Source organism: Shewanella dokdonensis, from assembly GCF_018394335.1.
GTDB classification, from domain to species: domain Bacteria; phylum Pseudomonadota; class Gammaproteobacteria; order Enterobacterales; family Shewanellaceae; genus Shewanella; species Shewanella dokdonensis.
The window spans coordinates 3,631,872-3,747,214 of the sequence record NZ_CP074572.1 but is presented as its reverse complement, the minus strand read 5'-3'; the positions used below and the strand labels follow the sequence as shown (position 1 = coordinate 3,747,214).

The window sequence follows — 115,343 nt, the reverse complement described above, 5'->3', positions numbered from 1 at the left end:
ATCACTTAGTCAGCACAGTGACTGGACAATTACCAGACGATGTCACGCCCCTCACCTTATTACGCTCAGCCTTTCCCGGTGGCTCCATCACTGGCGCGCCCAAAATCCGGGCCATGGAAATCATCGAAGAACTGGAGCCATCAAGGCGTAACCTTTACTGTGGCGCTATAGCCTATATCAGTCAGCATGGCACTATGGATAGTAATATTGCCATCAGAACACTCGTTGCCGCTGAGGGGAAACTGCATTGTTGGGCTGGTGGTGGCATTGTGGCAGATTCTGACGGCGATGCTGAATATCAGGAATGCCATGACAAAGTCAGTCGCATCCTGCCACTGTTGCAACAATTCAAGGAGTGATACTTGGATCTCACCGAACTGCGCTGGCGTTTTGAACTAGGCGTTGCCGCGCCACTCAGCCAACCGCAGGGAACGCCGCCCCGCCTGCGAAATGCAGCGGTGTTACTGGCATTTCAGGCTGGCAGTAATGGTGTAGAGCTGTTGCTAACCCAGCGCCCGCGCCATCTTAAAGCGCACCCTGGACAAGTCAGTTTTCCGGGCGGAAAGCAGGAGCCGCAAGATCGCAACTTATTGGAGACCGCGTTACGTGAAGCCCACGAAGAGATAGGTCTTGCGCCCGCCAATGTGGAATTACTTGGCACTTTGCCGCAGCACCATACTATTACTGGTTTTAATATCACCCCGGTGGTGGGGATAGTGCAGCAGCCCTTCACGGCGCGGCTAAATCCTGGAGAAGTCAGCGCAATGTTTACAGTACCGCTGACATTTTTACTGCAACAGAATAACCGTCATGTCATGCTCGTGCAGCGTCGGCAACAGTCGCATCCTGTTACCTTTATTCCCTATGGTGACAGGCTAATTTGGGGAGCCACCGCCGCGATTATCGATACTTTCTGCGATATTATTGGCTGCGATGTTCAGAGGATCACAAAACGCAGATAAAGCCCGGCAGTGACCGAACTCAGTAATAACAAAGGAATGTTAAACCAGTACCCCATGCGATAATGGCTGGCGAGATACCAATTCAACGCCATACTGGCAAAACTCAGCCCCGCACAGACCCAGATGATATGTTCCAGCAACATGGTTTCCTGCAAATTCCATTGCATTCTTACCGGTGCGCCACGACTGAAGAAATAGCCTATAGCGCGATCAGGTCTGGCTTCATGAAACACTGTCAGCGCATACACTGCCAGTCCCCAACCAGCAATCGATAATGTGGCTAAAACTATCTGTAAAAGACGTAGTTTTTTCATTTTTCTGCCTTCTGCATAATGATGAAAAACAACTTTGATTCCAGAATACCTTTTTCAACTTGAGAAAAGCCACCAGCAAGGTAATATAAACCTCCAATTTTTCTGTACGATCAATCGTGTCCGCTGTATCAGCCGACCAACTACCATTACCTCTGGGTGTGTAGCAAAACGACGTTTCACTGGAGAACAAAGCAATAATGAGCATTGCATCTGTCGCATCTGTATTTAAAGGCGAATATGCGGTCGGTTCTGAAGTTACCGTCCGTGGCTGGGTGAGAACCCGCCGGGATTCCAAAGCCGGGATATCTTTTCTTGCTGTCTATGACGGCTCCTGCTTCGACCCCATTCAGGGTGTAGTCCCCAATAATCTGCCCAATTACAATGATGAAGTGCTCAAGCTGACTGCTGGCTGCTCTGTGATTGTCACCGGTGAAGTGGTAGAAAGTCCCGGTGCTGGTCAGGATTACGAACTACAGGTCACCAACGTAGCAGTCACTGGTTGGGTTGACGATCCAGAAACCTACCCAATGGCAGCGAAACGCCACTCCGTAGAATATCTGCGGGAACTGGCACATCTGCGACCACGTACCAATCTGATTGGCGCCGTAGCTCGGGTACGTAACTGTTTGTCCCATGCTATCCACCGTTTTTATCATGAAAACGGGTTTGTCTGGGTATCAACCCCGCTGATCACCGCATCCGATACTGAAGGCGCGGGCGAAATGTTCCGGGTTTCTACACTGGATCTGGAAAACCTGCCCCGCACTGAGGCTGGCAAGGTTGACTATGATAAAGATTTCTTCGGCAAAGAAGCCTTTCTGACCGTATCAGGGCAGTTAAACGGTGAGGCCTACGCCTGCGCCCTGTCCAAAGTCTACACCTTTGGCCCAACTTTCCGCGCCGAAAACTCCAACACCAGCCGCCACTTGGCAGAGTTCTGGATGGTGGAACCAGAAGTCGCCTTTGCCGATCTGCATGATATCGCCGGGCTGGCGGAAGCGATGCTTAAATACGCCTTTAAAGCCGTGTTAGAAGAACGTATGGATGACATGAAGTTCTTCGCAGAGCGTGTGGATAAGACGGTTATTGAACGGCTTCAGCGTTTTGTCAGCAGTGATTTTGCTCAGGTGGATTACACTGATGCCGTTGAAATCCTGAAAAACTGCGGTAAGACATTCGAATTCCCGGTTGAATGGGGCACCGATCTGCAATCAGAACATGAGCGTTATCTGGCAGAAGAGCATTTTAACTCACCGGTGGTGGTTAAAAACTATCCCAAAGACATTAAAGCCTTTTACATGCGCATGAATGACGATGGCAAAACCGTTGCTGCGATGGACGTTTTGGCTCCCGGCATTGGTGAAATCATCGGTGGTTCGCAGCGTGAAGAACGTCTAGACGTACTGGATCAGCGCATGGATGAAATGGGCTTGGTGAAAGAGGATTACTGGTGGTACCGCGACTTGCGCCGTTATGGCACTGTGCCACATTCAGGTTTCGGTCTAGGCTTTGAACGACTGGTGTCTTATGTGACTGGCGTGTCCAATATCCGCGATGTGATCCCCTTCCCGCGGGCACCACGTTCCGCCAATTTCTAATCGGTTTGCACACTAAAAAACGCGCTTGCGAGCGCGTTTTTTATCGCCGCAAAAGTCGAAAAAAGGGAGAGGATGCGGCTCCATCTCCCAATAAAACCAGTGAATCGTTAGCTTGCGCCAGTTTCACTGTCAACCCACACACTCAGCAATGGAAACGAGTGTTACGCTCCCGATATTTGTAACACTAGTGGTCTATGCAGCTGTTATGCAATATGAATATCAGCAAAACATGAAAAAACCGAGTTAGATCACAGCCACATGAAGGATCATGGACAATTTGTAACAGGTTAATGTATAAGATATTTATTACTGCATTTGTTTTGAGGTCACATCATGAGCAATGATGAAACTCTACGTTTTACCGTTTCCCTGCCCCAATCTCTGTTTGAAGAAATTGAGGCGGATATCGATGCCCGCGGTTATCAATCCCGTTCTGAATATATCCGCGATCTGTTTCGTGACCGCATTGTTGATAAACAATGGAACAACAGTTTGGAAGACGTTGTGGGGGTGCTGACGCTGATTTTTGACCATCACCAGCGTGGTCTGTCTGAGAAACTGATAGAGATCCAGCACGATCATCTGGTGCATATTCTGTGCAGCACCCATGTGCACATCGACCATCACCGCTGTCTGGAAACCATCATCCTCAAAGGTCAAGCAAGCCAAGTCAATCAGTTGGTCAATAAAATTGCCGCGCTAAAAGGTGTCAATCTGGCTCGCCTTAGTCGCGCGGGGATTGTCTAAGTCAGCTATTTGATTGGCAACATAATCCGCACATCTAAACCCTTGGGTTTACCCGGCTGAATGAGCAAGCGCCCTTTGTGTAATCCCACAATATGGGCGCAGATAGACAGGCCAAGCCCAGAGCCCGCGACATTTTCATTGGCGACCCGGAAAAAGCGTTCCGTGAGCTGGCGGCAGTTCTCTTCATCCAACCCTGGCCCTGCATCGATCACCTGTAGTACCGCACAGTTATGCTGGGTATCCTCCCAGGCATTGAGCTGAATGGGCCCGGCGTTTCCTGAATATTTACAAGCGTTATCGATCAGATTCTTGAGCACCAGTTTCAGGTAAAAGGCATCGGCATTGACGCAGATTTTCTCCGGTAAATGCAGCTCCCACTGATAATCGGCGATCAGCGGCAACATATCATTCAAGACTTGCTGTACCAGCGCCCCTAAATCTATCTTGGCAACATTGAGCTGTTCTAGGGATTCCACCCGAGATAACAGCAGCATCTGTTCAACCGTATGGGCAATCTGATCAATGCCTTTGTCGATAGCCTCGTGATGTAATTGCAACTCTGCCGGATCATTTGATTCCAGTAACCCTTGATGGTGTAACTTGATGACCGCTAACGGGGTTTTCAGCTCATGGGCCGCATCACCACTGAATTTACGCTCACGGCTCATAGCCGCGGCCACTCTGGCAATATAGGCATTCATGGCATCACGCACGGTTACCAGTTCTGACGGCAAACGCATATGCAAGGGGTTAGATCGCCGGGATCGCGGCGTTTAAGTTTATCGGCCAGCGTCTGTAACGGTTCCAGCAACAAATAAGATAGGAAAATCATCAATAATGCCACCAGTGGGAACACTATCGCGGGCGCAATCAAACTGTTACCTATGATTTGATCCACCAGTTCTTTACGCACATCGTCACGCTGGCCAGTGATGATCCATACGCTATCGCGTTGCGAATAGTAGCTGTAAATATGCCACAGCCGACCTTGATACATTTTCCGGTGATAACCCACCACAAATTCGGCCATGGGGTCTTCTGCGGTATTGGCAGAACGCACCAATAAATGTCCGTCCGGTTTCCAGATCTGGAACGCTAATTTTTGCTCATAGGCCAGCTGTTCAGCATTAGCATCTTCATCAAAGGTTTCGACCTTAGCGGGTTTTATTTGTAGCAGTAACGGATGATCAATCAACGCCTGCCGATGTTCCGGTGGCTGCGCGCCATAGAACATTTCTAAGATCTTGGCACTCTGCAGCATTTGCGCATCAAACAGCTCTTCAATCTGACGATGGGAATCATGGGTGCTGAGCCAACTGGAAATACCGATGGAAAGCGAGATGCCCAGCAGCATCACGCCCATCATTAATACCCGTAATGACATGGGCTACTCTACCTCGGCCAACGTGTAGCCAATACCACGCACGGTTTTAATTAGCTCTGACGCGGTTTTTTCCGCAGATGATGGATATGAACTTCAATGGAATTACTGCCCACCTCATCCCAGCCGTAAGTGAGCTGCTCCAGTTGCCCGCGGGTAAGCACCCGGCCGTTAGACTGCGCCAGTTCCAGTAGCAACTGAAATTCGCGCCGCGATAAGTTCACTGGCTCGCCACGAAAGCTCACCTCATGCCCGTTTAAATCCATGGTCAGGGCGCCCACAACCAGCAGGTTCTGATTCAATCCATGGTGGCGACGCACAATGGCTTTCAGTCTTGCCACCAGTTCTCGGACATCGAAAGGTTTTGCCAGATAATCATCTGCGCCAAGATCTAAGCAAGCCAGCTTGGTATCAAAATCGGTATTGGCAGTTAACACTATGGTGGGAATATCAATTCCCCGATGCCGCCACTGTTGCAGCAGCGAACGGCCATTGCCGTCTGGTAATCCGAGATCCAGCACGATAGCGCTGATGGCTTCATTATGGATTGCCGCTTCTGCCTGTTTGACAGTGGTAACGTGATCTACCTGAAAATCCAGTTTCCCGAGGCTCAACATAATGCCTTGAGCCAGCAAATCATTATCTTCAATTAAAAGTATGCGCATAGTAAATGTCTTCTGCAGACGGCTGATAAAGGTATCACCGTAGTGTGGTAACTACGGGATCTTAAAATGCTTTTCTGATAATAACGTGTCTTTAGCAAAACCCGCCAGTGTTCTGACAGTATAGGCAGTTGCTCAGTTCCTTAAGTTGTTAACCCTTTGAACAACGCCAGCATTTTTGCCTATTTTTTGATCCATACCTGCCATTTATTGATTTGGATCAATTTTATGACGGTTATCTTGCGTACATCGTCACGATTTTCGCTGTTTAATGACGCGTATCAATTTTTTAGCGTTTTTGAAAGGCAACGCACATTACTCACACGGGGTGGCAGGTGTGGCGTTACCGGTTAACGCCATATTTTCGGAACAAACATTTAGGGTAATTCCATGGAGACTCATTCAGCACTATACCAACAGGGGCAACAGCGATTGGCCGCATTACGGCAGTTACCCGCGCGCCAAGATCAATCACTGTTGGAACGCATGCAGCAATATGGCATCAGCCGCCGTGACTTTATGAAATGGAGCGCATCGGTAACCGCCTTGCTCGCGTTACCACTGCCGTTTAGCAATCTGGTGGCCGAGGCCGCCGAACTGGCTGATCGTGTACCTTTGGTATGGCTGCACATGGCCGAATGTACCGGCTGTTCAGAATCACTGACCCGAGCTGACACGCCGGATCTCGACACACTGATTTTTGATCATATTTCGCTGGAATATCATGAGACCCTGATGGCAGCAGCAGGCTGGCAAGCGGATGAGAATCTGGAACATGCCCTTGAACATTATAAAGGCAACTATTTGTTAGCAATTGAAGGCGCAGTGCCTACCGCTAACAATGGCGCCTTTCTCACTGTGGGTTGTAAAGGTCACACCGGGTTGCAGTCGGTACGCGAAGCGGCTGAAGGCGCCGCAGCTATTATCTCTGTAGGCACTTGCGCTTCCTTTGGCGGGGTTCAAGCGGCCGCCCCCAATCCCACAGGAGCAAAAGGGGTTCATGAGGTAATCGACAAAACCGTTATTAATCTAGGAGGTTGCCCTCCGAGTGAAAAAAATATTGTTGGCACTTTAATGTACTTTGTCATGTTTGGTCGGCTGCCCGCACTGGACATGTACAACCGCCCCAAATGGGCCTATGGCGCACGGGTGCACGATAACTGTGAACGCCGTGGTCATTTTGACTCTGGTGAGTTTGTCGAACAGTTCAGTGATGACAATGCCAAAAATGGCTATTGCCTCTACAAAATGGGCTGTAAAGGCCCTTACACCTACAATAATTGTCCCACCGAGCGTTTTAACAGTCATGTCAGTTGGCCAGTATTAGCCGGGCATGGCTGCATCGGTTGTTCTGAACCTAACTTCTGGGACGATATGGCTGATTTTGAAAAACCCCTTGGTCGCCAGTTATTACACGGACTGGATGCCACTGCCGATACCGTTGGCGCGGTCATCTTAGGTGCCGCCGCCATTGGTATTGGTGCCCACGCTGTTGCTAGTCTGTTTGTTGGCTCCAAGGAGGAGTAATTCATGAACCAACGTGTTGTTATTGATCCTATCACCCGTATTGAAGGCCATCTGCGTATTGAAGTGGAAGTGGATGAACACAATGTCATTCAGAAAGCCTGGGCGTCTTCTACCTTGTGGCGCGGCATTGAAGTGATCCTTAAAGGTCGCACCCCCATGGATGTTGGCCTGTTGGTGCAGCGTATCTGTGGTGTCTGTACTTTCTCGCACTATCGCTGTGGTACTGAAGCGGTTGAAAATGCTCTGGGAGTAAAAATCCCGCTGAATGCCCAGTATCTGCGGTCGCTGATGATGACCGCCCTACACTACCATGACCACATAGTGCATTTTTATCATCTGCACGCGCTGGACTGGGTTGACGTGGTTGCGGCCCTGAGTGCCGATCCTGCCAAAGCGGCGCAAGTGGCCATGAAATACAGTGACAAGCCTTTAGCTGCCGGTGAAGGCGATCTGCGAGCCGTACAGGAACGCGTTCAGGGATTTGTTAATAAAGGTAAGCTTGGCCCATTTGCTAACGCTTATTGGGGCAACAAAACTTACCGTTTTTCACCAGAGCAGAACCTGATTGCGCTGTCACACTATCTAAAAGCACTAGAAGTGCAGCGGGTAGCCGCCGAAATGATGGCAATTTTTGGCGGTAAGCAACCACATCCGCAGTCAGTGGTCGTCGGTGGCATGACCTCGGTGCGCGATCTGGTGAATCCAGCACGCCTGCAAGAATGGCAAACCAAACATGACATAGTGGCAGACTTTGTTGAACGTGCTTACAAGGCCGATATCATCATGGCGGCCGATGCCTTTGGCGCTGAAGCCTCAGTGCTCGGCGGTGTCAATGTTCATAACTTTGTCTGCAGCGATGAATTTATCGGGGCGGATGGACAGCATATCTTTAAACAGGGTGTGATCCTCAATGGCGATCTTAAAAATGTCACCGACATCAACCCAGATTTGATTGCCGAAGACGTTACCCATTCTTGGTATAAAGCCGACAAGCCACAGCATCCTTATGTGGGTACAACCATCCCTGAATACACAGGTTTTGTTGAGCGCGATACGGTTTACGGCAAACTGCCTACCGTAGACGGTGACAACAAATACAGCTGGGTGAAATCACCACGTTATAACGGTGAACCGATGGAAGTGGGCCCGCTGGCATCACTGCTGGTCAATTACGCCAAGGGCAATCCGCTGGTGGTCGACGCGGTTGATGATTTTCTAAAACGTACCGGGCTTCCACTAACAGCCTTGTATACCACCCTTGGCCGCACCGCTGCCCGTATGTTGCAGACGGCGATTGTCGCCAAAGAAAGTAATAAAATCTTTGCTGCACTGATCACCAATCTGAAGAGCGATGAATCCCTGTATCGCAAACCCGAGATTGATCCAGATAAAGAGTATGTTGGCCACGCCATTATTGAAGCGCCACGCGGCATGCTCAGCCATTGGGTGCGGATTAAAGGTGGGGTTGTCGAAAATTATCAAGCGGTGGTGCCCACTACTTGGAATGCCGGGCCAATGGACGCTAATGGCAAGATAGGCCCTTATGAAGCATCGCTGGTTGGCCTGCAACTGGAAGATCCGACCAAGCCATTAGAAGTGTTGCGTATCATCCACTCGTTCGACCCATGTATGGCCTGTTCAGTGCACATGATCGATTACAAAGGTCAATCACTGGGTGAATTTCGTGTAGGCCCCACTGCCTGTTAAGGAGGGAAAACGATGACAACTGCCAATGTTGCCTACAAACAGGAGAAAGTCTTTAGTGCGGCGATCCGGACTTTTCACTGGCTCAGAGCCTTGTCCATTGTGATATTGGTGGCTAGCGGATTTTATATCGCCTGGCCTTATCTGGTCGGCGCCGACTCGACCGATGTCTTGTTACAAGGCTGGATCCGTTTCGTGCACCTTGCCTGTGGTTTTACCCTGTGCGCCATTACCATTTCTAGGGCATATCTGTTTTTCTTCGGCAAGAGTGATATTGAGCGGCGCTCTTTTCGAGATGTGATGAGCCCAAGAAGCTGGATTGCCCAGATAAAATCCTATCTTTGGATGGGACAGCTGGATAAAGCTGGCGTGTATGGGCCGCTGCAGTTCATGACATACTTTGCCATTTCGCTGTTAGCCGCGCTTATGTGCGTTACCGGCCTAGTGTTATATGCCAATGTCTATCATCAAGGTCTGGGGGCGCATTATGGAGTAGCGCCAGTTGGATAACTGAAGCCATGGGTGGTTTGGCCATGGTGCGCATCTGGCACCACTACATCACTTGGTGTTTTATTATCTTTCTGGTGATCCACATCTATATGGCCGTCTGGTATGGCATTCGCTTTAAGCACAATGCCGTTGACGCCATTGTGTCTGGTTACGATTACCATCCAGAAAAACACTGACAAATACCGGGGTCTGTAACCACTACCGGCCCCGGTGACTGTGATATAACTCAGATTTTGCGGCCAAACTTGTCTATCGAGATGCCAAAATGGGCCGCAAAACTGTGATTGTTAATAAGTTGTGATGCGACAACGGCCATATTTGGATGATTCATCGCCAGTTATGGCGTAAGCGTCACAAAACATCGTCAAAAGATGCAGTTAAAATACCCTAAAATCTGTATCACATAGAGTTTTACGGACAAATAGACAATTTGTCTCAGTCTGCAATTGATTATTTGATCATCATCATATTGTGAAAAACTAATTAACTCCCGCGTCTCATCTTTTATTGAAAATTGATACACCTCAACATTTTAGCCCGTCTATGTCCATACACTAGCCCTGTTAACTGTGTGAGCTTTAACGCAAATCGCCTTTTAAAAACAACATTAAGGTAAACCCATGGACACACATTCAGCCCTCTATGAACAGGGACGGAAACGGTTGGAGGAACTGCGCCAACTGCCACCCCGTCAGGACAAATCACTGCAGGAACGCATGCTGGAACACGGGGTCACCCGTCGTGACTTCATGAAGTGGAGCGCTTCAGTTACCGCTTTGCTGGCACTGCCTCTGCCGTTCAGCAATCTGGTCGCCGAAGCCGCGGAACTGGCTGACCGGGTACCATTGATTTGGTTACACCTGGCCGAGTGTACTGGTTGTTCCGAGTCTCTGGTTCGGGCCGATACCCCTAACCTGGATTCATTGATCTTTGATCACATCTCTCTGGAATATCATGAAACCCTGATGGCCGCCGCTGGCTGGCAGGCAGAAGAGAATCTGGAACACGCACTGAAAACTTATAAAGGCAACTATCTGCTGGCGGTTGAAGGGGCTGTCCCTACCGCTAACAACGGTGCCTTCCTGACTGTTGGCTGTAAAGGCCATACCGGTCTGGAAATCATTAAAGAAGCTGCCGAAGGCGCTGCTGCCATCATCTCTGTTGGTACTTGTGCTTCCTTTGGTGGTGTACAAGCTGCGGCTCCTAACCCAACAGGCGCCAAAGGCGTTTATGAAGTGGTTGATAAAGCCGTAGTGAACTTAGGTGGTTGTCCACCAAGTGAAAAGAACATCGTTGGTACTTTAATGTACTTCATCATGTTTGGTCGCTTACCAGCACTGGACATGTATAACCGTCCAAAATGGGCCTATGGTGCTCGTGTTCACGATAACTGTGAACGTCGTGGCCGTTTTGATTCCGGTGAATTTGTAGAACAGTTTGGTGACGAAGGTGCTAAACAGGGTTATTGCCTGTACAAAGTAGGTTGTAAAGGCCCTTACACTTACAACAACTGCCCAACTGAACGTTTCAACCACCATGTAAGCTGGCCAGTTTTAGCCGGTCATGGTTGCATGGGTTGCTCTGAGCCCAATTTCTGGGACGATATGGCTGACTTTGAAAAACCGCTTGGCCGCCAGTTGCTACATGGTCTGGATGCCACCGCAGACACCATAGGTGCTGTTATTCTCGGAGCCACCGTTGTAGGTATCGGTGCCCACGCTGTCGCCAGTCTGTTTGTCGGTTCTTCCAAGGAGGACTAATCAATGAATCAACGTGTCGTTATCGACCCTATCACCCGTATTGAGGGTCACCTCCGCATTGAAGTGGAAGTGGATGAAAACAATGTCGTCAAGAAAGCCTGGTCAGCCTCCACTTTGTGGCGTGGCATTGAAGTGATCCTTAAGGGTCGTACGCCAATGGACGTAGGCTTACTTGTACAACGTATCTGCGGTGTATGTACCTATTCTCACTATCGTTGCGGTACTGAAGCGGTAGAAGATGCATTAGGCATCAAGATTCCGTTGAATGCCCGTTATCTACGGTCACTGATGCATACTTCACTGTTTATGCATGACCACGTAGTGCACTTCTATCATCTGCATGGTCTGGACTGGGTAGATGTTGTATCAGCACTGAGTGCCGATCCAGCAAAAGCCGCCCAAGTTGCACTGAAATACTCAGATAAACCTATCGCCGCTGGTGAAGGTGAACTGCGTGCCGTACAAGAACGTGTTAAAGGCTTTGTGGAAACCGGAAAACTCGGCCCATTCGCCAATGCCTACTGGGGTAATGGTACTTATAAGTTCACACCAGAACAGAACCTGATTGCCCTGTCTCACTATCTGAAAGCGCTGGAAGTTCAGCGTGTTGCAGCAGAAATGCTGGCTATCTTCGGTGGTAAACAGCCACATCCACAGTCTCTGGTTGTCGGTGGTGTTACTTCTGTTCGCGATATGCTGAGCCCAGCTCGTCTGCAAGAATGGAAACAGAAACACGACATCGTGGCTGACTTCATCGAACGCGGCTACAAAGCTGACGTGATCATGGCAGCTGAAGCCTTCGGTGGCGAAGCTTCTGTGCTGGGCGGCGTAAACGTCCACAACTTCATGGCAACAAATGACTTTGTCACTGCTGATGGCGAGTACATTTTCCAGGAAGGTGTCATCATGAATGGCGACCTGAAGAATGTCACCGATATCAACCCAGACCTGATTGCCGAAGACGTTACTCACGCTTGGTATAAAGCTGACAAACCACAACATCCATATGATGGCACCACCATTCCTGATTATACCGGACTGGTTGAACGCGATACCGTTTACGGCAAGCTGCCAACACTGGATGGTGACAACAAGTACAGCTGGGTGAAATCACCACGCTATAACGGCGAACCCGTTGAAGTAGGTCCATTATCCTGCTTGCTGGTGAACTATGCCAAAGGCAATAAAGTGGTAGTGGATGCCGTTAATGGCTTGCTGCAACGCACTGGTCTGCCAATTGAAGCGCTGTTCACCACACTGGGCCGTACCGCTGCCCGTATGCTGCAGACTTCTATTGTCGCTCAGGAAAGTATCAAGACCTTCAACGCACTGCTGACTAACATGCTAAGTGACGAAGCCACATACGTGAAACCCGTCATTGACCCTAACAAAGAATATGTGGGTCACGGCATGATTGAAGCACCACGCGGTATGTTGAGCCACTGGATCCGCATTAAAGGCGGTCTGGTTGAAAACTACCAGGCAGTGGTACCTACTACTTGGAACGCTGGTCCTGTGGATGCCAACGGCAAAGTCGGCCCATATGAAGCAGCTCTGGTTGGTTTGAAGCTGGAAGATCCAGCAAAACCATTGGAAGTCATCCGTATTATCCACTCATTTGACCCATGTATGGCTTGCGCTGTGCACGTTATGGATTACAAAGGTCAATCACTGGGTGAATTTCGCGTTGACGCTAAAAGCCTGTAAGGAGGAAGTGTTATGGCAGCAAGTATTGCCTATAAACAGGTAAAGATCTTCAGTGCCGCAATACGTATCTTTCACTGGCTGAGAGCGCTGGCGATTGTAATGCTGGTGGCCACTGGTCTTTATATCTCCTGGCCATACGTGGTAGGGGCTGACTCTACTGATGTATTGGTTCAGGGCTGGATCCGCTTTGCCCATCTGATTTTCGGATTTGTATTATGTGCCGTAACACTGGCACGTGCTTATCTGTTCTTCTTTGGTAAAAGCGACATTGAAAGACGGTCATTCAAGGATGTGATGAGCTTTAAAAGCTGGTTAGCTCAGATCAAATCCTATCTGTGGATGGGCCATCTGGATAAAGCCGGGGTTTACGGACCTTTGCAGTTCATGACCTATTTTGCGATTTCGGTCATGGCCGCTTTGATCTGCATTACTGGGCTGATATTGTATGCCAACGTTTATCACGAAGGCTTAGGTGGCGCGCTGTGGGGCACCGCAGCTTGGCTGACCGAAGCAATGGGTGGCCTGGCCATGGTGCGTATTTGGCACCATTACATGACCTGGGTATTCATTATCTTCGTGGTGATCCACGTGTACATGGCAGTCTGGTATGGCATTCGCTTCAAGCACAATGCTGTAGATGCGATAGTGTCAGGGTACGATTACCATCCAGAAAAACACTAGGAGCCCAATGCGCCCAATGAAAGTATTATTATTGGGAATTGGCAATGTACTGTACGCCGATGAAGGTATCGGCGTACATTTTGTCAATTATATTCATGAGAACTATCGCTTCTCCCATCCAGAGCATGAGCTAGTTATGCTCGATGGTGGCACGCTGGCACAGGGTCTCACCCCTATTATCAGTCAATATGATTCACTGATAGTGGTAGATACCATTAACGCTGCTGGCTGCGAACCGGGAGAGGTTTACTTTTTCGATTTTGATCAGGCACCGCCTGAAGTTGACTGGCAAGGCAGCGCCCACGAAGTGGAAATGCTGCAAACACTGACAATGATGGAAATGCTGGGTGACCGTCCACACACTATGGTGCTGGGGGTAACACCAACCGTCATTGAACCCATGACTTTGGGATTGACCGAGCGTATTGCCGCCGCCGTACCACTAATGGAAACGACCCTCATCAACCACCTGGAAAAACTGGGATGGCAACATGAGCGTATCTCCCATACCGACATCGCCGATCTTATTCCGCAATCCTTCAAACCCCGTCTGTCCATGGGCGACAGAACCAGCGGCCACGCCCCGCGCCGACAGGAAACGCAGGACACCGATTAATAATGAAATTGCTGAGATTCGAATTTGACTGTGCTAAACAGGTACCTTGGTATGGCTACTTATGCAACCAATACCTTAATTACCAAAAACTGAATTTAACTATTGGCTTGCTGGCAATTCGCCACCAGGCCGATGCGCATTTGGAGCAACAGAAAAAACCAGTAGTGACTTGGCGCTATCTGCTAGAAGCGGAAGGCGAACAGGCAGAACTGGAACAGTTGGCTGAGCAGGTTGCTGCGGATTTTCTGCTGAGTGTTAACCTGTTGGATTCACGCATGCTGCTGGCAAGCGCACGTATTGGTGACAAAAAGCCACTTGACCTAGCCTCCGCACAACTGCCCTTCTGCCAACATTGCCAACCGCAATTTGGCGATAACCAACACAGTGAATTTGCCAATCTGACGTTGGCGTGTGAACACTGTCATGGGGAACAGGCAATTAAATCAGCGGTTAAAGTTGCTGGATTACAACGCCAAGATATACAGCAGTTGGCAATGCGCTTACTCGAGGGTGAAACGCTGTTTCTTGACGATGTAGGCGGTAAATTGATCCTCAGTCGTAAGCCAATTGGACAAGGCCGGCAACAGTTGCTGGTATGTAATCCCAATACGCTTAATAATCTGTTCCAAGTCAGCAACAATGAAGTGCTGGCTCTCTCATCCATTGAAAAACCTCGGTTGTTATTACGTCCAACCACCGATGCCAAACTGCCCTCACCTTTATATGAAGTAAGTTTTGCCGCATCACGGCTGCAACTGGTGCTGGCCGAGTTTTTAAGGGTAAAAGGTGTTGATGCTATCTTTTGTCATCAGGAACATCAGCAAGCCTTGTACACCCACGCACTGGGTATGGATATTGCCGTTCGTGCGCCCGCGGTCGTTTTGGATCAGTCACATCTGGGCCAGTCGTTGCCAGAACCGCTGCATGACAGTGCCCGTTTCGGCCAATATGTTGCCAAAGTCAATGGTAAACGCCAGCAACAGCAGCTAGTGGTCAGATGTAGTGATGATGAGTCAGTGTGGGATTCAACCGATGCCAACAATGCCGCGCAGTGCGCACTGTTGGGTATTGCAGCTGAGAATGGCGATAGTAACAATCTCGGACTGCTGTATTTCAGTGACGACTACATCTCGCAGCTACTTACTTCTGATGATAAAGGCAATGTCAGCTGTTTTATGCAGCTACCGGAATTGCCACAACACGGCCGCGATATTGTGGCAGCCATGGAGGCCAGCCCACAGCAAGGGGTCTTTGCCAAATTTGCCGAACAATATCCCGAACAGTACCAGCGACTGCAACAGCTGGATCTCGGTGATTGTCCGAAACAGAGCCTGAAAACCTTGTGGGTGGTTGCCGCCATCATTATTGGTATCGAAGCCGACAGCAACGAACAACTTGCCGATGCGTTTGTGGCTGCGGCCATGAGTAATACCAGTGCAAATGCGCCACGTATCGACTATCCACTGGTCTCTGGTGATTATGCCAGTATTAACTGGTGTAAAACCTTTGGCACCTTAATTAGTTTCCGTCTTGCTGGCGATGATGATGCGGCAAAGTTAGCCTTCGCCATGAACGATTCACTGGCGGATTTTATTGCCAACTGGATTGAACGGCTGGATCTCAATACAGCCATCCACCGCGTCTATCTGGCAGGCAGTAGCTTTGCCAACCCGGTATTGGGGCGGCGTATTGCTTTGCGACTGGGTAAGAACTTCGCACTTGGCGTTAGTCAACTGCAGGATCTCGATGGCGCACTGTTAGCCACTGGCGCACTTTATCTACGTCAGCGTCGGAGATAACCGATGAACGAAACCGTCACTCTTGCATCGAGAAATTGCGCCAGCAGTGAATTGCAGGCTCGGTGCTACCATGTGACGGGGATAGTCCAGGGGTGGGATTCCGCCCCTGGATCTATCAGCTTGCTCAGCGTTACGGACTTTGTGGTCATGTATTAAACAACGGTGAAGGTGTCACCATTGTTGTTCAAGCCGAGCTCAGCGCATTGCAAGCGTTTAATCAGGCGTTGCAAACAGAGATGCCACCACTGGCCCGTATCGATAGCCTGCATTATGAAGCCCTTGCCGTGGATATGGCGCTTAACGATTTCAGCATTCATAAAAGCACGGCCAGTACCCAGGCGCTGGTCGCCGTTGGCACAGATAAAAGCAGTTGCCCGGAATGTTTGCAAGAGATCCGCGACCCCAATAATCGGCATTACCACTACCCGTTTACCAACTGCACCCATTGCGGCCCACGTTATACCATCATCAATAACCTGCCGTATGACCGCCATAACACCTCAATGGCCGCGTTTGCAATGTGTGATGATTGCCGTCGCGCGTATGAAGATCCCATGGATCGCCGCTATCATGCGCAGCCGGTCAGTTGCCCTAAATGCGGCCCGCAGTTGCGCTTTGTCGATAATCACGGCCAGCAACTGGCGACCCGAGAAGCAGCATTTGCCGCCGCCGTTGCCGCAATACAGGCAGGAAAAATTCTCGCCATAAAAGGCTTGGGCGGTTTTCATCTGGTGTGTGATGCCACCAATCATCAAGCGGTCACTGAACTTAGACTACGCAAACACCGGCCAGCCAAGCCGCTGGCAGTGATGGTGGCCGACTTGCCGATGGCACAGCAGTATGCGGTAGCTTCTGCGGCTGAATGGCAACTGCTATGCAGCCAAGAGCGCCCCATAGTGTTACTGCAAAAAGCTGCTGAGTCGGTGCTGCCATTAAGTGCTGCCGTCGCACCAGATATCGACCGCATCGGGCTGTTTATGCCCTACACCCCGTTGCATACCCTGTTACTGGACGCCGTGAAAAAACCATTAGTGGCCACCAGTGCCAATCTTTCTGGCGAACCGATTATCACCGATGGTGATGCTATTCTGGCTCAGCTTGCCAACGAGCACGTTATGGTGATCGACGCCATGCTGGATCACAATCGGCCCATCCTCAACGGCTGTGATGATTCTGTGGTGCAAATGTGTGGCGGTGAATTACAGGTGCTGCGACTCGCGCGCGGTTATGCGCCGCTGAGTCTGCCCAGTAAACAATTGGCAAAACACCCATTACCCGCCGTATTAGCTGTGGGCCCCCAGCAAAAAAATACCCTAGCACTGAACATTGGCAACACCCTGTACCTGAGTCCGCATATTGGCGACCTGTTCAGCATTGGGGCAGAAGGATATTTCCAGCGCACGCTGGCTAGCTTCAAGCGGATGTACCATTTCGATGCCGAGTTGATTGTGCGCGATCTGCATCCAGATTATGCCTCTAGTCGCTGGGCGCTGGAGCAAACACCACCAGTCACCGCTGTGCAGCATCATTACGCCCATGTGCTGGCGACATTGGCCGCCAACGATTACAACGGTCAAGTGTTGGGGTTTAGTTTTGATGGCACCGGGCTAGGTGCCGATGGTGAGCTGTGGGGCGGCGAGTTGTTACTGGCCGACAGCAAGAGTTATCAGCGCCTCGCCAGTATCAGTCCGTTTGCGCTGTTGGGGAACGAGCTTGCCATCAAGTCACCGTTTCGTTTAACGCTGGCCTTACTACTACAGCAATACAGCATTGACGCTATTATCGCCATGGAGTTGCCAGCATTCCGTCATTACTCGCCTGTATTACTGCGGAATCTGGCAAAGATTTTGCCGCTGGCAAAATGCCAAAGTCCCACTCAGTTGGCAGACTTTTCGATGCACTGGCGGTATTGTTGGACGAAATGCAAGATACCCAGTATGAAGGCCAAGCGGGGATTATCATTGAAACCTTGGCTCGGCGCGCAGTTGCGGCCGGAAAAAACGCTGACGCCCAAGCGCTTAACTTACAGTTGCCGCTACGACCACAGCCTGGGTTACTACTGGGACAATGGGATACTGCCGCCCTATTCAGTCAGTTACTGCAAGCCAAGCAGCAACAAGATAACGGCGTAATGGCTATCGCGTTTATGCAGGCATTGGGCGATGCCGTCTGCCATAGCGCTGTAGCGGCGCAGCAACAGATAGGAAGTCCGCTGCCAGTGGTATTGACCGGTGGCGTATTCCAGAATCGATTTTTAGCAGAATACTGCTATCAACAACTGCACACCTGCGGCATGCAACGGTTACCGCAGCACTTGGTGCCAGTTAACGATGGCGGTATTGCCTTAGGGCAGTTGTGGTATGGCCTGCAACAGGCCACAGCCACTGCCTGAACGAATTTAAACCGGCTGACGTTGTGATGTCAGCCCACAGTCAAACCGGAGTTTGCTATGTGTAAAGATTGCGGTTGTTCTATTGCAGGACATGATCATCAGCATGATCACCACCATCATGAGCTGTCGACTAACCCACAGCTCAACGACAAGAAAACCTTGTCAGTGATCCATAAAATCCTCGACAAGAACGATGTTGAAGCCGCCCATAACCGTGAGCATTTTGAAGAACACGGCGTAATGGCGTTCAATCTGATGAGCAGTCCAGGTTCAGGTAAAACCACGTTGCTGGAACATCTTGGTGACTACACCAGCAAGAAATTCTGTGTGATTGAAGGCGATCTGGAAACCTCTCGCGATGCTGATCGACTGAAAGCTAAAGGCATCAGCGCAGTACAGATCCAGACCGGCAGCGCCTGTCATCTTGACGCCTTTATGGTGCACGGAGCGCTACATCAACAGCCTCTGGATAACATGGATATCTGCTTTGTTGAAAATGTGGGCAATCTGGTGTGCCCTGCCAGTTACGATGTCGGCACCCACAAAAACGTTGTGCTGGTCTCCGTGCCAGAAGGCGAAGACAAGATTGAAAAATATCCGGTCATGTTCCGCAAAGCCGATGTGGTATTGATCACCAAATGTGACCTGCTGCCTTATTTTGACTTTGATACCGAAGTGGCAAAAAGCCAAGTGCAAAAGCTCAATCCTAATGCCAAGGTGATCTGCGTTTCTATCAAAGAAAAAGAAAGCATGCTGGAAGTTGCCCACTGGTTTGAAAACGAACTGGCGGCATTCAATGCCACTTTGGAGACTGTCTGATGTGTCTATCAATTCCTTCGCAAGTTGTTGAGCTGCATCCGGAAACACAAAGTGTCACCGTTGATACGCTTGGCGTAAAACGTACGGTCAGTTGTCACCTGATGGAAGAACCCTTAGCCGTGGGTGATTACGTGTTGATCCACATAGGTTTTGTGATGAACAAAATCGATGCGGATTCCGCCGCAGAAAGCCTGGCACTGTATAAAGAGATCGTAGAAAAAATGGAGGCCGCCGATGCCTGAGCTGCAACTCAAGCAGCTCTATGATGGTTTCCGCGACCCCCGTACCGTTGCAGAGCTGGCGTCACAAATCAAGCAGTTGGCGGCAAAACTGGAAGAACCGGTGAATGTCATGGAGGTCTGTGGTGGTCACACCCACACCATCATGAAATACGGTCTATTACAGCTGCTGCCAGATAATATTGAGTTTATTCACGGCCCAGGTTGCCCGGTGTGTATCATGCCAAAAGAGCGCATTGACCAAGCGGCCGCGCTGGCTCAGATCCCCGATGTGATCTTGGTAACCTTGGGCGACATGATCCGAGTACCAGGTTCCGAAGGTTCACTGGCACAGTTCCGCGCTAAGGGCTGTGATATCCGCCCTATCTATATGCCGCTGGACGCACTGAAAATTGCGCAGGAGAATCCTGACAAAACCGTCGTGTATTTCGCCATCGGTTTTGAAACCTCCACACCGATGACCGCTGTATTACTGGAACAGGCAGAAAAGCTCGGCATCAACAATTTGTTGTTCCACATCAATCATGTGCTGGTGCCACCGGCGATTGATGCGGTGATGGCCGATCCTGAAACTCGGGTAAATGCGTTTATCGGCCCGTCACACGTGAGTGTTATCACCGGCAGCCAGATTTATCAGCCTACAGTTGATAACTATCACACACCCGTGGTGGTATCCGGCTTTGAACCTGTGGATGTGATGCAGTCAATCCTGTCGATTGTCAAACAGAAAGTAGAAGGTCGTTGCGAACTGGAAAACCAGTACGAACGTGCCGTGAGTTACAAAGGCAATGAAGCGGCGCAGCAGAAGGTAAATCAATATTTCACTGTGCGCCCTAGTTTCCGCTGGCGTGGTCTAGGCCCAATTCCCAATTCAGCACTGATGCTCAAACCGGAATACCGCCATCGCGATGCCGAACTCAAATACGGCGAACGCTTGCCGGTCAAAGAGATTGACGATCACAAAGCCTGTCAGTGTGGCGATATTCTGCGTGGTAAAGCCAAGCCGCAGGACTGTAAAGTCTTTGGTCGTGGCTGCACCCCCAAACCCCGCTAGGCAGCTGCATGGTAAGTTCCGAAGGTGCGTGCAACGCCTACTACCGTTATGCAGGAGTAAAATAACCATGTCGACCCCGAAACAGATCCAACTCAGTCATGGTGGCGGTGGCCGCGAGATGGCGGAATTGATTGGCAAACTGTTTTTTCAAGCCTTTGATAACCAGATATTGCGGCAGGAAGAAGACGCCGCCAGTCTTAACATGACCGGCCCCATCGCCTTCACTACCGACTCGTTCGTGGTTTCACCACTGTTTTTAAAGGCGGCAATATCGGCAAATTGGCGATTGCCGGTACAGTAAATGATCTGGCAATGATGGGCGCGGCACCGCAGTACCTGAGTTGTGGTTTCATCATTGAAGAAGGTTTTGAAATCGCCAAACTCAAAGAAATCGTGCAAACCATGGCGGCTGAGCTGCAAAAAAGCGGCGCTAAAATTGTCTGTGGCGATACCAAAGTGGTGCCCAAAGGTTGTGCTGACGGAGTGTTTATCAACACCTCGGGGTTGGCCGCATCATCAAACCGGGGATTTCAGTCCACGCAGTGCGTCCTGGCGATGTCATTATTTTGTCCCGCGACATTGGTTGTCACGGTGCGGCGATTCTGGCGGCGCGTGAGGGGCTGGAATTGGAAAGCGAGCTGCAATCCGATTGCGCTACGCTGTGGCCGATGGTGGAACAACTGATTGCCGCCAATCTGGAATTGCACGCGATGCGCGATGCCACTCGTGGCGGTATTGCGGCGGTGCTAAATGAATGGGCTAAAGCCGCCAATGTTGGGATTGAACTCAGCGAAGAAGTGATTCCGGTACGCGATGAAGTGCGCGGAGTTTGTGAACTTTACGGTTTCGAGCCTTGGGATTTAGCCAACGAAGGCACTTTTGTGATTGCCCTGCCCCAGGAAATTGCCGCCGAAGCCATTACCGTCATGCACCAGTTCTGCAATTGCGATCAGGCGCGGATTGTTGGTACGGTCACCGAGGCCAATGCCGGGAAAGTGATCCTGCATTCACCTTGGGGCAGCAAACGTTATCTGGAACTGCCCGCCGGTGAACTGTTACCGAGGATCTGCTGATGCACGAGTTTTCCATTGTCAGCGCATTAATCGAACAGTGTGAACAGCTTGCGCTAGAACATCAGGCCAAAGGGATTGCCAGAGTGGCGGTAAAAATCGGCGCCCTCAGCGGCGTTGAACCACAACTGGTCAAAACCGCCTTCGATACTTTCCGCGAAGATGGCATGTGCAAAGGGGCCGAGTTGGAAATGGATGTCGCACCGCTGGAGCTTGATTGCAAAGCCTGTGGTGCCCACTCGATTCCTGACGACATCGCCTACCTTTGCCCGGTTTGCCAGAGTCGTGACATTAAAGTCAGCGGTGGTGAAGAGATGCTGCTGATGCAGTTGGAACTGATTTACGATTGAGCTTAAATAGTTAGCGTTAATACGGACTGTCGATACCCTATCCACAGTCCGTTTTTTATGAAGTAAGCTGCTGTGCAGCAGTTGCTAGAAAACCGCAAACGAGCCTGTTGCAATCCCGTTAATCATTAAGCATTTAATAAGCAATCACGCTTCGAGCTAACTGTTTGATGCACACACGTTCTAAAAAAATCGCATCAGCACAAAGAATAATGACTTAACCTCATGCAACAACATGGCTTCAGGCCAATGATTAATCCACTAACAGATCGACCAGCGTTAAAATGGCAAAAGTCGTTGGATCATAAACCACGCTATAACCTTGATAATAACCAACATTGCACCCTGGCGGAATATCGTTTAAACGCCGGATCAAGGCACTAGGGGCTGGCGTAATGTATGGACGATACCGTTCAGGGATCACCTCCCCTTTGTGCCATGTCGGGCGCTGATGGCGCTCAACCTTCCCAAAATACGTTGATAGTGTTGTTGCATCACATGTTTATTGTGATTGGTAATGGCATAGGCCGCATTGGCATTAGGATTGGCTCTTTCAAGTGCCATGGGCTGATGCCCCTGTTTTTTATCATTGCCGTGACCGTTTTGGGATGCCTGACCTTGATAGTTCTGCATTTTTTTATCTTGATGTTTTTTATCAGCAGACATTGCTGAAGCGCCAGGCTTAACTGGCTTATGAGCATTATTTGCCTTGTTGGGGTGCTCCTGTTGTGGCGAGGTCTTGGGCTCAGCATCTGCGTGGCTGATATAAACATTGCTCAGCAGCAGTAGCGCCGCGGTCATCAATAGCGTTTTATTCACTTTTTGTCCCTCCATTCTTTCATCTTAACGCTATTGCAAGTTATCGTGCGTAAACAGGCAAATAGCAAGTTGGGCGGCTCGCGGTCACACCATTTTAGTTGCAACATAATGCCATTGAGTGAGCAGTGGATTAATACTGTGCCATCGTTGCGCCAGCCTTAACCTCAGTAATGGCTAAGATGCTAATTTTTCCAGTCCACATAACACACCTTGGCGGGATAAAAGTCAGCCAGAAAGCGTAACCAATGAATTTGATGATCGGCCAGCTTATCGCCTGGCCCTTTGACTTCAACAAACTGCGGCGCACCATCGGCCGCGAATAACAGCAGATCGGGGTGACCACTGCGATAATGGGCTGGATCCCGCAATATCCGCTGAAATAACGCCAGTAAAAATTCTGTAGAAAAGTTGCTGATACAGCGTTTGAACAGAGGTTCAGTAAAAACTTGCCAATTGACCCAGTCATTCACCAACCCTTGTTTACTGACAAAATGCTGTTGCAGTATGCGTTTGTCACCACTGGCTAGCTGCGCCATCCGCTGGGTAATCAAGGTTTGTCGCCGAGCAACAAAGTCGGCGTGATACATATCCCTGGGCGCACGCTGATACGGATTATCAAACACCCCAACTATCGGCGCAAAGATAATGTCCCAGAATGCCAAACCGAATAATCCACACAATACGCTATTTTCGCTAAACCAGGCATCAAAGCCTTGTTCCAAAAAATAATCCTGGGTCAACAGTTCCACCCGCCGCTCCGCGTTGGGGAGCAATGCCAAGCTGATCTCAATGGGTTTATACGGTACAACTTGCTGGAACGGCGGCAAGACTTGGCTGCTATCCGTAACTCTGCGTTGTTTGCTTAGCCGTGTAAAAATCCTCGTGGCCGTTTGCTGCTGGGCTTCGTTTTGCGCTTGTTTCCCGAGCGCGATAACCGCCGCCAGGGCTTGTTGTGAGTCAACTTTTTCCAGACAACGGCATAACCGCTCGTTCGCAGACCACGCCGGAGATTGCTGATACAAAGAGATGGCCAGCGCTAGTTGTTGCTGCCGTTCAGCTGCTCGCCCCAATTGCAGCAGTAGTTTCTGTCGCCGCCGCTCCAAGAGCGGATTGTCTTGTGGCGCGGGTAATTGTGCCAACCAATCTGCCAACACAATCGGCATTTTTTGGTGGGTGGTTTGCTCCCAGTTAGCGGCTAAGGCGGCCAAGGATAAGGCGGTTTGTAGCTCATCTGAGGACTGATACGCACGCCCTTCACGGGTCAGGGCATAACACTCAAAGCGCTGCAAGCCAAGATCGCTCAGTACAAACTGACTCAGATCTTGATAGCGATTGCCAAAGTACAGCAACAACAGTAGCTCCAGCAGCGGCTGACAATTGAGTTGCAGCCAAACCAGCCCCTGTTGTTGCTGCCATTGTGGCAGTTGCGTTGGCAACTGTGGTGCAGCCTGCAACAGCTGCCACAACTGTTGTTTGCTGCGCCAAGGACTGAGCTGTGGGTCATTGATATCATGCAGTAGGGTTTTCAGCTCCGCTAGCGTGACGGCGCCAAACCAGATTTCTAGCGGTGGCAACGTTTGTTGCAACAGTTCCGTACAAAGCAGTGGTTGCGCCGCATCGGCAATATCGCCAATTTCACGGTAATGCAATTTATCCAGGCGAAACCACTCGCCTTTGCGGGATAATAATCGCACCAGCAACATTTTACTTTTGTCTGGCAACGACTGATAACACTGTAATGCCCGTTGCTGCTCAGCGGGGAAAATATCCAGATAACGCTCTGCCACGCTTGTCAGCATCAACTCGAAGTTTTGCCAATAATAGTCCGCGGGCAAGGTGACGGCTGCCACAGCTGTTGCCATCATCAGCTACGATAAAGCGTCTGGATCAAATGGAACCCGAAACGGGTTTTTACCGGGCCATGAATCGTAAGTAATGCTTTTTAAACACCACGTCATCAAAGGCTTTGACCATCTGGCCGGGACTAAATTCGCCCAGATCGCCCCCACGTTTTTTGAGGGACACTGTGAATATTTTTTCGCTAATAGCGCAAAATCTTCGCCTTTTTCTAAGCGTTGTTTTAGCTTCTCCGCTTCTTCACGGGTCTTGACTAAAATATGGCGGGCACTGGCGCGGGCCATGATATTTCTCTCTTAATTGACACTATGATGACTGGCCGTCAGTTTATCACAGCCGCAGATAACGCTCATCAGTGGTTAATCCAATAGCAGCGTTTTGGGGTTATGCTATCCCCGCTATCATCAATCACGGCAAGAAACAGCACAGAGGAATAGACGTATGTGGCAACAGCAACTATTGCAGTTACGGGAAAGAAGCCGCGGCTTTCATCTTATCACCACCGACATTGCCGCCGCATTGGCACAGTTCAAGCCGATCAACATAGGGTTGCTGCATCTACAGTTACAACACACCTCAGCATCACTGACGCTCAATGAAAATGCCGATCCCACTGTACGCGATGACTTTGAGGCTTGGTGCAATCATGTCGTAGCCGAAAACAGCGGTTATTTTCGTCATACCTATGAAGGTGCCGATGATATGCCGGCACACATCAAGTCCAGTCTGCTCGGCACCAGTTTACTGTTGCCGATACGCAATGGGCAGTTGGCGTTAGGCACTTGGCAAGGCATCTATCTGGGCGAACACCGCAATCACGGCGGTAACCGCCATATATTGCTGACATTACAAGGCGAATGATTTCAGAGCCGCTGGTATCCCTGTAACAGCAGTAACATTGCGAACAGCAGCAGGACCACGCCGCTAAAGACTAAAATCCCGCGGTTATTACGCTGCAACCATTGGCTGCAACGGGGAATATTCAGTGCCCAGCCAAGGAATCCGAACCACAATAACGCTAGGCTGAAAAACAGGCTCACTAATGCCAGCTTAAATTGCAGAGGGCTTTGCAGTGGCAGCATCCCGGCAATCACACTGAAAAAATACACATAGGCTTTGGGATTCAACGCATTGGTGGCAAAACCTGTCCACCAGCCATGACGGCGAGAATAGCTCCGCAGTGTCTTGGGCATTGGTTTATGTTGCACTGAGTCTTGCGTGGCAAGCGCTCCAGACAAACAGCCATAGCCCAGATATCCCAGCCACAATGCAGCGCACCAAGGCAACCATAACATCAGTTGTGGCAACCAGTGTTGCAACAAGGCCGCGGCAAACGTTACCGTAATGGTGTGTAACATAATGGCCGAGGCCAGTCCCAACGCCAGGAAAAACGCATAACGGCGCCCCCCACAACACTGGCTCGCAGCATCAGCGCAAAATCGGGGCCGGGAGCAACCAACGCCGCCACGTGCACGGTTCCCAAGGTAAATAACAGCGACAACCAACTCATAGTTTATTTTCTGTGAACCCAATAAGCCTTAGATAGGCATCAGTGTAATGGCACTCGTTGGCGAAAGGATTGGAAAAAATTGCAGCTAACCGGCAAGTTGACGCCGATACAGCGCAGGTGTCAGATTGTAACGCCGTTTAAAGTAATGATGCAGATGGCTTTGATCATAAAATCCAGCGGCACTGGCCGCAGCAGCCACCTCATTGCCTGCCGCCAGTAGTTGTCGGGCATAATCGACCCGCAGTGCCAAGATGTAAGCATGTGGCGTCATACCCAAACTGCGCCGAAACCTTCGTAGAAATTGAAACTCATTGAGCTGAAACAGTTGGGCGAGTGTCTGTAAGCGGTGATTTGCGGCTAAATCGGCATAGAGAAAATCCTTTAACTGCGTTATCTGCCATGCCGTTAGTCCGCCGGCAACCGCAACCGAACGTCGCTGGTTGTCACCATGACGCTTGATAAGTGCGCTCATCAGCTCCAGCAGTAAACCATCAACCGCGATGGGGGCGCCGTGTGGCTGATTCACCAGTTGATGCAGTTGTAATAAGCCGCGATATAGTGGTTGTTCAACAATCTCTGGCCCACTGAAATACGGTTCGGCCGCATATCCTAATTGCTGTGCAAACTGAGCCCACGCCGCACCACTGATCCGTAACAACCGCACTTGGTAAAGCGCTTTGTCCAGCCCTTCACCATCATGCACTTCATCCGGGTTAATCAGCGAAATCCGTCCGGGTGCCAGTAAATATTGGGATCCGCGATGCATAAAGCGCTGGGCACCACAATCGACCACTCCGATATGAAAGTCAGCATGCACATGCCGATCAAAGGCAAAACCCTGATAACGGGCACGCACTAGCTCGATACCGCTAACCGGCGTCAATAATTGATGTTCAATCGCGGGTGCTGACAAGATAAACGCAACTCAGATAAGCGCAGATTGAGGTCAGTGTAACCGCCATGGCGCAGCAATGCTTGTAAAAAACTGCAACGTCTACGCTGCAAGCATCTGCTTATTCCGCGATGCGCTGCAATCTCGCCAGATAGAAACCATCAAAGCCACTGCGCGCCGGGCTGATGTTTTCATCATCCAACAGCCGGAAATTAGAATGATTACTCAGGAAGTTATCAACTTGCTGCCGATTTTCATCCGGCATAATAGAACAGGTGGCGTACACCAGAATGCCGTCAACTTTCAACATCCGGCTGTAGCTGTCGAGGATCTGTGCTTGCAACGCCTGCAGCACTGGCAAACGGGCTGCGGTATCGCGCCATTTGGTGTCAGGGTTACGTTTTAGTACCCCCAGACCAGAACAAGGAACATCCAATAACAGTCGATCAGCGGATAATTTCAAGCGTTTGATGGTTTTACTGGAACTGATCAGCCGCGTCTCCACATTGTGCGCGCCAGCGCGGCGAGCACGTTCCTTGAGGTTATCCAGTTTCCACTGTTCAACATCCATTGCCAGTAGTCGGCCTTTGCCCTGCATTTTCGCCGCTAATGCAAGCGTTTTACCGCCCGCACCGGCACAAGCATCAATCACTCGCATGCCGGGTGTCACATCCAGTGCATCAGCAACATGCTGTGAGCCAGCATCCTGCTGTTCAAACCAACCATCTTTAAAGGCTTCAGTGCGAAACAATGCCGCATCTGAGGTGACTTCCAAAGCAGTAGCCACATCCTCGACCACCGCGGTTGCTATACCCTCTTTTGCCAGTTGCGCTTGCAGCTGACTGCGGTCACATTTCAATAGATTGGTACGCAGATAACGCTTAGGCGCTTGCGCCAGTGCGGCCCGTTCCGCTGGCCAGTCGTCGCCAAGCAAACCTTGTCCCAGCGTGTCCAGCCATGCGGGACAGCCATCGCGCAACACCGCAACATTGTCGGCGTGCTGCAGCCTTTGCGCCAGTATCGCGGCATCCAGTGGCGCTGCTTGTTGCCAACGCGGTACCTGTAACTGCTGGTAGGCATGCCAAGCCATCAGTAACTCGGCCGCATGACCACCCGCCTCTGCCAGTGACACATGTGCAAGGTAACAGTAAAAGTTTAACCGCCGAATAATTTCGCCCACGGCTCGGGTGATCTGCGCTTGTTGTGCTGGCGCCAATTTTTGGCCAGCAAACTGCCGGGAATAAGCGCGATCCAACGGCGCACCATCACTGATAACATCGCGGATAACTTGCGCTGCGAGTTCACAGGCACGGATGGATAAGGAGAATTCAGACATTACAACAGCCTCGGCAGTCAAAACCGGGGGATCATAGGAGGATGTCCGGGCCTTGGCAAGCCCGGACTCAACAGATTAGATACCGAGCTTATCAAACAGATCTTCGGTGACATCACCACTATGACTGGCGTTGCCGGCATGCATTGCCAGAATATCATCCGGGTCCATTTCCTCTTCCACTTCAACGGAGGCCAAACCGATAAACTCGGTATTATCCATGGCGAATTCCAGATAAAAGATATGGTTGTTCTCAGTCCGGAAACTGACCCGACGGGTCACAGGTTCATCCAGATTGGCTTCAATCGATAAGGTCAACTCACGGTTGATAGTGAGCATTTTAGGCTGACTCTGGCTGATGGACGTCTGCAACTCTTTGGAAACATGATTGATAAAGTTACCCAGCATCTGGTTCATCAGTTCACCCATTACGTTCGCCACTTCATCAGAGGTGTATTTAATGGCTAACTCGTCTTCAGGCATGCCCATACTTAGCAGATAACGCCGGTAGATTTCCATCGCCGCATCGGCGGAAAAGTTGATGACCACCAGTCCAGAGAAACCGCCATCAAAAATCGAGAAGCATCCCAGATCTGGCCGCAGACGGGTCTGACCGATGCGCTGCACCATCCCGGCATGACTAATATGGCTGGCCGTAGTGGTTGATAATACCTGAGATACTGACCGGCACAACTTGAGTAAAATATCGTCCGAATTGATCACTTGAGATGGCTGCATCTGCGCGACTCCTGATAGCCATCCGGACATTGCAACAGGCACAAATATCCGGTTGGAAAACAAATAATTATAAAGCGTAGTCTGATTTTATGCCGCTGGCTTCCACAAAGGCAAAGTAATTTGCTTAGTATCGCGCGTTTATGACGGAAAAATGAGCACGATCACCGATTGAAATTCTGTTTAGCGAAATACTTTCAAAAGCTAAAGGAATTGCGGTATATTCGCTGCAACTTATAGAAATATAACATAAAAAGGAAGGCATCAATGAATCTGCTGCGGCAACTCACCATCCTGCAAAGATTGATTCTGATGTTAGTGATGGCGGCGATAGGGACTTTATGTTTCGCCAGTTTTTCTATCAAGGAACAGTACAACAATCTGATCAGCCAGAAGTGGATACAGAATGACGCGCTGTTAAATTCTGCACTGTCGATTGTGGAAGCTACTCGGCTACAAGCATACGCCAGTAACATGCCTGATCAGGCAGCACAGCAACAGGTCATTCGCTTATTTGATGGCATGCGTTTTGGTAAGGATGGCTATTACATTCTGATTGGCAGTGATGGCAATATCTTGTCCGACAGCCAGTATCCCAAAATGGTTGGAACCCACATTTCTGAATTAAAGACTTCTGATGGTGAGCGTCCATTTGCCAAGCTCATCAGCGATGCCCAAGCCAACGGTAAAGCCACTATTACCTATAACTATCGTAATCCAGCAAGCGGTCAGGATGAGAAAAACTCACTGAGGCGCGTTATGACAAGACCTGGGACTGGACGATAATGACCGGGAACTATGTCAGCGATATCAACGACACCATGACCACAGTATCACTGCATTATCTGGTGATCATGCTGATTATCTCGCTGCCAATTTTTGCGTTCTTCTTAGTGTTGAATAAATCCATTACCCACCCGATCAATGAAGCCATCCGCGCCATGAAAGACATCGCCCAGGGTGAAGGTGATTTGCGCAAACGACTCAACAGCCCAGGCAAAGATGAAGTGTCCTTGCTGGCTGATGCCTTCAATGAGTTTGTGGCTAAAATTGCCAATGCCCTGCAACAGATGAAGCCGCTAGGCTTGGATCTGAACACCGATGCCGGGCAATTGATGAATGCGGTACAGGAATCGAACCAGAGCGCAGATCATATCCATAAAGAGATTGCCAGTGTGGCGACAGCCATTAACCAGATGCTCAGTACCACCCGGGAAATGGCAAACAATACGCAACAGGCAGCGGATGCCGCCATGAGCGTGAAACAGCAAGCATTGCAGGGTAAACAGACCATGGAGAACACCCTAGAAGGGTGCCGCACCTTGGCGAGTGAATTGCAATCCTCAGCAAGTTTAACGCTGTCTCTTGGCCATGCTTCCGAAAAGATAGGCAGTATTCTGGAAGTGATCCGCTCCATCGCCGATCAAACCAACCTACTAGCACTGAATGCTGCGATTGAAGCCGCCCGCGCAGGAGAACATGGCCGCGGTTTTGCGGTGGTTGCCGACGAAGTGCGGGCGCTGGCCACACGCACCCAGGAATCCACTAACGAAATCCATACCATCATTGCCGAGATCCAAAATGGGGTGAACAGCGTGATGAAGAGTAACCAGCTCACCCAGAAAGAATCGCAGGAACTGCAGCAACATGCACAAAATGCCAATAGTGCAGTAGTGCAAATTCTGCAACTGGTGGCGGCGATTTCCGACATGAACACCCAGTTAGCCAGTGCCACCGAAGAGCAATCATTGGTGACTGAAGAGATCAATCGCAACGTTAGCAATATCTCCGAGCTCACAGAAGTATCGGTACAGGCGAATGCCAGCAACAGCCATGCCGCTGCCGATATGGGCAAGATCAGCCAGCAAATGGCGGCAGCACTTGGACAGTTTCGAACCTGACGGTTATTATGCGAGCAGAGGACAGGGAGCGTCACACATATGTGTTAACGGGCATCATTAAGATGCCCGGTTATCCAGAGGAGATATGTTGTGCGCCTGACGCTGGCAATTCACCCCACGCTTTACAGCATACACAGCTTTGCCGCCGATACTCCCATTCCGGCAGAAGTGTTTATGCAACCCAGCTACTTCCTGGCGAAAACTCGCGAAGAACTGTCGGTTGTCATTGATGCCCGCATCAAACTCAACAGTCTCGAACAAGAAAGCAACTGGCGTTGTTTGGAGATACTAGTACAAAAAGGTTTTTCCACTGCTGGTATCCATTCCATGATTGCGACAACGCTGGCAGAAGCCAATATTAGTATTTTTTCAATGTCAACATTCGATACCGACTATATTCTGGTTAAATGGGATAAGCTGGACGCTGCGGTACAAGCACTACGCGGGAAAGGTTATCAGGTCATTGAATATGACCGCTGACTGCGGCATGCTAGCAGCAGATAACGGCTGTTTGCGATCAACATGAGTCTGAAGTCTATGTATGAAAAAACCGTTACCATCACCGCTCCTCACGGCATTCACACCCGACCAGCAGCTTTATTGGTTAAGGAAGCTAAGCAGTTTTTGTGTGACGTCATCGTCGAGTGCCAAGGGAAGCAGGCCAGTGCCAAGAGTTTGTTCAAGTTACAAACCTTAGGACTGTATCATGGGTCACATGTGCGGATTTTTGCCCAAGGGCAACAAGCAGAACAAGCCGTAGACCGCATAGCTGAGTTGTTGATGACACTGAGTTAAGGAACAGCCAATGGACATGAAAGGAATCGCTGTATCCTCCGGTATCGCTCAAGGCAAAGCCATTCTATTCGAGCCATTCGACAACAGTCTCGATTACCGTCTATTGCCACTTTCCAGTATTCCTGCCGAACAAGCAAAAGCCAGCCGCGCCGTAACGCAGCTGTGCCAACAGTTACGCAACAGTCTGCTGTCACTGGAACCTGGCTCCACCAACTACCAATTGGTGGAAGCCGACTTACTGCTGCTAGAAGATACTGAATTTACCAGCCAGATCAACAGTTCAATCAATACGTTACAGCTGTCTGCCGGCGCCGCGGTGCAACGTGTGTTCTACCATCAGGCCAGTGAAATGGAAGCGCTGGATGATCCCTATCTGGCACGCCGCGCACAAGATGTGCTGTGTCTGTCCAAACGGCTGATTGGCACCATTAATGGTGCAGGTGGTGAGCGGCTGCAACAGTTGCAGGAAGACAGCATTCTGCTGGCCGAAGACCTGACCCCGGCTGAATTTGCTTTATTGCCGCTCAATCATATCAAAGGCATCGTCCTTAAAACCGGTGGCATTACCAGTCATACTGCCATTCTGGCTCGTGCAGCTGGGATCCCGGCACTGCTTTCTTGCAATTTTGATAAGGCAGACATCAGCAATGGTACCGAACTGTTCCTCGACGGCTACCACGGCAAGTTGTATGCAGAACCTAACGAGCAAGAGCTAGCGGCATTACAGAAACAACTGGCAGATGACCAGCAAAGGCGCACTGCCCTCGCCCATTACCGCGATATTCCGTGTGTCACGCAAGATGGCCACCATCTGACATTGTTGGCGAATGTTGGGAACCTCAACGACATTGCCAGATTGCCACAATCAGGGGCCGAGGGAATCGGCCTGTTTCGCACCGAGTTTATGTTAATGGACGCGGTGGCGATGCCAGATGAAAAAGAGCAGTTCAGCCTCTATTGTGAAGCCTTGCAGCTCATACAAGGCAAAAGTCTCACCATCCGCACACTCGATGTGGGTGCCGATAAAGAGTTTTCCTGCATCAACCAACCCTTAACAGAAGATAACCCGGCGCTGGGCGTGCGAGGGCTGCGCTACACCTTGCGTCATAAAGACGTGTTGCATACCCAGTTACGGGCAGTGTTGCGGGCCGCCGCATTTGGGCCGGTACGGCTGATGTTTCCTATGGTATGCCAACCGGAAGAGTTAGATGAACTGTTTGCTGAAGTAGAGATCTGTCGGCAGCAACTGCTGTTGGAGCAAAAAGCATTTGCCGACCCTGAATACGGTATTGTGGTAGAAACTCCCGCGGCGGTTGTTAACCTGGCAGCAATGTTGCCAAGATTGAATTTTGTCAGTATCGGCACCAATGATTTAGCGCAATATACCCTCGCGGCCGATCGCGGCAATCCGCAACTGACTGCCAACTACCCGGCTTTCTGCCCGGCGGTGCTGCAGTTAATAGCACAAACATTAACTACCGCTAAAGCAGCAGGTGTCACCACCTCTTTATGTGGCGAACTGGCCAGCGATCCCTGCATTGCGCCGCTGCTGATGGGAATGGGATTTGATGAACTCAGTGCCAACGCTGCGGCACTGCCAGAGATAAAAGCCGCCATTTGTGAAGGTAAATTCAGTGAATTTGTTGCGCTGGCACAACAAGCACTGCAATGCCAACGAATTTCCGAGTTGGAAAGTCTGTTATCCGGTTGTCAGATATAGAAATAATTCAGTATGCTAGGACTATCTCTTCCTGAGCATGGCAGAACAGGAAGCAACCGTAACATCACCCTATTAAGGACAGTTAACCCATGGGATTTTTAAGCCGCGTCCGGCGCCTGGTTTCAGGTCAACCCAACATCGAAGGTGGTATCAAGGTCTATGCCCCTATTTCCGGCGAAATCGTGCCGATAGAAAAGGTTCCAGATGTGGTTTTTTCTGAAAAAATTGTGGGTGACGGCATTGCAATCGCGCCTAGCGGGCAATATATGTTGGCACCAATAGAGGGAACTGTTGGTAAAATATTTGAGACTAATCATGCCTTTAGCATTGAATCACCGCAAGGTTTGGAACTGTTTGTACACTTTGGTGTAGGCACTATCGAACTTCGAGGCAAGGGCTTTAAGCGACTGGCTCAGGAAGGCCAGCAGGTGAAAGCCGGCGATCATATTCTAGAATTTGACCTGGAATATCTACAGGGACAAGTCAGCAGTCTGCTTACCCCCGTGGTGCTCGCTAACATGGAAGATGTGCGTTTTCTGGAAAAACGCCAGGGCAATGTAACGGCAGGGAAAGATGTGATTTTCACTGTTGAGCTCTGACCTGCCTGCAGTACCAAACAATCATGCCGGTATAGGCTGGTGATCTTAGTCACGTTTTTTTATACTCACGGCAACCGTACGCCAGTTAATAGCACCCCAGAAACCTATGACATCCACTCTTTATGGCATATCTCCCAAGGTATGCGACACCGTAAAAAACCTTGAAATGGCTGGACGCCAACCATCTGCAAGTCAGTTTTTTGATTACCGAGAGCAGCCCTTGCCGCCTGAAATACTCGATAGCTGGATTGAGGCTATCGGCTGGGAAGCGCTACTCAACAAACGTTCTACCAGTTTTCGGGCGCTAGCGGATGCCGATAAACAACAGCTAAATACCGAGAAAGCCAGACAGCTGATGCTGGCAAACCCCACCTTGATTAAGCGTCCGGTACTGCAACAGGGCACAAAAGTGATGGCAGGCTTTAATGAAACAGCTTACCGGGAGTGGTTTGGACTATGAGTAATGAAGTATTGGCATTAGCACAGCAATTAATCGCTAGGCCATCGGTAACGCCATTGGACGAAGGCTGCCAATCATTGCTGGCAGAACGGCTGGCGAAACTGGGATTTACCAATGAATCCATGGTGTTTGAGGACACCACCAATCTCTGGTCACGCCGCGGGACAAAGGGGCCTCTTTTCTGTTTTGCAGGTCATACCGATGTGGTACCAGTCGGCGATGCCAATCGCTGGCATACGCCACCATTTGAACCTGTGGTGATCGATGGCTATTTGCATGGCCGTGGCGCCGCCGATATGAAAGGCTCACTGGCGGCCATGATAGTGGCGACAGAACGCTTTGTGGCCGCGCATCCTAACCATTCCGGGTCGATTGCTTTTCTTATCACCAGTGATGAAGAAGGCCCATTTATCAATGGCACCACCCGGGTAATTGATACCCTCGAAGCCCGTAATGAAAAAATCACTTGGGCCTTAGTCGGGGAACCCTCCAGTACGCATAAACTGGGTGATGTGGTGAAAAATGGCCGACGTGGCAGTCTCACGGGTAATCTGACGGTTAAAGGCATTCAGGGACATGTGGCATATCCGCATCTGGCAGATAATCCCATCCACAAAGCCGCCCCCGCATTAGCCGAGTTAGCCGCCACCCAGTGGGATAATGGCAATGCCTTCTTTCCACCAACCAGTTTCCAGATTGCCAACATTAACGGTGGCACTGGCGCATCCAATGTGATCCCAGGGGAACTGCAAGTGATGTTTAACTTCCGTTATTCCACCGAAGTAACGGCCGATGAACTTATTGCCAAGGTGCAGCATATTCTGGATGTGCACGGGCTGGATTACGACATTGGCTGGATCTACAACGGGTTGCCGTTTTTGACGGACAAAGGGCCGTTATTGGAAGCCACTCAGGCCGCCATTTTGGAAACAACAGGCGTGCAAACGGATGCACAGACCTCCGGCGGCACTTCGGATGGCCGTTTTATCGCACCAACCGGTGCCCAAGTGATCGAGTTAGGGCCGGTGAATGCCACCATTCATAAAGTTAACGAATGTGTCAGCGTTGCCGATTTAGAGTTGCTGGCGCAATGTTACCAGCGGATCCTGGAAAAAATATTGTGCTGAATACGTCAGAAAAGCGCCTGTATGGTCTCGATGACACTGGGCTGGTAGCACTCCAGAGCCGTGATCAACGGCAGTTTTTACTGGAAACTCAAACGGCACAGGCGTTTACCCGCATGCAGCAAGCGGCGGCTTCTGATGGTATCAGTATCGCCATCTGTTCGGCTTATCGCAGCTTTAACCGCCAGCAGCAACTGTGGGATGCCAAAGCCAATGGTCAACGGCCGTTGCTGGACAGCCATTCCCGCCCGCTAACCGATCTGCAATCAATGGATGAAAACACACTGTTGCAGACAATCTTATTGTGGTCTGCCCTCCCCGGCACCTCTCGCCACCATTGGGGCACAGATCTGGATCTGTTTGACGACAGTGCCATCCAACGTCAGCAGTTGCAGCTAATAAATGCCGAATATCAAGTGGCAGGCCCTTGTTTTAAGATGCAGCAATGGTTGGACAGCAATGCTGCCGATTACGGCTTTTACCGCCCGTTTCAGCCACACTTGAGCGGTACCAGCCCAGAATTATGGCATTACAGTTACTATCCTGTGGCTGAACCATGGCGATGCCAGTACAACACCGAACACCTGGCTAAGATATTGACGGACAGTGATATCCGGCTTAAACGCCCCATACTCGAACAACTTCCGGCATTGGTGCAACGTTATGTAAAAACCGTCGCGCCAATACCAACAGCTATTAACCAAAGACCGAGTATCGATGGTAATGCTGACTGACACATATAGTTCAATGGATAGACCAGAGCCGTTTATGCTTCTGGTAATATCAGTCACACATGGACATCTCGTCCGACACACAATCAAGAGCTACGAATACCAATGAGATTACTTAAACCCCTGTTTGATAATAACCGCCGCTGGGCGGAACGTATCAATGATGAGAATCCTCATTTTTTGAAGCCCTGGCGAAACAACAGACCCCGGAATTTCTGTGGATCGGTTGTGCTGATAGCCGGGTGCCCTCAAACCAAATTATCGATCTGATGCCAGGCGAAGTGTTTGTGCATCGCAATATCGCCAACTTGGTCATCCATACCGACCTCAACTGCTTATCGGTTATCCAGTACGCCGTGGACGTGTTAAAAGTAAAACACATCATGGTGGTCGGCCATTATGGCTGCGGCGGTGTAAAAGCTTCAATGTCCACACAGCGCCAAGGACTTATTGATAACTGGCTGGGGCATATTCGCGATATCTACCGTTTGCATCAACAGGAACTGGACTCTCTGGAAGAACAGGCCCGTTATGACCGTCTGTGCGAACTTAACGTGATTGAACAGGTAGCCAATGTTGTCAGCACCTCTATTGTGCAAGATGCCTGGGAACGCGGTCAGGAATTGGCCGTTCACGGCTGGCTTTACAGCATTGAGAACGGTCTGCTGACAGATCTAGATGTGACACTTGATGGTCAACAATGGTTGGCAGAACATCCGCTGAAAAAGTAAACCAAACGCCGGGGAGTTTGCTCCCCGTCTTTTTATCTGAAAGATCCACCTTTATTGCTGTAAATTTAAGCAGATGAGGGATATTTTCCGCAATAAAACATCGCAGTCTGTGGGTGTGCCCGGTATAATTCCGCAATCTAAACGGGTGCTCGTTGCGATCACCCCGGCATTTCCGCCCGCCGCCGCGAGGCTCCGTCCGAAAATCCGGCCTGAATGCCATCACTGGCAGATCCCGATAGCACCACTTATATCCTAGGAGATAACTTCCCATGCCCGGTTTTGAATTATTCGGTCCTGAAGAAAAACAGGAAGTGGCAGATGTGATGGAACACGGTTTTACCTTCCGTTACAACTTTGACCAGATGCGTAACGGTCGCTGGAAGACCCGTGATATGGAGCAGTTACTGTGCGAAAAAATGGGCGTCAAGCATGCTCATCTGTTGACCAGCGGCACAGCAGCACTGCAAACAGCATTGGCAGCGGCAGGCATTGGTGCCGGTGATGAAGTCATCGTGCCACCGTTCACCTTTGTCGCTTCGGTGGAAGCGCTGGTGTTGGCAGGTGCCGTGCCTGTATTTGCAGAAATTGATGAAACACTGTGCTTATCACCTGCGGGTATCGAAGCCGCCATCACTCCCCGCACCAAGGCCGTCAATCTGGTGCATATGTGCGGTTCAATGGGCAAAATTGATGAAATCAAAGCCATCTGTGATAAACACCATCTAGTACTGCTGGAAGATGCCTGTCAGGCCATCGGTGGTAGCTATCACGGCCAAGCCCTCGGTACTATCGGCGATGTTGGCTGTTACTCTTTTGACTCTGTCAAAACCATCACCTGCGGTGAAGGTGGTGCGGTTGTCAGCAATAACGACGACATCTATAAGAATGCCCATATGTTTGCTGATCACGGTCATGATCATATCGGCAACGACCGTGGCGCTGAAACCCATCCGATCATGGGATTGAATTTCCGTATCAGCGAAATGAATGCGGCGTTGGGACTGGCCCAGTTGCGGAAACTGGACACCATCATTGACATTCAACGTAAAAACAAAAAGCGACTGAAAGATGCGATGGCCAATATTGCCGAAGTCAGCTTCCGCGAGATCCCTGACGAAGCCGGCGACAATGCCAGTTTCCTGAGTTTTATACTGCCTACAGAAGCTCGGACCCAGGAGATCAGCAAAAAATTGGCGGCTAATGGCGTTGACGGATGTTTCTACTGGTATGTCAACAACTGGCATTACCTGAAAAACTGGCAGCATATCCAGCATATGCACAGTGCCGCTGCCCTGCCGATCACATTAATTAAGGATCGGCCGGATTACACTAAGGTGTCTGTGCCTAAATCTGACGATATCATGAGCAGGACCATCTCCATGGCGATTAAGCTGTCCTGGACTGATGCGCAGATTGCTGACCGCATTGCCAATATCAAAAAGGCGTTTGCCTAATAATTTATCAGGAACAAATAGCGATGAAATTCAAAAATTTCCAAGTTGTCCCCAAAATGATTTTCGGACGTGGTTCTTTCGTACAATTGGATGAAGTATTAGCAGCAGAGCGCAAACATGCTGACGACTTTGTCGTTTTCGTTGTTGACAACGTGCATCAGGGCAAACCATTAGAAAGCCGTATTCCGGTTAAATCACAGGATATTCTGCTGTGGGTCGATGTAACTGACGAGCCCACTACAGTTCAAGTGGATGGTTTGACAGAACAGGTGCAAAAGTTTAGTCATAAATTGCCAGTCAGCGTTGTTGGGATCGGTGGTGGTGCCACTATGGATCTGTCCAAAGCCGTATCACTGATGCTGACCAACGAAGGTGGTTCTGCTAAATATCAGGGTTGGGACTTAATCAAGAACCCATCAATTCATCACATCGGTATTCCCACAATTTCTGGTACTGGTGCCGAAGCCTCTCGCACCGCCGTACTCTGTGGCCCAGAACGCAAACTAGGGTTGAACTCAGATTACACTGTTTTCAACCAGATCATCATGGATTCTGAATTACTCGCCGGCGTACCAACAGAACAATGGTTCTACACCGGGATGGATTGCTGGATCCACTGTGTTGAATCACTCGAAGGAACCTTCCTCAACGAGTTCTCCCGCGCCTATGCCGAAAAATCACTTGAGCTTTGCCGCCAAGTATTCATTGAAAATGACCCGAACAAAGATGACAAGCTGATGATGGCGTCATTCATGGGCGGTATGAGCATTGCGTACAGTCAAGTGGGTGCCTGCCATGCGGTGTCCTATGGTCTGGCCTATGTTCTAGGTTACCATCACGGTATTGGTAACTGCATTGCATTCAACGTATTAGATGAATTCTACCCTGAATATATGGATGAATTCCGCGGTATGATGAAACAGCACAAGATTCAATTGCCACAGAATATCTGTAAAGATTTGCCAGATGAAACCATTGCTGCCATGGTTAAAGTTACCAAGAGCATGGGGCCATTGTGGGCCAACGTTTACGGTGACAGCTGGCAAGAAAAAGTCACTGATGAGATGTTGACCAAGTTGTTCCGTCGCATCTAAGCTAGAAAGTCATTACTCTTTAACTACCTCAGGGTCCGTTACGGACCCTGTCATTTATATAGGTCTCTCAATGAATGTTACCCTGTTAATCCCTGCACGTTATGGTTCCAGCCGTTTTGCCGGCAAACCTTTGGCACCGATTAACGGCAAGCCAATGATCCAGCGCGTATATGAAAGAGCGTTGCTGGCGAAAGGACTCGATAATATCTATGTGGCAACCGATGATGAACGTATCAAACAGGCTGTAGAAAGTTTTGGTGGAAAAGTGATCATGACCGATCCTGCCGCCGCTTCGGGTACTGACCGCATCAATGATGCCATTAGCCAACTGGGGCTGGCAGACGATGATCTGGTTGTCAATCTGCAAGGCGATCAACCACTGATTGATCCCATCTCTATCGAGCAAATTGTCGAGTTGTTTAAGCAACATCCTGGTGAATTTGAAATGGCGACCCTCGCCTATCAAATCACCGATCCGGTTGAACTGGACGACCCTAAGCACGTTAAGATGGTGTTTGATAACAACAACTTTGCGCTGTATTTTTCCAGAGCCTGCATTCCCTTTGGTCGCGATGTAAAAGAATATCCCGTATACAAGCACTTAGGGGTTTACGCTTACACCCGGCGTTTTGTTGAAACCTTTGCCAAACTCCCCATGGGGCGGCTGGAAAATTTGGAAAAGCTGGAGCAATTGCGGGCGCTAGAATATGGTCATCCGATTAAGATTGCTATCAGCGCCTTTGATTCACCAGAAGTTGATACGCCAGAAGATATCCGTCACTGTGAACAACGTCTCGCCGTGGATTAAATAGGGTGACTTATGTCTGACTGGGAAGTATGGCTCATCATATTACTGGTGATTGGCGTCATATTCAGCAATCTGGCGGTATTGAAATATAGCTCAAAGTTCAAGCTGCCACCTTTTGGTCAGCCGCAGAAACCGGCGAACAAACAGAAAGATACAGCAGACAAACAAGAAGATGACCAGGAGAAATCCTGAGTCTTTCAAGCTCATAAAAAAAGCCACTTAGCACTTAAGTGGCTTTTTACATTAGCAGCCGTTTTTAGCGTTCAAGGCCATTTAGCGCCTGTTGGCACAATTGGGTTATTTGTTGCCAATCCCCATTGTCCATCGCCGTTACCGGTGCCACCCAGCTACCACCGATGCAATCCACATTGGGTAGCGCTAAATAATCGCGATAGTTTTCCAGTGTAATGCCACCAGTCGGACAGAAATGTACATCTGCCAGCGGTCCTGCAAATGCCTTTAATGCTTTGACACCGCCAGAGGCTTCTGCGGGGAAAAACTTAAAGTAGCGATAATCTTCACTGAGACCTTCCATGATCTCTGAAATACTGGCAACTCCAGGAATTAACGGGATATGTCCGGCCTTTCCCGCTTTCAGTAATGCTTCAGTGGCGCCCGGCGTGATAGCAAATTGAGCACCGGCAGCTTCAGCTTCTAGCAACATATTCTGATTGAGAATAGTACCGGCGCCAACCACAGCTTCTGGTACTTCCGCTGCAATTTTTTTGATCGCATCGAGTGCACATGGCGTTCTCAATGTCACTTCAAGCACCCGAATTCCCCAGCAACCAGCGCCTTAGCTAGTGGTACTGCGTGTTCAATTTTATTGATAACCATTACAGGAATAATGGGGCTCAGCGCGAAAATCGCCTCTGGCTGCAACGACCAGTTGTTCTGTGTCATGTTACGGCTCCTAAATGGTTAATAAAAATCGTCAATGGCACTGGTGCTACGGGCGCCAGTTTCCGGGCTACTGAAATTAGCCCGAAGTGCAGTGAACAATTCCCGGCCCATGCCATAACGTACCTGTCGTAGTGGTACAGCCTCAGCACTCCGCAGTGCTAATTCGTCATCAGCAACCAACAATGATATTTCACCTTTAACCGCATCAACGCGGATCCGGTCGCCATTGCGTACTTTGGCGATAAGCCCACCATCCAACGCCTCTGGTGACAAATGAATTGCGGCTGGAACTTTGCCAGAAGCGCCTGACATACGCCCATCCGTCACCAAGGCAACGTGGTAACCTTGATCCTGTAATGAGCCCAGTAATGGCGTCAGCTTATGTAGCTCTGGCATACCATTGGCTTTCGGCCCTTGCCCCTTAACCACCACCACACAGTCTCGATTAAGTTGCCCGCTGCTGAACAACTCATTGAGTTTATGCTGGTCGTCAACCACGACCGCTTCCGCTTCAACAATGCGGTGGCTTTCACCTACTGCCGAAATCTTCATCACTGCGCGTCCCAGATTGCCCGTAAGCAATTTCAGACCGCCGTTGTGCTGGAATGGCTTATCAACTGAGGTCAGCACCTCGGGATCAAGACTCTCGCTAGGCCCATCAACCCAGGTTAATCCTTCAGCCAGTAATTTAGGCTCTTGGGTATAACGCGCCAGACCAAAGCCAGCCACAGTATTCACATCTTCATGCAGCAAACCTGCTGCCAATAATTGGCGGATCAACAGTGCCATGCCGCCAGCGGCGTGAAAATGGTTAATATCCGCCTGACCGTTGGGATACACTTTTGCCAATAGCGGGACAACGTCAGACAACTCAGCAAAGTCATCCCAGTTGATGATAATGCCTGCGGCTCTTGCCGCCGCCACCAAATGAATAGTCAAATTAGTAGAGCCGCCTGTCGCCAATAGCGCCACCACCCCATTGACAATAGATTTTTCAGATACCAGTTCACCTATGGGTGTGTATTGAGTCCCCAAGGCCGTTAGACGACAAACCTGCTTGGCGGCGGCTTGCGTCAATGCCAAACGTAGTGGTTCATCGGGATTAACAAATGAGGAACCGGGTAATTGCAGCCCCATCACTTCCAGTACCAGCTGATTACTGTTGGCGGTACCGTAAAAAGTGCAGGTGCCAGCGCTGTGATAAGATTTAGACTCGGCTTCCAACAAGGCTTCTCTATCTACCAATCCCTGCGCAAACTTCTGTCGTACTCGGGCTTTTTCTTTGTTGGGAATACCTGAGCGCATTGGCCCAGCTGGCACAAACAACATGGGCAGATGACCAAAGCTCAAGGCACCGATCAGTAGTCCAGGAACAATCTTGTCGCAAATCCCTAATAACAAGGCACCGTCAAACATATTGTGTGACAACCCAACCGCCGTGGCCATGGCAATGACTTCACGGCTGATAAGGCTCAGCTCCATACCAGGTTGCCCTTGGGTGACACCATCACACATAGCTGGAACCCCAGCCGCCACCTGTGCCACACTGCCGACTTGATGGCAGGCATCCCGCAGAATTTGTGGGTAGTGTTCGTAGGGTTGATGGGCCGATAACATATCGTTGTATGCAGTGACAATTCCGATATTCGCTTTAGTCAGTTGTCTGAGAGACTGTTTGTCATCGGTCTGACACGCGGCAAAGCCATGGGCTAAGTTGCCACAACCAAGACTCGCGCGGTAAACCCCGTTGGCCTTTGCTTCATGAATGGCTGCCAGGTATTTTTCTCTGCTAGCCTTGCTACGGGCGATTATTCGTTCGGTAACCGCCTTAATGGTCGGATTCATAACTTCTCCTTATGCGGCCCAGTACACATCCACGGGAATTTTGTGCTGGGACAGGATCGCCCTAATCGGCATTTCCATGATATCGTCTGCCGCGAGCGCCTGATGGTAAACGTCCAGTTTTTGCTGCCCAACCAGATGCAGGTATATCTGGCGGCTACCAAGTATGGCTTGGCGAGTTAAGGTAATTCGCGCATGGGCTGCCGCTTGTGGATGCGTAGCACACAACAGGGCGTCTGTAGTCAACGCTTGTTGTAGTTCCGCCACTGGCGCACTAGGGAACCAGGAACAGGTATGGCCGTCATTTCCCATGCCTAACACCACCACATCAAACGGACGCGGAATATTCGCCAGTTGCTCTGTGGTCATCGCCACCCCAGCTGCTGCGGTGGCAAACATATTCTTCAACCCACGAAATTTGGCACTGGCGGCTACATGCTGTAACAGGTGCTGACGCACCAAGTGCTCATTGGAATCTGCACTTTCGGTATCTACCCAACGCTCATCAGCCAGTGTTATAAACACTTCGCTCCAGTCCAGCACTTTACGGCTTAGCTTGTCGAACAGGCCAATGGGGGTGTTTCCACCAGACACCACTAAACTAGCCTTGCCGCGACTATCTATCGCTGCTTGTAACGCCGTCGCGATACGGTCAGCAAGTTGCTGTTCCAGTTGTTCTTTTGAATCAAAAGATTTGAATACCGTTTCTTTCAGCATGCGGCCTCCTTATTCGTCCCAGGAACGTCCGTCTTTGGTGATCAATGCCACCGATGCAACTGGCCCCCAGGTACCGGCAGGATAAGGCTTGGGCTTTTCATTGCTCTGAGCCCATGACTGAATAATACCGTCCACCCAAGTCCATGCCTGTTCCACTTCATCGCGGCGCACAAACAACGCCTGATTTCCCAACATAGCTTCCAGTAGCAACCGTTCATAGGCATCAGGGATACGTTCATTCTTAAAGGTATCGGAGAAGCTCAAGTCCAGCTTGGTCGTTTGCAGCCGTTGTTTTTGCTCCAGCCCAGGTACCTTGTTCATCATCTGAATTTCCACCCCTTCGTGCGGTTGCAGACGAATCGTTAATTTATTGGGCGGCAAATTACGGTAGCTGGAGCGATAGAGGTTATGGGGAGGATTCTTAAAGTAGATAACAATTTCAGAACTCTTGAACGGCATCCGTTTACCACTGCGCAAGTAAAAAGGCACGCCAGCCCAACGCCAGTTATCAATATCCACCCGCAGGGCCACAAAAGTCTCGGTATTGGACTCAACATTCGCGCCCTCTTCTTCCAGATAACCGGGCACCGGCGAGCCTTTCAGAAAACCGGCTGAATACTGCCCACGGACGGTATTCTCGAAGACATTGTCCATTGTGATTGGGCGTAACGATTTCAGGACTTTTACCTTTTCGTCACGGATACTGTCAGCATCAAGATTCACTGGTGGATCCATGGCAATCAAGGTTAGCACCTGTAACAGATGGTTCTGGATCATGTCGCGCATCTGGCCAGCTTTATCAAAATAGCCCCAGCGACCTTCGATTCCAACCTCTTCCGCCACAGTGATCTGCACATGATCTATGGTGCGATTATCCCATTTAGAGGCAAACAGTGAATTGGCAAAACGCAGCGCTACCAGGTTCTGTACGGTTTCTTTACCCAGATAATGATCGATACGGTAAACTTGGCGTTCCGCAAAATATGCCGATACCTGATCATTGATGACGCGTGAGGAAACCAGATCGGAACCGATAGGTTTTTCCAGTACGACACGGGTGTCAGGATTGATCAGCCCCTGCTCATGCAGACAACGGCAGATATCGCCAAAGATGGCTGGCGGCGTTGCAAAGTAATTCACCATGACGCGACTCTGGCTATCCAGAATTTCATGAAAAGCGGCATAACCGTCGACATCAGTGAAATTAGTACCAATATAATGACAACGCCCCAAAAACGCTGTAGCGTTTGCTGGCATATCTCTTCTTTCACGAATTTATTGATAGATTGGGTAACGCGCTCGAGAAACTCTTCCTGGGTGAAAGCGTCTTTGGCAACGCCGATGATACGAGTATCTTGGTGCAGCAAATTGGCCTTATCTAACTGATAAAGGGATGGCAACAATTTGCGTCGGGCCAGGTCTCCTTTAGCGCCAAAGAGCACAAAATCGCAAGCTTTGGTCTCGGATGATGATTTGCCCATCACTAAACTCTCTCCTTTCGATGAGGGTGGCAGTCACTTTAACAGATCCAAGCGACAACCACGCATTAGGAAATCGACATACATTTTTGTTGTAATATAACAACAAAAATATAAAACCGCATCTATTATTTACCCACCAGCTATGGCTATATTGCTGGTCAGCTACGGCATAAATCTGTTATGCTCACAAAGTGGTAAACCCTATCACAATCGGCGTTTACGCAGGTTAATATTGTTCTTAAGCGTATCAGCACATCACACCAGATTGATGTTAAATATTGAAAAACTTACAGCAAAGAAACTAATAAAATTACATAATCATTTGGCCAGCGGACTTAATAACATATGAATACTTTAGAAAAGGTTCAAAAGAACCTGCCTCATTTCAGCAAATCTGAGCGTAAAGTGGCAGAGGTTATTCTGGCATCTCCGCAAACAGCTATCCATTCCAGCATAGCTACTTTAGCGAAAATGGCAGATGTAAGTGAGCCCACAGTAAACCGCTTCTGCCGCCGACTGGATACCAAAGGATTCCCTGATTTTAAATTGCATTTGGCACAGAGTCTGGCCAATGGTACGCCCTACGTGAGTCGTCATGTAGAAGAAGATGACTCCCCGGACTCCTACACCAACAAGATTTTCGAATCTTCCATGGCTGCACTCGATACCGCCCGCCAGAGTGTTGATCCTCTCGCCATCAACCGCGCGGTTGATGTGTTGACCAAGCCAATAAAATCTCGTTTTTTGGCCTGGGAGCCTCCGCGGCTGTAGCCCACGATGCCCAAAACAAATTTTTCCGTTTCAATGTACCGGTCGTATGTTTCGATGATGTGTTAATGCAACGCATGAGCTGTATTAACAGTAATGAAGGTGATGTGGTGGTGCTGATCTCACACACTGGTCGTACCAAGTCCTTGCTGGATATCGCGAGGCTTGCGAAAGAGAACGGTGCAGCCGTGATCGCGATAACCGCTCGCAACTCGCCGTTATCACGTGAATGCACCCTGCCGGTCACCATGGAAGTCCCTGAAGATACCGACATGTATCTGCCGATGGCTTCACGGCTAGCACAATTGGTGATCATTGATGTGCTGGCTACAGGTTTTACACTGCGCCGCGGTCCTCGCTTCCGTGAGAGCCTAAAACGGGTTAAGGAAGTCCTTAAAGAATCTCGCGTAGAAAAAACCGATGTGATGTAACAACAACATCGAAATGCTTGTTTATAAGCGGCTGGCTCACACCAGCCGCTTATTTTTTATACACTTTTGTCTAAATTCACAAATTTTAAACATGTTTGTGAGAGATTTTTGTTTGTAACTTTCCTACAAAATATAGGTAACTCTGTTAAGATATAGCCAGATTATATGCAAACTTTATGGGGTATAAGCACCATGTTTCGCAGGACTAAAATTGTTACAACCCTAGGGCCAGCAACTGACCGTGATGATAACTTGCGCCGTATCATTGCCGCAGGTGCCAATGTTGTCCGCCTCAATTTTTCCCATGGCTCCGCAGAAGATCACATCAAACGCGCCACCGATGCCCGCAATATTGCTAAAGAACTCGGCGTACAAATTGCTATTCTGGGGGATCTACAAGGTCCCAAAATCCGCGTATCCACCTTTAAGGATAATAAAGTTCAGCTCACGCTCGGCCAGGATTTCATACTGGATGCCGAACTGGCTAAAGGTGAAGGAGATGTCCACCAGGTAGGTATTGACTATAAAGAACTGCCAGACGATGTGAAGGTTGGCGATGTTCTGATGCTGGATGATGGTCGAGTACAACTGCAAGTGACCGAGGTTGCCGGACGTAAAGTGCACACCAAAGTCACTGTTGCCGGGCCGCTTTCCAACAATAAAGGTATCAATAAACGTGGCGGCGGCTTGTCTGCGGCAGCACTCACCGATAAAGACAAACGCGATATTATTACCGCTGCCGCAATCAAAGTGGATTATCTGGCCGTTTCATTTCCGCGATCAGGTGCCGATCTGACATATGCTCGCCAGTTGGCACAAGAAGCCGGCAGTAATGCACTGATCGTTGCCAAAGTTGAACGTGCCGAAGCGGTCGCCTCAGATGAAGCCATCGACGATGTTATCAATGCCTCTGATGCTGTGATGGTCGCTCGTGGCGATTTAGGCGTGGAAATTGGTGATCCGGCACTGGTTGCCGTGCAGAAGAAACTTATCAGTCGTTCGCGCCAATTAAACAAAGTGGTGATTACCGCGACACAAATGATGGAATCGATGATCACCAATCCCATGCCAACGCGTGCCGAAGTTATGGATGTTGCCAACGCCGTACTGGATGGAACTGATGCAGTGATGCTGTCAGCAGAAACCGCCGCAGGTAGTTTCCCCGAAGAAACGGTAGCAGCAATGGCGCGCGTTTGCTTGGGAGCGGAAGCCCACCCCAGTATTCGCGTGTCTAAACATCGCTTAGATCAAAGCTTTAGCACAGTTGAAGAAACCATTGCGTTGGCCACTATGTATGCCGCCAACCATCTAGAAGCGGTCAAAGCCATTGTGGCGCTGACTGAGTCAGGTGCGACTCCTAAATTGATGTCGCGGATCAGTTCCGCATTGCCAATTTTTGCATTGACACGCCATCAGCGTACGTTATCGGCGATGGCCTTGTATCGTGGAGTGTACCCAGTTGAATTTGATTCTGCGCTACATGCACCAGATTTTCTGGCTCAAGCGGCGTTGGAATGCTTACGAGATAAAGGCTATATCCATAGTGGTGATATGGTACTGATGACCAAAGGCGACGTGATGGAAACCATTGGCGGTACCAATACCTGTAAAGTGCTGATCGTGCCTTAGCCTTAGCCTGCTAGATGTGAAAAAGGTACGCATGGCGTACCTTTTTTATTGTCGGCTAACCTGATGATATTCAGGTTATAACTTCGCAAAATCATCTACATTAATAGCGTTAATGCGCAATTTGTCTGCTGCCAGTAACCGCGATTTCTCATCTTCATTGATGATGCCTTTTTCTACAGCAACATCACACAACAGCTCTAAAGACTGCTGTTTAGCCAAATTACCCTGTTTCTGTGCTTCACGGATTTTAGCATTGATGTCACGGCACTTATAAACCGCCTGGAATGCCGCTTCCACCTCAGCAATACCGCTTTTATCGGCAGCAATGTCTGGACACAGGAAGGTCAGACGTTCACGGATCGGTGACGGTTTTTGCAAACTAGCAGCCACACTACTACTCAGTTTATCCGTCGGCCCTTTAAACCAATTACCGATAGGGAACACCAGTAATCGCATTACCCAAGCCAAAAGTCTATTCGGGAAATTACGAATAGTGCCTTCCAGTGCTGCCGCGGCCAATTGCAAACGGGTTTCCATCGCATGTTTAACTACCGGAAGTTCATCAAATTGCCGTCCGTGATCTTCAAATAATTTCAACGTGGCAGAACCCAGATACAGCTGACTTAACACATCGCCCAATCGCGCCGAGATCATCTCTTTTCGCTTCAGATCGCCACCGAGTACCAACATGGCAATATCGGTAATAAAAGCCAGCGCCGCTGACATCCGCGACATCTGCTTATAGTAGCGGCGGGTATCACCACTGACGGGCGCTGCTGCAAAATAACTACCACTCAGAGCGTGACCAATGCTGGCAAAAGCATTACGCAAGGCGTAACCAATATGTCCCATCAGTAATGCATCAAAACGGTGGAGAGCTTCGGTTTCATCACTCATCCCCGCGGCTTCCATTTCGGCCAAGACATAGGGATGGCAACGCGTTGCCCCTTGACCGAAGATCATCAAGCTGCGAGTTAGGATGTTGGCACCTTCAACTGTGATAGAAATCGGGTTAGCCATATAACCGTGGGCCAGATAATTTTTAGGCCCCATCTGGATCCCCTTACCGGACTGAATATCCATTGCATCATTCATCACCTGCCGGCCTAACTCGGTCATGTGATATTTAGCAATCGCGGTGACCACAGAAGGCTTCACTTTTAAGTCAATACCTGTGGTAGTCAAACGCCGAGCGGCCTCCAGCTGATAAGTGTTGGCAATAATTCTCGCCAAAGCCTCCTGCACCCCTTCAAACTGCCCAATAGACAACCCAAATTGTTTGCGGATATAAGCATAAGCTGTAGTGGTTTTGGTGGCCAAATGGCCAGAAGCTGTCGCTAAAGCGGGCAGCGATATCCCACGACCAGCAGATAAGCATTCCACTAACATGCGCCAGCCTTTACCGGCATATTGAGGGCCACCAATAATCCAGTCTAACGGGATAAAAACATCCTTACCCTGGGTGGTGCCGTTCATAAAGGCCATATGCAATGGGTCATGGCGGCGACCAATTTTGACCCCTTTGTGCTTGGTGGGGATCAAGGCACAAGTAATCCCCAATTCTACTGTGTCACCTAACAATCCCTGAGGATCTTTCATCTTGAATGCCAGTCCAAGCACAGTGGCAACGGGAGCCAAGGTGATATAGCGTTTATTCCAGGTGAGCTTAAGGCCGAGGACGTCTTCACCATTGTGCTTACCGCGGCAGACAATGCCTTCGTCGGGAATAGCGCCCGCATCCGAGCCTGCTTCTGGGCCCGTCAGCGCAAAGCAAGGAATTTCCTCCCCTTTCGCCAACGCGGGTAACCAATGTTCCTTCTGCTCTTGCGTTCCATAGTGAGTCAGCAGTTCGCCGGGGCCAAGCGAGTTAGGCACCATCACGGTGACCGCAGCGCTGAGACTGCGACTGGCTATTTTGCTGACAATGGTGGAATTAGCATAGGCAGAAAAGCCCTTACCGCCATATTTCTTGGGAATGATCAACGCAAAAAAGCCTTCACGTTTGAAATAATCCCAGAGTTCAGGCGGCAGATCTCGCCGTTGATTAACGATGTCATAATCATCAATCATGCTCAGAACTGTCATCACCTGATTATCAATAAAGGCTTTTTCTTCGGATGACAGTGTAGGCTTGCCATAATCGTGCAGCTTGTCCCAGTTAGGCTTACCGCGAAATAGCTCGGCCTCCCACCAGACATCACCCGCTTCCATCGCCTGACGTTCAGTATCAGACAAAGGTGGCAATACTTTTCGGAAAAATGCGAGTACCGGCTTAGTCACAAACTGCATTCGTACATCCCGTACAAAAAACAGCGCTACCAGCACGAGGATAAGCAATAGCAGGATTGTCATAACATTATCCTTGAGTTAATTACCAGACACAGCCACACCGGCTGAAATATAGGGGATAACCTTGCGAATAACCGCTTCAATATCGTTTTGCTCACCGAAATCAGCCGTGGCAATCTCCATCAGTGCATCAGCAGAAGCCATAGTGAACACCACAGTTCCCAAGGTAAAATGCAATCGCCAGAAAATGTCTGCCGCGGGTATTTCAGGCACACTCTCGGTCACCGCGCGAACAAAAGTCTGCAAATGTTCACCATAGTGTGAGGTGATAAACCAACGCAAATGCCCCTGACTTTCAATATAGCCGCGCCCAAGCAACTGCAAAAGGTACGAGTCCCCTCTGGATATAGCTGATTCAGTTTAAGTAACGGCCCCACCAATGCGGAAAAGATCTGCTCCAGTGATGCCTGTTGCTCCTGCTTACGCTGAGCATTAATGGCCTGTGAGGCCGCTGGCATGAAGGCATCGAGATAACGAGCGAGCACCGCACGGATCAACTCTTTCTTTGAACCAAAATGATAATTCACTGAAGCCAGATTAACTTCAGCTTTGCTGGTGATCAGCCGCAACGAGGTTTCCGAAAATCCGCGTTCAGCAAACAGCCGCTCAGCTGCATCCAGAATGCGGGTTTTGGTATCAAAGCGATTGGCCATTCCATCCCCAGAATATTTTAAACACTTGTTTAAAATAATTGTTGGGATCTCTGATGTCAAACGAAAACTTATGCTATCAAAGCGATGGACGCCACTCAGGCCAAGTGCCACACTCTTTTTAGCGCAAATGGCCGCCTCGGCGATTAATTTCACGGTTTTCCAAACGTTGCTGTTCATTTTTTGGCAACAGAAGGTATAACGCACCATAACCACCCTGCTCCCGTTTAGCACTATGAAATGCCAGGACTTCATCCAGTTGGGTCAGCCAATAATTCACACAGGATTTGATCAATGCTGGAAAGGGTTTGTTACTATGACCTTTGCCATGGATCAACAGTAGGCAGCGCGCACCACGCTGCTGCTGTTGCAGGATAAAAGAGATTAAACTGTCACGAGCCTGGCGCACATTCATGCCATGAACATCCAGCTCTGCCGCCACCTTGTACTTACCTAATCGTAGATTCTTAAACACCGCATCCTGCACGCCTTCACGTTTGAAACTGAGCATATCGTCAGGCTTTACCGGAGGGATCCGAGCAAGTTCTAACGGCAGGCGCTGCAGATATTCGCTGCTCTGGGCCGCCGCGTTCCGCGCCCGTTGCGCAGCTGAAGTTGTAAACCCGCCAGTAGTGGGCACGTTATGACACTGTTTCAATGGCACAACATCTGCCATTTCTTGCTTAAATAAATCCATATCATTTTGATTCATAACAAAAGATAGTCCTTCCGCTATTGCTACATTACACACTTTGTTAAGAAATCAATCTTCTGATCGACCATGGCATCTATTATAGTTAGCCGCATTACACCTGATTAGACTGAACTAATGAGAATTATCCTGATAACGCTGACTTTACTGTTGTCTGTTGTAAAGTTAGGCTGGGCAGCTAATGGCAATGATGCCGATGAAGTGAGCCTTAATCAACATTATCAGCAGCTTATTAAAGCTTTTGCCGCTTTAGATGCTCAGCAATTAGTCACTGTCTATGCCGACGATGCGGCCTATATCCCAGAACAACAAAGCGTTGGCATCGTCACCGGTAAAGCAAACATTATTGAACTTTATCAAAAATTCTTTGAGCGTATTCGTAAGCGCAAAGCTCATATTGAAGTCGATTTTCGTTTGGTAAAAAGGTTGCTTAAAGGCAACTCGGCAACCGATGTTTGTTACTATTTAGTGCGTTTTTATCCCCCGCAGAAACCGAAGAACCGATAAGTGAATTTGCCGGGAAAATGGTAACGGTTGCGGAAAAAATCCCCAAGGTGTCTGGCAATGGAAAGTTGATATAAGCAATCGTGCAGAGCCCAAACATTTTTTTGATGCTACCCCCAAAGCAAATTTATACTACGGCAATCATCTGACACAACTGCCAAATAAACAGTAGTACTCATGGTCGAGAAACCTTATACAACCGAACTCGCCTGCCCTTGTGGTAGCGGTTTGTCCTATGGAAAATGCTGTGCGCCTTATCACCAGCAACAATTGCCAGCGCCAACGCCCGAAGCGTTGATGCGCTCCCGCTATGCCGCGTTTGTGCTACACCGTTTTAGCTACCTTGAAGAAACTCATCACCCTGACTATCGCCACGGATTAACCGCGGCAGAACTCGCCCGAGGGCCGCACCCACACTGGTGGTCATTACAGGTACTACAAAGCACCCAACAGCAGCATAGTGGCACAGTGCTTTTTAAAGCTTGGTTTCAAACTGAAAATGGTTTGGATGCTATCTATGAGCTGTCTAATTTTCAATGGGTGGGAAATCAGTGGTTTTATACTGATGGGGAACAATTCCAGGTGCAATTGCCAAAAGAAATGAGCTGTGCATTTGCAACAGCGGCCGAAAATTCAAACACTGCTGCATGAATAAAATATAACGCTTAATGCAGCATCAAAGGGCTATCTGCTTCAATAAACCGGGCAAAATCGGCTTCTCTCAGTGCGGGGCTGTACAGAAATCCCTGAGCCTGATGGCAAAGATTTTCGGCAAGGAATCGCTCCTGCTCTTGGGTTTCTACGCCCTCTGCCGTCAAGGATATATTCAGCGCCGTGGCCATGGCGATAATAGCACTCACGATTTCTTGGCTCTGGCGGCTGATGTTTAAATCAGAAATAAAAGAGCGGTCAATTTTCAGCTTGCTGATGGGGAATTGCTTCAGGTAACGCATGGAGCTGTAACCTGTACCAAAATCGTCAATCGCCAGGCCGACCCCTAAATCCGCTAATTCCTGACACAAGTTGGTGGCATAGCGAATATCTTCCATCAACTCAGTCTCGGTGATTTCCAATATCAAGCTTTTAGGTTTTAAACGGTAACGAGTCAACAAATCCCAAACCTGTTCGTAAAGGTTGCCACCGAAAAACTGGCGGGCGGATACATTGACATGCATCGACATTTCAATATTGCGGTGCTGCCACAAATACAGCTGTTTACACGCGGCTTCCAGTACCCAACTGCCAATACTGTTGATAAGCCCGGTCTGCTCGGCGATGTCAATAAACGCCCCTGGATACATAATACCGCGCTTAGGATGGTGCCAACGGATCAATGCTTCGGCACCGATATATGTTTGGCGCTGTAAATCTTTTAGCGGCTGATAATACAACTCAAACTGGCGACCACGAATGGCCACATTCAGATCTCGCTCAATCTCAGCATCATCTTTAAACGCTTTGAGCAAGGTGCTGTTAAAGATCTGAATCGCGGTGCCCTGCTTCTTCTTGGCATATTGCAGCGCGATATCGGCGCAGGTCAGGGCGCTACCGTCTCAGCCACTTCATCAATCGCCACAATAGCAATGGCGGGACGCACATCCACCGATTCACGCCCCAAGGAAATCGGCATGCTCAGCTGTTGATATAAGCGGCTGTAACAGTACTGCAGTTCATCCTTTAACTCCGGCAGCAATAAGGCGAATTCATCGCTACCCACCCGCGCGGTTTCAGCGCCACTATATAACGCCGAAAAATGCCGCAAGCGGCGAGCAATCTCCACTAACAGATCGTCGCCTTTACTGTGTCCATAGGTATCGTTGTAACGTTTGAAGCCCACCAGATTGACCAACAACAGGTAACCATCAGTGGTACGCTCCAGCATGCGGTTGAAATAGGTGCGATTGTACAATCCGGTTAGATTACAGTGCCATGCCATATGCTCTAGTTCGGCTTGATGATAACGAGCATCAGTATGATCCTCTGCGGTGATCAGTATGTAATGGTTACCGAGACGAGTTTCAAATTGGCTGGCATAGAACTTCAACCAAAACTGTTCACCGTTCTTGCGTTGTAAGGGAATTTCATTACGAACAACTTCTCCGCGGCACAACCTGTCCAGCACATTTTGAGCCGCTTCGGGGCCTGCCGAAAAAAGCCAGCTCTTTGATATTGCGCCCAAGCAGTTTCTCCCGCGGAATGCCGGTAATCACCTCATGCGCTTTATTAACGTACTCAATCAGCTCCGTGTGCATATTGACCAATAAAGTGATCTGCGCAGATTTCTCAATGGCTGACTGAAACAGCGCTAACATCTCATCTTTATGGTAAGCGGCACTGGTAGCCAGCGCCAACGCCAGTTGATCGGCAACCTGGCATGCCAAATGAACCTCAGTATCACTCCAAGGACTAGCGGAGATATGTCGCTCAAGACTCAGAACGCCTTCGATGTGGCCATTAATCCTGATCGCAACGTCCAGTGAACTCTTGATGTGATTGGGGTGAATATAATGGCTGTGCAGTTCCGCTAGGCGCAGATCCGCTATGGCATCAGCCGCTGCGATATGCAAATGGTTATGAAGTTCGGAGATGTAATGTGGTAACAACAATAGATTGGAAGGTCGGGGATTTTGTTGAACAGCAGCACCAAAACGGGCGGTCTCAAATTGAATATGCTGTGCCTTAGACCAAGACCAGACACTGGCGCAGTCAATCTGTAAATGTTCACAGAGCAATTGGGTCGCCAATGCGGCGGTACCCGCAAAATCGCCCTGCTGCTTTGCTGTGGAGTTCGTCAGTAACTCCAGTAATCGCCAATACTTCCCACGATTAACGCCCATTATTATCCAGCCAGATGTCAATACCTAAATTGTTGTTTTTAAATTATCACGTAGCGAGATTACACATTTACGAATACCACAGCAATACCGAATATATTTACTTACACTTCCCATTCTGTGACTTAGGGCAAACTGTTTTGTAACTGGAAAATCATTTTTTCGGCGCTACAACCAAATTCAAGCTGCAACAGCCAGCCGTTGTCTTGTGCAATAAGCCGCACCAGCACATCAGCAAACCGCGCTTTGGCTTTAGCGGCCAACGCTTCGGCATCTGCTTTGGCATTTTCGCCAGCGAAAGGCAGTTGCAGCAGAACATCAGTTTCTTCCACTACCGCGCCAATATCCACAAAACTACCGCATTCAGCACAGGTATCATTGACCAGATCGCTTTGCGCTTCTTTAATGCTTTTCATAAAGATATCTCCGGAATGCATCATAGCTTGTCGATTATAGGCTGTAATACCGCGGATTTCTGTGGTTTATTTCACGCTGCTTGTTGTCGTGCAACCGCTAACCGCTGCTGCAGAATTAATTCAGGTAATTGAGGGGCTTCTGGGAGTAAAGGTAGAGTTTCACCGGCAAAACGCCGCCGCTCCAGCAAACTGCAATTTTCCAGCACTTCACTGGTATTTATTGAGCATTTGCCGCGGATCACTAGCGGTTCTGGGTGCATCGCCTCGGCTAAGCGGAATGTTTCGGGGCCATCGGTGAGATAGTAATGGGCATTATCGGCTAGAGATTGCTGACTCAAATCCCCCACTAACGACTGTGATGGCGGCAACTCAAACTGTTGGCGCAACTGAGTTTCGACAGCCAACGTATCTTGCAGGTGGAACTGTGGCCAATCACGGGCATCCTGAGACAACATTGACAGCAATAAGCCGAAGTCACCACGCGCATTTTCTTCTATCGCATGGTTAAGGCGTGTTCCCAGTTGTAGTTCGTTGAGCAGTATTGGCTTGGATTGCATAAAAAAACATCGATTAAACAACCTGTTGTTATTTAATCGACCGAACTACCACTAACTTTAGTGGTTTTTGCAAAATCGGACTTTACATAAAAACGCTTTCTGTCTACTATTGCCGCCGCAATTTGAGGAGGGGTTCCCGAGTGGCCAAAGGGATCAGACTGTAAATCTGACGGCTCCGCCTTCGAAGGTTCGAATCCTTCCCCTCCACCATGTTGCGCTGCCAATCAGCACTTTTGTGTGAGGTTGAGGAGGGGTTCCCGAGTGGCCAAAGGGATCAGACTGTAAATCTGACGGCTCCGCCTTCGAAGGTTCGAATCCTTCCCCTCCACCATTTTCATCACAAAAGTAGCTCATTTTCGGGGAGGGGTTCCCGAGTGGCCAAAGGGATCAGACTGTAAATCTGACGGCTCCGCCTTCGAAGGTTCGAATCCTTCCCCTCCACCATTCCCATGTTTATTGTTCGCTAAACCGCCGCAGTTATGTTGCGTTTTTACGATGAAACCTTGCCCGATGCCGGCGATACAAAGCGGCAAGTTTGATACGGCTAATTTATCACGCACAAGCACCGCATCTGCGCTGTTAACAGATTAATCTATTTGCAAATATTTATGCGTTTGCACTGACAGACGCCAATTGCGAGCAATGCAGGTGTTAATCGCTAACGCGGTTGCATGCGGTTTCTGACTAATCGGCTGCAAACATACCACTTTGCCGGTCAAATCCACCCCCTCAAGCAACGCGTCCAGCTGTTCAATATGTGTTGAGGTCGCTACTGGATGTTTGATCTCATTGGCACGTTTGAGTGCTTGCGGTTTTACCGTCAGCCCGCCTTTCATCGCGATTTTGGGCGAAACAGTCACCCAAGTGGCTTCACTACATTTCACCTCAAAGGTGCCACTGGTTTCTAGCTGGGTGCTATAACCAGCGCGATTTAATGCCTGGGTGAGTTCTGTGAGGTCAAACAAGCAAGGCTCGCCACCGGTTAATACCACATGTTTGGCTGAAAAAGCTTGGGCAGTAAAAGCCGCGAGTAATGCTGCACTATTATACCAAGCCCAACGCCCTACACTGCCGTCCGTCTGTAATACTTGCTCTGGCGTAACTTCATTTTCAGGGAACTGTTCCCAAGTTTGGCGAGTATCGCACCAAGGGCAGCCCACCGGACACCCTTGCAAGCGGACAAAAATGGAGGGCAAGCCCGTATTGACCCCTTCCCCTTGAATGGTTTCAAATACTTCATTAACTGGATATAGCATAAAAGCGCCTCAAAAATCGCGGAGTGGGAGTCGGTCAATCGCGGGCGCTGTTATATAGCATTCATCTGCGAATGGCAAACATGTTGGCCATTAAGGAATTTGCAACATTTTGGGGTAAACTGTGGCCATTCTTTTTGAGTGTATTTAAAAATGAGCATAACACAGCCTAAATCCACAACTCCGCGTAAAGCCATTATGGTGTTCAGCGGTGGTCAGGACTCAACCACTTGTCTGATCCAAGCGCTAACCCAGTATGACGAAGTCCACGCGATAACTTTTAACTATGGTCAACGTCATGCCCATGAAATTGATATTGCCAAAGTACTGGCACACAAGCTCGGGGCAACCAGCCATAAAGTGATGGATGTTGGTCTGCTCAACGAACTGGCAATATCGGCACTCACTCGCGACAGCATCCCCGTTTCCACCGCGTTGATGGACAATGGCTTGCCTAATACCTTTGTCCCCGGACGCAATATTTTATTTCTGACTCTCGCCGGCATTTATGCCTATCAACTCGGGGCTGAAGCAGTGATTACCGGAGTTTGTGAAACAGACTATTCCGGCTACCCCGATTGCCGCCACGATTTTGTTCGAGCGCTGGAATCCGCATTAGTGCAAGGAATGGATAGACCACTGCGATTAGTCACACCGTTAATGTGGCTGAATAAAGCTGAAACTTGGGCCTTAGCAGATAAATACGGCCAGCTAGACTTGGTTCGGGACGAAACGCTCACCTGTTACAACGGCATTGAAGGCAGCGGTTGTGGCCAGTGCCCGGCGTGTAAACTGCGTCAACATGGCCTGGATGAATATCTGGCAAATAAAGCCGCTGTCCAACAACAGTTGGCTAGCAAGAGCCAAAACGGATGAATTGGCGGCCTTCCCCGTGGCTGAGCGTTGCCACTGTCAGTGTTCTGTGCATTGTATTGCAATGGGCAGACACCATTGACCTCATGGAATATCAACGCCAGTTTATTGCTGACGGCCAATGGTGGCGGCTACTGACAGGTAACCTGATACACACCAATCTTTGGCATCTGCTGATGAATCTGGCGGGGTTCTGGGTCGTCGTTTTTATCCACCGCGTCCACTATGGCAACAGACATCTGGCCTGGCTGTTACTCGCGTTATGCCTCACCGAAGGATTGGGTCTTTGGTTTGCCTTCCCTGCACTGAGCGCTTATGTGGGGCTCAGTGGCGTACTGCACGGACTATTTGCCTATGGCGCGCTTAACGACATCAAAATAGGCTGGCGCTCTGGTTATCTGTTACTTGTGGGCGTCATTGCCAAAGTGGTGTGGGAACAAGTTATGGGGGCAATGCTGAAGTTACACAACTAATTGGCGCTAGGGTGGCAACCGAAGCGCATTTAGTCGGGTTACTGAGCGGTATCGGTATTTTCCTACTGATAAGCGGTTACTGCCGCATCAAACAACCAGCGGCATAAATTTACCCTCGGTTACCTCACCCTAGTGCTAACCACCCGCGCGGATGCGGGTGGTTATGGGATAGTAATAATAGCAAAACAACGTCTTATGGCTTTAGGCCTTGATCAGTTGCTGCCTGAGACCTGCGATTTGATCACGGATTGCCGCCGCTTCTTCAAATTCCAGATCGCGCGCATGTTGCAACATCTGCTTTTCCAGATGATCAATTTCGTGAGAAAGCTCGGCCGCACTCGCCCTACTCTGATATTGTCCTTTCGTTTCAGCAACTTTTTGCCAAGTGTTACTGTCATAATTGCTACGATCTGAGTCGCCGATATCCATGACATCAATGATGCGTTTCACAACCCCGCGGGGAATAATGCCGTGTTCTTCATTGAACTTATGCTGTTTTTCACGACGCCGGGCGGTTTCATCCATCGCTTTAGCCATAGAAGGCGTCACCTTATCCGCATACAAAATCACCTTACCGTTGACGTTACGAGCGGCACGGCCGATGGTCTGGATCAGTGAACGTTCGGAGCGCAAGAAACCTTCTTTGTCGGCATCAAAAATACATACCAACGACACTTCTGGCATATCTAACCCTTCACGCAGCAGGTTAATCCCGACCAATACATCAAAGATCCCTTTGCGTAGATCTCGAATAATTTCAACACGTTCAACTGTTTCTACATCGGAATGCAGATAACGCACCTTAACGCCATGTTCATCCAGATATTCGGTAAGATCTTCCGCCATCCGTTTGGTAAGCGTGGTGACCAATACCCGCTCATTCACCGCCACCCGTTTAGCCACTTCAGACAACAGATCGTCAACCTGAATAGCCACCGGTCGGACTTCGACTTCGGGATCCAATAACCCGGTGGGTCTGACGACCTGCTCGGCAATTTCACCGTCACAACGCTCCATTTCATAAGAACCTGGCGTTGCAGACACATAAATCGTCTGCGGCATCAGCGCTTCAAACTCATCAAACTTCAATGGCCGATTATCCAATGCCGAAGGCAGCCGAAAACCATACTCCACTAACGTAGTTTTACGCGAACGGTCACCTTTATACATGGCGCCAATCTGTGGCACGGTGACATGGGATTCATCGATAATCATCAAGCCATCGGCGGGCAGATAGTCGAGCAAGGTTGGCGGGCCTTCTCCCGGCTGCCTGCCAGACAAATAGCGGGAATAGTTTTCAATACCAGAGCAGTAACCCAGTTCGATCATCATCTCGATATCGTACTGCACCCGTTCGGTGAGCCGTTGAACTTCCACCAATTTATTGGCATCCAGCAGTTGTTGGCGTCGCTCCCGCAACTCTTCTTTGATCTGCTCGGTAGCTGCCAGAATTTTCTCACGCGGTGTCACATAATGGGTTTTGGGATACACAGTGGTACGCGCCAGACGTTTGTTGATATGCCCCGTTAGCGGGTCGAACATCGACAACTGTTCAATTTCATCATCAAACAGCTCCACTCTGATCGCATCGCGTTCAGATTCCGCCGGGAAAATATCGATGACTTCACCGCGCACGCGGAACGTCCCCGCGCCAGTTCCATGTCATTGCGGGTATATTGCAGCTCACTCAGGCGTTGCAGAATATCCCGCTGCCCCATGGTGTCGCCCTGACGCAAGTGCAGCATCATCTTCATATAGGAATCAGGGTCGCCCAAACCATAAATGGCGGAAACCGATGCTACCAACACTACGTCCCGGCGTTCTAACAACGCTTTGGTGGCAGATAGACGCATCTGTTCTATATGTGCGTTAACCGAAGCATCCTTTTCAATAAAGGTGTTAGTCGCTGGAACATAAGCTTCTGGCTGATAGTAGTCGTAATAAGAGACAAAATATTCAACGGCATTGTGAGGGAAAAACTCTTTCATTTCGCCGTAGAGTTGCGCCGCAAGTGTCTTGTTGGGCGCCATAATGATGGTGGGTCTTCCTAAAGCTGCAATCACGTTGGCAACCGTGAAAGTTTTTCCAGAGCCAGTTACCCCGAGTAAAGTCTGATGAGCGAGTCCGGCCTCTAAGCCGTCAACGAGCTGTGAAATCGCCGTGGGTTGATCGCCAGCAGGTGCGTATTGAGAAACTAATTTGAACACGGGTTCGGACACAGGTTTATCTCCTCCGGTTGAACCCGCTATTGTATCCTCACCATCAGCCGCATGCTACCGCTACCAGGTAATTCTCAGTCGTTACGAAGGGCTATAACAGTAACTACTGAAATTCAATAACGGCATGATAGTCGGCAGGGGTTATGCGTAAAATGGAGTCAAAGCACCAATTTAATGCACAGCACTGGCTGACTAATTTCTTACAAATTGATTACAAAACTGGTCAACTATCATTCCGTCGCTTGACTTTTATAAGATATTGTTTTTATTTGTATTTATTTTTTGCAGCGTTTTTTGGCGGATTTAAGTCCACCCCAGAAGGCATAGGGGTTTGCGGCATATTTACCAGACAAACCCACAGGGTTATCCACAGATTCAGTGGATAACTGGATCCAGCCCTGTAACCATGCGGGATTGGCATTTCATGGCATTACAAGCGCCGGTTCTATCTGCCATGAAAATTAATTACATTTAAAATCTACCCCGCGTAGAAATGAGACAAATATCACAAAATACACAGACAGTCATGCTTCAAACACGGTTAAAACAGCATTTTGTGCGGCACTATACCATACGTCTTTTATGCCTAATCGTTATGAAGCACAGCGATAAATCCGTAGCAGAAAGGAGCATCGTCCAAATTTTCTGGCTATCACCAGAATTTTTACGGCTATTGCTGGTCGCGGGCACCACAAGTTCGCAGGATAAGTGCAAATTTCCAGCATTATAATTTCCCCTTAGCCGTTATTTTTTAAGCATAATCCCGTTAATTCTTGTCAAAAAGCCGTTGCATGCACATTAGATAAGCAATCAAACTCGCAATGACGCTTTTTTTGTAATGCCGAGTTGACTCAACTTCGTGAGCGATTTACTATGCGCTCCGTTCTTCAGAGACACGCTTTGCGATTCCCCTGTAGTTCAGTCGGTAGAACGGCGGACTGTTAATCCGTATGTCACTGGTTCAAGTCCAGTCAGGGGAGCCATTTGAAGAATAGATTTGCGTAAATGTAAGTTTCTGTGTCATTCCCCTGTAGTTCAGTCGGTAGAACGGCGGACTGTTAATCCGTATGTCACTGGTTCAAGTCCAGTCAGGGGAGCCACACACTAACCTCGAAAATCTGTTCCCCTGTAGTTCAGTCGGTAGAACGGCGGACTGTTAATCCGTATGTCACTGGTTCAAGTCCAGTCAGGGAGCCATTTCTAAGCGCTTATCCCCTACTATCTTATCTTTTTCTTCATTAAACTTGCGCTGTTGAGATCTGGGCAACAGTACATTTCTACATTCTTGCGAATTATCTCACTGCATTAACAACATATTCGGCTATGTATTGGCAGTTGCCCCCGCAAAACGCGGTAGAGATCCCACTTCATCGCTTGGCCGCAAACTTATTGCGCATGAGATTGTCACAATCCTATTAATAATCCCTAAATTTCATGTGTTGTTAATAACGGACGAAACACCGATAATAACCGCCAAGAAATTGTAATGCCGTGAATATGATGAGTGATTATCTGCTGTTGCTGATTGGCACCGTGCTGGTCAACAACTTTGTGCTGGTTAAATTCTTGGGACTTTGTCCATTCATGGGCGTGTCCAGTAAGCTGGAATCAGCAATAGGTATGTCGATGGCGACCACCTTTGTGCTGACGCTTGCCTCGATCCTCAGTTATCTGGTGGATCAGTATCTGCTGCAGCCGTTTGAATTGGGTTACCTGCGCACCATGGCCTTTATTCTGGTGATTGCAGTGGTGGTGCAATTCACTGAGATGGTGGTCCAGAAGACTTCTGCCAGCCTTTATCGCGCCTTAGGTATCTATCTTCCACTGATTACCACCAACTGCGCCGTTCTTGGGGTGGCACTGCTGAATATCAATGAACAACATAACTTTATGCAATCAGCCGTCTATGGTTTTGGTGCTGCACTCGGTTTTTCACTGGTATTAATTCTGTTTTCTGCCATGCGCGAGCGTCTGGCTGCGGCGGATGTCCCCTTACCTTTTAAAGGCGGTGCCATTGCCATGATCACTGCCGGTCTGATGTCACTGGCCTTTATGGGCTTCACCGGCCTGGTTAAGTAGAGCGAATTTTCCATGCTGATAGCTGTAATACTGTTAACACTGCTGGCACTGGTGTTTGGTGTAGTGCTGGGATTTGCGGCCGAAAAGTTCAAAGTTGAAGGCAATCCAATTGTCGATCAGATTGAGTCGTTGCTGCCGCAGACCCAATGCGGCCAATGTGGTTATCCTGGCTGCCGGCCATATGCTGAAGCCATTGCCAACGGCGAAAAAATTAACCGTTGTCCGCCAGGTGGTTCGGCCACCATGGAAAAACTGGCAGACCTAATGGGCGTTGAGCCAGAGCCGCTGACGGCTACCGCCGAAACGCAGATAAAAAAGTCGCCTTTATTCGTGAAGAAGAATGTATCGGCTGCACTAAGTGTATTCAGGCTTGTCCTGTTGATGCCATTATTGGTGCCGGGAAATTAATGCATACAGTGCTGACCAGCGCCTGCACCGGCTGCGATTTGTGTGTTGAGCCCTGTCCGGTGGATTGCATTGAGATGCGTCCGGTTAAACAGGATCTGCGAACCTGGGACTGGCAACTTAACGCCATTCCGGTCAAAACGCTGTAAGAGGATTTTCCATTGAGCCAATCTGCATCCACTGAGCCTACAGTCCTCTGGCCACTGACAGGAGGGATCCACCCTCCAGAAATGAAACAACTGTCGAATACTCGTCCCATTCAGCGACTAGCACCTGCAAGCGAATATCTGTTGCCATTACCACAAGTAGGCGAAACAGCCGTGTTAGCCGTTAAACCGGGGCAACGGGTATTGAAAGGACAGCCCCTAACACGTGGCGTTTCTGCCATGTATCTGGCAGTACATGCTCCAACCTCCGGCACCATTACCACGATTGAGCCAAAGCCCAGTAACCACCCATCGGCCTTACCAATACTGACGTGTGTCTTACAAGCCGATGGACTTGATGAATCAGTCATCTTCAATAATGCCTCTGGCCCATTAAGCCATGAACAGATATTGCAGAGAATTCGTGACGCAGGTATTGCCGGTATGGGCGGTGCTATGTTTCCAAGCCACATCAAACTCAATCCTGCTAGCAAGATTAAGTTGCTGATCATTAACGGTGTGGAGTGCGAGCCTTATATCACCGCCGATGACAGATTGATGCGGGAACAAGCCAGCGCCATTCTGAAGGGTGTGGCATTAATGCAGCAATTGCTGCAACCGGAAGCCATTATTGTCGCTATTGAAGACAATAAACCCGCAGCGGCACAGGCGATGGAGCAAGCCTTAGCCACCGTGAGCTTAAGTCGATGTCGCATTCAAGTCATTCCAACCAAATACCCTTCTGGTGGTGAAAAACAGCTGATCCACATTCTTACCGGTCAGGAAGTGCCTTCCGGCGCAATTCCGGCGCATTTAGGCATTGTGGTGCAGAATGTCGGTACGGCTTTTGCGATTCAGCAAGCGGTATATCAAGGGCTGCCACTGCTTGAGCGGGTTATTACGGTCACCGGCAGCAATACAACAACACCTGGCAACTACTGGATCCCCATAGGGACTCCCGTTCGTCACATTCTTGAACAGACAGGGTTTAAGGCTACACCTGACAGTAAAGTGATTGTCGGCGGCCCGATGATGGGTTACACCCTAGCAACGGTTGATGTGCCCGTCTTGAAAGGCACTAACTGCCTGTTGTTGCCACAGCCGGAAGAACTCGCTACGGCAGCGCAGGAGCGCTCCTGCATCCGTTGTGGCGAATGTGCACAAGTGTGTCCGGTAGCCTTGCTGCCACAACAACTGTATTGGCATGCCAAGGCAGCAGAATATGATAAAGCCGAAAGTTTCCATCTGAAGGACTGCATCGAATGTGGTTGTTGCAGCTATGTCTGTCCATCTGACATTCCATTAGTACAGTATTATCGTGTTGCTAAAGCAGCAATCCGCAAAAACCGCGAAGACAAACTGCATGCAGAGCACGCTAAAAAGCGCTTTGAAGCGCGCAGTTTGCGACTAGAGCAGGAAAAACAAGAGCGCGCTAGCAAAGCACAGGAAGCCGCGGCAAAACGTAAATCCGTAATGTCTGGAGATGAAAAGGATACTGTGGCCGCAGCGCTTGCACGGGTAAAAGCCAAGCCAGGCCGCCAAAAACACAACTGACAATACACCTTCACCCGTGGTGGATAATAAAGCCGCTGTAGCAGCCGCGATTGCCAGAGCCAAAGCGAAAAAGGCCCAGACAACAGCCGCCAGCGAAAACCAGCCCGAGGCACCGAGCCCAAATCAAGATGACAAAAAAGCCGCCGTTGCAGCTGCAATAGCGAGGGCTAAAGCCAAGAAGGCTGCCGAGCAATCTTCGGCTACAGCCACAGCTACCACAACGGCACTGACGCCTGAGGCAGAAAAACAAGCCAAAGTAGCTGCCGCCGTTGCCCGCGCCAAAGCCAAAAAAGCGCAAGCGACTGCCGAGGCTCCCGAATTGAAGGAAGCGGATACATCAGCGGCAAGCAGTAACACCGCACTCACGGCTGCCACAGATAAACAGGCCAAAATAGCGGCGGCGATTGCGAAAGCTAAAGCCAAAAAAGCGGCGACAGATACCCACGTAGCAACCGAAGAGACTTCATTGGCTGCAGCCACTGCTGTTGACAATACAGTTGATACCGACAAGAAGGCACGAATCGCAGCAGCAATTGCAAAAGCTAAAGCTAAAAAATCCGCATCGGCACCCGAGCTTAGCATCGAAGAAGCAACCGAGAGTACTGAGAGTATGGTGCCGGAGACTGAGGCAAATGCTGACAATGAGCCGCAGCCGTCACCGGTAACCAACAGTGCAGAGCCAACTCACGCCGTTATTGATGATAAAAAGCCCGTATAGCTGCCGCTGTAGCAAAAGCCAAGCAGAAAGCACGTGAGCGTGCTCGCGAGCAGGAGAATAATTAACATGGCATTTAAAATTGCCTCATCGCCCCATTTGAGCCGTCAACTGCAAACCAGCACAGTAATGCAACGCGTGCTGTTATGCGCCATGCCAGCACTGGTAGTGCAATGCGCATTTTTCGGTTGGGGCACTTTAATCCAGGTGATACTGGCGATGCTGGTCGCGCTATGCTGCGAAGCCGTGATCATGCAACTGCGGCAACGGTCAGTCATTCACACTATTTCTGACAACAGTGCGTTGTTAACCGCATTTTTGCTAGGCGTCGCAATTCCGCCTTTAGCGCCATGGTGGTTGGTGCTGATAGGTAGCGCCTTTGCCATCATCATAGTGAAACAGTTGTATGGTGGCTTAGGGCAGAATCTGTTCAACCCTGCAATGGCCGCATATGTATTACTGTTGATTGCCTTTCCGGTGCAAATGACCAGTTGGGTCGCCCCCGTCACGGCAGCCCAGCATTCTCCCGGTTTTTTTGACAGCTTGCAGATTATTTTTAGCGGCTCACAAATAGCCGTTGCCGATAGCTATCGGCTTGGCATTGATGGCACCACCATGGCCACACCTCTGGATACACTGAAAACAGATCTGCATTTAGGAATTACTACCGCCGACAGTTTGCAAAAACTCATTTTCAATGGTTGGGCGGGGAAAGGCTGGTTTTGGGTAAATTTGGCGTATCTCGCGGGTGGACTGTTACTGCTACGGCTTAAATTGATTCGCTGGCATATCAGCGCTGGCGTGCTTGGCGCCCTATTGGTCTGCGCCACTATCGCTTGGGCCTGGGATCCGCTGACACATGTCAGCCCGCTGATCCACCTGTTTTCCGGTGCCACCATGATTGGTGCATTCTTTATTGCGACCGATCCCGTGACGGCCGCCACCAGTAACAAAGGTCGCCTGCTGTTTGGTGCTATTATCGGCGTATTGGTCTACCTCATTCGGAGTTTTGGCGGCTATCCCGATGCCTTCGCTTTTGCGGTACTACTGGCCAATATCAGTGCGCCATTGATCGATTATTACATCAAGCCTCGTACATACGGCCATTCACGGGGCTGAGGAGCAGATTTTGCACAATACAATGTTAAGAAATGGCATGTTGCTGGGATTATTTGCACTGATCTGTACCGCCTTGGTGGCCGCAGTCAATCTGATGACTAAACAAACCATTGCCGACCAGCAACGGCTGCAACTGTTGAAAGTGTTACACCAGATTATTCCCGATGCGCTGCACGACAATGATTTGGCACAAACCTGCACCCTACTGCATGCCCCAGAGAGTCTGGGTACTAGCCGCCCTCTCCCCGCTTATGTGGCGATGAAAAATGGACAAGCGGTGGCAATAGCCATAGAAGCCGTAGCGCCAGATGGCTACAACGGCGAAATTCAACTCATTGTGGGTGTGCGCAATGATGGCACTGTACTTGGAGTACAGACATTGTCACAACAGGAAACCCCGGACTTGGTGATAAAATCGACAGTCGCAAATCAAACTGGGTGAAACGCTTTGCTGGCAAAGTCTTTGACAGCAGCAACGATAAGAGCTGGTATGTAAAAAAGATGGTGGTGATATTGATCAGTTTACCGGAGCCACCATCACCCCCAGGGCCTATACCAAAGCGCTACGCAATGCGCTCAGTTACTTTGAAGCGAATCAACAGATGATCTACCAGCAACCAATGAATTGTGAGGCAAACCAATGAGCCAATACCGTGAAATTGCCTGGCAGGGATTATGGAAAAACAACCCAGGATTAGTGCAACTCTTGGGACTCTGTCCATTACTGGCCGTCACCGCCACCTTCACCAATGCCATCGGCCTTGGCGTTGCCACCATGGTGGTACTCATTGCATCAAACGTACTGGTGTCTCTCGTGCGAGATTTTGTCCCGAAAGATATCCGTATCCCGGTGTTTGTGATGATCATTGCCGCGCTGGTTACTGCGGTACAGTTGCTGATCAATGCTTATGCCTATGGCTTGTATTTATCACTTGGGATTTTCTTACCGCTGATTGTTACCAACTGCATCATTATTGGCCGAGCAGAAGCTTTTGCTTCTCGAAATAGTCCATTAAAAGCGGCCTTTGACGGCTTAATGATGGGCATGGGATTTACCTTGGTATTGATGGTCTTAGGTGCAGCGAGGAGATCCTGGGTCAGGGCACCTTATTTGATGGTGCGGATCAGCTGCTTGGTAGTTGGGCCAGTGTATTACGTATAGAAGTCTGGCACGTTAACACACCGTTCCTGTTGGCAATGTTACCACCGGGCGCCTTCTTTGGTGTGGGTCTGTTGATCGCGCTAAAAAACGTGATAGACAAAAACTCTCCGCCCGCAAAACCCAAGCGGCAGCAACTATCGTGACACGTGCGAGAGTCACCAAGGTGAACTAACCCTTAGTGAAGGACCAACAGTGAATAACGCTAAAAGAACTGAAATTCTTAAACGCCTAAGAGCGCAGAATCCTCACCCTAAAACCGAATTACATTACAGTAGTCCATTTGAGCTGCTGGTAGCTGTCGCATTGTCAGCACAAGCCACAGACGTGAGTGTCAATAAGGCCACGGCCAAACTGTTCCCGGTAGCTAACACACCGCAAGCCATCGTAAATCTAGGTGTTGAAGGACTCAAACACTTCATCAAAACCATCGGGCTGTACAACAACAAAGCTGTCAATGTCGTTGCGCTATCGCAGAAATTATTGGATGACTATCAGGGTCAAGTGCCCGAGGACAGAGCCGCATTAGAATCCTTGCCTGGTGTGGGCCGAAAAACGGCAAATGTGGTGCTTAACACTGCCTTTGGCTGGCCAACCATAGCCGTCGATACTCACATTTTCCGGGTCAGCAATCGTACCAATTTTGCCCCTGGAAAAAACGTACAGCAGGTAGAGGATAAACTGCTAAAAGTTGTCCCAGATGAATTTAAGGTTGATGTTCACCACTGGCTAATTCTGCACGGTCGATATACTTGCATTGCACGTAAGCCTAGATGCGGCAGTTGCATTATCGAAGATCTCTGTGAATTTAAAGAGAAAATTTATCCAGAGTCATAAAAAAGCCGCCTCTTGAGGCGGCCTTAAGCAATCAATATAATCACTAGCGAAAAGGGATTACACTTCAGAAAATTTGCGCAATAAGTGCCATAAATACTAGCGCGATGACACAAGTTGTTCCCAAAGCCATTTTTAATTCTGTCGTCATAGTTATCTCCCTGAGTTAGCATCGGCTTCATTATTGGTGATATGGTAATAATTTCAACATTAGGTTACATAATATGTGACCTATCAAACATCCAGACAGTTGTGCAAGTGAGCAGCAACACACTTTAGCAATTAAATCTTGTAGCAACTGCAACACTGAAATGCACAAGCAAGTAGAGGTACGTATGTCTCAGGTTTTACACACGATGATCCGCGTTGGCAATTTGGAACGCAGTATCGAATTTTACACCCGAGTTATGGGAATGAAGTTACTGCGCCAATCGGAAAATCCGCAATACAAATACAGTTTGGCCTTTGTTGGTTTTGATGAAGAAAATCGGGGTGCAGCAGTTATTGAACTCACCTATAACTGGGGCACTGAAAAATATGATATGGGTAACGCCTTTGGTCATATCGCTATCGGTGAAACAGATATCTATCACCGCTGCGAAGCTATTGCAGCTGCCGGTGGGAAAGTAACCCGAGCCCCCGGCCCTGTTGCTGGAGGCACCACAGAAATTGCATTTGTTGAAGATCCTGACGGTTACAAAATTGAGCTGATCCAGATGACTTCTGCCGAAAAAGGTCTTGGCTAACGTTTTATTGATGATATAGCTCCGTCTTTATGCAGCTGAGCTATTCACTCTTTATAGCGCAATCCCCGCTGATGATTGCGCTGTTTCCCACAAACTAGTACCTGAGCCTCAATTGTCTACAATTCGTCAGTATGCCCTCTCCGTTATGAGTGCGTCTCAGATAGCCACCTCTTTATAGTTTTAGTTCAATCGCGCCCCTGCTTTATCCATGTTGAACCTAAAAACCAGCCAATATGACTTCTTACATAACTGGGCAAAACTTATCACTTGACCTCAAGTTAAGTTGAGGATGTAAACTCCATAAAATACAAAAATATCGAGACACGCTTATATACGCTGCTGAGCTATATAACATGTTATTGATCTGTATTGATAAGTTATCTTCGGGGCTAGTATGGATCTTAACCAATTACAAATATTTGCAAAGACGGTTGAAATAAAATCATTTACCGGTGCAGCTAAAGCATTGGGGTTAACCAAAACAACCGTAAGTAGAAAAATATCAGAATTAGAAGAACGTGTTGGCATAAAATTACTCACTCGCAGCACCAGAAGAATAGCGCTAACACATGATGGAGTTTTATTTTATGAAACAATATATAAAGCTTTTTCAGAGCTAAAAACAGCTGAATCACAACTCATTACAGATATAGATAAAGGGAAAATAAAAGTTGTCTTACCTTATGAATTAAATGATGTAGTCGATTACTCTATATTTTACTCATACTTAGAAGCACAAAAAAATATCAATATAGAATTAGAGTTGTGTAACAAATCAAAATACAACCTCATCAATGAAAACATTGACATATTATTCCACTTTAATGAAATTAATGATAATACAATAAAAAGTATCAAACTACTTAACATCAACAAACTAATGGTAGCCAGTCCATCATATATTTCAAAACATGGGGCACCAACTTACCCTACTGAGATCAACACTCATAATTATATAGATTGCATGTCAAATCAATCAGTTGATATTGAGCAAGGAAAAATAAAATTATTTGATGGTAAGTCCTGGGTATATCTTACCCCAAATATCAAGATGAGTTTAGATAGTGCGATACTAGCTAAAAATTTAGCAATCGACGGTTTTGGTATAACAGTATTACCAGAAGAACTTGCAGAAGTAGAGATAGCTAAAGGAACACTAATAAATATATTAGAAGATTATCCTATAAAAAGTAGCATACTCTACTTATCATACATAAAACAACATCCGATCCCGAGTAGAATTACATCTTTTATTAACCACATACATACCAATCTCATCTCGAAATTTAGTGATAGAGTAATAGATCCTGTTTTAGATAGTTCCCATCACTTTAAATAATGCTATTTATGAATAAATTTTTAACGATACCATAAAAATAGCCTTCATTATCTAAATAATGAAGGCTATAAATTTATATTGGATCACCCACTTGTTATCACATTAGTTAATAACAAGTGAGTATTTTCAATCCGCTTGAGAAATTACTAACGAATCAAATCACCAATGATTAAAACTTGTAGCTTACACTACCATAGATCTGACGACCGACAACATCGTAAACCTGTGGAGAGGTACCACCATCACTTCCGTTAGACACATATGACGGATCCTCATCGGTAAAGTTCTTAACACCAGCAGATAAACTCAAGTTATCAGTAAAGTGATAAGTACCAACGATGTTATGGTACAATACCGAGTCAGCTTCACTTCCATCGCCCATATCGTAATCTAGCATACTGCTGATATAGCGATTGTAATACATAACACTCCAAGCATCCTGACTTGCGGTTACACTAAAATTATTGCGCCATTTAGCATAACCACCCATATTACCATCTACATAACCACGGTAATCGATACCATCTTTTTTATAGTCAATCAGGTAGGTAGCATCATTATTGATGCTCCAATCTAACCCTAAGCCTGAGAATTTATAAGCGATGTTAATATCGACGCCACTCGTTTTGACACTACCCACGTTAGTCAAAGCAGAGGTTAGAGTTGTTAGATCGCCATCAGGAGTTACATTAATGATGGCACAAGCCGCTTCAGCATCAGCTCCACCATCGTGACAAGCCTTCAGCTTAGACTGCACATCTACACGAGTAATTGCATCAGAGATATTAAATTTCCAGTAATCGATAGTAGTTGAGAATCCATCTAAATAACTAGGAGAATATACAATACCTGCAGTATAAGATTCTGACTCTTCAGGTTTCAGATTAGGATCAGAAGTATAATTAACCAAGATCTGAGGGTCGAAAGTATTACCCCATGGATCGGTCAAATAGTCATATGACCCAGAATTACCACCGAACAACTCGCTAACATTTGGAGCGCGGAATCCTGTCGCAACTACGCCACGCAGCATAATATCTTCAGTAGCGCGGTAAGTTAAGCCTACTTTCCAAGTCGAAGCCTTGCCGAAAGTGTCATACTCGTCATAACGCCATGCGAAGTCACCTGTCAGTTTTTCAGTAAATGGCACACTCACTTCTTGGAAGAAAGAGATAACATCATAATGTCCATTTGTAGGATATTGTTGCGCTGACGAACTATCACCAGCAACGACAACTGGATCTGGGTCAAAATAACCACTCTCATAACGATATTCTGCGCCAATAGCAAAGCTTACAGCACCAGCACTTAACTGGAACAAATCGCCACTCAAGTTAGCTTGGACATCATGTTGCTCGTTACCACCACGGGCATCATCTGTAAATGAAATATCATTTTGAATGTCTTCATTCACTGGATTCCCAGTAAACCAAGCATCAGGATCAGCATATATAGAGGCTTTCATATTGGTAGCATTAATAGAATTATCTACCCAAGTCTTAGCCTTATTCTTGCCATAGGTATATGAAATATCCCATGACAAACCATTCCCTGCGTTTAAATATCCTTGCAAATCAAGAGATGCACGATATGTATCTGTATCTTGTCCATATATGCGAGGACCAACTTCATTAGTACGACGACGGAAATTGATTTTTCCAGTTTTTTCATTAGCTACGATACCACCAGCGACCATTGCATCTGTCAGATTGATACATTGGGAAGTAGTCGAGTCGGTACAAACAGGGAGATAAAGATTAGCAGGTTCAGCCGCCATCTGTTGGTTAGATTTACGCTTAGTGTATAAAAAATCTCCCGTCAGAACTAAGTCATTACCAAGTTCTTGGGTCATATTAGCAAAGAGGCTGTAACGCTTGCTTGGTGTCTGGTACCAACTGTCAGGAGTGAAATCATAACCCTCTTCTAACGGAACCCAAGCACCATTCTGGTATTCTTTCATCTCCTGTTCTGGGTCACCATCTTTATCAAGCACAACATCGCCATTTGCGTCGAGCTGATTACCAATGATTTCCCCCTGAGGGACTATAGAGCTGCTGCCACGTTCAGTCCACTTACGGTCACCCTGAATGACACCATTACGCTTAGCGAATGCCGCACCAAAGGTATAATTACCACCATTAGCAGTGCTAAAACCATATAGTCCATTTAGTTCGTATGTCTGACCATCTCCCTTATCAGTGGAAGATGACTTAGCATCAAATTGAAAACCTTCAAAATCTTTCTTAGTGATGATGTTAACAACCCCAGCAATAGCATCAGAGCCATATACTGCAGATGCACCATCCTTCAGGATTTCTACACGTTGAATCATTGCCACAGGAATAGCATTCAGATCCACAGCACTATCAGCACCAGAGCCAGAATTCACCATACGGCGACCATTTAACAGTACTAAGGTACGGTTAGCCCCCATACCACGTAAATCTACTTGAGCTGCACCATCTGAACCGTTATTGGTAGTAGCGCCAATAGGTGCACCCGCCATAGAAGTTTGGTCTTGCAGTAATTGGTCAACAGAAGCATAACCTTGAGCAACAATGGTATCAGCACTGATAGAGGTGACAGGAGACGCAGTCTCCATATCTTGACGTTTAATACGTGAGCCAGTCACCTCAATACGTTCAACATCACCGCCTTTAGCAGTTGACTGTTCTGCCGCTACAGCAGTATGCACTATTCCAAAAGACCCTGCGGATACAGCAGCAATCAGCGATAATCTTACCGCTGCTGTTATTTTATTCGTTTTAAGCATTCAAAACTCCCTTACTTCCTGGTTTGTTTTACTGCTGAATTTTTATATTTATTCACGCCTGAATCCAGACTGGGAAAGATACTGTCGCCAACTAAACGTTGCGTCAATCCTTCATTTAAAAGTAATCCAAGAATAAAATGTTTTTAATTTGTTTTATGTGCGTATCCATATGTTAAATATACTTTTAAAATACTATAAATTGACTCAAAAAAATACAAAATGCTCATTTTTAGAACTGCTTTTAACATTTTAACATGTAAAAAAATACAAATTTAATTAACATTTACAGCAAGCCATTATGTGACATGCATCACAAAAGTCAAGGCTAAAGATCATGAGCAGTGCTTGTCAGTACCCTTTGAGTTCACAACATTTTACCTTTTAAACATATTTACATATGTTATAAAAATATTTATTTTTTTAACATATAGCTTTATTTATTTTTATTATGTTAATTATGGTATTTTTTTGTTATCAAAATATAATTAATATAATGTCTTTAGTATTAATAATAATTAATGTTAACAAATCATTTTTTGGCATATCTTTTGGCCAATCATTAAAGATAAGTTTTAATTTGATGAGATAACGACAAGAGTGACAAGTAAATAAAAAAGCCGCTTTTAGCGGCTTTTTTATTTACTTGTCACTCTACTCTTCGTCTTTACGGTATTTATTTGCTGTTTCTTTAATCAAAGTCTGTAACTCTCCCTTTTGATACATCTCAGTTACAATGTCACAGCCACCGATTAATTCACCTTCAACCCACAATTGTGGGAAAGTTGGCCAGTTTGCATATTTAGGCAGTTCTGCCCGGATATCGGGGTGTTGCAGGATATCGACGAACGCAAACTGCTCCCCAATATTGATCATGATTTGAGCTACCTGAGAAGAAAATCCGCAACTTGGCAGTTTAGGAGAGCCCTTCATGTAGAGAATTATAGGATTTTCAGTAAGTTGGTGTTTAATTTTCTCAACAGTATCCATTTTGGTTCCTGAGTAATAGTATGCGTAGCCGTCTATTGTACGTCAGTCACTATGACAACAAAAACACAGTAAATATAGGGTTTTTAAATGCACACTATCTAATGGAAAGCAATCACATTTTTCATCTAAACAATGATGCGCTTCACACATTTTATCAGTACAATAGTGCCCAGTGAGCATGTTCAAGAATGATAAACCAAGTCAATGGAGAGATAACAATGGCTTTCGAATTACCTGCATTACCTTACGCAAAAGATGCATTGGAACCCCATATTTCACAAGAAACTTTAGAATACCATTATGGCAAACACCACAACACTTACGTGGTAAACCTCAATAAGTTGATAGCCGGAACTGAAAATGAAGGCAAATCATTGGAGGCGATTATCAAGTCGTCTTCAGGTGGTGTGTTCAACAATGCGGCTCAGGTTTGGAACCATACTTTTTACTGGAACTGCCTTGCACCTACCGCAGGCGGCGAAGCAACTGGTGCCGTTGCCGCTGCAATTGCTAAAGCTTTCGGTTCATTTGAAGTGTTTAAAGAAGAATTTACTAAGAGCGCAACAGGCAACTTTGGCTCAGGTTGGACCTGGTTAGTGAAGAAGGCTGATGGCTCATTAGCCATTCAGAACACCTCTAATGCTGGCTGCCCGCTGACAGACGGGGTAACCCCACTACTGACGGTTGATGTATGGGAACATGCCTATTACATCGACTACCGTAATGCCCGCCCTAACTATCTGTCGCATTATTGGGAACTGGTTAACTGGGATTTTGTGAATAAAAATTTCGCGGCTTAATTTTTACCCTGGTTAAAAATAACCTATGGTTTAATGCCGGTCTTTCAGTGAGATAGCCAAGCTATCTCACTGAAATGCTCAAAATCCGATGGCTTATCGTCATCGGATTTTTTATGCCCAAATTATCGAACGCCTTTGCGATGGCTATATGTCAAACTCAGAACCACTCGGCAACTTGCTGAATATTCATCCATTTTTTATTCACAGAGCCTTTAACTAGTTGAGCGCTACCTCTTCATAACTACACACTTCCTTTAATTAACTGTGATAATGCTTAGAAGCATACTCGGCAAACACGCCTATATGCGGTGGAATAAAAACTGAGCCCCAAGAGGAATTCGACTATCAGAAATATCAGTCAGCGCTTAGCTAATAGGCATTGAACTCACACTCCTTTTGACAAATCACCTCACCATGCAGTGCCAGTCATGATATGACGGTTTTCCAGCAAAAAACCGTTACTTCAAGAACATAGTAACATCTACGCAACAACTGCAAATATTGCTTTTGCAACTATTTCTCTTTGTTTTAGTTATGTTTTTTGACAACTCCTATGAAATAGTGTCTAAGATTAAGTGTAGGTCACTACATCACGAGAGTTTCCATCCAGAGATAAGCTTGGTGTTTCAGGGGGTTTAAGATGGGTATATTCGAGCATTATCAGCAGCGCTACGAGAAGAAACTCGAGGAAGAATTCACACTTCAGGAGTTTCTCGACCTCTGCAAAAAAGATCGCACGGCATACGCTTCGGCAGCCGAAAGACTGCTTATCGCTATTGGTGAGCCGGAAGTTATCGACACCTCAAAAAATCCAGTGTTGAGTCGGATTTTCTCTAACCGTGTGATTTCACGTTATCCAGCCTTTAAAGACTTCTTCGGCATGGAAGAAGCCATTGAACAGATCGTTTCCTATTTGCGCCATTCAGCGCAAGGATTGGAGGAATCAAAACAGATCCTGTACTTACTCGGGCCTGTCGGTGGCGGTAAATCATCGCTAGCAGAAAAACTCAAGGCTCTGATGCAGGAAGTTCCTGTGTATATACTGACGGCCAATGGCGAACGCAGTCCGGTAAATGACCACCCATTTTGTCTCTTTGACCCAGATGAAGATGGCAAGTTACTGCAACAGGAATATCAAATTCCATTACGCTATCTAAAAACCATCATGTCACCTTGGGCGGTTAAGCGTTTACATGAATTTGGCGGTGATATCTCCAAATTCCGCGTGGTAAAAGTATTTCCCTCTGTGCTTGATCAGATAGCAATCGCAAAAACGGAACCAGGTGATGAAAACAATCAGGATATCTCATCTCTGGTTGGTAAAGTCGATATTCGAAAACTTGAGCACTACGCACAAAATGATGCCGATGCCTACGCCTATTCCGGCGCATTATGCCGTGCTAACCAGGGACTAATGGAATTTGTGGAGATGTTTAAAGCGCCCATCAAGGTGCTACATCCTCTGCTGACGGCCACCCAGGAAGGTAACTATAACGGCACTGAAGGACTCTCTGCCTTACCTTTCAGCGGCATCATTCTGGCGCATTCCAATGAGTCTGAATGGAGTGCCTTCCGTAACAACAAAAACAATGAAGCGTTTCTTGACCGTGTATACATAGTCAAAGTGCCTTATTGTCTGCGAGTGTCAGAAGAGATCCACATCTACGAAAAACTCATTGCAAACTCTGAACTGGCGCACGCGCCCTGCTCTCCCAGTACCTTAGAAACACTGGCACAGTTCAGCGTACTCTCAAGAATTAAGGCGCCAGAAAACTCTGCTATCTACTCCAAGATGCGGGTTTATAACGGCGAAAGTCTTAAAGATACAGATCCTAAGGCCAAGTCATACCAAGAATACCGCGACTATGCTGGGGTTGATGAAGGGATGGAAGGGTTATCGACCCGTTTTGCCTTCAAGATCCTCTCAAAAGTATTTAACTTTGACAGGACAGAGATTGCCGCCAACCCTGTACACCTGTTTTATGTGTTGGAAAAACAAATTGAACAGGAACAATTCCCCAACGATACCGCCGATCGTTATTTGGAATTTTTAAAAGGCTATTTAATCCCTAAATATGTGGAATTTATTGGTAAAGAGATCCAAACCGCATACCTAGAATCCTACTCGGAATACGGCCAGAACATTTTTGACCGTTATGTCACCTATGCTGATTTCTGGATCCAGGATCAGGAATATCGTGACCCAGAAACCGGCCAACTATTTGACCGAGCCGCACTAAACGCCGAACTGGAAAAAATCGAAAAACCGGCTGGGATCAGCAACCCCAAAGATTTCCGTAATGAAATCGTCAATTTCGTATTACGTGCCCGCGCCAACAACGATGGCAATAATCCCACTTGGACGAGTTACGAGAAACTACGCACAGTGATAGAAAAGAAAATGTTTTCTAACACCGAAGATCTATTGCCGGTGATTTCATTCAACACCAAGACCTCCACTGAAGATCAGCGTAAACATGACGACTTTGTCAGTCGTATGATGGAAAAAGGCTACACCAAAAAACAGGTACGTCTGCTATCTGAATGGTACCTGAGGGTAAGAAAATCCTCGTAGTCCGGTGACGAGGCCAGAGCCCTGGCCTCGGTTCTTACTTTGGGAGGTGCTTATGGCAAATTTCATTGACAGGCGGTTAAATGCCAAGGGTAAAAGTACGGTTAACCGCCAGCGTTTTATCAACCGCTATAAACAGCAGATAAAAAAGCGGTAAGTGATGCAGTCACCCGACGCAGTGTTACTGATATCGATAAGGGCGAAAAGATCAGTATTCCGACGCGGGATATCAGTGAGCCGATATTTCATCAAGGCCAAGGCGGGGTTCGTGAACGGGTACATCCCGGCAATGATCAATTTACCCGTGGCGATAAGATTGAGCGGCCACCCGCAGGTGGCAGTGGCGGCAGCGGCTCGGGTGAGGCGTCAGACAGCGGCGAAGGTCAGGATGACTTTGTGTTTCAGATCTCCAAAGATGAGTATCTGGAACTGTTATTTGAAGATCTAGAGCTGCCGAATCTCCAGAAAAATCGCCTCAACAAATTGGTGGAGTATCAAACATATCGCGCCGGCTATACCACCGATGGCGTGCCTACCAATATCAATATCGTCCGCTCATTACGTTCGTCTTTAGCACGGCGCACCGCCATGACCGCAGGCAAAAAGCGTGAACTGCATGCACTGGAACAAGAATTAGCGACGTTACAAAACACCGTTGGTGCCAGCGCCGATCGCATACTAGCGCTTAAGGCTCAGATAGAAGAACTGAAGCAGAAAATTAAAAAAGTCCCGTTTATTGATACCTTTGATTTGCGCTTTAATAATTTTGCTAAACGGGAAATTCCCACCAGCCAAGCGGTGATGTTTTGCCTGATGGATGTATCTGGGTCGATGGATCAGGCCACCAAAGATATGGCGAAACGCTTCTACATTTTGTTATACCTGTTTCTCACCCGTACCTACAAAAACCTGGAAGTGGTCTACATCCGGCATCACACCCAAGCCAAAGAAGTAGACGAACACGAATTTTTCTATTCGCAGGAAACTGGCGGCACTATCGTCTCCAGTGCGTTAAAACTGATGCATGAAATTCAGCAGAAACGTTATCCCGCCGATGAATGGAACATTTATGCGGCGCAAGCTTCCGATGGTGACAACTGGGCCGATGATTCCCCTTTATGTTATCAGCTCTTAGAAAAGCAGATCCTGCCGTTTGTACGCTACTTTTCCTATATTGAAATCACTAATCGCGCCCATCAAACGCTCTGGCGCGAGTACGAACAACTCACTGAAAAATTTGACAATATGGCAGTCAGAAATATTCGACAAGTAGAAGATATCTACCCGGTATTTCGTGAGCTATTCAAGAAGCAAGCAGTTTAAGGGGGCCATATGGCAAGAAATAAACAGCGTCAGCCACTGAGCGATGGACCAGAATGGACCTTTGAACTGTTGCAATCGTATGAGCAGGAGATCGCTAGAGTTGCCGCCCATTACCGCTTGGATACTTACCCCAACCAGATTGAGGTTATTACCGCTGAGCAGATGATGGACGCCTACTCCAGCGTTGGCATGCCGATTGGGTACACCCATTGGTCATTTGGTAAACGCTTTATCGAAACTGAGCAGGGATACAAACGGGGACAGATGGGATTGGCCTATGAAATTGTTATCAATTCTGACCCTTGTATTGCTTATCTTATGGAAGAAAACACGATGACCATGCAGGCACTGGTGATTGCACATGCCTGTTATGGACATAATAGTTTTTTCAAGAACAATTATCTGTTCAAAACCTGGACAGATGCCAGCTCCATCATTGATTACCTCGTTTTTGCCAAACAATACATCAGTCAGTGTGAACGCAAGTACGGGGTAGAAGAAGTTGAGAGCATTCTCGACTCATGCCACGCCCTGATGAATTATGGAGTGGATCGCTACAAACGACCGGCACATATCTCATTTAAAGAAGAACAGCTACGGCAACAGGAACGTGAAGCTTATCTGCAAAGTCAGGTGAATGATCTATGGCGTACGATCCCGATAAAGCCTGCCGAGCAGAAACTGCTATCCGATAAACGTTTTCCGCCAGAGCCGCAGGAAAATATCTTATATTTCATTGAGAAAAAGCGCCATTACTGGAACCGTGGCAACGCGAAGTGGTACGTATCGTCCGTAAATTGGGGCAATATTTCTATCCGCAGCGGCAGACCCAGGTGATGAATGAAGGCTGGGCCACTTTTTGGCACTATACCTTGCTCAATCATCTCTACGATGAAGGGCTAGTCACCGATCGGTTTATGCTGGAGTTTTTGCAAAGTCATACTAACGTGGTCGCGCAACCTGCCTATAACAGCCCTTATTACAGTGGTATCAATCCCTATGCTTTGGGCTTTAACATGTTCTGCGATATTCGCCGTATTTGTGAAGATCCTACCGATGAAGATCGTCGCTGGTTTCCCGATATCGCGGGCAGCAATTGGCTCGACACGCTACATTTTGCTATGCAGAACTTCAAGGATGAGAGTTTTATCAGCCAATATCTGTCGCCCAACCTTATCCGCAAATTCAAGCTATTTAGCGTATTGGATGACGAACGTCAGGAGTATCTCAGTATCTCGGCCATTCACAATGATCAAGGGTATCGCGAGATCCGTCAGATATTGTCATCCCAGTATAACTTGTCCAACAATGAGCCCAATATTCAGGTCTATAACGTTAATGTAAACGGTGATCGTGCGTTGACGTTACGTTATATTCCCAATCGAGGCATTCCGCTCGCGAACAGTCGTAATGAAGTGCTAAAGCATCTGCATCGTCTCTGGAAATTTGATGTGGTGCTGGAACAGATGGACGATGATGGTGAAATCAAAATAATTGCCGCGTGCCCTGAGAAAAATGCGGCCTAAACGGCTGATAGAAAATCAAATTGAACAAGGACTGCTGACAGACAGTCCTTTTCTTTTGTACCCGCAAGTGTGCACAGAAATTACAGGTTATCCTGAGCCATCTCCAACGGCATGCCATCACGCATTTTTTGCCACATGATGCCACTGTCTTTGCCATAGCCTCGCATCAATTCCGGCACCTCAGCAAACTGACCTGCCCGCGCTAAGCGTTCCAGATTGAGGTAAAAATCCAACGCTAACTTACGAGCTTCTGCATTACCGAAATAGTAACGCCCCACTTTACCGTAAAGCCCTTTAAAGCCGTTCAAGATCAGCACATACAAAGGGTTACCGGAAGAAAAGGCCAGAGAATGATGCAACTTGTAATCAAAATCGGTATACGCATCAGCATCGTCAGTCAAATCATGGGCTTTGGCGAGTGTATCAATCGCCACCTTAGGGTTGTTTCGCAATGCGCCACGAAAATAGATAGTGCTGATATTGGTTCTGGCTGACAGCAGTTGATCAACCAAAACAGGGAAGCCTGAGGGATTCAAATCTGCAATCGTTTCCAGAATATTCAGTCCAGAAGTTTCCCAGAAATTATTCACTTTAGTCGGTTTACCGTGCTGGATAGTCAGCCAGCCATCGCGCGCCAATCGCTGCAAAACTTCACGCAAGGTAGTGCGAGTCACACCAATAAGCTCTGATAATTCACGTTCCGCAGGAAGAATCGAACCTGGCGGGAATTTATTTTCCCAAATCGAGCGAACTATATATTTTTCTGCAAAGCTTGCAGGCCCTTTGGCATTAATGATCATCAGCCCAATTTTCCAGTGGTGACAGTAATTTTGGCCACTGATCATACCAGAGCCAAAAAAATGGAAACCTTCATACAATAGTCTACGGCTGCCATAGTCGGCAGATGACAGGCGATACTGGTGTTTATAAACAAATTCAACTGCCGATCTCTCATTTTTACTATTGGATGTTGAATTTTAAGACTGTTTTCAGGCTGGTCATGACAATACTCAAGAGTTTGGGCTAGACTGAGCCATTAACACGGCTAACAACTATTTTATAACGTCTTATAACAACTTGAGAGAGGGAAACCATGCCAATGCCATTAAGTCAGGCTTTCATGGGCAACTTCTTGGGGAACTCACCCAAGTGGTACAAGCTTGCAATTCTGTGTTTTTTGATTATCAATCCGATTCTGTTCAGTATTCATCCCTTCCTCGCTGGTTGGCTGTTAGTGGCCGAATTTATCTTTACATTGGCAATGGCATTAAAATGCTATCCGTTACAACCCGGCGGTTTGTTGGCAATTGAAGCCGTGATTATCGGTATGACCAGTCCGAGTCAGGTGTTACATGAGTTAGAAGCCAATATGGAAGTGCTGCTGCTGTTGATCTTTATGGTGGCCGGCATTTACTTTATGAAGCAACTGCTGCTGTATGTGTTCACCAAGATGATCACCAAAGTCCGTTCTAAGATGGCGGTGTCCTTGCTGTTTTGCTTGTCATCAGCGTTTCTGTCGGCGTTTTTGGATGCACTGACCGTTATCGCGGTGATCATTGCCGTAGCGGTAGGTTTTTACTCGATTTACCACAAGGTCGCATCCGGCAAAGATTTCAGCGATGACCACGACCACACGGATGACAGCGATGGTCAGCTCAATGCTGAAGAATTGGAGAATTTTCGCGGTTTCTTGCGTAATCTGCTGATGCACGCGGGGGTTGGTACCGCATTAGGTGGTGTCTGCACCATGGTGGGTGAGCCACAAAACCTGATCATTGCGGCCCAAGCAAACTGGCAATTTGCTGAGTTTGCGCTGCGTATGTCTCCGGTAACCGTTCCTGTGTTACTGATGGGGATTTTGACCTGTGTTGTCGTCGAAAAATTTCATATCTTCGGCTATGGGGCCCAATTACCAGATGCGGTGCATCGTATTCTGGTGGACTTTGCGACCCATGAAGATGACAGTCGGACCACCAAGGACAATGTTAAGTTAGTCATTCAGGCACTGGTTGGTATCTGGCTGATTGTTGGGTTGGCATTCCATCTGGCATCGGTTGGTCTGATCGGTTTGTCGGTGATCATTTTTACAACGGCGTTCAATGGCGTCACTGACGAACATGCCCTTGGTAACGCTTTCAAAGAGGCACTGCCATTTACTGCGCTGTTAGCGGTGTTTTTCTCAGTGGTAGGTGTCATCATCGACCAGCATCTATTTGCCCCCGTTATCCATTGGGCGCTGAGCTACGAAGGTAATGTCCAGCTCGTCATTTTCTATATTGCCAATGGTTTGTTATCTATGGTCAGTGACAACGTGTTTGTTGGCACCGTCTACATCAATGAAGTAAAAGCGGCGCTGATTGACGGGCAAATCACGCGGGATCAATTTGACCTGCTGGCGGTTGCCATTAACACCGGAACCAACCTGCCGTCAGTGGCAACACCTAATGGTCAGGCAGCATTCCTGTTCCTGTTGACATCCGCACTAGCGCCGTTAATCCGCTTGTCTTATGGTCGCATGGTATGGATGGCACTGCCTTACACTATCGTGTTATCTGTTGTTGGGATTTTGTCAATTGAGACGGGGTTTCTAGAGCAAGCAACCCAGTATTTCTATGATTCCCATCTGATCCTGCATCACAGTCTACAAGATGCCCTTAAAGGTGCAGTAGAAGCCAGTGGTCATTAATTTTTTAGAAATTTTTGACTGAACCAAGCCGCTTCAGTAAAGTCTAAAAAGCGCCCGAGATGTCTGGGCGCTTTTTCTTTGGAGCATGGATCTTGATTTCATTACAAAAATTTGCCCATTCCCGCATAAGCTGGCTGGTATTATTGTTGAGCGCAGTAGCCTTAGAACTGTCGGCACTGTTTTTCCAATATGGGATGAAGTTGGATCCCTGTGTGATGTGTATTTATCAACGAGTGGCGGTACTCGGATTAGCTGCCGCCGGGATTGTTGGTTTGATTGCACCAGCATTCAGACCGCTGCGTGTAGCCGCTGCCGTCATCTGGGGCATCAGCGCCGCCTGGGGGTTGAAACTGGCAATCGGCCTTAACGAGTTGCAACAAAACCCTCGCCCTTTGCGACATGCTCGTTTACACCGGATTTTCCCAAGTGGTTTCAACTGCATGATTGGTTGCCGTCGGTATTTATGCCAACCGGGATGTGTTCCGATATTCCTTGGACGTTTCTTAGCGTCACCATGGCACAATGGATGATAGTGATATTTGCGACTTATCTGTTTGCGTTGGCGCTTTATATCTGGCCAATTCTGCGCAGCGCTAAATAAAGCTCAAATGGGGGCATAAGGCTCCCACTCGGGTTAATCCGCGTCCTGCAACGGCCAGATCACTATGTAGTCTTCAAGGTCACGGACGCGGGTTTCATTCACGGTTTTGCCCTTCACAGACATCCCCTTTTTATGCATCTGTTTCTTACTTCCAGTAAGCAGCGGATGCCAACTCGGTAAAGGGCGACCAAGAGATAAACGCCGATAAGCACAGCTGTCTGGTAGCCAATCCAAACTGGCAATGTTCTGTGGTGTAACCGCCGTACATTGGGGGACAATCTCAAAGCGCTGGGAATAATGGCTGCAACTGCAATCTTTATCAGAGAGCAGCTTACAGGCAACATTGGTGTAGTACAGCTTATCGGTTTCATCATCGATAAGTTTATTGAGACAACACTTACCACAGCCATCACACAGCTGTTCCCACTCATCTTGTGTCATCTCATTGAGTGTTTTTGACAACCAGAACGACATCTACGGGTTTACCTACCTAGTGAACGTTTAACTTAATCTATCTGTAGTGCTTTTATCTTTTCTGATAAATGCACGACCGCCAACACCTTATAATCGTCGTGCTGAAACTGTTTTAATGCGCGGTAATTATCATAAATCAGATATTGCCGCCCATTGATACCATCTGGCATTATCAAAGACATCTGCATATCTTTGCGCTGAGGTAACGCCGCACCGTCATAACGCCTGACGCCCACCGCTTGCCAATGTGCAAAATTCGCCAGGTATTGTTCGCCAATGACCGTTGACTTGAGTGTTGCTGGCGCACGAACCTGCCGCCCCCATGTCTGACTACTGTCCCATCCCTGTGACTGCAAACAGTGCGCAATCGTGGCAAACACATCGATAGGGTTGCCCCAAACATCGGCTTTGCCATCGTTATCGCCGTCTGTTCCACAAGCACGGTAGACCGACACAGATAACCGTGCTTGTCCCAGGAGCCCGTTACTATCACTCAGCAATTCTGCTGCGGTATTTCGATGCTGTGCAATTAGCTTGAGTGCTGCAATAACCTCCTTTGTCTCAACTGCAGGTTGTTGCGATTCAAATGCCCGCGATGCCATTACTGACAGTACCGAATATAATGACTCGCGTTCACCATAATCAGAGCTGATGCCCCAGAAAGCCAACACAAAACGCGGTTGTACCTGATATTTGAGCGCTAGTACATCAAACTCTTTTTTATGCGCGAGATATAGCGATTTGGCCGCCACTGCACGTTGTTCCGTTGCTTCGGCGGGCAAATAACTTTCCAACGATCGTACTTTTTCGGTGGTCGGTGCTGCCGCGCGGCGAAACAGTTTGAGGTGGGGAAATTGCGCATTAATCGTCGCATCGTCAATCCCGGCATCCTTGCTCTGCTGTTGCAGTTTTTTCAAAAACGCCGGGAAATCTGCTGTGTCATTAGCATAAGCTGTGATGCACAGACTTATCATCAAACAACCACCAATATACCCAAAGCGTCCCATGTTGCTCCCTTTAATCGGTTGCGGCGCCATTTTGCTGTTGTGCTAACAGTTCTTTCAGCAGATTGACTTGTGGAGGTGGTAATTGTAGATAATAGCCGTTTTGTGTCAGTTCAGCCTTAACCTTGGTAATATCGGCCAAGCCCAGATGCTGCCGCTTCTCAATTGGCAACAACATCACCAACTGTGGCGGCCCAAACACCTCCAATAATGCACTTGGTACATCGTCAAATTTATCTTTCTGTCTGATAAATAAATAGGTATCAGCTTTGCGACTGCTTTTATATACAGCACAGATCATAAGAACACCAATTTCCCCAGGTTAGAACTTGCCAGTAAAATAGCCACACTATAACATGGTTGCCCATTATACGTTGTATGTTAGTGAGCTTCATGCTCAGGCGCCGGAGAATTCCGTCAGGATGCAAAAACCAGCTTTGGAACTGAAAGGTTCCTCCTTCACGTTATCTGTTCTGCATGTTAATACCACTGTTCTTCCACTGTTGCTTCAGGAATTAGATAAAAAACTGGCGCAAGCGCCGCAGTTTTTTATCCATGCTCCCTTAGTGTTGAACTTGAGCGAAATTAATGGTGAAACCATTGAGCTTGAGAAACTGCAACAAGCGATGGCCGAACGGCAGTTGGTGCTGGTTGGAGTGGCTGGTGCCGATCCGCAACAACAGCAACAGGCTGAATCGCTCGGGATTGCGCACCTGAAGATGGGCAAACAAAACCCACTGCCGCCTCCAGCACCACGGATTTGTAAAATTCTTAAGCAGAATATCCGCTCTGGTCAGCAAATTTATGCTAAAGATGGTGACTTAGTGATCTTTGGTGCCGTCAGCAATGGCGCTGAAGTGATTGCCGATGGTAGCATCCATATATATGGCGCCTTACGCGGCAAAGCTATGGCGGGGGCAAATGGTGATACCCATGCCGTTATCATTGCCAAAACGCTGGATGCTGAACTGGTGTCAATCGCTGGGCAATATTGGTTGGCAGAAAATCTGCAACAACATGGCGCCAAAAACAGTGGCTGTATCAGGTTGAATGGTGAATCATTAATTGTCGAAACGCTGCCCGACTGAGGCAGCTACAAAGGATATAACAACACATGGCACAAATTATTGTGGTCACTTCGGGGAAAGGAGGCGTGGGTAAAACCACCTCCAGTGCTGCGATTGCAACCGGCCTGGCACTCAAAGGCCATAAAACGGTGGTGATCGATTTCGATATCGGTCTGCGGAATCTGGACTTAGTCATGGGCTGTGAACGCCGGGTTGTTTATGACTTTGTCAACGTCATCAATGGTGAAGCCAATCTCAATCAGGCGCTGATCAAAGATAAGCGTTGTGACAAGTTATTCATTTTGCCAGCATCGCAAACCCGCGATAAAGATGCACTGACCAAAGAAGGTGTTGGGAAGGTGCTGGAAGATTTAGCAAAAGACTTTGAATTTATCGTGTGTGATTCGCCTGCCGGGATTGAAACTGGTGCGATGATGGCGTTGTACTTTGCCGATACCGCCGTTGTCACCACCAACCCAGAGGTGAGTTCAGTACGCGATTCTGATCGTATCCTCGGCATGCTACAGAGCCGCAGCCGCCGCGCCGAAGAAAATTTAGAACCGATCAAAGAGTATCTATTGTTGACCCGTTATTCACCCGCGCGGGTGAAAACCGGTGAAATGCTCAGTGTTGAGGATGTGCAAGAAATTCTAGCCATCGATCTTCTGGGAGTGATCCCTGAATCACAGGCGGTGCTGAAAGCCTCTAACTCTGGGGTGCCGGTTATTATTGATCAGGAGAGCGACGCTGGTCAGGCCTATACTGATACTGTGAGTCGCCTACTTGGCGAAGATATTCCTTTACGCTTCACCAGTGAAGAGAAAAAGGATTCCTCAAACGTATATTTGGGTAGCTAAATTATGTCTTTACTTGACTATTTCAGAAGCAGCAAGAAAAGCAGTACTGCAGCCACCGCCAAAGAACGACTGCAGATTATTGTCGCCCATCAGCGCTCACAACGGGATACCCCCGATTATCTGCCGTTGATGAAACAGGAAATCATTCAGGTTATCCGTAAATATGTACCGATTTCCGAAGAACAAGTGTCGGTGCAGTTGGATCAAAATGACGATAACCTGTCAGTGCTGGAACTTAACGTTACCCTGCCTGATCATTGATATCTTATTAAACATGACTAAGGCGCCGGATGTGGCGCCTTAGTTTTATCAGCGAGAGAGGCTACAAACTCAGTGCTTGCAGTTTTTCTGCGGCCAGTTCGCCACGCCAACCTTGCAGCAGCAAGGGAAGTTGTCCTTGGCGATTATCCCAATACCACCCCAGATACTCGTTGATATGGCGTTTAGAAGCTAACATTTCTACTGGCACTTGTGCTGATGTGGCAATCTGTTCCAAACAGCCCTTTAGTAGCTTAAACGCTGCTTTATATGCTGGTTTGAGCGCCAGTACATCTATCGGCTCGGGCAAACGGGCATAATCGGTATTGGTAATGATGTTAACCACGTCTTTGGCATAAAAACGCTTTTCCTGATCGGTCAGATCTTTTAGACGCAGCACATCATTCACGGTACGCGGTTGTTTTTTAGCTAAAGCAATCAGCGCATGATCTTTCATCACAAAACCTAACGCTAAATCTTTTTTAATGGCTTTATCCAGCCGCCAAGCCGCTAATCCGCGCAGCACGGCCAGTTCCATCGTCGACAACTGAAAGGCATTTTTAACTTTCAGATAAGCCAGTTCTCGCTCTGGGGGCAATAACCGCCCTTCGGTCATTCTGGCACTTTCTTCCATCGCCCACTGATAGCGCCCTTGCTGTTGCAGCGTTTGTTTCAGTTCAGGAAAGAGTCGGTAAAGATAAAGCACATCATTGGCGGCATAAGTCAACTGTGACTGGGTCAAAGGCCGTCGGATCCAATCGGTTCTCGACTCGCCTTTATCCAGTTCTACGCCTAAATATTGCTGCACTAACTTGGCATATCCCAGACCATGTCCTTGCCCCGCCAGCCCAGCGGCTATTTGGCTGTCCAGGAGCGGCGCAGGCTGGATGCCACCATCATGGGCAAACACTTCCAAGTCTTCACTGCAAGAATGCAGCAACTTGGTGATATGCGGTGCCGTTAATAGTGACCAGAACCCTGACAAGTCATCGATAGCGACCGGATCGATTAACGCTAACGTCTTGCCATCATAGGCTTGGATCAAGCCCAAACGTGCGTAATAGGTGCGAGTGCGAACGAACTCAGTATCTAGTACCAGCAGCTCACTCTGCTGATACTGCTGCAGCACCGGTGCTAATGTGGCGCTGCTGTCAACGTACAGATAATCTTGCAAAACTTACTCCTGTGAAATGGCCGGCAAAGGGCAATAAAAAACCGGCTAGTAGCCGGCTTTTTGGTGTTCTCAGGCGCTTTTCGCTTCGTCCCTGAGTTCCCTGCGCAGGATTTTTCCCACATTGGTCTTCGGCAATTCGTCGCGAAATTCTATCAGTTTTGGCACCTTATAGCCCGTTAAATGCTGGCGACAATGCTGAATAAGCGCTTCTTTGGTTAAAGATTTGTCTCTTGCTACCACAAATACTTTCACCTGCTCACCACTGACCGGATGTGGGACACCCACGGCGGCAACCTCAATGACATCAGGATGCAGTGCTACCACTTCTTCCACTTCATTGGGGAAAACATTAAATCCAGACACGAGGATCATATCTTTCTTGCGATCCACCAGATAGAAAAACCCTTTTCGTCCATATAGCCAATATCGCCCGTTGCCAGCCAGCCATTCTGATCGATAACTTTGGCGGTTTCTTCTGGGCGATTCCAATAACCTGACATCACCTGTGGCCCTTTAGCAAACAGTTCTCCTGCCTGCCCCTGAGCGACTGGACGGCCGTCACTATCGCGCACTTCAATTAAGGTTGAAGGCATAGGCAAGCCGATAGAACCGTTATATCCTTCAATATTGTATGGCGTGCCAGCTACAACTGGCGAAGCTTCTGTCAGGCCATACCCTTCCAGCAGTTTGGTTTTCGTCAGTTTTTGCCATTTTTCAGCAACCGCACGTTGTACGGCCATGCCACCGCCGACACTCAATTTCAGCCGCGAAAAATCCAGTTCAGCAAACTCTGGGTTATTCAACAATGCATTAAACAGCGTATTCACCCCCGTCAACGCAGTGAAGGGAAACTTACGCAATTCAGCAATAAATCCCGGAATATCCCGCGGATTGGTGATCAGTAAATTTTTAGCGCCCTTGTGCATGAACAGGAACAGATTCACGGTAAGCGCAAAAATGTGGTACAGCGGCAAAGCGGTAACCACACTTTCGACCCCATCGGTCAGCAGCGGCGAATAAGCGCCATTAGCCTGTAATACATTTGCCACAACATTACCATGGCTGAGCATAGCGCCTTTGGAAACGCCGGTAGTTCCGCCAGTGTATTGCAAGAAAGCGATATCTTTGCTGTCCATCTGCGGCCTAACATACTGATGTCCTTTCCCCGCCCGCAACGCCTTGCGCATGGAGATAGCCCCAGGTAAGGAATATTTAGGCACCATATGTTTGATGTACTTGACGACAAAGTTGACCAAGGTGCGTTTAGGAACGCCGAGGAGATCACCAATGCCACTGATAATCACATGTTTTATGGGAGTCTGCGCCACTACCTGCTCTAAGGTATTGGCAAAATTTGACACCACCACAATAGCCTTAGCTTCACTGTCTACCAACTGATGCTTTAGTTCGCGTGGTGTGTACAGTGGATTGACATTGACGACCACCAATCCAGCACGCAACACCCCAAAAATAGCGATGGGATACTGCAACAGATTAGGCATCATGATGGCTACTTTATCGCCTTTTTTAATCCGAGATCATGCTGCAAATAGGAAGCAAAGGCGCGACTGCGTTCCTCTAGCTTACTAAAGCTAAGACTCGCGCCCATGTTAATAAAAGCCGCTTGTTCAGCAAACCTGTCCACGGCGGTTTCAAACATCTCTAGGATGGAAGTGAACTGTGCTGCATCTATCTCAGCAGGGACATCAGCTGGCAAGCTATTAATCCAGGGTTGATCCACAAATCTCTCCTAAAATCCGGCTTCAGTGTTACGACACAGCGATGTTAACTGCGCGCTACAGACAAACACTGAACTGAGTTGAGTTCTTATAATTAGCAACCGGTGCCAGAGGTGGCTCTGATGCTATAAATAACGATCAGCAAAAAATCATACGACCGTTTGAATTTTGATCATCATCACATAAAATTGTAGCTTTGCCTAGCCCCTACTTACGCATTTCGACTGGGCAAGGAAGTCCTTGATGATTAAGGCAACTTCCGCTGCATTTCCCATATGCAAATGATGATTTCCGGTCAATTGCACTTTGGTCAAAGACCTAAACCAAGAGGCGGCCTGATGCAATAATTCAGCTAGCGATGTGTATTTCTCTGAGCCTGTCAGCGACAATGAAGCATAGCCTTCAGTCCCCGTGAGTAGCAGCGATGGCACCGCAATTCCCCGCATCAACTGTTCGACTTGTGCCAAACTCAGGCGCTGTGGTGAATCGGTTCTTAGTCGCGGATCTGTCCGCCAATAGCTGCCCACCGCATCTTGTGCCAAATTCCGTTGTAATATCAGGCGGCACCACTGAGGTGCAAGGCCTGTAAGTCGATACCGTGAATCAACCGCTTTTTCCAGCTCAGTGTAATGTCGTGCCTGCTGTAACTTTTCCAGCGTTTGCTGGAAACTCTTTCGCAAGCGCGCTTGCTGGTGATGGATATCTTCAAATAAAGGGGTCAGTGCTTCAATCAGTACCAGTGCGGCAATCCGTTCGGGATAGGCCGCCGTGTAGGCGCTGGCTACAACTCCCCTAGCGAGTGCCCCATCAGAAAAACTGGCCGCTCGTTACCGACAACATTCAGTAAACGGTGTAGATCGTAAAGATAATCAGCCCAGTGAAGCGGATAATGTCCCTGACGCCAAGGCGACAAACCGTGCCCAGGCCAGTCAATTGCTAAGATCCGATAGTCCGCTTGCAAACAGTTGGCGAGCGGTTCAAAGCTGTTAGCGTTATCTAACCAGCCGTGCAATGCAATCAGCAACGGCTTACTGGCATCGCCCCAACACCTTACGGCAACCCTTTGTTCACCAAGATCGATCTCCCCGTTTACGGGGCCGGAAGATTGCCATAGTTCCATGAGTTTGTCAGGCTATCCTTCAAATTTTTATCATTTCCCGCCCCGTAGGGTGCTTAATCAACACTTTTAGCTTGGGCTGAATGCTTGGCAACAACGCGCCAGCACAAGTATAAAGCGCCCAGACCAACGGCAAACCACAGCATGACCCAGATGACTGCGGGAATTAGCGTTATCTTGGCTAATAGTGCCGCATCACCACGCTGCCCAAGTCCTAACAACACGGCTGGGCTTGCCAACGCATTGAGCATCACTATCATGGCGACCAAACGCAGACTTCCCCGTAATAACGTACTGTAGGTAAGCTTCAACGGCAGTAAAAACAACACCGCCAGACTCAGCATGATTGCCATACTTAGCACATCCCGGCTCCATAATAGCAGCGTTAACAAAACCACCGCCCCCAATGCTAGGTAGCTTTGGCGAATCCCTTGTCGTAAACAGGACATCAAAAATAGCAAAGCGCCCCAAAGTGCCGCGCCGGTATAGCCGCTGAAACCGATCAACACTGGCCAACCGCCCTGGCTAAAACACAGACCGGAACCATCAGGGAACAGTTGTATGTGGCTGACGATACCGCCGGAGGCAACAGCCGCGATAGCATGAGATAATTCATGGAAATAGCTTTCAAGCCAATGAAACGGTAGCGATACATATGGCAGACGGGATAACAGCAAGGCTAATAACAGCTCAACAAAAAACTGGGCTTTCCCTGGAATAAGCTGTTGGGAGCGAGGAGCGGATTGCACATCAAGCATAAACATCAACGCCAACCATCTGCGAAATATTATCGCGTTGTTCGGCGTGCTGGGTTAATAGATAAGTAGAAATAGCATTGGAACTGGTGGAGGTATCCTGTTCGTACTCCACTTTTGCCTGATATTTGGCATCCAGCAAATCATGGTCAATATCAACTGAAGGGGTCTCTATCGCCGTTGCTGTTGTCGCAATCTCATTGACGATTTTTTCGCGCGGCTGCGCCAACGGGCGATTGCTGGCAACAGCCTGTGACAGGTTGGGGGTATTGTTCAGTGATACTGTCTGAATACTCATGGCTGCACCGCCAGTTTATTGCGTTAATGCTACCCGTTAAGCCCTACCGGGCAATTTCTTCCAAGCGACCGTATCTCGTAGATACACAGGGGTGAGTTGATCAACCGCGGTCGCATGTCCTTGCTGCCATTCGCTGACAGCAAGGGTAAGCATGGCATCTGCATCAGGATATTTCACGCTTTCCGATAAGGTCAAGTTATCGATGTTAAGAATAAGATCTGGATAGGTTTCAAAGCCGCTACCACAAGCTACAACCGTCTCAGCACCTGTAAAAGGAGACACCAACGCTTGCGGCGCACTCACCTGTTCTTCACCCACCAGCACGGCTAAGCCGTCAACCGCTTCAAAACATCCCCAGTAAATCTCGTTCATACGGGCATCTATGGCACTGATAACATAACGTGCAGATGAGTTATCCATCACCTTCTGCGCCAGCGCCGCCAAGGTGGATATGCCAACCACGGGAATATCTCTCGCTAATGCCAGCCCCTGTGTCATTGAGGTACAGATACGAATGCCGGTAAAACTGCCAGGACCACGGCCGTAAGCAATGAGTCCCACATCTGCCATCGTCAATCCGGCTTGAGACAATAAACCATCGATCATCGGCAGCAATCGCTGGCTATGTTCTCTTGGTGCATCTTCGGCAACTGACTGACGACCATCAGGCCATTGCAAAGCGGCCGAGCAGAGTTCAGTGCAGGTATCCAGCGCCAGAATGACTGGTGGTAGCATTTGATTTGATTTCATCTAGACCTCAGTTGCCAGTAAATCACCACTGGCCGATTTTTAACGGCGGCGATCATACCACCAATCCCTGATAATCCAAGCTTATCGGTCGTATAATGCCCTCTCGGCCTGAAGCCTTGGCTGCGTAGTTCACATTTCACGCATATACATTGACCTGCCACAGCCATCACGAGATGTTTCGTGATATGTTTCAAAGTATCCTTATCTGCCTAGCAGTTATGCTCTGGCTAATTTTCCGGGGCGATTGGCGAACTTTGGATAAAATTGTTTGCCTTAGTGACAAGCCTCATCAGCTAACAAAGGAATTTTCATGTCTGATCAATGTAATCACACTCATACCTTTAAAGCGCCGCTGCGTCGTCTGCGCCGTTTGCGTACTTCAGAAGCTATGCGTGCTATGGTCCGGGAAAACTTTATCTCGCTGGACGATCTGATCCACCCGATTTTTATTGAAGAAGGCATTACTGCCCCGGTTGAAATCCGCACTCTGCCAGGCATCAGCCGTTTTCCAGAGTCCATGTTGGCGCAGGAAATCAAAGAGCTGCAAAAACTTGGCGTTAAGTATGTGATGCCTTTTGGGATCTCCCATCACAAAGATGCTATCGGCAGCGATACCTGGAACGATGAAGGTTTGCTGGCGCGCATGGTGCGCACCATTAAGCAAACCGCGCCGGAAATGATCGTCATCCCAGATATTTGTTTCTGTGAATACACAGATCATGGTCATTGTGGCGTGATTGAACACATCCATGATGATGTGCATGTATGTAACGATGCCACTGTGGAAAATCTGGTAAAACAGGCGATCTGCGCCGCTAAAGCTGGGGCCGACATGCTGGCGCCCTCTGCCATGATGGATGGCCAGATCCGCGCTATGCGTGATGGTTTAGATGCCGCGGGTTATGAAAACGTGTCTATCCTCGCCCACTCAGCTAAATTCGCTTCCGCATTTTATGGCCCATTCCGGGAAGCGGTGGCCAGCGAACTGAAAGGTAACCGTAAAGGTTATCAACTAGATTGCGCTGATGGCCGCCAAGCCATGGTGGAAGCGCTGTTGGACGAAGAAGAAGGTGCCGATATCCTGATGGTAAAACCGGGCACACCTTATCTGGACGTATTAGCGCGTCTGCGTGACCGCACTGATCTGCCGTTGGCGGCTTATCATGTGGGTGGCGAATATGCCAGTATCAAGTTTGCCGCACTGGCTGGGGCGCTGGATGAACGCGCCGTGGTGACTGAAAGCTTTATTGGCTTCAAACGTGCGGGGGCTAGCCTGATTGTGAGCTACTACACTAAACAATTTGCTGAATGGCTGGCAGCTGACAAAAACGCTTAAGCCTTAAGCGCTCAATGATCCAAAGAGGAGGCAGTAGTCTCCTCTTTTTCGTTGTTTTATCCCGTCTGGAAATACGTTGCTAACATCCCTCGCCAGCACTGTCTTCAAATCCAAAAGTTTTAAATATCATCCTGCTCGATAACTATTTTATCTGTTGCAGAAATTTTATCGCCTGGTCAAGGCTACGGGTTCTCGCCATAGGTGGCAAAGAATTCAAAAAGGCACTGCCATATGGGCGATTAACAATACGGTTATCGCACAGGATCAGCACTCCTCGGTCGTGTTCATCACGGATCAACCGGCCAAAACCCTGCTTTAAGGCAATCACCGCCTGAGGCAAAGAGATATCATTAAAAGGATCGCCACCGCGCCGATGTAATTCAGCCGCACGGGCACGATAAAGATTATCATCTGGCGACACAAACGGCAGTTTATCAATGATCACACAAGACAACAGATGCCCACGAACATCCACCCCTTCCCAGAAACTGCCGGTGCCCAGCAATACCGCGTTACCCAATTGCCGAAATTTTTTCAGCAGGCTCTGTTTGCCAGCACTGCCCTGCACTAACAGTGGATAGCTACAACGGCCTCGTAACGCTAACGCCACGCGCTCCAACATCCGATGGCTGGTAAACAAAATAAATGTCCGGCCTTTGGCCGCATTGACCGCTTGTAAACAGATACTGACCAACCGCTGTAACTGATAATCAGAGTCACTGCGCACATCCGCCAGTTGCCTTGGCACACAGAATAGTGCCTGTTGCTGATAGTCAAACGGACTGTCGAGGATCATTTCACGGCACCCCGTCAACCCCAGACCCACAGCGAAATGTCGCAACTCGCGGTTCACCTGCAAGGTTGCCGAGGTGAACACCCAACGACAATCCGCATTGAATAACTGCTGGCATTCACGGGTAACATCAATGGGCGCCATACGCAGCATAGGCAAACGCCCGGTTAATTCTAATGAATAGGCGGCACTGGGGTTGTCACACTCCAGAAACTGCTGCAATTTTGCCAGATATTCCAGCCATTTCTCAAAACAGTCATCCAGCAGTTCACTGCGGCCAACATGTGCCAGCAACAGCCGTTGTAACGCCTGAAATTCCTCGAGTAACTGCCAACTGCGTCCGGCTAATACTTTGTCTGCTAACAATAACCGCCAGTCACTTTGTCCGCTTTGCAGACACGCCTGCGCCCAGTCGGCTAAACGGCTCATGCAGCGCCGGGCCAACTCGCCAAGTTGCGCCGTATCGCGCAATTCATTGAGATAAACCTCTTCAATGCGTGCCAACAAGCGATCCATTGCCGTCAACGACAATTGCTGGCCGAAATAGCTCACGGCAATATCCGGTAATTGATGTGCTTCATCAAACACCAGCATGTCAGCTTGGGGTAATAACTCGGCAAAACCTGTGTCTTTCAACACCCAATCGGCAAAAAATAGATGGTGATTAATGACAATAATCTTGGCATCCAGCGTTTTTAAACGGGCTTTGCGGGTAAAGCAGTGTTCAAAAAATGGGCAGCGTTTACCAATACAGCTTTCACGGGTTGAGGCCACCAGCCCTAGCGCGAGTGATTGTTCAGAAACGGTCGCAATCATCCCTAAATCACCGTCACTGCTGGCGGCAGCCCATTGCTGTATTCGCAGCAGATCATCTAAGGTTTGGCTATCCAGACTTTGCGCACTGTCTAGCTGCTGTTGCAAACGTAACTGGCACAGATAATTATTGCGTCCTTTAAGCAAGGCCACCTTAGGCGCAATATCCAGCATGGTGAGAAGTGCCGGAATATCTTTATAGAACAGTTGTTCCTGCAGATTCTTACTGCCGGTGGAAACAATCACCTGCTTGCCCGATAACAACGCAGGGATCAGGTAACCAAAGGTTTTGCCTACCCCGGTTCCAGCTTCCAGCACCAGTTTCGCGGCCGGCTGTTCAAGGGTTTCAGCCACTGCCACCGCCATCTGCAATTGTTGTGGCCTAGGTTTATAGCCAGAAATCCCCTGCGCCAGCACGCCCGCCTGAGAAAATGCCAGATTAACTTCTTTTACTAAACGGCTGATGCTAACACTCCGCGCACTTGGGACTGCTTGTTAATAACTGGCATTATCCTGAATTCCTCGAACACAGCAAGCGGCGCAACATTAAGGATGTACATTAATGGGTTGGGGTTGTTTAAAATGCATGACGATGCACACTTAAAATTTGCAAATTAAATGTTGCAAATACTAAACAAAGGGGTTAGCTTAAACCCCACACCGATGTGGTAGATAAATTTACCCATCAAATCAAACGAATTTAGGAATGAATTAATGAGTCAGCGTCAGTTTGCTATCCACCATCATCATCACGAGCGGTAGCCTTCGGAGCTGACTGCCGGAGGTATAATCCTTCTGGCGGTTGATTCAAACGACTTAACACCCCGGAAGGAATTCCGGGGTGTTTTGTTTTAAGCGTTAAAACTTTTGAATCAACAATCAGGAAATTGCCAGCATGACCAACCGATTAAGAATTGCTATCCAAAAATCTGGACGTTTGTCCGAAGAATCACAAAAACTACTGAAAAAATGCGGTGTTAAGTTCACTGTTAATGAACAGCGACTGATAGCCCATGCCGATAACATGCCTATCGATCTGTTGCGAGTTCGTGACGATGATATTCCAGGGCTAGTGATGGATGGTGTGGTTGATCAGGGATCATTGGCGAAAATGTGCTGGAAGAAGAAGAAATCGAGCGCCAAAGCCTAGGCATGCCTTCTGAATATCAGAAGTTAAAACAGTTGGACTTTGGCGGTTGCCGTTTATCACTGGCAGTCCCGAAAGAGTTTGCTTACCAAGATGCCTACTCGCTTGAAGGTCTGCGTATCGCCACCTCTTACCCCAACCTGTTGCGCCGTTTTATGCAGAATAAAGGCATAAATTTTCGCAGCTGTCTGTTAAAAGGTTCTGTGGAAGTTGCGCCTCGTGCAGGGCTGGCTGACGGCATCTGTGATCTGGTATCCACAGGCGCGACGCTGGAAGCCAACGGTCTGTACGAAACCGAAGTTATCTACCGCTCAATGGCCTGTATTATTCAATCGCAACAACCTCAATCTGATGAAAAGCAGCAACTCATTGATACACTGATGAGCCGCATTAACGGCGTGATCCGCGCGCGTGGCAGCAAGTACATCCTACTGCATGCCCCAGTAGATGCGCTGGAACAGGTAGTAGCCCTATTGCCAGGCGCGGAAAACCCCACTGTACTACCACTCAAAAATGACAGTAGCCGGGTTGCGGTTCATGCCGTCAGCAGTGAAGATCTGTTCTGGGATACCATGGAGCAGTTGACCTCTCTGGGTGCCAGTTCCATTCTGGTGATGCCAATTGAAAAAATGATGGGGTAATCGTGATGCAAACCCTCAACTGGAATCAACTTGATACTGAAGCACAAACCGCTTCACTGCGCCGCTCGCCACTGGTGGGTGACAATACGCTGGAGCAGCAGGTTAGCGAGATTATTAGTACCGTGCGGCAACGTGGTGATGCGGCGCTGCGCGAATACAGCCTACGTTTTGATAAAGCAACCATTCAAGATATCCGCTTATCCGATGCCCAAATCAATGCGGCATCAGCGCGGGTCAGTGATGAACTGAAAGCGGCGATTCAGGTGGCGATGGCCAATATTCGTCGTTTCCATGAAGCGCAGCAACCCGCCACTATTGCACTGGATACTCAGGCAGGGATCCGCTGTGAACTTCACAGCGAAGCGATTGCAGCGGTCGGGCTGTACATTCCCGGCGGTAGCGCCCCTTGATCTCTACCGTGATGATGCTGGCCTTGCCCGCCAGTATCGCCGGTTGTGAACGTCGCGTACTGGTGAGTCCTCCGCCAATCGATGATGCTATTGTTTATGCCGCAACCGCGTGTGGAGTAAATGAAATTTATCAAGTAGGTGGCGCGCAGGCGATTGCAGCGCTGGCATTTGGCACCGAATCGATTACCCCAGTAGACAAGATTTTTGGCCCAGGCAACCGTTATGTGACTGAAGCCAAAAGCCAGGTTTCCCGGGATAATCAAGCCTGTGTCAGCATTGATATGCCAGCGGGGCCGTCTGAGGTATTAGTTATCGCCGATACCAAGGCCAATCCAGTATTTGTTGCGGCAGATCTGCTATCACAAGCGGAACATGGCCCAGATTCACAAGTGATGTTGGTGACGGATAGCGAATCGGTAGCCACCGCAGTGGCACAAGAAGTTGAGCGCCAGTTAGCCGCCTTGCCCCGGGCAGAAATCGCCCGCAAAGCACTGTTTTGCAGCAGAACCTTGATTGTAAAAGATATGCAGCAAGCAGCTCAGGTATCGAACCGTTATGGCCCTGAACACTTAATCTTGCAAACTCAGCAACCACGTGAATTACTTAAAAGTATTCGCGCTGCGGGTTCTGTATTTGTCGGCCCTTATACACCTGAATCTGTGGGTGATTACGCCAGTGGTACCAATCACGTATTACCCACCTATGGCTACAGCCGCACAGTTTCTAGTCTCTCGTTAGCAGACTTCTGCCGCCGTTTCACAGTACAGGAATTATCCGCAGCTGGACTACAAGGACTGGGCAGTACCGTCATGACACTCGCCGCCGCCGAACAACTGGATGCCCACAAAAATGCCGTGGCTTTGCGTCTGGCCACCCTTAATACTGCTGGAGAAGTCAAATGAGTGAGTCAACGTTGAATCTGGCACAGCGGCTGGCGCGTCCAGAACTTTTGACACTTGAGCCATACCAGAGTGCCCGTCGTATTGGTGGGCATGGGGATATCTGGATCAACGCGAATGAAAGTCCTTTTAATCATACCGATTTGCCACGGTTGAACCGCTATCCTGAATGTCAACCGCCAGCGCTCATTGCGGCTTACAGCCGTTACGTAGGCGTTGCTAGTCAACGTATAGTGTGCAGCCGCGGTGCCGATGAAGCCATTGAGCTATTGATCCGTACTTTCTGTATTCCAGGTAAAGACAGCATCGCCCTCTTTGGCCCCACTTACGGCATGTATGGTATTAGTGCCCGCACCTTTAATGTTGGCGTGGTTTCGATGTCGCTGACATCCGACTATGGATTGCCAGACGATCTCAGTGCAGTGAAAGGTTGTAAGCTGGTGTATATCTGCAATCCCAATAACCCTACCGGCACCTTACTTAGCCCCGGTGTTATTGAAAAAGTCCTAGAGACATTGCCTGAACAGTTGGTGGTAGTCGATGAGGCCTATATCGAATTCAGTCCAGAATACTCAGTGATTAACCTGCTCGACAAATACCCTAATCTGGTGATCCTGCGAACACTTTCCAAGGCGTTTGCCTTAGCCGGCGCGCGTTGCGGCTTTACCTTAGCCTCAGCCGATATCATCGCCATGATCATGCTCGTCATTGCCCCCTACCCGGTTCCGTTACCTGTGTCGCTACTGGCAGAGCAAGCCCTCAGTGCTGAAGGCGTCGCCCAGATGCGTGCCGATGTCAAACGGCTGCGACAGCAAGGGCAGCGGCTGGCAGAATGTCTGGAACAGCTGGGAGCCAGAGTGCTGCCAAGTGGCGCGAACTTTGTCCAAGCATATTTTGATGACATCCAAACGGTAGCCCAAGGGCTTAAAGATGCTGGAATTGTTGCCAGAGCTTATAAAGATCCGCGCTTAGCCGATGCCATTCGCTTTAGCTATAGCGATGAGCATGAGACCGAGCAGATCATTGCCGCACTGGAAAACATTCTGAATTAACCGCCCTACACAGATACCGGCCAACCGGTACAAGGTAAACCCATGAGCCAAAAGATACTTTTTATTGACCGTGACGGTACGCTGGTGGAAGAACCGGCCATTGATAAACAACTCGATAGACTCGACAAATTGGTATTTGAGCCACAGGTGATCCCGGCGTTGCTCAAATTGCAAAACGCCGGTTTTAAGCTGGTGATGGTATCCAATCAGGATGGTCTGGGGACAGAGGCTTTCCCGCAAGCAGACTTTGATGCCCCTCATAATCTGATGATGCAGATTTTCACCAGCCAAGGCGTGACCTTCGATGATGTGCTTATCTGTCCACACTTTCCCGGTGATAACTGCAGTTGTCGCAAACCCAAACTGGGATTGGTAAAAGATTACCTCATCGGCGGTAAAATTGATTTTACTCGTTCGGCAGTAATTGGTGATCGGGCAACCGATGTGGCACTGGCGGATGCGATGGGGCTTAAAAGCTTTCAATATCAGCGTGATGTATTAGGCTGGCAACAGATTGCCGATGCCCTGTTGTCACGCCACCGCAGCGCCGAAGTGGTGCGCACAACACGAGAAACTGACATCCGTGTTACCGTGGATTTAGATAATCCCGGGCACAACAGCATCAATACTGGAATTGGTTTTTTTGATCACATGCTGGATCAGATTGCCACCCACGGCAATTTCCGTTTAAGTGTGCAGGTCAAAGGCGATCTGCACATTGATGATCACCATAGCGTGGAAGATACCGGATTGGCGTTAGGCGATGCCCTACGGCAGGCCTTGGGAGACAAACGAGGCATCGGCCGTTTCGGTTTCAGCTTACCGATGGATGAAGCCCGTGGCGAATGTTTACTGGATCTCTCGGGGCGGCCGTTTATTAAGTTCAACGCCAACTTTAACCGTGACAAAGTGGGCGAATTGGCCACCGAGATGGTGCCACACTTTTTCCGCTCCTTTGCCGATGGTTTGCGTTGTACGCTGCACATTGGCTGCGACGGTGACAATGAACATCATAAGGTGGAAGCCCTGTTTAAAGCCCTGGGCCGCGCACTAAGACAAGCCATTCGGGTAGAAGGTGATGCCCTGCCTTCAAGTAAAGGAGTCTTGTGATGAGCGAAACTGTCATTATTGATACCGGCTGTGCCAATCTCAGCTCGGTGCGTTTTGCCTTTGAACGGCTAGGGGCCGATGTCAGTATCAGCGATGATCCTGCGGTGATCACAGCTGCCACCCGAGTGATCCTACCGGGTGTCGGTAGTGCGCCAGCGGCGATGCAGTCCATCCGCCAAAAACACTTAGTAGAAGTGATCCAAAGCCTGACGCAGCCAGTGCTTGGCGTGTGTCTGGGCATGCAGCTGATGACCGAATACTCCACTGAACGTGGCGAAAAAGATCAAGACACTCAGTGTCTGGGGTTAATTCCAACGTCGGTGCGTGAACTCGATACCCAGCAACTGCCAACACCCCATATGGGATGGAATCAGTTGTCACCAGTACAGAAAAATCAGCAACCACATCCGTTATTTGCGGGAGTTAGCGAAGGCGACTTCGTCTATTTTGTGCATTCATTTTGCGCCCCGGTCAGCGATTACAGTATCGCCCTCAGTGACTATGGTGAGCCGTTTAGCGCCGCCATTGCCAACGGCAACTTTATGGGGGTGCAGTTCCATCCGGAAAAAGTGCCGCCGTTGGCAGTCGCATTCTGCAAAATTTCCTGAAAATGTCCAAAGCAACGCTCAGCGGAGGTGCCGCATGATTATTCCCGCCATTGATCTGATTGATGGTCAGGTGGTGCGCCTCTATCAGGGCGACTATGAGCAACAGACCACTTTCGCTTACAGTCCTTTGGAACAGTTGCAATCCTACGAACGCCAAGGTGCTAAATTGCTGCATCTAGTGGATCTTACCGGTGCGAAAGATCCGCAAAAACGCCAGACCGCATTGATTGCCCAACTCGCCGCCGGACTACAGACACCGTTACAGGTTGGCGGTGGCATCCGTAGCCATGCGCAAGTAAAGGAGTTGCTGCAATCGGGGGTTTACCGAGTAGTGATTGGTTCATTAGCAGTGAAACAGCCCGAATTAGTCAAACAGTGGTTTACCGAGTTTGGGGCTGAACGCATCTGTCTGGCACTGGATGTCAATATTGACGCAAACGGCAATAAAGTCGTAGCGGTCTCCGGTTGGCAAAGTGGTGGCGGTAAAACACTGGAATCGCTAGTGGCTGAATTTACACCATTTGGTCTCAAACATGCGCTGGTGACCGATATCAGCCGCGATGGCACCATGACAGGCGCGAACAATGCGCTCTATCATGAGTTAGCCAGCAGTTATCCTAAAATTCGCTGGCAGGCATCGGGCGGTATCGCCTCATTAACCGATGTCGCCGCCGTACGCGACAGTGGTGTCAGTGGCATTATTATCGGCAAAGCGTTACTCACTCAACAATTTACCGTCACGGAGGCAATCCAATGTTGGCCAAACGCATAGTTCCCTGTCTGGATGTCAAAGCCGGAAAAGTGGTCAAGGGCGTGCAATTCCGTAACCATGAGATTGTCGGTGATATTGTGCCACTCGCGCAGCGTTACGCCGCAGAAGGTGCCGATGAGCTGGTGTTTTATGATATTACTGCCAGTGCTCACGACCGCACAGTGGATAAGTCCTGGGTCAGCCGGGTAGCACAGCAGATAGATATCCCCTTCTGTGTCGCCGGCGGTATCCGCTCCATCGAGCAAGCCCGAGAAATTCTGGCGTTTGGTGCCGATAAAATCTCCATCAACTCTCCGGCATTATCTGATCCCAGTCTGATCCGCCGCTTGCACGATGAATTTGGTCGGCAGTGTGTGGTCGTCGGTATCGATTCCTTCTATGATGCCGCCAGTGATAGTTATAAAGTGAAACAGTTTACCGGTGATGAAGCCGCCACCCGCGATACCCAGTGGTACACGCTGGACTGGGTGGAAGAAGCACAGCAGCAAGGCTGTGGCGAAATTGTCCTCAATGTGATGAATCAGGATGGTGTACGCCAAGGTTATGACATCAATCAATTATCCAAGGTGCGTAGCGTTTGCGACGTGCCGTTAATCGCCTCCGGTGGTGCGGGTGCCATGGAACATTTTCGCGAGGTATTTCTTGAGGCTGCCGTTGATGCCGCATTAGCTGCCAGTGTGTTCCATAAAGGTATTATTCCGATCCCAGAGTTAAAACAGTATTTGCGTAATGCGGGTATCTGTATCCGCAACGACCAACCGCTGCAAGCATAAACAGGAAGTAACATGACTCAATCAGAAACCCCCTCTTGTACCATGACGCCAGCACAGCAGCAGACATTGCTCAATGAGCTGGATTGGGATAAACAACAGGGACTAGTACCTGCCATAGTGCAGGACTTTCACTCCGCCAAAGTGCTGATGCTGGGCTATATGAACCCAGAAGCACTGCAAACCAGCTTTGCTAAAGGTCTGGTAACCTTCTACAGCCGCAGTAAACAACGGTTGTGGACCAAAGGCGAAACCTCAGGTAACCATTTGCAACTGGTGTCAATTGCCATGGATTGCGATCGCGATTCATTGCTGGTGCAGGCGATACCCACTGGCCCTACCTGCCATAACGGCACCGAAAGCTGCTGGGACGGCGAAGTGCATCCTTTTATGCATCAGCTACAGGAATTAATTCACGGTCGGAGAAATGCCGATCCGGCCACCAGCTATACCGCCTCACTGTTTGCCCGTGGCACCAAGCGAATTTCGCAAAAAGTCGGTGAAGAAGGTTTGGAAACAGCACTGGCGGCAGCAACCCATGACAAGTTTGAACTGGTCAATGAGGCCTCAGACCTGCTCTATCACCTGTTTGTATTGTTGGAAGACCAAGATCTGTCACTGGCTGACATTAACGCCAATCTAGCGTTACGCCACCAGAAAGCCGGTAAATGAGTGCATAAAAACGACAAAGGCGATCTTGATAAGATCGCCTTTTCTATTGGGAGCCCTTTTTTAGGCGGCCACTATCTGTTGCTGGGCGCGTAACGCAAACAAGCGATCGTGCATCACCTTGATGGTTTCAAACTTCTGCAACGACTTCACGTCACTTAATCGGCATTGTTGATCCAGCATCATCACGGTAGAAGCCTGCAGATTGGTTTCCACCACCAACACTAATAAGCGCTCACCGTGGCACTTCAGGTTAAACAGTTTACCCGGCTCACTGTAGACACACACATCACTATTCTCAAAGAACCAAGATTTGGGCATTTGTGGTTTTTGCAGAAAACAAGCCGCGGTGGCATTCAACGCTAATTGCACCAAAAACGCATCCGGCAGCGATAGACGTTTGCTGATACTGTCGAGCAGTTCAATATAATAGCGGGCATGGTCAACACTGAATTCTAACTCACCTAGAGCATCTGGAATTAACGTCTTAGGTTTATAAGGGGTCAGAAATTCCAGCTCTGAGCCCAGGGAAATACTCAGGACCCCATGTGATTCGTTATATTGCCATTGCCAGCAACTTTCAGGCATTAATAACATAGCGTAATCCAACTGACCTTTATTATTATGAACAGATAGTAGATGATATTTTATTCAATAGCAAAATATAGTTTAAATATTCTACACAAGTTTTCAATAATTAATATTGTAGATCGCAAATGAACTGACAGATCTAAAAATAACAAAAGGATCGCTTAACGATCCTTTTGATCATAAATTCACCTTAACGATCTTATTTGCTGACTCTAGATCTATATGCCTCAATAATATCGTCTATTAATTTAGGGCCCTGATAAATAAATCCAGAATAAATTTGCACCAACTGTGCGCCGGCATCTAACTTGGTCATGGCATCGTCAGCGCTCAAAATACCACCGCAACCCAATATAGGGACTTGTCCGTTCAGGCACTGAGCTAACTGTTTAATGACCTTAGTTGATAACTCATTTAAGGGTTTACCGCTAAGCCCGCCAGTCTCACTGGAATTGGCTAAACCACTAACACCATCACGACTTAATGTGGTATTTGTTGCTATCACACCATCAAATTTATTTCTAATAAGTGCATCAGCAATTTTTTCTATTTCATCCTGAGATAAATCTGGCGCAATCTTCAATGCAATTGGCACATATTTTTGATACTGCTCAGCTAATGCTTTTTGTTTTTCTTTAAGACTTGCCAGCAGATCTTCTAACAGCTCACCATATTGCATAGTGCGCAACCCTGGGGTATTAGGAGATGAAATATTCACCGCAATATAGTCTGCATATGGATAAACTTTATCCATACAGATCAAATAATCCTCTTTACCATTTTCAACAGGGGTATCTTTATTTTTACCAATATTGACACCCACCACCGCTTTGGATTTCCGTGCCAACAGATTTTTGACCAGATTATCAACACCCTTATTGTTGAATCCCATGCGGTTGATAATCGCTTTGGCTGGCTTGATCCGGAACAAGCGGGGCTTATCATTACCCGGTTGTGGCCGAGGCGTTACCGTGCCGACTTCAATATGGCCAAATCCCATCGCTGCAAAGGCGTCAATCGCTTCACCATCTTTGTCCATACCCGCGGCTAACCCTACCGGATTGGGAAAAGTAACCCCCATAAATTCAACAGGTACCGCTGCAATATGCTGGGCATAAAAACAGTTCAAGGGATTATGAGCAGTGGCTTTCAGCCCGGTCATGGCAAAATGATGAGCCACTTCTGGGTCCATCTGAAACATCACCTTTTGCGCGATTTTATAAAACATGTGTTCTCCTAAGACCTAAAAAAGCCCCGGCAGATGCCAGGGCTCTTGTTGTTATTATATGTTAACCGTGCCCTTCACAATGTAATATCAGCAGGTTAAGTTCACGCAACGCCACCGAGAACTTAGCAAATTCGTGAACACCTGAAGTCTTAAAGTCTGCCAACATCAGGAACCAACGTTCCAGCAACAGCTGGTGTGCTTCAATCCACTGGGCAATGACGGCTTCTGCATCACACTCAGCGGCACAACTGCGCAACACCACGGAACTCAATGAACGCTGTTGCCAATCCAGATCTTCCCGGAATGCGGCCCGTGCCAGTACCTGCCAATGATTAGACGCAGGCTGCGCATTGATCTGCTCCAGGAACCAATGCAATTCAACACGGGCACCGAGTTTATAGTAAGTCTCGGCAACCAGCGCTATCGCTTTGTCCTGCTGTTGAGCTATCTGCGCAATATCCAAGGCACAGAACAGCGTGCTCATCTTGCCCACCAGGCTAGCAACGTTGGCCGGTACGGCTTCACGTTCCAGCGCTGCGATGTCGTCAGCAATGCCCTGCCACTCGCTCTCTTGCAGATAATGCTGGATATTGTCACGCAGATCTTCAAACACAGGTTTGAAGAATGCCACTGTCTGTTCAATATTCAGATTACGGTTACGGTTACGCAACAGCCAGCGAGTTGAGCGGCGCATATTACGGCGCAGCTGATGCAGCATTTCACTCTGAACTACGGCTGGAACCGCACCATTCAGATCATCGATGGCCTGAATTAATTCGCCCATACCGAATATTTCTCTAGCCATAGCGTAACAAATGGCAGATTCAGCAACTGAGGCACCTGTCTCATCCTGCATACGCTGAACAAAATTCAGTCCCATTTCGTTAACCAATTCATTGGCCAACGACGTTGCGATGATTTCGCCACGTAATGGATGAGTGCCCATCTTATCGGCATACAGTTTTTGCAGCTTCTGTGGGAAATATTGCACTAACAGCTGGCTCAGCCATGGATCATCGGTCACTTCGGTGGTTACCAGTTGTTCTTTCAGCAACATTTTGCTGTAAGCCACCAGCACCGACAATTCTGGACGAGTCAAACCACGGTTGTTCGCCAACCGTTCGGTCAGTTCCTCTTCTGATGGCAGGAACTCCAGTGCCCGATCCAGCTTGCCCTCTTTTTCCAGATAATGGATAAAGCGGATGTGCTCTTTGAGCTGTTCTGCGGCATGGATCTGGGTCACCGACAAGGTACGGGTCTGCTGTTCACAGTCCTGAATCACGATATCAGCGACTTCGTCAGTCATCTGCTCAAGTAAGCTGTTACGCTGTTTTACCGTCAGATCCCCTTCTGCCACCAGGCTGTTAAGCAGGATCTTGATGTTAACTTCGTTGTCTGAGCAATCTACCCCACCAACGTTGTCCACAAAGTCGGTGTTCATACGGCCGCCGTTAGCCGCATATTCGATACGCCCCAACTGAGTACAGCCTAAGTTGCCACCTTCACCGATGATCTTGGCGCGTATTTCACCGCCATTGACGCGCAAGGCATCGTTGGCACGATCGCCCACATCGGCGTTAGTTTCACGGCTGGATTTCACATAAGTACCAATACCACCGTTCCACAACAGATCCACCGGCATTTGCAACAGCTCTTTGATCAGCTCGCTAGGCGTCATAGCGCTCTTATCGGTTGCCAGCATGGTTTTCATTTCTGGTGTCAAGGTAATCGCCTTGGCACTGCGCAGGAAAATACCACCGCCTTTAGAGATTAACTTACGATTGTAGTCATCCCAGGTTGAGCGCGGCAGATCAAACAAGCGCTGACGTTCCACAAAACTCTTGGCCGTATCCGGATTAGGATCAATAAAGATATGCATATGGTTGAACGCGGCTTGTAAGCGGATATGTTCTGACAACAACATCCCGTTACCAAACACGTCACCGGCCATATCACCGATCCCTACGCAGGTGAAATCGGTAGTCTGGCAATCAATCCCAACTTCGCGGAAATGGCGTTTGACTGATTCCCAAGCGCCTTTAGCGGTAATGCCCATTTTCTTATGGTCATAGCCGTTAGAACCACCAGAAGCAAAGGCATCACCAAGCCAGAAGTTATATTCAAGCGAGATGGCATTCGCGATATCAGAGAAAGTTGCGGTGCCCTTGTCAGCCGCGACGACCAGATAAGGGTCATCGTCATCATGGCGCACGACATCGACGGGCGGCACAATTTCTTTGTTGACGATATTGTCGGTAATATCCAGCAAGCCGTGGATAAAGATCCGGTAACAGGCTTGTCCTTCCTGGAATACCGCTTCACGCCCACCATCGGCTGGCATCTGCTTGCAGACAAAACCACCTTTGGCACCAACGGGAACAATAACAGTATTCTTCACCTGCTGGGCTTTTACCAACCCCAGCACTTCGGTACGGAAGTCTTCACGGCGATCCGACCAACGTAAACCACCACGAGCCACACGACCACCACGCAGATGCACTCCTTCCACCCTTGGGCTGTATACGAAAATTTCGTACTTAGGCAAGGGCTTTGGCATTTCTGGGATCTGATCTGGCGCAAACTTGAAGGAGATATAATCCTTAGCTTCGCCCGCAGCATCCAACTGATAGAAGTTAGTACGCACAGTCGCATTTATCAGTGCCAAATAGCGGCGGATAATACGGTCATCATCCAGACTGGCAACATCTTCTAGGCGCAGATTGATCTGTTCTTCAAACTTGCCGGTAGTGCGGGTTTTCAGTTTCGGATTGAACTTGCGGATGAACATTTTCACCAGCGAATCAGCAATCTGTGGATAGCGGCTGAAGGTTTCTTCAATGTATGCCTGACTGAAAGTGGCATCAATCTGCCGCATGTACTTAGCATAAGCACGCAATACTGAGACTTCACGACCCGACAAACCTGTGGCTAACACCAAACGGTTAAAACCGTCATCTTCCAGTTTTTCTGCCATACCAGTGACAATGCGTTCTGGAAACGATCTTGGCTGTCCGTCAGCTCTTCCGAGGCGGAGCGCTGCACTGTCATCAGGAAGTCGAGGATCCAGAATGTCTTATTGTCGGTAGTGGTGACTTCGTAAGGACGTTCGTTGATCACCCGCAAGCCAAAGTTTTCCAGCATTGGCAAAACATCAGACAAAGGGATGGGTTCATCTTTATGGAACAACTTCAAGCGCACTGTGTTGCTTTTCAGTTCCGCTTCTTGCGGCTGATAGAACAACATGCCGAGTTTATGGTCATCATCCAGCGCTTCTAACTGCCGAATATCGACAACGGCAGAAGTTGGCAGCACATCGCCTTTGTAACTCTGCGGAAACGCTGAGTCATAACGCTTAAAGTAGCGGTTACCCTGTTCTTCACCAATCGCGTTATTCAACGCAGTTGACAGTTTGTCGTCCCAAGAGCGGGCGGCTTCGATCAGATTGTTTTCAATGGCAGCCACGTCTACATCCACATCGTTGTTATTATCGACTTTGACAATGTAATGGGTCCGGCACAAGGATGACTCGGAGAAATAAGTGGTGAATTCCACTTCCTCATTACTGTTAAAGGTTTCCGCCAGAATACGTTGAGTATCTTGTCGGAGTTTGGTGTTGTATCTGTCTTTGGCGACATACACCAGACAAGACAAGAAACGGCCATAGGCATCTTTACGCACAAACAGTTTCAGTTTGTCGCGATCCTGCATATCCAACACGCCATGGGCCACCTGCGCCAGCTGTTCAACTGATGCTTGGATGATCTCATCCCGCGGCAGGTTTTCTAGGATATTCAACAGGGTTTTATAGTCGTGGGAGCGAGGGCCAAAGCCCGAAAGATCCATGATGCGCTGCACTTTTTCGGCTAACAGCGGGATGGAACGCGGACTGCGGTTATAGACGTTAGAGGCATACAGGCCCACAAACCGCTCTTCACCCACCACATTGCCTTGCTTATCAAAACGTTTGATGCCGATATAGTCCACATACGCCGGGCGATGTACCCGACTCTTGGCGGAACCTTTGGTCAGCACCAACAGTGAACCGCTCAGGGCTTCACGACGGGCGGTTTCTGAAAATGAGGACAGCATCAAACCATGTTCAGGCTGTTCTTTGCCCGGTTTTTTCATCAGCCCTAAGCTGCTGGCCACATCGGGCACCAGCTCAACATCGCCGGCGACCCGGCGCAAATCGTAATAACGGTAACCCAGCAAGGTGAAATGGTGGTCGTTAAGATAGCTGAGATAACTTACCGCTTCTTCGAGTTCTTTAGCGTCACCCGGGAATGGCCGTTTGGGCAGTTCCTGAATAATACTGGCCAGCCGTTCAGACATTGGCTGCCAGTCATCAACTGCGGCGGCAACATCATTCAGTACCGCTTCTATCTCTTTTTCCAGCAAGCGGATATCTTTTTCACTGCTCTGCCGATCAATTTCAATCAAGAACACCGCAACTTTATCGCTGTCATCGCGGCTGCCTTTGACACGGGTTACCGCGGAAATCTGGCCTTTGTCCCGCTCAATTGCCAGCGGGGTGTGTAGCATCATGTGTGAAGTGATGCCCAGCTGTTTCAGCGCTATGCCTAAGGAATCCACCAGAAACGGCATGTCTGGCTGCACGATTTCAATAATGGTGTGAGAAGATTGCCAGCCGTGTTTGGCTTGAGTCGGGTTGAAAACTTTTAAGTGTGTTTGGCCTACTGAAGTGTTAGAGAGGGAATTCCAAAGGCTCAAAACAGCTCCGTAAAGATCACTGTCGTTACGGGCAAGTAAATCGTCCTTCGACATATGGGCATAAAGACAGGTAGCAAACTGCTCTACCTGACGAGCCTGGGCTTTTGGAACCTTGGAATGAATGAGGTGAACTACATTCTCCAGTAATACTGAAGGCATTGAGTCTTTCAAAGCCATGGTAATGTTTCCTTAAGCGTCTATGGCAGCGCTTTTTTGTATTTAGGATGCTTCGACGAATGACCCGGATCACTCGCAAAATGTGACCTAGGTCTTGGCGCGCAGTTTATTACTAAACACTGCGCATTTCGAGGAAAATTTTAGTGTGATATAAAGCATTTAGCCAAACATTGGCGGCGCTACCAACAGGCTTTTGACCAAATATCTGCAAAAGCTGAAAAACTATGCAACATGCGGATGACAGACGGTTATCATGGGGCACTGCTCAGCTTCCGTTTAGGCCAGAAAACCGCGGCTAATGCGGGCAGAATAATGATGGCGCCGAGCATATTGACCAGGAACATAAATGTCAGCAATATGCCCATGTCCATCTGGAATTTAAGCGCTGAAAAAAACCAAGTGCTGACGCCCACCGCCAAGGTCAAGCCCGTGAAGATCACCGCGTTACCGCGTTCGCACAACGCGTCTAGATAAGCCTGTTGCACCGGCATCCCTTCCCGCAGTTTCTGCGCCATGATCGACAAAATATAAATACCATAATCCACGCCGATGCCGACCCCTAACGCGATAACGGGTAATGTACTTACCGTCAGCCCAATATCGAGGTAGGTCATCAGGGCTTGTGCCAAGGTGGAAACCACATATAACGGAATAATCACCGCTAATGTGGCCCTTAATGAGCGAAAACTTAGCAAACACAACACAAATACTGCGCCATAGACGTACAACATCATGGGTAACTGCGCCGCGGCGACCGCTTCATTGGTCGCGGCCATCACGCCTACCGGCCCAGATGCCAATTTAAATTTGACCTTGTCAGTATCCAGTTCTGCTGCCAGTTGCTGCACTTTTGCCACCACCCCATTGATGGTTTGCGCCTTGTGATCCTGTAAAAAGATACACAGGCATCACCGAGCAATTACCATCCAGCAAACCACTGGTGGTGGGGATTTGTGACACCAACTGTGCCAAACTGGCAGGATTACGCGGCAGCATTAACCAGCGGGGATTGCCTTCGTTAAAACCGGCATTAACCTGACGGGCCACCGAGCTGATGCTGGCGGTAAACTCCACTCCCGGAGTATTGCGAGCGTACCATTCAAAATCGTCAAGCTGTTGTAAAACATCGTGGTAAGTACAAGCCTCAGGGAAAGCTTCGACAATGACACTCATCACATCAGTGGTGATGGCAAAATGGTCTGTGATAAAAAAGTATCCTGATTGTAACGGGAAGATTCGTGTAATGCTGGGGCTCCGCGCTGTAAATCCCCTATCTGCATACGACTCGATTGCATCAAGCCAAAACCATAAAGCCCTGCCGTCAGCAGGATAATCAGCCAAGCGTAGCGTGGCGATGCAAACCCCGCCAGACGTTGCCAAATTTTTGCCAGGCGTGGCGGCATCTGTCACCGGTGGTGTTGGCAAATTCACAAAAGAGATCACCAGCGGCAGCAATACCAGATTGGTCAGAATAATCACGCCGACCCCGAGTGATGCAGAGATAGCGAGTTCGCGAATAATACCGATATCTATGGTCAGCAAGGTCATAAAGCCAACGGTATCAGACAGCAATGCCACACCGCCGGGTACCAACAGTGCCCGAAACGCCGCGGCCGCCGCCTGTTTGCTGCTCATGCCGCCGCTTACCCGTTGGCGAATGGCATTGATCATCTGTACGCCGTGGCTGACACCAATGGCAAATACCAAAAATGGCACCAAAATCGACATAGGATCGAGCCCGAAACCGATGAGGTTCAATAATCCCAGTTGCCACACCACAGCGACGAGGCTACACGTCAATGGCAATAACGTCAGCAGCACAGAACGGCTGAACAGATACACCATGATGGCCGTGACTAACAGTGCAATCACAAAAAATAACAGCACGCCACGGGCACCTTCCGCCACATCTCCTGCCATTTTGGCAAAGCCAATAATATGAATGCGAATTTGCGGCGTTTGATATTGGTCACGCAACTGCTGTTCTAGCTTGTCGGCGAATGCCAGCGTATCGAGCGGCGCTCCGGTTTGCGGATCAAAATCCAGCAACTGCGCACTGATCATCGCTGCGGAATAATCGTTAGCAACTAAACGGCCAACAATCCCGGCCTTTTCGATATTTTCCTTAACCTTTTGCAAGCCGGCTGCTGAGGTACTGAAATCCGCCGGGATCACCGGCCCACCAGCAAAGCCATCCTCAACCACTTCGGTAAAGCGGGTTGACGGTGAATACAGTGACTTCACTTGCGAGCGATCAACACCTGGAATAAAAAACAGCTGGTCATGCACCTCTTTTAGCGCGTCAAAGAACTGCGGGTTGAAAATATCACCACTGCGGTCTTCCACCGCCACCATAATGGAGTTAGCTCCGCCAAACTGCTGCTGATGTTTGAGATAAGTCTGCATGTAAGGATGTGCCAGCGGAATATTTTTGACGAAGGCGGCATCCATGCGAAGTTGGCTGGCCTGCCAGCCCAAGACGGCAGTACAAAGTGCAAAAAACAGCAACACCCAGACACGGTGTCGGAACAGAAAACTTTCAAGGCCATTAACCAGTTTTTCCAACATATACCACACCCGTTATTCTAATGTTATAGGTTGCAGACCTTTGGTTCCGGCCAACCAGATCCTGCCGGTAGGATCGGCTGCCAGCGTCAACAGATTTTCCCCTTTCAATTGCCGCACTAATTGCGCCCGGTTCCCAGCATCCAGACGGATAATCACACCGCTATTGCCCGTCACCCACAACTGCTCAGCAACCTGAGTTATGCCATTGATAGTGGCTACCTGCGGCAATGCAATTGACTGCCACGACTGCAATGACAAATCGCTGACAAACAGGTTGCCGCGCAACCCCCACATAGACCTGACCGTTGTACTCTTTGGCAGCAAACAGCGAGCCTTCATACGGGAATTGTAGCCGTTGCCAATGCGCACCTAGATCATCACTCACGGCTACCAACCCCATTTCACCCACCAACAGCAAACGGCCATCAGGTAGCGGCAATAGCCGATTAAAATGCGGCAAGATAGAATCTGCTTCCTGTTGATAAACCTGAGGATCATCTGTTTTTAGCTGTTGCAGATATTGTTTGTCATCTTCGTTCAGCAACTCATCATGAAATTCCCGCTGCCAATGCTTGCCACCGTCTTGGGTGCGTAACAACAAGCCATAAGCACCAATTGCCAAGCCCTGTTGGGCGTCACGAAAATACACATCCATTAATGGGCGAGCCAACGTTTCTGAACGATACTGTAATTGCCAAGTGACCCCGGCGTCACGGCTATGCAGGATGGTGGCATCATGTCCAACCGCCCAACCATTATTGGCATCCACAAAGGTTACCCGGGTAAGTAGGTTACGGCTGGGTGTTAATACCTGTTGCCAGTTTCCCGTTGCGAGCAACCGCAGTATGTGGCCCCGTTCACCAACCGCCACCAAGGTATCACCCGCATGTTTGATATCCAGCACCAGCGCTTGTGACGCCAAAGGCTGTAACTGACTGGTGAGTGCCACTTGTCCAGTTTCGTCAGGAACAGCACAGACCACTAGCGGCAACCCGCAAATAACACTGCCAAACAAGCTGCGGAACTTCATCTTGTCGCCTTAAATCAAGGGGCAGCCGGCTGCCCCATAGTGAATGGTTATGGTTAACGTATGCCATCCCGTCGTAAC

Annotated in this window: 83 protein-coding genes, 6 tRNA genes and 30 pseudogenes (2 of these 119 cut by a window edge); 74 read left to right on the top strand and 45 right to left on the bottom strand. The window is 48.6% G+C overall.

From position 1 onward, the window contains the following. On the top strand, nt 1-359 hold the end of the coding sequence (gene pabB, locus KHX94_RS18015; protein WP_213681645.1) for an aminodeoxychorismate synthase component I. It extends 1,039 nt beyond the left edge of the window; 359 of the gene's 1,398 nt are visible here — the last part of the coding sequence; its start codon lies beyond the left edge, outside the window; its stop codon occupies nt 357-359. A gap of 3 nt (nt 360-362) precedes the next feature. Beyond that, a complete protein-coding gene (locus tag KHX94_RS18010) occupies nt 363-962 on the top strand; it encodes a CoA pyrophosphatase (RefSeq protein WP_213681644.1) in 600 nt (199 codons plus the stop codon). Here the strand turns inward: KHX94_RS18010 and KHX94_RS18005 are convergent. Further along, nucleotides 938-1,276 (bottom strand): hypothetical protein, encoded by a 339-nt coding sequence (locus tag KHX94_RS18005; protein WP_213681643.1) that lies wholly within the window; start codon nt 1,274-1,276, stop codon nt 938-940. The two genes, KHX94_RS18010 and KHX94_RS18005, sit on opposite strands and share 25 nt — an antisense overlap. A 197-nt stretch (nt 1,277-1,473) precedes the next feature. Between KHX94_RS18005 and asnS the strand changes: the two genes are divergently transcribed. Then, nucleotides 1,474-2,874, top strand: a complete 1,401-nt coding sequence (gene asnS, locus KHX94_RS18000; RefSeq protein WP_213681642.1) for an asparagine--tRNA ligase — start codon at nt 1,474-1,476, stop codon at nt 2,872-2,874. A 333-nt stretch (nt 2,875-3,207) separates the two neighbouring features. Continuing rightward, a complete protein-coding gene (nikR, locus tag KHX94_RS17995; protein WP_213681641.1) occupies nt 3,208-3,621 on the top strand; it encodes a nickel-responsive transcriptional regulator NikR in 414 nt (137 codons plus the stop codon). Between the two features lie 5 nt (nt 3,622-3,626). Here the strand turns inward: nikR and KHX94_RS20770 are convergent, their stop codons facing one another. The 3 genes and pseudogenes from KHX94_RS20770 to KHX94_RS17985 all read right to left on the bottom strand — a co-directional run bounded on the left by KHX94_RS20770 (nt 3,627) and on the right by KHX94_RS17985 (nt 5,667). Then, nucleotides 3,627-4,361 carry a sensor histidine kinase gene (locus tag KHX94_RS20770; protein ID WP_244859469.1) on the bottom strand — a complete coding sequence of 245 codons (735 nt, stop codon included), beginning with the start codon at nt 4,359-4,361 and terminating at the stop codon, nt 3,627-3,629. Then, a complete protein-coding gene (locus tag KHX94_RS20765) occupies nt 4,337-5,005 on the bottom strand; it encodes a sensor histidine kinase N-terminal domain-containing protein (RefSeq protein WP_244859226.1) in 669 nt (222 codons plus the stop codon). The genes KHX94_RS20770 and KHX94_RS20765 overlap by 25 nt, the downstream gene beginning before the upstream one ends. A gap of 3 nt (nt 5,006-5,008) precedes the next feature. After that, nucleotides 5,009-5,667 (bottom strand): annotated as a pseudogene (locus tag KHX94_RS17985) (response regulator). A gap of 387 nt (nt 5,668-6,054) precedes the next feature. Between KHX94_RS17985 and hyaA (KHX94_RS17980) the strand changes: the two are divergent. The 15 genes and pseudogenes from hyaA (KHX94_RS17980) (at nt 6,055) to hypA (ending at nt 21,892) form a co-directional block, all read left to right on the top strand. Continuing rightward, the gene (gene hyaA / locus KHX94_RS17980) at nt 6,055-7,191 is read left to right on the top strand and encodes a nickel-dependent hydrogenase small subunit (protein WP_213681640.1); all 1,137 of its coding nucleotides are present in this window, start codon (nt 6,055-6,057) and stop codon (nt 7,189-7,191) included. Nucleotides 7,192-7,194: 3 nt separating this feature from the next. Then, nucleotides 7,195-8,898, top strand: a complete 1,704-nt coding sequence (locus KHX94_RS17975) for a nickel-dependent hydrogenase large subunit (protein WP_213681639.1) — start codon at nt 7,195-7,197, stop codon at nt 8,896-8,898. A 12-nt stretch (nt 8,899-8,910) separates the two neighbouring features. Next, nucleotides 8,911-9,581: pseudogene (gene cybH / locus KHX94_RS17970) on the top strand (Ni/Fe-hydrogenase, b-type cytochrome subunit). 444 nt (nt 9,582-10,025) lie between these two features. Continuing rightward, nucleotides 10,026-11,165, top strand: a complete 1,140-nt coding sequence (gene hyaA / locus KHX94_RS17965; RefSeq protein ID WP_213681638.1) for a nickel-dependent hydrogenase small subunit — start codon at nt 10,026-10,028, stop codon at nt 11,163-11,165. A gap of 3 nt (nt 11,166-11,168) precedes the next feature. Further along, entirely contained in the window at nt 11,169-12,872 is a 1,704-nt protein-coding gene (hyaB, locus tag KHX94_RS17960) for a nickel-dependent hydrogenase large subunit (protein ID WP_213681637.1), read from the top strand. 12 nt (nt 12,873-12,884) lie between these two features. After that, complete coding sequence (gene cybH, locus KHX94_RS17955; RefSeq protein ID WP_213681636.1) at nt 12,885-13,553, top strand: Ni/Fe-hydrogenase, b-type cytochrome subunit; 669 nt, start codon at nt 12,885-12,887, stop codon at nt 13,551-13,553. Between the two features lie 16 nt (nt 13,554-13,569). After that, nucleotides 13,570-14,169, top strand: a complete 600-nt coding sequence (locus KHX94_RS17950) for a HyaD/HybD family hydrogenase maturation endopeptidase (RefSeq protein ID WP_213681635.1) — start codon at nt 13,570-13,572, stop codon at nt 14,167-14,169. A gap of 2 nt (nt 14,170-14,171) precedes the next feature. After that, on the top strand, nt 14,172-15,968 hold the full coding sequence (locus tag KHX94_RS17945) for a NiFe hydrogenase (protein WP_213681634.1): 1,797 nt from the start codon (nt 14,172-14,174) through the stop codon (nt 15,966-15,968). Nucleotides 15,969-16,030: 62 nt separating this feature from the next. Then, nucleotides 16,031-17,698, top strand: a pseudogene (gene hypF / locus KHX94_RS17940) (carbamoyltransferase HypF); the annotation flags it as partial. A gap of 131 nt (nt 17,699-17,829) precedes the next feature. Then, entirely contained in the window at nt 17,830-18,360 is a 531-nt protein-coding gene (locus KHX94_RS21925; protein WP_425314026.1) for a Kae1-like domain-containing protein, read from the top strand. A 57-nt stretch (nt 18,361-18,417) separates the two neighbouring features. Continuing rightward, on the top strand, nt 18,418-19,179 hold the full coding sequence (gene hypB, locus KHX94_RS17935) for a hydrogenase nickel incorporation protein HypB (RefSeq protein WP_213681633.1): 762 nt from the start codon (nt 18,418-18,420) through the stop codon (nt 19,177-19,179). Further along, nucleotides 19,179-19,421 carry a HypC/HybG/HupF family hydrogenase formation chaperone gene (locus KHX94_RS17930; RefSeq protein ID WP_213681632.1) on the top strand — a complete coding sequence of 81 codons (243 nt, stop codon included), beginning with the start codon at nt 19,179-19,181 and terminating at the stop codon, nt 19,419-19,421. Before hypB ends, KHX94_RS17930 begins: the two co-directional genes overlap by 1 nt. Then, nucleotides 19,414-20,472: a hydrogenase formation protein HypD gene (gene hypD, locus KHX94_RS17925; protein WP_425314025.1), complete on the top strand. Its 1,059-nt coding sequence runs from the start codon at nt 19,414-19,416 to the stop codon at nt 20,470-20,472. The genes KHX94_RS17930 and hypD overlap by 8 nt, the downstream gene beginning before the upstream one ends. Nucleotides 20,473-20,539: 67 nt before the next feature. Further along, nucleotides 20,540-21,545 (top strand): annotated as a pseudogene (gene hypE / locus KHX94_RS17920) (hydrogenase expression/formation protein HypE). Next, nucleotides 21,545-21,892 (top strand): hydrogenase/urease nickel incorporation protein HypA, encoded by a 348-nt coding sequence (gene hypA / locus KHX94_RS17915; RefSeq protein WP_213681631.1) that lies wholly within the window; start codon nt 21,545-21,547, stop codon nt 21,890-21,892. Before hypE ends, hypA begins: the two are co-directional and overlap by 1 nt. 250 nt (nt 21,893-22,142) lie before the next feature. Here hypA and KHX94_RS17910 read toward each other — a convergent pair whose 3' ends face one another. The 4 genes and pseudogenes from KHX94_RS17910 to KHX94_RS17895 form a co-directional block, all read right to left on the bottom strand. Then, nucleotides 22,143-22,313, bottom strand: coding sequence for a hypothetical protein (locus KHX94_RS17910; RefSeq protein WP_213681630.1), 171 nt, complete (start codon nt 22,311-22,313; stop codon nt 22,143-22,145). Next, a complete protein-coding gene (locus KHX94_RS17905) occupies nt 22,310-22,708 on the bottom strand; it encodes a hypothetical protein (protein WP_213681629.1) in 399 nt (132 codons plus the stop codon). Before KHX94_RS17905 ends, KHX94_RS17910 begins: the two co-directional genes overlap by 4 nt. Nucleotides 22,709-22,890: 182 nt before the next feature. After that, nucleotides 22,891-24,573, bottom strand: a complete 1,683-nt coding sequence (locus KHX94_RS17900) for a VRR-NUC domain-containing protein (RefSeq protein WP_213681628.1) — start codon at nt 24,571-24,573, stop codon at nt 22,891-22,893. Continuing rightward, nucleotides 24,573-24,849: pseudogene (locus KHX94_RS17895) on the bottom strand (peptidylprolyl isomerase). The gene KHX94_RS17900 and the pseudogene KHX94_RS17895 overlap by 1 nt, the downstream one beginning before the upstream one ends. Before the next feature lie 157 nt (nt 24,850-25,006). On the opposite strand from KHX94_RS17895, the gene KHX94_RS17890 reads away from it, so the two are divergent. Beyond that, nucleotides 25,007-25,426 carry a secondary thiamine-phosphate synthase enzyme YjbQ gene (locus KHX94_RS17890; protein ID WP_213681627.1) on the top strand — a complete coding sequence of 140 codons (420 nt, stop codon included), beginning with the start codon at nt 25,007-25,009 and terminating at the stop codon, nt 25,424-25,426. Between the two features lie 2 nt (nt 25,427-25,428). Here the strand turns inward: KHX94_RS17890 and KHX94_RS17885 are convergent, their stop codons facing one another. From KHX94_RS17885 to KHX94_RS17865, 5 genes are all read right to left on the bottom strand, one after another. Continuing rightward, entirely contained in the window at nt 25,429-25,923 is a 495-nt protein-coding gene (locus KHX94_RS17885; protein ID WP_244859222.1) for a LysE family translocator, read from the bottom strand. Then, entirely contained in the window at nt 25,902-26,075 is a 174-nt protein-coding gene (locus KHX94_RS17880; RefSeq protein ID WP_213681625.1) for a hypothetical protein, read from the bottom strand. The genes KHX94_RS17885 and KHX94_RS17880 overlap by 22 nt, the downstream gene beginning before the upstream one ends. Before the next feature lie 85 nt (nt 26,076-26,160). Beyond that, on the bottom strand, nt 26,161-26,988 hold the full coding sequence (locus KHX94_RS17875; protein WP_213681624.1) for an AraC family transcriptional regulator: 828 nt from the start codon (nt 26,986-26,988) through the stop codon (nt 26,161-26,163). Between the two features lie 100 nt (nt 26,989-27,088). Next, nucleotides 27,089-28,303, bottom strand: a complete 1,215-nt coding sequence (locus KHX94_RS17870) for an RsmB/NOP family class I SAM-dependent RNA methyltransferase (protein ID WP_213681623.1) — start codon at nt 28,301-28,303, stop codon at nt 27,089-27,091. Between the two features lie 75 nt (nt 28,304-28,378). Further along, complete coding sequence (locus tag KHX94_RS17865) at nt 28,379-29,038, bottom strand: DUF3334 family protein (RefSeq protein ID WP_213681622.1); 660 nt, start codon at nt 29,036-29,038, stop codon at nt 28,379-28,381. A gap of 264 nt (nt 29,039-29,302) precedes the next feature. Here KHX94_RS17865 and KHX94_RS17860 point away from each other — a divergent pair. The 13 genes and pseudogenes from KHX94_RS17860 (at nt 29,303) to KHX94_RS20755 (ending at nt 40,644) form a co-directional block, all read left to right on the top strand. Then, nucleotides 29,303-30,936, top strand: a pseudogene (locus tag KHX94_RS17860) (methyl-accepting chemotaxis protein). Nucleotides 30,937-31,026: 90 nt separating this feature from the next. Continuing rightward, nucleotides 31,027-31,416, top strand: a complete 390-nt coding sequence (locus tag KHX94_RS17855) for an ACT domain-containing protein (protein WP_213681621.1) — start codon at nt 31,027-31,029, stop codon at nt 31,414-31,416. Between the two features lie 57 nt (nt 31,417-31,473). Then, nucleotides 31,474-31,731 carry an HPr family phosphocarrier protein gene (locus KHX94_RS17850; RefSeq protein WP_213683510.1) on the top strand — a complete coding sequence of 86 codons (258 nt, stop codon included), beginning with the start codon at nt 31,474-31,476 and terminating at the stop codon, nt 31,729-31,731. Between the two features lie 10 nt (nt 31,732-31,741). Further along, the gene (ptsP, locus tag KHX94_RS17845; RefSeq protein WP_213681620.1) at nt 31,742-33,451 is read left to right on the top strand and encodes a phosphoenolpyruvate--protein phosphotransferase; all 1,710 of its coding nucleotides are present in this window, start codon (nt 31,742-31,744) and stop codon (nt 33,449-33,451) included. An 89-nt stretch (nt 33,452-33,540) separates the two neighbouring features. Next, nucleotides 33,541-34,050, top strand: coding sequence for a PTS glucose transporter subunit IIA (crr, locus tag KHX94_RS17840; protein WP_213681619.1), 510 nt, complete (start codon nt 33,541-33,543; stop codon nt 34,048-34,050). 106 nt (nt 34,051-34,156) lie between these two features. Then, nucleotides 34,157-34,510: an ArsC/Spx/MgsR family protein gene (locus tag KHX94_RS17835; protein WP_213681618.1), complete on the top strand. Its 354-nt coding sequence runs from the start codon at nt 34,157-34,159 to the stop codon at nt 34,508-34,510. After that, nucleotides 34,507-35,637 carry a succinyl-diaminopimelate desuccinylase gene (gene dapE, locus KHX94_RS17830; RefSeq protein WP_213681617.1) on the top strand — a complete coding sequence of 377 codons (1,131 nt, stop codon included), beginning with the start codon at nt 34,507-34,509 and terminating at the stop codon, nt 35,635-35,637. The genes KHX94_RS17835 and dapE overlap by 4 nt, the downstream gene beginning before the upstream one ends. Beyond that, nucleotides 35,631-36,368: a M15 family metallopeptidase gene (locus KHX94_RS17825; protein WP_244859220.1), complete on the top strand. Its 738-nt coding sequence runs from the start codon at nt 35,631-35,633 to the stop codon at nt 36,366-36,368. Before dapE ends, KHX94_RS17825 begins: the two co-directional genes overlap by 7 nt. Before the next feature lie 102 nt (nt 36,369-36,470). Further along, nucleotides 36,471-37,096 (top strand): annotated as a pseudogene (gene can / locus KHX94_RS17820) (carbonate dehydratase). A 269-nt stretch (nt 37,097-37,365) separates the two neighbouring features. Then, on the top strand, nt 37,366-38,550 hold the full coding sequence (gene kdnA, locus KHX94_RS17815; RefSeq protein ID WP_213681615.1) for an 8-amino-3,8-dideoxy-alpha-D-manno-octulosonate transaminase KdnA: 1,185 nt from the start codon (nt 37,366-37,368) through the stop codon (nt 38,548-38,550). 23 nt (nt 38,551-38,573) lie between these two features. After that, entirely contained in the window at nt 38,574-39,644 is a 1,071-nt protein-coding gene (kdnB, locus tag KHX94_RS17810; RefSeq protein WP_213681614.1) for a 3-deoxy-alpha-D-manno-octulosonate 8-oxidase KdnB, read from the top strand. A 70-nt stretch (nt 39,645-39,714) separates the two neighbouring features. Continuing rightward, entirely contained in the window at nt 39,715-40,452 is a 738-nt protein-coding gene (kdsB, locus tag KHX94_RS17805; protein WP_213681613.1) for a 3-deoxy-manno-octulosonate cytidylyltransferase, read from the top strand. A 12-nt stretch (nt 40,453-40,464) separates the two neighbouring features. Then, complete coding sequence (locus KHX94_RS20755) at nt 40,465-40,644, top strand: DUF2897 family protein (protein WP_213681612.1); 180 nt, start codon at nt 40,465-40,467, stop codon at nt 40,642-40,644. Between the two features lie 64 nt (nt 40,645-40,708). Here the strand turns inward: KHX94_RS20755 and KHX94_RS17795 are convergent. From KHX94_RS17795 to zwf, 4 genes and pseudogenes are all read right to left on the bottom strand, one after another. Continuing rightward, a pseudogene (locus tag KHX94_RS17795) lies at nt 40,709-41,355 on the bottom strand (bifunctional 4-hydroxy-2-oxoglutarate aldolase/2-dehydro-3-deoxy-phosphogluconate aldolase). Nucleotides 41,356-41,373: 18 nt separating this feature from the next. After that, complete coding sequence (edd, locus tag KHX94_RS17790) at nt 41,374-43,200, bottom strand: phosphogluconate dehydratase (RefSeq protein ID WP_213681611.1); 1,827 nt, start codon at nt 43,198-43,200, stop codon at nt 41,374-41,376. 9 nt (nt 43,201-43,209) lie between these two features. After that, on the bottom strand, nt 43,210-43,914 hold the full coding sequence (gene pgl, locus KHX94_RS17785) for a 6-phosphogluconolactonase (protein ID WP_213681610.1): 705 nt from the start codon (nt 43,912-43,914) through the stop codon (nt 43,210-43,212). Between the two features lie 9 nt (nt 43,915-43,923). Next, a pseudogene (gene zwf, locus KHX94_RS17780) lies at nt 43,924-45,395 on the bottom strand (glucose-6-phosphate dehydrogenase). A 345-nt stretch (nt 45,396-45,740) separates the two neighbouring features. Here zwf and KHX94_RS17775 point away from each other — a divergent pair. Both KHX94_RS17775 and pyk read left to right on the top strand, forming a co-directional pair. Then, nucleotides 45,741-46,594 (top strand): annotated as a pseudogene (locus KHX94_RS17775) (MurR/RpiR family transcriptional regulator). A 192-nt stretch (nt 46,595-46,786) separates the two neighbouring features. Continuing rightward, nucleotides 46,787-48,223: a pyruvate kinase gene (pyk, locus tag KHX94_RS17770; protein WP_213681609.1), complete on the top strand. Its 1,437-nt coding sequence runs from the start codon at nt 46,787-46,789 to the stop codon at nt 48,221-48,223. A 75-nt stretch (nt 48,224-48,298) separates the two neighbouring features. Here pyk and KHX94_RS17765 read toward each other — a convergent pair whose 3' ends face one another. The 3 genes and pseudogenes from KHX94_RS17765 to smrA form a co-directional block, all read right to left on the bottom strand. Beyond that, nucleotides 48,299-50,575: an acyl-CoA dehydrogenase gene (locus KHX94_RS17765; protein WP_213681608.1), complete on the bottom strand. Its 2,277-nt coding sequence runs from the start codon at nt 50,573-50,575 to the stop codon at nt 48,299-48,301. Between the two features lie 15 nt (nt 50,576-50,590). Beyond that, nucleotides 50,591-51,225 (bottom strand): annotated as a pseudogene (gene psrA / locus KHX94_RS17760) (TetR family transcriptional repressor PsrA). 118 nt (nt 51,226-51,343) lie between these two features. Next, nucleotides 51,344-51,934, bottom strand: a complete 591-nt coding sequence (gene smrA / locus KHX94_RS17755) for a DNA endonuclease SmrA (RefSeq protein ID WP_213681607.1) — start codon at nt 51,932-51,934, stop codon at nt 51,344-51,346. Nucleotides 51,935-52,051: 117 nt separating this feature from the next. On the opposite strand from smrA, the gene KHX94_RS17750 reads away from it, so the two are divergent. The 3 genes and pseudogenes from KHX94_RS17750 (at nt 52,052) to KHX94_RS21920 (ending at nt 53,100) form a co-directional block, all read left to right on the top strand. Next, on the top strand, nt 52,052-52,441 hold the full coding sequence (locus tag KHX94_RS17750) for a YybH family protein (RefSeq protein WP_213681606.1): 390 nt from the start codon (nt 52,052-52,054) through the stop codon (nt 52,439-52,441). 174 nt (nt 52,442-52,615) lie between these two features. Next, nucleotides 52,616-52,948 (top strand): annotated as a pseudogene (locus tag KHX94_RS21595) (YchJ family protein); the annotation flags it as partial. Nucleotides 52,949-53,013: 65 nt separating this feature from the next. Then, complete coding sequence (locus KHX94_RS21920; RefSeq protein WP_425314076.1) at nt 53,014-53,100, top strand: SEC-C metal-binding domain-containing protein; 87 nt, start codon at nt 53,014-53,016, stop codon at nt 53,098-53,100. A gap of 3 nt (nt 53,101-53,103) precedes the next feature. On the opposite strand, the pseudogene KHX94_RS17740 reads toward KHX94_RS21920, so the two are convergent. The 3 genes and pseudogenes from KHX94_RS17740 to KHX94_RS17730 form a co-directional block, all read right to left on the bottom strand. Further along, nucleotides 53,104-55,275: pseudogene (locus tag KHX94_RS17740) on the bottom strand (putative bifunctional diguanylate cyclase/phosphodiesterase). Nucleotides 55,276-55,397: 122 nt separating this feature from the next. Next, nucleotides 55,398-55,688 (bottom strand): DUF406 family protein, encoded by a 291-nt coding sequence (locus KHX94_RS17735; RefSeq protein WP_213681605.1) that lies wholly within the window; start codon nt 55,686-55,688, stop codon nt 55,398-55,400. Between the two features lie 71 nt (nt 55,689-55,759). Beyond that, entirely contained in the window at nt 55,760-56,245 is a 486-nt protein-coding gene (locus KHX94_RS17730) for a VC2046/SO_2500 family protein (RefSeq protein ID WP_213681604.1), read from the bottom strand. A 126-nt stretch (nt 56,246-56,371) separates the two neighbouring features. Between KHX94_RS17730 and KHX94_RS17725 the strand changes: the two genes are divergently transcribed. The 3 genes from KHX94_RS17725 (at nt 56,372) to KHX94_RS17715 (ending at nt 56,689) form a co-directional block, all read left to right on the top strand. Further along, nucleotides 56,372-56,455, top strand: a tRNA-Tyr gene (locus KHX94_RS17725). Between the two features lie 37 nt (nt 56,456-56,492). Next, nucleotides 56,493-56,576, top strand: a tRNA-Tyr gene (locus KHX94_RS17720). 29 nt (nt 56,577-56,605) lie between these two features. Beyond that, nucleotides 56,606-56,689: transfer RNA gene (locus KHX94_RS17715), tRNA-Tyr, on the top strand. A 143-nt stretch (nt 56,690-56,832) separates the two neighbouring features. On the opposite strand, the gene queE is transcribed toward KHX94_RS17715, so the two are convergent. Continuing rightward, on the bottom strand, nt 56,833-57,501 hold the full coding sequence (gene queE / locus KHX94_RS17710) for a 7-carboxy-7-deazaguanine synthase QueE (RefSeq protein WP_213681603.1): 669 nt from the start codon (nt 57,499-57,501) through the stop codon (nt 56,833-56,835). A gap of 150 nt (nt 57,502-57,651) precedes the next feature. On the opposite strand from queE, the gene queC reads away from it, so the two are divergent. Both queC and rrtA read left to right on the top strand, forming a co-directional pair. Next, nucleotides 57,652-58,374: a 7-cyano-7-deazaguanine synthase QueC gene (queC, locus tag KHX94_RS17705; protein WP_213681602.1), complete on the top strand. Its 723-nt coding sequence runs from the start codon at nt 57,652-57,654 to the stop codon at nt 58,372-58,374. Further along, nucleotides 58,371-58,951 (top strand): annotated as a pseudogene (gene rrtA, locus KHX94_RS17700) (rhombosortase). Before queC ends, rrtA begins: the two are co-directional and overlap by 4 nt. A gap of 94 nt (nt 58,952-59,045) precedes the next feature. Here the strand turns inward: rrtA and uvrB are convergent. Then, nucleotides 59,046-61,063, bottom strand: a pseudogene (gene uvrB, locus KHX94_RS17695) (excinuclease ABC subunit UvrB). A 907-nt stretch (nt 61,064-61,970) separates the two neighbouring features. Between uvrB and KHX94_RS17690 the strand changes: the two are divergent. The 13 genes and pseudogenes from KHX94_RS17690 (at nt 61,971) to KHX94_RS17635 (ending at nt 71,159) form a co-directional block, all read left to right on the top strand. After that, nucleotides 61,971-62,046 (top strand) — tRNA-Asn (locus KHX94_RS17690). A gap of 41 nt (nt 62,047-62,087) precedes the next feature. After that, nucleotides 62,088-62,163, top strand: a tRNA-Asn gene (locus KHX94_RS17685). Nucleotides 62,164-62,185: 22 nt separating this feature from the next. Next, nucleotides 62,186-62,260: transfer RNA gene (locus KHX94_RS17680), tRNA-Asn, on the top strand. A 303-nt stretch (nt 62,261-62,563) separates the two neighbouring features. After that, a complete protein-coding gene (gene rsxA, locus KHX94_RS17675; RefSeq protein ID WP_133040068.1) occupies nt 62,564-63,142 on the top strand; it encodes an electron transport complex subunit RsxA in 579 nt (192 codons plus the stop codon). A 12-nt stretch (nt 63,143-63,154) separates the two neighbouring features. Continuing rightward, nucleotides 63,155-63,696: pseudogene (gene rsxB / locus KHX94_RS17670) on the top strand (electron transport complex subunit RsxB). A gap of 81 nt (nt 63,697-63,777) precedes the next feature. After that, complete coding sequence (gene rsxC / locus KHX94_RS21915) at nt 63,778-65,247, top strand: electron transport complex subunit RsxC (protein WP_425314024.1); 1,470 nt, start codon at nt 63,778-63,780, stop codon at nt 65,245-65,247. A gap of 16 nt (nt 65,248-65,263) precedes the next feature. Beyond that, nucleotides 65,264-65,965: a hypothetical protein gene (locus tag KHX94_RS21910; RefSeq protein WP_425314023.1), complete on the top strand. Its 702-nt coding sequence runs from the start codon at nt 65,264-65,266 to the stop codon at nt 65,963-65,965. A 66-nt stretch (nt 65,966-66,031) separates the two neighbouring features. Next, nucleotides 66,032-67,081: an electron transport complex subunit RsxD gene (rsxD, locus tag KHX94_RS17660; RefSeq protein WP_213681601.1), complete on the top strand. Its 1,050-nt coding sequence runs from the start codon at nt 66,032-66,034 to the stop codon at nt 67,079-67,081. A gap of 10 nt (nt 67,082-67,091) precedes the next feature. After that, nucleotides 67,092-67,725: pseudogene (gene rsxG / locus KHX94_RS17655) on the top strand (electron transport complex subunit RsxG). Next, nucleotides 67,722-68,415: pseudogene (locus tag KHX94_RS17650) on the top strand (electron transport complex subunit E). The pseudogenes rsxG and KHX94_RS17650 overlap by 4 nt, the downstream one beginning before the upstream one ends. Before the next feature lie 20 nt (nt 68,416-68,435). Further along, a complete protein-coding gene (gene nth, locus KHX94_RS17645) occupies nt 68,436-69,077 on the top strand; it encodes an endonuclease III (protein ID WP_213681600.1) in 642 nt (213 codons plus the stop codon). 332 nt (nt 69,078-69,409) lie between these two features. Beyond that, nucleotides 69,410-69,820, top strand: coding sequence for a lactoylglutathione lyase (gene gloA, locus KHX94_RS17640; protein ID WP_213683509.1), 411 nt, complete (start codon nt 69,410-69,412; stop codon nt 69,818-69,820). A gap of 394 nt (nt 69,821-70,214) precedes the next feature. Continuing rightward, entirely contained in the window at nt 70,215-71,159 is a 945-nt protein-coding gene (locus KHX94_RS17635) for a LysR family transcriptional regulator (protein WP_213681599.1), read from the top strand. A 169-nt stretch (nt 71,160-71,328) separates the two neighbouring features. Here KHX94_RS17635 and KHX94_RS17630 read toward each other — a convergent pair whose 3' ends face one another. After that, nucleotides 71,329-73,932, bottom strand: a complete 2,604-nt coding sequence (locus KHX94_RS17630) for a TonB-dependent receptor (RefSeq protein ID WP_213681598.1) — start codon at nt 73,930-73,932, stop codon at nt 71,329-71,331. Between the two features lie 651 nt (nt 73,933-74,583). After that, nucleotides 74,584-74,919 carry a Grx4 family monothiol glutaredoxin gene (locus KHX94_RS17625; RefSeq protein ID WP_213681597.1) on the bottom strand — a complete coding sequence of 112 codons (336 nt, stop codon included), beginning with the start codon at nt 74,917-74,919 and terminating at the stop codon, nt 74,584-74,586. A 218-nt stretch (nt 74,920-75,137) separates the two neighbouring features. Between KHX94_RS17625 and sodB the strand changes: the two genes are divergently transcribed. The 4 genes and pseudogenes from sodB (at nt 75,138) to KHX94_RS17605 (ending at nt 81,140) form a co-directional block, all read left to right on the top strand. Then, the gene (sodB, locus tag KHX94_RS17620) at nt 75,138-75,719 is read left to right on the top strand and encodes a superoxide dismutase [Fe] (protein ID WP_213681596.1); all 582 of its coding nucleotides are present in this window, start codon (nt 75,138-75,140) and stop codon (nt 75,717-75,719) included. A gap of 640 nt (nt 75,720-76,359) precedes the next feature. After that, nucleotides 76,360-78,294 (top strand): PrkA family serine protein kinase, encoded by a 1,935-nt coding sequence (locus KHX94_RS17615; RefSeq protein ID WP_213681595.1) that lies wholly within the window; start codon nt 76,360-76,362, stop codon nt 78,292-78,294. 52 nt (nt 78,295-78,346) lie between these two features. Next, nucleotides 78,347-79,614, top strand: a pseudogene (locus tag KHX94_RS17610) (YeaH/YhbH family protein). A gap of 9 nt (nt 79,615-79,623) precedes the next feature. Then, a pseudogene (locus KHX94_RS17605) lies at nt 79,624-81,140 on the top strand (SpoVR family protein). A gap of 80 nt (nt 81,141-81,220) precedes the next feature. Here the strand turns inward: KHX94_RS17605 and fadR are convergent. Continuing rightward, nucleotides 81,221-81,940 (bottom strand): fatty acid metabolism transcriptional regulator FadR, encoded by a 720-nt coding sequence (gene fadR, locus KHX94_RS17600; protein WP_213681594.1) that lies wholly within the window; start codon nt 81,938-81,940, stop codon nt 81,221-81,223. 293 nt (nt 81,941-82,233) lie between these two features. On the opposite strand from fadR, the gene nhaB reads away from it, so the two are divergent. Together nhaB and dsbB are read left to right on the top strand one after the other, a co-directional pair. Then, on the top strand, nt 82,234-83,826 hold the full coding sequence (gene nhaB, locus KHX94_RS17595; protein WP_213681593.1) for a sodium/proton antiporter NhaB: 1,593 nt from the start codon (nt 82,234-82,236) through the stop codon (nt 83,824-83,826). 59 nt (nt 83,827-83,885) lie between these two features. After that, nucleotides 83,886-84,427 (top strand): annotated as a pseudogene (gene dsbB, locus KHX94_RS17590) (disulfide bond formation protein DsbB). Nucleotides 84,428-84,460: 33 nt separating this feature from the next. Here dsbB and KHX94_RS17585 read toward each other — a convergent pair. The 3 genes from KHX94_RS17585 to KHX94_RS17575 are packed head-to-tail and all read right to left on the bottom strand — an operon-like array spanning nt 84,461 to nt 86,206. After that, on the bottom strand, nt 84,461-84,901 hold the full coding sequence (locus KHX94_RS17585; RefSeq protein WP_213681592.1) for a YcgN family cysteine cluster protein: 441 nt from the start codon (nt 84,899-84,901) through the stop codon (nt 84,461-84,463). Nucleotides 84,902-84,933: 32 nt separating this feature from the next. Beyond that, the gene (locus tag KHX94_RS17580) at nt 84,934-85,908 is read right to left on the bottom strand and encodes a lytic murein transglycosylase (protein WP_213681591.1); all 975 of its coding nucleotides are present in this window, start codon (nt 85,906-85,908) and stop codon (nt 84,934-84,936) included. 10 nt (nt 85,909-85,918) lie between these two features. Continuing rightward, on the bottom strand, nt 85,919-86,206 hold the full coding sequence (locus KHX94_RS17575; protein ID WP_213681590.1) for a YcgL domain-containing protein: 288 nt from the start codon (nt 86,204-86,206) through the stop codon (nt 85,919-85,921). A 121-nt stretch (nt 86,207-86,327) separates the two neighbouring features. Between KHX94_RS17575 and minC the strand changes: the two genes are divergently transcribed. The 3 genes and pseudogenes from minC (at nt 86,328) to minE (ending at nt 88,090) form a co-directional block, all read left to right on the top strand. Then, complete coding sequence (gene minC, locus KHX94_RS17570) at nt 86,328-86,993, top strand: septum site-determining protein MinC (protein ID WP_213681589.1); 666 nt, start codon at nt 86,328-86,330, stop codon at nt 86,991-86,993. A gap of 26 nt (nt 86,994-87,019) precedes the next feature. Then, nucleotides 87,020-87,825: pseudogene (gene minD, locus KHX94_RS17565) on the top strand (septum site-determining protein MinD). A gap of 7 nt (nt 87,826-87,832) precedes the next feature. Further along, nucleotides 87,833-88,090, top strand: a complete 258-nt coding sequence (gene minE / locus KHX94_RS17560; protein ID WP_133040066.1) for a cell division topological specificity factor MinE — start codon at nt 87,833-87,835, stop codon at nt 88,088-88,090. A gap of 61 nt (nt 88,091-88,151) precedes the next feature. Here the strand turns inward: minE and rnd are convergent, their stop codons facing one another. From rnd to tsaB, 6 genes and pseudogenes are all read right to left on the bottom strand, one after another. Further along, nucleotides 88,152-89,261: a ribonuclease D gene (rnd, locus tag KHX94_RS17555; RefSeq protein WP_213681587.1), complete on the bottom strand. Its 1,110-nt coding sequence runs from the start codon at nt 89,259-89,261 to the stop codon at nt 88,152-88,154. A 69-nt stretch (nt 89,262-89,330) separates the two neighbouring features. Continuing rightward, nucleotides 89,331-91,002, bottom strand: a pseudogene (gene fadD, locus KHX94_RS17550) (long-chain-fatty-acid--CoA ligase FadD). 198 nt (nt 91,003-91,200) lie between these two features. Continuing rightward, nucleotides 91,201-92,120, bottom strand: a pseudogene (locus KHX94_RS17545) (alpha/beta fold hydrolase). A 53-nt stretch (nt 92,121-92,173) separates the two neighbouring features. After that, nucleotides 92,174-92,881 carry a M50 family metallopeptidase gene (locus KHX94_RS17540; RefSeq protein ID WP_425314022.1) on the bottom strand — a complete coding sequence of 236 codons (708 nt, stop codon included), beginning with the start codon at nt 92,879-92,881 and terminating at the stop codon, nt 92,174-92,176. After that, nucleotides 92,868-93,170 (bottom strand): hypothetical protein, encoded by a 303-nt coding sequence (locus tag KHX94_RS17535; protein WP_213681586.1) that lies wholly within the window; start codon nt 93,168-93,170, stop codon nt 92,868-92,870. The genes KHX94_RS17540 and KHX94_RS17535 overlap by 14 nt, the downstream gene beginning before the upstream one ends. A gap of 36 nt (nt 93,171-93,206) precedes the next feature. Further along, nucleotides 93,207-93,920 (bottom strand): tRNA (adenosine(37)-N6)-threonylcarbamoyltransferase complex dimerization subunit type 1 TsaB, encoded by a 714-nt coding sequence (gene tsaB / locus KHX94_RS17530; protein WP_213681585.1) that lies wholly within the window; start codon nt 93,918-93,920, stop codon nt 93,207-93,209. A 310-nt stretch (nt 93,921-94,230) separates the two neighbouring features. On the opposite strand from tsaB, the gene hemB reads away from it, so the two are divergent. Next, complete coding sequence (hemB, locus tag KHX94_RS17525; RefSeq protein ID WP_213681584.1) at nt 94,231-95,256, top strand: porphobilinogen synthase; 1,026 nt, start codon at nt 94,231-94,233, stop codon at nt 95,254-95,256. 142 nt (nt 95,257-95,398) lie between these two features. Here the strand turns inward: hemB and yoaA are convergent, their stop codons facing one another. Beyond that, the gene (yoaA, locus tag KHX94_RS17520) at nt 95,399-97,327 is read right to left on the bottom strand and encodes a DNA repair helicase YoaA (protein ID WP_213683507.1); all 1,929 of its coding nucleotides are present in this window, start codon (nt 97,325-97,327) and stop codon (nt 95,399-95,401) included. Nucleotides 97,328-97,757: 430 nt separating this feature from the next. Between yoaA and hisG the strand changes: the two are divergent. The 8 genes and pseudogenes from hisG to hisIE all read left to right on the top strand — a co-directional run bounded on the left by hisG (nt 97,758) and on the right by hisIE (nt 104,943). Further along, nucleotides 97,758-98,650: pseudogene (gene hisG / locus KHX94_RS17515) on the top strand (ATP phosphoribosyltransferase). A gap of 5 nt (nt 98,651-98,655) precedes the next feature. Further along, a pseudogene (gene hisD / locus KHX94_RS17510) lies at nt 98,656-99,962 on the top strand (histidinol dehydrogenase). Next, on the top strand, nt 99,959-101,011 hold the full coding sequence (gene hisC, locus KHX94_RS17505; protein WP_213681583.1) for a histidinol-phosphate transaminase: 1,053 nt from the start codon (nt 99,959-99,961) through the stop codon (nt 101,009-101,011). The pseudogene hisD and the gene hisC overlap by 4 nt, the downstream one beginning before the upstream one ends. A gap of 42 nt (nt 101,012-101,053) precedes the next feature. Next, entirely contained in the window at nt 101,054-102,121 is a 1,068-nt protein-coding gene (gene hisB / locus KHX94_RS17500) for a bifunctional histidinol-phosphatase/imidazoleglycerol-phosphate dehydratase HisB (protein WP_213681582.1), read from the top strand. Further along, nucleotides 102,121-102,767, top strand: a pseudogene (hisH, locus tag KHX94_RS17495) (imidazole glycerol phosphate synthase subunit HisH). Before hisB ends, hisH begins: the two are co-directional and overlap by 1 nt. Beyond that, a complete protein-coding gene (hisA, locus tag KHX94_RS17490; protein ID WP_213681581.1) occupies nt 102,764-103,501 on the top strand; it encodes a 1-(5-phosphoribosyl)-5-[(5-phosphoribosylamino)methylideneamino]imidazole-4-carboxamide isomerase in 738 nt (245 codons plus the stop codon). Before hisH ends, hisA begins: the two are co-directional and overlap by 4 nt. Next, a complete protein-coding gene (gene hisF, locus KHX94_RS17485) occupies nt 103,483-104,274 on the top strand; it encodes an imidazole glycerol phosphate synthase subunit HisF (protein WP_213681580.1) in 792 nt (263 codons plus the stop codon). The genes hisA and hisF overlap by 19 nt, the downstream gene beginning before the upstream one ends. 12 nt (nt 104,275-104,286) lie before the next feature. Next, nucleotides 104,287-104,943 (top strand): bifunctional phosphoribosyl-AMP cyclohydrolase/phosphoribosyl-ATP diphosphatase HisIE, encoded by a 657-nt coding sequence (gene hisIE / locus KHX94_RS17480; protein WP_213681579.1) that lies wholly within the window; start codon nt 104,287-104,289, stop codon nt 104,941-104,943. Between the two features lie 60 nt (nt 104,944-105,003). Here the strand turns inward: hisIE and KHX94_RS17475 are convergent, their stop codons facing one another. The 7 genes and pseudogenes from KHX94_RS17475 to KHX94_RS17445 form a co-directional block, all read right to left on the bottom strand. Further along, the gene (locus KHX94_RS17475; RefSeq protein ID WP_213681578.1) at nt 105,004-105,537 is read right to left on the bottom strand and encodes a cell division protein ZapC; all 534 of its coding nucleotides are present in this window, start codon (nt 105,535-105,537) and stop codon (nt 105,004-105,006) included. A gap of 193 nt (nt 105,538-105,730) precedes the next feature. Beyond that, nucleotides 105,731-106,759, bottom strand: a complete 1,029-nt coding sequence (pyrD, locus tag KHX94_RS17470) for a quinone-dependent dihydroorotate dehydrogenase (protein ID WP_213681577.1) — start codon at nt 106,757-106,759, stop codon at nt 105,731-105,733. A 61-nt stretch (nt 106,760-106,820) separates the two neighbouring features. Next, a pseudogene (locus KHX94_RS17465) lies at nt 106,821-111,667 on the bottom strand (NAD-glutamate dehydrogenase). A 251-nt stretch (nt 111,668-111,918) separates the two neighbouring features. Continuing rightward, nucleotides 111,919-114,235 (bottom strand): annotated as a pseudogene (locus tag KHX94_RS17460) (efflux RND transporter permease subunit). Nucleotides 114,236-114,247: 12 nt separating this feature from the next. After that, nucleotides 114,248-114,409: a hypothetical protein gene (locus tag KHX94_RS17455; RefSeq protein ID WP_213681576.1), complete on the bottom strand. Its 162-nt coding sequence runs from the start codon at nt 114,407-114,409 to the stop codon at nt 114,248-114,250. A 10-nt stretch (nt 114,410-114,419) separates the two neighbouring features. After that, nucleotides 114,420-115,265 (bottom strand): WD40/YVTN/BNR-like repeat-containing protein, encoded by an 846-nt coding sequence (locus tag KHX94_RS17450; protein WP_213681575.1) that lies wholly within the window; start codon nt 115,263-115,265, stop codon nt 114,420-114,422. 53 nt (nt 115,266-115,318) lie between these two features. After that, nucleotides 115,319-115,343 (bottom strand): annotated as a pseudogene (locus KHX94_RS17445) (DUF1329 domain-containing protein) (it continues 1,329 nt past the right edge of the window).

Excerpts from the sequence above, each read along its gene's own strand:
- KHX94_RS18005 (WP_213681643.1), bottom strand. The coding sequence starts at position 1,276 with ATGAAAAAACTACGTCTTTTACAGATAGTTTTAGCCACATTATCGATT.
- asnS (WP_213681642.1), top strand. The coding sequence starts at position 1,474 with ATGAGCATTGCATCTGTCGCATCTGTATTTAAAGGCGAATATGCGGTC.
- nikR (WP_213681641.1), top strand. The coding sequence starts at position 3,208 with ATGAGCAATGATGAAACTCTACGTTTTACCGTTTCCCTGCCCCAATCT.
- KHX94_RS20770 (WP_244859469.1), bottom strand. The coding sequence starts at position 4,361 with ATGCGTTTGCCGTCAGAACTGGTAACCGTGCGTGATGCCATGAATGCC.
- KHX94_RS20765 (WP_244859226.1), bottom strand. The coding sequence starts at position 5,005 with ATGTCATTACGGGTATTAATGATGGGCGTGATGCTGCTGGGCATCTCG.
- hyaA (WP_213681640.1), top strand. The coding sequence starts at position 6,055 with ATGGAGACTCATTCAGCACTATACCAACAGGGGCAACAGCGATTGGCC.
- KHX94_RS17975 (WP_213681639.1), top strand. The coding sequence starts at position 7,195 with ATGAACCAACGTGTTGTTATTGATCCTATCACCCGTATTGAAGGCCAT.
- hyaA (WP_213681638.1), top strand. The coding sequence starts at position 10,026 with ATGGACACACATTCAGCCCTCTATGAACAGGGACGGAAACGGTTGGAG.
- hyaB (WP_213681637.1), top strand. The coding sequence starts at position 11,169 with ATGAATCAACGTGTCGTTATCGACCCTATCACCCGTATTGAGGGTCAC.
- cybH (WP_213681636.1), top strand. The coding sequence starts at position 12,885 with ATGGCAGCAAGTATTGCCTATAAACAGGTAAAGATCTTCAGTGCCGCA.
- KHX94_RS17950 (WP_213681635.1), top strand. The coding sequence starts at position 13,570 with ATGAAAGTATTATTATTGGGAATTGGCAATGTACTGTACGCCGATGAA.
- KHX94_RS17945 (WP_213681634.1), top strand. The coding sequence starts at position 14,172 with ATGAAATTGCTGAGATTCGAATTTGACTGTGCTAAACAGGTACCTTGG.
- KHX94_RS21925 (WP_425314026.1), top strand. The coding sequence starts at position 17,830 with ATGCCAAAGTCCCACTCAGTTGGCAGACTTTTCGATGCACTGGCGGTA.
- hypB (WP_213681633.1), top strand. The coding sequence starts at position 18,418 with ATGTGTAAAGATTGCGGTTGTTCTATTGCAGGACATGATCATCAGCAT.
- KHX94_RS17930 (WP_213681632.1), top strand. The coding sequence starts at position 19,179 with ATGTGTCTATCAATTCCTTCGCAAGTTGTTGAGCTGCATCCGGAAACA.
- hypD (WP_425314025.1), top strand. The coding sequence starts at position 19,414 with ATGCCTGAGCTGCAACTCAAGCAGCTCTATGATGGTTTCCGCGACCCC.
- hypA (WP_213681631.1), top strand. The coding sequence starts at position 21,545 with ATGCACGAGTTTTCCATTGTCAGCGCATTAATCGAACAGTGTGAACAG.
- KHX94_RS17900 (WP_213681628.1), bottom strand. The coding sequence starts at position 24,573 with ATGATGGCAACAGCTGTGGCAGCCGTCACCTTGCCCGCGGACTATTAT.
- KHX94_RS17890 (WP_213681627.1), top strand. The coding sequence starts at position 25,007 with ATGTGGCAACAGCAACTATTGCAGTTACGGGAAAGAAGCCGCGGCTTT.
- KHX94_RS17885 (WP_244859222.1), bottom strand. The coding sequence starts at position 25,923 with ATGTTACACACCATTACGGTAACGTTTGCCGCGGCCTTGTTGCAACAC.
- KHX94_RS17880 (WP_213681625.1), bottom strand. The coding sequence starts at position 26,075 with ATGAGTTGGTTGTCGCTGTTATTTACCTTGGGAACCGTGCACGTGGCG.
- KHX94_RS17870 (WP_213681623.1), bottom strand. The coding sequence starts at position 28,303 with ATGTCTGAATTCTCCTTATCCATCCGTGCCTGTGAACTCGCAGCGCAA.
- KHX94_RS17865 (WP_213681622.1), bottom strand. The coding sequence starts at position 29,038 with ATGCAGCCATCTCAAGTGATCAATTCGGACGATATTTTACTCAAGTTG.
- KHX94_RS17850 (WP_213683510.1), top strand. The coding sequence starts at position 31,474 with ATGTATGAAAAAACCGTTACCATCACCGCTCCTCACGGCATTCACACC.
- ptsP (WP_213681620.1), top strand. The coding sequence starts at position 31,742 with ATGGACATGAAAGGAATCGCTGTATCCTCCGGTATCGCTCAAGGCAAA.
- crr (WP_213681619.1), top strand. The coding sequence starts at position 33,541 with ATGGGATTTTTAAGCCGCGTCCGGCGCCTGGTTTCAGGTCAACCCAAC.
- KHX94_RS17835 (WP_213681618.1), top strand. The coding sequence starts at position 34,157 with ATGACATCCACTCTTTATGGCATATCTCCCAAGGTATGCGACACCGTA.
- dapE (WP_213681617.1), top strand. The coding sequence starts at position 34,507 with ATGAGTAATGAAGTATTGGCATTAGCACAGCAATTAATCGCTAGGCCA.
- kdnA (WP_213681615.1), top strand. The coding sequence starts at position 37,366 with ATGCCCGGTTTTGAATTATTCGGTCCTGAAGAAAAACAGGAAGTGGCA.
- kdnB (WP_213681614.1), top strand. The coding sequence starts at position 38,574 with ATGAAATTCAAAAATTTCCAAGTTGTCCCCAAAATGATTTTCGGACGT.
- kdsB (WP_213681613.1), top strand. The coding sequence starts at position 39,715 with ATGAATGTTACCCTGTTAATCCCTGCACGTTATGGTTCCAGCCGTTTT.
- KHX94_RS20755 (WP_213681612.1), top strand. The coding sequence starts at position 40,465 with ATGTCTGACTGGGAAGTATGGCTCATCATATTACTGGTGATTGGCGTC.
- edd (WP_213681611.1), bottom strand. The coding sequence starts at position 43,200 with ATGAATCCGACCATTAAGGCGGTTACCGAACGAATAATCGCCCGTAGC.
- pgl (WP_213681610.1), bottom strand. The coding sequence starts at position 43,914 with ATGCTGAAAGAAACGGTATTCAAATCTTTTGATTCAAAAGAACAACTG.
- pyk (WP_213681609.1), top strand. The coding sequence starts at position 46,787 with ATGTTTCGCAGGACTAAAATTGTTACAACCCTAGGGCCAGCAACTGAC.
- KHX94_RS17765 (WP_213681608.1), bottom strand. The coding sequence starts at position 50,575 with ATGACAATCCTGCTATTGCTTATCCTCGTGCTGGTAGCGCTGTTTTTT.
- smrA (WP_213681607.1), bottom strand. The coding sequence starts at position 51,934 with ATGAATCAAAATGATATGGATTTATTTAAGCAAGAAATGGCAGATGTT.
- KHX94_RS17750 (WP_213681606.1), top strand. The coding sequence starts at position 52,052 with ATGAGAATTATCCTGATAACGCTGACTTTACTGTTGTCTGTTGTAAAG.
- KHX94_RS17735 (WP_213681605.1), bottom strand. The coding sequence starts at position 55,688 with ATGAAAAGCATTAAAGAAGCGCAAAGCGATCTGGTCAATGATACCTGT.
- KHX94_RS17730 (WP_213681604.1), bottom strand. The coding sequence starts at position 56,245 with ATGCAATCCAAGCCAATACTGCTCAACGAACTACAACTGGGAACACGC.
- queE (WP_213681603.1), bottom strand. The coding sequence starts at position 57,501 with ATGCTATATCCAGTTAATGAAGTATTTGAAACCATTCAAGGGGAAGGG.
- queC (WP_213681602.1), top strand. The coding sequence starts at position 57,652 with ATGAGCATAACACAGCCTAAATCCACAACTCCGCGTAAAGCCATTATG.
- rsxA (WP_133040068.1), top strand. The coding sequence starts at position 62,564 with ATGAGTGATTATCTGCTGTTGCTGATTGGCACCGTGCTGGTCAACAAC.
- rsxC (WP_425314024.1), top strand. The coding sequence starts at position 63,778 with ATGAAACAACTGTCGAATACTCGTCCCATTCAGCGACTAGCACCTGCA.
- rsxD (WP_213681601.1), top strand. The coding sequence starts at position 66,032 with ATGGCATTTAAAATTGCCTCATCGCCCCATTTGAGCCGTCAACTGCAA.
- gloA (WP_213683509.1), top strand. The coding sequence starts at position 69,410 with ATGTCTCAGGTTTTACACACGATGATCCGCGTTGGCAATTTGGAACGC.
- KHX94_RS17635 (WP_213681599.1), top strand. The coding sequence starts at position 70,215 with ATGGATCTTAACCAATTACAAATATTTGCAAAGACGGTTGAAATAAAA.
- KHX94_RS17630 (WP_213681598.1), bottom strand. The coding sequence starts at position 73,932 with ATGCTTAAAACGAATAAAATAACAGCAGCGGTAAGATTATCGCTGATT.
- KHX94_RS17625 (WP_213681597.1), bottom strand. The coding sequence starts at position 74,919 with ATGGATACTGTTGAGAAAATTAAACACCAACTTACTGAAAATCCTATA.
- sodB (WP_213681596.1), top strand. The coding sequence starts at position 75,138 with ATGGCTTTCGAATTACCTGCATTACCTTACGCAAAAGATGCATTGGAA.
- KHX94_RS17615 (WP_213681595.1), top strand. The coding sequence starts at position 76,360 with ATGGGTATATTCGAGCATTATCAGCAGCGCTACGAGAAGAAACTCGAG.
- fadR (WP_213681594.1), bottom strand. The coding sequence starts at position 81,940 with ATGATCATTAATGCCAAAGGGCCTGCAAGCTTTGCAGAAAAATATATA.
- nhaB (WP_213681593.1), top strand. The coding sequence starts at position 82,234 with ATGCCAATGCCATTAAGTCAGGCTTTCATGGGCAACTTCTTGGGGAAC.
- KHX94_RS17585 (WP_213681592.1), bottom strand. The coding sequence starts at position 84,901 with ATGTCGTTCTGGTTGTCAAAAACACTCAATGAGATGACACAAGATGAG.
- KHX94_RS17580 (WP_213681591.1), bottom strand. The coding sequence starts at position 85,908 with ATGGGACGCTTTGGGTATATTGGTGGTTGTTTGATGATAAGTCTGTGC.
- KHX94_RS17575 (WP_213681590.1), bottom strand. The coding sequence starts at position 86,206 with ATGATCTGTGCTGTATATAAAAGCAGTCGCAAAGCTGATACCTATTTA.
- minC (WP_213681589.1), top strand. The coding sequence starts at position 86,328 with ATGCAAAAACCAGCTTTGGAACTGAAAGGTTCCTCCTTCACGTTATCT.
- minE (WP_133040066.1), top strand. The coding sequence starts at position 87,833 with ATGTCTTTACTTGACTATTTCAGAAGCAGCAAGAAAAGCAGTACTGCA.
- KHX94_RS17540 (WP_425314022.1), bottom strand. The coding sequence starts at position 92,881 with ATGTTTATGCTTGATGTGCAATCCGCTCCTCGCTCCCAACAGCTTATT.
- KHX94_RS17535 (WP_213681586.1), bottom strand. The coding sequence starts at position 93,170 with ATGAGTATTCAGACAGTATCACTGAACAATACCCCCAACCTGTCACAG.
- tsaB (WP_213681585.1), bottom strand. The coding sequence starts at position 93,920 with ATGAAATCAAATCAAATGCTACCACCAGTCATTCTGGCGCTGGATACC.
- hemB (WP_213681584.1), top strand. The coding sequence starts at position 94,231 with ATGTCTGATCAATGTAATCACACTCATACCTTTAAAGCGCCGCTGCGT.
- hisC (WP_213681583.1), top strand. The coding sequence starts at position 99,959 with ATGAGTGAGTCAACGTTGAATCTGGCACAGCGGCTGGCGCGTCCAGAA.
- hisB (WP_213681582.1), top strand. The coding sequence starts at position 101,054 with ATGAGCCAAAAGATACTTTTTATTGACCGTGACGGTACGCTGGTGGAA.
- hisA (WP_213681581.1), top strand. The coding sequence starts at position 102,764 with ATGATTATTCCCGCCATTGATCTGATTGATGGTCAGGTGGTGCGCCTC.
- hisF (WP_213681580.1), top strand. The coding sequence starts at position 103,483 with ATGTTGGCCAAACGCATAGTTCCCTGTCTGGATGTCAAAGCCGGAAAA.
- hisIE (WP_213681579.1), top strand. The coding sequence starts at position 104,287 with ATGACTCAATCAGAAACCCCCTCTTGTACCATGACGCCAGCACAGCAG.
- KHX94_RS17475 (WP_213681578.1), bottom strand. The coding sequence starts at position 105,537 with ATGTTATTAATGCCTGAAAGTTGCTGGCAATGGCAATATAACGAATCA.
- pyrD (WP_213681577.1), bottom strand. The coding sequence starts at position 106,759 with ATGTTTTATAAAATCGCGCAAAAGGTGATGTTTCAGATGGACCCAGAA.
- KHX94_RS17450 (WP_213681575.1), bottom strand. The coding sequence starts at position 115,265 with ATGAAGTTCCGCAGCTTGTTTGGCAGTGTTATTTGCGGGTTGCCGCTA.